At 44.9% G+C, this 95,444-nt stretch carries 79 protein-coding genes and 1 tRNA gene; 36 read left to right on the top strand and 44 right to left on the bottom strand.

Annotated elements, in window-relative coordinates; all coding sequences use genetic code 11:
- Window positions 1–247 precede the first annotated feature (247 nt).
- On the top strand, window positions 248–943 hold the full coding sequence (locus QUA34_RS16990) for an LPS assembly lipoprotein LptE (RefSeq protein WP_333213497.1): 696 nt from the start codon (window positions 248–250) through the stop codon (window positions 941–943).
- Between the two features lie 311 nt (window positions 944–1,254).
- On the opposite strand, the gene QUA34_RS16985 is transcribed toward QUA34_RS16990, so the two are convergent.
- Window positions 1,255–3,564 carry a protein phosphatase 2C domain-containing protein gene (locus tag QUA34_RS16985; RefSeq protein WP_333388443.1) on the bottom strand — a complete coding sequence of 770 codons (2,310 nt, stop codon included), beginning with the start codon at window positions 3,562–3,564 and terminating at the stop codon, window positions 1,255–1,257.
- Between the two features lie 887 nt (window positions 3,565–4,451).
- Here QUA34_RS16985 and QUA34_RS16980 point away from each other — a divergent pair.
- Window positions 4,452–4,628, top strand: a complete 177-nt coding sequence (locus QUA34_RS16980) for a hypothetical protein (RefSeq protein ID WP_333388440.1) — start codon at window positions 4,452–4,454, stop codon at window positions 4,626–4,628.
- Between the two features lie 91 nt (window positions 4,629–4,719).
- A complete protein-coding gene (locus tag QUA34_RS16975; RefSeq protein ID WP_333331211.1) occupies window positions 4,720–5,076 on the top strand; it encodes a hypothetical protein in 357 nt (118 codons plus the stop codon).
- Between the two features lie 236 nt (window positions 5,077–5,312).
- On the opposite strand, the gene QUA34_RS16970 is transcribed toward QUA34_RS16975, so the two are convergent.
- From QUA34_RS16970 to QUA34_RS16960, 3 genes are all read right to left on the bottom strand, one after another.
- The gene (locus QUA34_RS16970; protein WP_333034736.1) at window positions 5,313–5,657 is read right to left on the bottom strand and encodes an NAD(P)H-quinone oxidoreductase subunit M; all 345 of its coding nucleotides are present in this window, start codon (window positions 5,655–5,657) and stop codon (window positions 5,313–5,315) included.
- Window positions 5,658–5,732: 75 nt separating this feature from the next.
- Window positions 5,733–6,290 carry a hypothetical protein gene (locus QUA34_RS16965; RefSeq protein ID WP_333388437.1) on the bottom strand — a complete coding sequence of 186 codons (558 nt, stop codon included), beginning with the start codon at window positions 6,288–6,290 and terminating at the stop codon, window positions 5,733–5,735.
- Window positions 6,291–6,530: 240 nt separating this feature from the next.
- On the bottom strand, window positions 6,531–8,267 hold the full coding sequence (locus QUA34_RS16960) for a pentapeptide repeat-containing protein (RefSeq protein WP_333388434.1): 1,737 nt from the start codon (window positions 8,265–8,267) through the stop codon (window positions 6,531–6,533).
- 46 nt (window positions 8,268–8,313) lie between these two features.
- Here QUA34_RS16960 and QUA34_RS16955 point away from each other — a divergent pair, with 46 nt between their 5' ends.
- Window positions 8,314–9,093, top strand: a complete 780-nt coding sequence (locus tag QUA34_RS16955) for an ion transporter (protein ID WP_333388432.1) — start codon at window positions 8,314–8,316, stop codon at window positions 9,091–9,093.
- Between the two features lie 217 nt (window positions 9,094–9,310).
- Here the strand turns inward: QUA34_RS16955 and QUA34_RS16950 are convergent, their stop codons facing one another.
- The 9 genes from QUA34_RS16950 to QUA34_RS16910 form a co-directional block, all read right to left on the bottom strand.
- The gene (locus tag QUA34_RS16950) at window positions 9,311–10,687 is read right to left on the bottom strand and encodes an ATP-binding protein (RefSeq protein ID WP_333388429.1); all 1,377 of its coding nucleotides are present in this window, start codon (window positions 10,685–10,687) and stop codon (window positions 9,311–9,313) included.
- A 527-nt stretch (window positions 10,688–11,214) separates the two neighbouring features.
- Window positions 11,215–12,570, bottom strand: coding sequence for an ATP-binding protein (locus QUA34_RS16945; RefSeq protein WP_333331224.1), 1,356 nt, complete (start codon window positions 12,568–12,570; stop codon window positions 11,215–11,217).
- 691 nt (window positions 12,571–13,261) lie between these two features.
- Window positions 13,262–13,828 (bottom strand): hypothetical protein, encoded by a 567-nt coding sequence (locus QUA34_RS16940; RefSeq protein WP_333331227.1) that lies wholly within the window; start codon window positions 13,826–13,828, stop codon window positions 13,262–13,264.
- 82 nt (window positions 13,829–13,910) lie between these two features.
- The gene (locus QUA34_RS16935) at window positions 13,911–15,476 is read right to left on the bottom strand and encodes a hypothetical protein (protein ID WP_333388424.1); all 1,566 of its coding nucleotides are present in this window, start codon (window positions 15,474–15,476) and stop codon (window positions 13,911–13,913) included.
- A 482-nt stretch (window positions 15,477–15,958) separates the two neighbouring features.
- Window positions 15,959–16,945, bottom strand: a complete 987-nt coding sequence (locus tag QUA34_RS16930) for a hypothetical protein (protein WP_333388421.1) — start codon at window positions 16,943–16,945, stop codon at window positions 15,959–15,961.
- A 20-nt stretch (window positions 16,946–16,965) separates the two neighbouring features.
- Entirely contained in the window at window positions 16,966–18,342 is a 1,377-nt protein-coding gene (locus QUA34_RS16925) for an oligosaccharide flippase family protein (RefSeq protein WP_333081199.1), read from the bottom strand.
- 182 nt (window positions 18,343–18,524) lie between these two features.
- Window positions 18,525–19,313, bottom strand: a complete 789-nt coding sequence (locus QUA34_RS16920; RefSeq protein ID WP_333388418.1) for a TIGR03943 family putative permease subunit — start codon at window positions 19,311–19,313, stop codon at window positions 18,525–18,527.
- Window positions 19,314–19,449: 136 nt separating this feature from the next.
- Window positions 19,450–20,529: a permease gene (locus QUA34_RS16915; protein WP_333331238.1), complete on the bottom strand. Its 1,080-nt coding sequence runs from the start codon at window positions 20,527–20,529 to the stop codon at window positions 19,450–19,452.
- A 503-nt stretch (window positions 20,530–21,032) separates the two neighbouring features.
- Complete coding sequence (locus tag QUA34_RS16910; protein ID WP_333081195.1) at window positions 21,033–21,176, bottom strand: hypothetical protein; 144 nt, start codon at window positions 21,174–21,176, stop codon at window positions 21,033–21,035.
- 340 nt (window positions 21,177–21,516) lie between these two features.
- Between QUA34_RS16910 and QUA34_RS16905 the strand changes: the two genes are divergently transcribed.
- Entirely contained in the window at window positions 21,517–22,956 is a 1,440-nt protein-coding gene (locus QUA34_RS16905) for an ATP-binding protein (protein WP_333388415.1), read from the top strand.
- 217 nt (window positions 22,957–23,173) lie between these two features.
- Here QUA34_RS16905 and dnaN read toward each other — a convergent pair whose 3' ends face one another.
- The 3 genes from dnaN to dnaA all read right to left on the bottom strand — a co-directional run bounded on the left by dnaN (window position 23,174) and on the right by dnaA (window position 26,275).
- Window positions 23,174–24,313 (bottom strand): DNA polymerase III subunit beta, encoded by a 1,140-nt coding sequence (gene dnaN, locus QUA34_RS16900; RefSeq protein WP_333081191.1) that lies wholly within the window; start codon window positions 24,311–24,313, stop codon window positions 23,174–23,176.
- 306 nt (window positions 24,314–24,619) lie between these two features.
- Window positions 24,620–24,865, bottom strand: a complete 246-nt coding sequence (locus tag QUA34_RS16895) for a hypothetical protein (protein WP_333388412.1) — start codon at window positions 24,863–24,865, stop codon at window positions 24,620–24,622.
- Between the two features lie 39 nt (window positions 24,866–24,904).
- Window positions 24,905–26,275 carry a chromosomal replication initiator protein DnaA gene (dnaA, locus tag QUA34_RS16890; RefSeq protein ID WP_333331247.1) on the bottom strand — a complete coding sequence of 457 codons (1,371 nt, stop codon included), beginning with the start codon at window positions 26,273–26,275 and terminating at the stop codon, window positions 24,905–24,907.
- Window positions 26,276–26,480: 205 nt separating this feature from the next.
- Here dnaA and QUA34_RS16885 point away from each other — a divergent pair, with 205 nt between their 5' ends.
- The 5 genes from QUA34_RS16885 (at window position 26,481) to QUA34_RS16865 (ending at window position 31,251) form a co-directional block, all read left to right on the top strand.
- Window positions 26,481–27,722, top strand: a complete 1,242-nt coding sequence (locus tag QUA34_RS16885; protein WP_333388407.1) for an HhoA/HhoB/HtrA family serine endopeptidase — start codon at window positions 26,481–26,483, stop codon at window positions 27,720–27,722.
- Between the two features lie 133 nt (window positions 27,723–27,855).
- Window positions 27,856–28,389 carry a peptide deformylase gene (gene def / locus QUA34_RS16880; RefSeq protein ID WP_333388404.1) on the top strand — a complete coding sequence of 178 codons (534 nt, stop codon included), beginning with the start codon at window positions 27,856–27,858 and terminating at the stop codon, window positions 28,387–28,389.
- Between the two features lie 54 nt (window positions 28,390–28,443).
- Window positions 28,444–29,016 (top strand): TerD family protein, encoded by a 573-nt coding sequence (locus QUA34_RS16875; RefSeq protein WP_333208952.1) that lies wholly within the window; start codon window positions 28,444–28,446, stop codon window positions 29,014–29,016.
- Window positions 29,017–29,115: 99 nt separating this feature from the next.
- Complete coding sequence (locus tag QUA34_RS16870) at window positions 29,116–30,570, top strand: TerD family protein (protein ID WP_333388401.1); 1,455 nt, start codon at window positions 29,116–29,118, stop codon at window positions 30,568–30,570.
- An 81-nt stretch (window positions 30,571–30,651) separates the two neighbouring features.
- The gene (locus QUA34_RS16865) at window positions 30,652–31,251 is read left to right on the top strand and encodes a TerD family protein (protein ID WP_333208955.1); all 600 of its coding nucleotides are present in this window, start codon (window positions 30,652–30,654) and stop codon (window positions 31,249–31,251) included.
- Window positions 31,252–31,395: 144 nt separating this feature from the next.
- Here QUA34_RS16865 and lysS read toward each other — a convergent pair whose 3' ends face one another.
- Window positions 31,396–32,949 (bottom strand): lysine--tRNA ligase, encoded by a 1,554-nt coding sequence (gene lysS, locus QUA34_RS16860; RefSeq protein ID WP_333388398.1) that lies wholly within the window; start codon window positions 32,947–32,949, stop codon window positions 31,396–31,398.
- Between the two features lie 310 nt (window positions 32,950–33,259).
- Entirely contained in the window at window positions 33,260–33,397 is a 138-nt protein-coding gene (locus QUA34_RS16855; RefSeq protein WP_190734883.1) for a hypothetical protein, read from the bottom strand.
- A 34-nt stretch (window positions 33,398–33,431) separates the two neighbouring features.
- Between QUA34_RS16855 and tkt the strand changes: the two genes are divergently transcribed.
- From tkt to QUA34_RS16825, 6 genes are all read left to right on the top strand, one after another.
- Window positions 33,432–35,447 (top strand): transketolase, encoded by a 2,016-nt coding sequence (gene tkt, locus QUA34_RS16850; protein ID WP_333388395.1) that lies wholly within the window; start codon window positions 33,432–33,434, stop codon window positions 35,445–35,447.
- Between the two features lie 800 nt (window positions 35,448–36,247).
- Window positions 36,248–39,046, top strand: coding sequence for a PAS domain S-box protein (locus QUA34_RS16845; RefSeq protein WP_333388392.1), 2,799 nt, complete (start codon window positions 36,248–36,250; stop codon window positions 39,044–39,046).
- A gap of 48 nt (window positions 39,047–39,094) precedes the next feature.
- Window positions 39,095–39,541 carry a response regulator gene (locus QUA34_RS16840; protein ID WP_333081177.1) on the top strand — a complete coding sequence of 149 codons (447 nt, stop codon included), beginning with the start codon at window positions 39,095–39,097 and terminating at the stop codon, window positions 39,539–39,541.
- A 444-nt stretch (window positions 39,542–39,985) separates the two neighbouring features.
- Window positions 39,986–40,138, top strand: a complete 153-nt coding sequence (locus tag QUA34_RS16835) for a hypothetical protein (protein ID WP_333331497.1) — start codon at window positions 39,986–39,988, stop codon at window positions 40,136–40,138.
- Between the two features lie 91 nt (window positions 40,139–40,229).
- Complete coding sequence (locus tag QUA34_RS16830) at window positions 40,230–41,732, top strand: ATP-binding protein (protein ID WP_333331500.1); 1,503 nt, start codon at window positions 40,230–40,232, stop codon at window positions 41,730–41,732.
- A 124-nt stretch (window positions 41,733–41,856) separates the two neighbouring features.
- Window positions 41,857–42,945: a response regulator gene (locus tag QUA34_RS16825; protein ID WP_333331503.1), complete on the top strand. Its 1,089-nt coding sequence runs from the start codon at window positions 41,857–41,859 to the stop codon at window positions 42,943–42,945.
- A 104-nt stretch (window positions 42,946–43,049) separates the two neighbouring features.
- Here QUA34_RS16825 and QUA34_RS16820 read toward each other — a convergent pair whose 3' ends face one another.
- From QUA34_RS16820 to QUA34_RS16805, 4 genes are all read right to left on the bottom strand, one after another.
- On the bottom strand, window positions 43,050–45,656 hold the full coding sequence (locus QUA34_RS16820; protein WP_333388388.1) for a PAS domain S-box protein: 2,607 nt from the start codon (window positions 45,654–45,656) through the stop codon (window positions 43,050–43,052).
- A complete protein-coding gene (locus tag QUA34_RS16815; RefSeq protein WP_333084338.1) occupies window positions 45,653–46,048 on the bottom strand; it encodes a response regulator in 396 nt (131 codons plus the stop codon). Before QUA34_RS16815 ends, QUA34_RS16820 begins: the two co-directional genes overlap by 4 nt.
- 125 nt (window positions 46,049–46,173) lie before the next feature.
- Window positions 46,174–47,610: a response regulator gene (locus tag QUA34_RS16810; protein WP_333388385.1), complete on the bottom strand. Its 1,437-nt coding sequence runs from the start codon at window positions 47,608–47,610 to the stop codon at window positions 46,174–46,176.
- On the bottom strand, window positions 47,603–50,470 hold the full coding sequence (locus QUA34_RS16805) for an ATP-binding protein (RefSeq protein ID WP_333388382.1): 2,868 nt from the start codon (window positions 50,468–50,470) through the stop codon (window positions 47,603–47,605). Before QUA34_RS16805 ends, QUA34_RS16810 begins: the two co-directional genes overlap by 8 nt.
- 368 nt (window positions 50,471–50,838) lie before the next feature.
- Here QUA34_RS16805 and QUA34_RS16800 point away from each other — a divergent pair.
- Window positions 50,839–50,911, top strand: a tRNA-Arg gene (locus QUA34_RS16800).
- Window positions 50,912–50,977: 66 nt separating this feature from the next.
- Here QUA34_RS16800 and QUA34_RS16795 read toward each other — a convergent pair.
- The 8 genes from QUA34_RS16795 to QUA34_RS16760 form a co-directional block, all read right to left on the bottom strand.
- On the bottom strand, window positions 50,978–51,142 hold the full coding sequence (locus tag QUA34_RS16795) for a hypothetical protein (RefSeq protein ID WP_333331518.1): 165 nt from the start codon (window positions 51,140–51,142) through the stop codon (window positions 50,978–50,980).
- 71 nt (window positions 51,143–51,213) lie between these two features.
- Complete coding sequence (locus QUA34_RS16790; protein ID WP_333388378.1) at window positions 51,214–52,830, bottom strand: diguanylate cyclase domain-containing protein; 1,617 nt, start codon at window positions 52,828–52,830, stop codon at window positions 51,214–51,216.
- Between the two features lie 5 nt (window positions 52,831–52,835).
- Complete coding sequence (locus tag QUA34_RS16785; RefSeq protein ID WP_333388375.1) at window positions 52,836–53,651, bottom strand: alpha/beta hydrolase; 816 nt, start codon at window positions 53,649–53,651, stop codon at window positions 52,836–52,838.
- A 139-nt stretch (window positions 53,652–53,790) separates the two neighbouring features.
- Complete coding sequence (locus QUA34_RS16780) at window positions 53,791–54,240, bottom strand: EAL domain-containing protein (RefSeq protein ID WP_333388449.1); 450 nt, start codon at window positions 54,238–54,240, stop codon at window positions 53,791–53,793.
- Window positions 54,233–54,454 carry a hypothetical protein gene (locus QUA34_RS16775; protein ID WP_333331526.1) on the bottom strand — a complete coding sequence of 74 codons (222 nt, stop codon included), beginning with the start codon at window positions 54,452–54,454 and terminating at the stop codon, window positions 54,233–54,235. Before QUA34_RS16775 ends, QUA34_RS16780 begins: the two co-directional genes overlap by 8 nt.
- 253 nt (window positions 54,455–54,707) lie before the next feature.
- The gene (gene kaiC / locus QUA34_RS16770; protein ID WP_333068315.1) at window positions 54,708–56,270 is read right to left on the bottom strand and encodes a circadian clock protein KaiC; all 1,563 of its coding nucleotides are present in this window, start codon (window positions 56,268–56,270) and stop codon (window positions 54,708–54,710) included.
- Between the two features lie 346 nt (window positions 56,271–56,616).
- On the bottom strand, window positions 56,617–56,931 hold the full coding sequence (gene kaiB / locus QUA34_RS16765; protein WP_006632119.1) for a circadian clock protein KaiB: 315 nt from the start codon (window positions 56,929–56,931) through the stop codon (window positions 56,617–56,619).
- A 188-nt stretch (window positions 56,932–57,119) separates the two neighbouring features.
- Window positions 57,120–58,052 carry a circadian clock protein KaiA gene (locus QUA34_RS16760; protein WP_333388371.1) on the bottom strand — a complete coding sequence of 311 codons (933 nt, stop codon included), beginning with the start codon at window positions 58,050–58,052 and terminating at the stop codon, window positions 57,120–57,122.
- Between the two features lie 396 nt (window positions 58,053–58,448).
- On the opposite strand from QUA34_RS16760, the gene QUA34_RS16755 reads away from it, so the two are divergent.
- Together QUA34_RS16755 and QUA34_RS16750 are read left to right on the top strand one after the other, a co-directional pair.
- Window positions 58,449–61,706, top strand: a complete 3,258-nt coding sequence (locus QUA34_RS16755; protein WP_333388368.1) for an ATP-binding protein — start codon at window positions 58,449–58,451, stop codon at window positions 61,704–61,706.
- A 357-nt stretch (window positions 61,707–62,063) separates the two neighbouring features.
- A complete protein-coding gene (locus QUA34_RS16750; protein WP_333388365.1) occupies window positions 62,064–62,939 on the top strand; it encodes a tetratricopeptide repeat protein in 876 nt (291 codons plus the stop codon).
- Window positions 62,940–63,095: 156 nt separating this feature from the next.
- Here the strand turns inward: QUA34_RS16750 and QUA34_RS16745 are convergent, their stop codons facing one another.
- Window positions 63,096–66,716: a WD40 domain-containing protein gene (locus tag QUA34_RS16745; RefSeq protein WP_333388362.1), complete on the bottom strand. Its 3,621-nt coding sequence runs from the start codon at window positions 66,714–66,716 to the stop codon at window positions 63,096–63,098.
- Between the two features lie 219 nt (window positions 66,717–66,935).
- Here QUA34_RS16745 and QUA34_RS16740 point away from each other — a divergent pair, with 219 nt between their 5' ends.
- From QUA34_RS16740 to QUA34_RS16700, 9 genes are all read left to right on the top strand, one after another.
- The gene (locus QUA34_RS16740) at window positions 66,936–67,421 is read left to right on the top strand and encodes a hypothetical protein (RefSeq protein WP_333145430.1); all 486 of its coding nucleotides are present in this window, start codon (window positions 66,936–66,938) and stop codon (window positions 67,419–67,421) included.
- A 34-nt stretch (window positions 67,422–67,455) separates the two neighbouring features.
- A complete protein-coding gene (locus tag QUA34_RS16735) occupies window positions 67,456–68,025 on the top strand; it encodes a DUF1036 domain-containing protein (RefSeq protein WP_333388359.1) in 570 nt (189 codons plus the stop codon).
- 84 nt (window positions 68,026–68,109) lie between these two features.
- The gene (locus QUA34_RS16730) at window positions 68,110–68,652 is read left to right on the top strand and encodes a DUF1036 domain-containing protein (protein WP_333388357.1); all 543 of its coding nucleotides are present in this window, start codon (window positions 68,110–68,112) and stop codon (window positions 68,650–68,652) included.
- A 56-nt stretch (window positions 68,653–68,708) separates the two neighbouring features.
- Complete coding sequence (locus QUA34_RS16725; RefSeq protein WP_333388354.1) at window positions 68,709–69,143, top strand: hypothetical protein; 435 nt, start codon at window positions 68,709–68,711, stop codon at window positions 69,141–69,143.
- Window positions 69,144–69,227: 84 nt separating this feature from the next.
- A complete protein-coding gene (locus tag QUA34_RS16720; RefSeq protein ID WP_333388353.1) occupies window positions 69,228–69,797 on the top strand; it encodes a hypothetical protein in 570 nt (189 codons plus the stop codon).
- A 56-nt stretch (window positions 69,798–69,853) separates the two neighbouring features.
- Entirely contained in the window at window positions 69,854–70,345 is a 492-nt protein-coding gene (locus QUA34_RS16715; protein ID WP_333388349.1) for a DUF1036 domain-containing protein, read from the top strand.
- A gap of 343 nt (window positions 70,346–70,688) precedes the next feature.
- Window positions 70,689–72,758: a hypothetical protein gene (locus QUA34_RS30225; protein WP_445242827.1), complete on the top strand. Its 2,070-nt coding sequence runs from the start codon at window positions 70,689–70,691 to the stop codon at window positions 72,756–72,758.
- Window positions 72,759–72,769: 11 nt separating this feature from the next.
- The gene (locus QUA34_RS16705; RefSeq protein WP_333388347.1) at window positions 72,770–73,339 is read left to right on the top strand and encodes a hypothetical protein; all 570 of its coding nucleotides are present in this window, start codon (window positions 72,770–72,772) and stop codon (window positions 73,337–73,339) included.
- Window positions 73,340–73,463: 124 nt separating this feature from the next.
- Window positions 73,464–74,678 (top strand): glutathione S-transferase family protein, encoded by a 1,215-nt coding sequence (locus QUA34_RS16700; protein ID WP_333388345.1) that lies wholly within the window; start codon window positions 73,464–73,466, stop codon window positions 74,676–74,678.
- A 242-nt stretch (window positions 74,679–74,920) separates the two neighbouring features.
- Here QUA34_RS16700 and QUA34_RS16695 read toward each other — a convergent pair whose 3' ends face one another.
- Window positions 74,921–75,571 (bottom strand): RNA ligase family protein, encoded by a 651-nt coding sequence (locus tag QUA34_RS16695; protein WP_333330880.1) that lies wholly within the window; start codon window positions 75,569–75,571, stop codon window positions 74,921–74,923.
- A gap of 357 nt (window positions 75,572–75,928) precedes the next feature.
- The gene (locus tag QUA34_RS16690; RefSeq protein WP_333388341.1) at window positions 75,929–77,170 is read right to left on the bottom strand and encodes an HhoA/HhoB/HtrA family serine endopeptidase; all 1,242 of its coding nucleotides are present in this window, start codon (window positions 77,168–77,170) and stop codon (window positions 75,929–75,931) included.
- A 179-nt stretch (window positions 77,171–77,349) separates the two neighbouring features.
- On the opposite strand from QUA34_RS16690, the gene QUA34_RS16685 reads away from it, so the two are divergent.
- Window positions 77,350–77,706, top strand: a complete 357-nt coding sequence (locus QUA34_RS16685) for a metal-sensitive transcriptional regulator (RefSeq protein WP_333084317.1) — start codon at window positions 77,350–77,352, stop codon at window positions 77,704–77,706.
- 296 nt (window positions 77,707–78,002) lie between these two features.
- Here QUA34_RS16685 and QUA34_RS16680 read toward each other — a convergent pair whose 3' ends face one another.
- Entirely contained in the window at window positions 78,003–78,440 is a 438-nt protein-coding gene (locus QUA34_RS16680) for a helix-turn-helix domain-containing protein (protein ID WP_333084315.1), read from the bottom strand.
- A gap of 1,082 nt (window positions 78,441–79,522) precedes the next feature.
- Here QUA34_RS16680 and QUA34_RS16675 point away from each other — a divergent pair.
- Together QUA34_RS16675 and QUA34_RS16670 are read left to right on the top strand one after the other, a co-directional pair.
- Window positions 79,523–80,167, top strand: a complete 645-nt coding sequence (locus QUA34_RS16675) for a pentapeptide repeat-containing protein (RefSeq protein WP_333084313.1) — start codon at window positions 79,523–79,525, stop codon at window positions 80,165–80,167.
- Window positions 80,168–80,427: 260 nt separating this feature from the next.
- Window positions 80,428–81,204 carry a pentapeptide repeat-containing protein gene (locus tag QUA34_RS16670; protein ID WP_333388338.1) on the top strand — a complete coding sequence of 259 codons (777 nt, stop codon included), beginning with the start codon at window positions 80,428–80,430 and terminating at the stop codon, window positions 81,202–81,204.
- A gap of 7 nt (window positions 81,205–81,211) precedes the next feature.
- Here the strand turns inward: QUA34_RS16670 and QUA34_RS16665 are convergent, their stop codons facing one another.
- From QUA34_RS16665 to speB, 10 genes are all read right to left on the bottom strand, one after another.
- Window positions 81,212–84,217 (bottom strand): GAF domain-containing protein, encoded by a 3,006-nt coding sequence (locus QUA34_RS16665; RefSeq protein WP_333388335.1) that lies wholly within the window; start codon window positions 84,215–84,217, stop codon window positions 81,212–81,214.
- A 371-nt stretch (window positions 84,218–84,588) separates the two neighbouring features.
- Window positions 84,589–85,041, bottom strand: a complete 453-nt coding sequence (locus QUA34_RS16660; protein ID WP_333084307.1) for an NADAR family protein — start codon at window positions 85,039–85,041, stop codon at window positions 84,589–84,591.
- A gap of 191 nt (window positions 85,042–85,232) precedes the next feature.
- Complete coding sequence (locus QUA34_RS16655; protein WP_333388333.1) at window positions 85,233–85,538, bottom strand: hypothetical protein; 306 nt, start codon at window positions 85,536–85,538, stop codon at window positions 85,233–85,235.
- A 171-nt stretch (window positions 85,539–85,709) separates the two neighbouring features.
- Complete coding sequence (gene frr, locus QUA34_RS16650; protein WP_333161226.1) at window positions 85,710–86,258, bottom strand: ribosome recycling factor; 549 nt, start codon at window positions 86,256–86,258, stop codon at window positions 85,710–85,712.
- Entirely contained in the window at window positions 86,245–86,973 is a 729-nt protein-coding gene (pyrH, locus tag QUA34_RS16645; RefSeq protein WP_333076369.1) for a UMP kinase, read from the bottom strand. Before pyrH ends, frr begins: the two co-directional genes overlap by 14 nt.
- Window positions 86,974–87,104: 131 nt before the next feature.
- On the bottom strand, window positions 87,105–87,503 hold the full coding sequence (gene msrB / locus QUA34_RS16640; protein WP_333084305.1) for a peptide-methionine (R)-S-oxide reductase MsrB: 399 nt from the start codon (window positions 87,501–87,503) through the stop codon (window positions 87,105–87,107).
- 97 nt (window positions 87,504–87,600) lie between these two features.
- The gene (modB, locus tag QUA34_RS16635) at window positions 87,601–89,421 is read right to left on the bottom strand and encodes a molybdate ABC transporter permease subunit (protein ID WP_333388329.1); all 1,821 of its coding nucleotides are present in this window, start codon (window positions 89,419–89,421) and stop codon (window positions 87,601–87,603) included.
- A gap of 127 nt (window positions 89,422–89,548) precedes the next feature.
- Window positions 89,549–90,349, bottom strand: coding sequence for a molybdate ABC transporter substrate-binding protein (modA, locus tag QUA34_RS16630; RefSeq protein WP_333388326.1), 801 nt, complete (start codon window positions 90,347–90,349; stop codon window positions 89,549–89,551).
- A gap of 134 nt (window positions 90,350–90,483) precedes the next feature.
- Window positions 90,484–91,041 (bottom strand): thioredoxin family protein, encoded by a 558-nt coding sequence (locus QUA34_RS16625; RefSeq protein ID WP_333388323.1) that lies wholly within the window; start codon window positions 91,039–91,041, stop codon window positions 90,484–90,486.
- A gap of 133 nt (window positions 91,042–91,174) precedes the next feature.
- Complete coding sequence (gene speB, locus QUA34_RS16620) at window positions 91,175–92,104, bottom strand: agmatinase (protein ID WP_333388320.1); 930 nt, start codon at window positions 92,102–92,104, stop codon at window positions 91,175–91,177.
- 182 nt (window positions 92,105–92,286) lie between these two features.
- On the opposite strand from speB, the gene QUA34_RS16615 reads away from it, so the two are divergent.
- The 5 genes from QUA34_RS16615 (at window position 92,287) to QUA34_RS16595 (ending at window position 95,130) form a co-directional block, all read left to right on the top strand.
- A complete protein-coding gene (locus QUA34_RS16615) occupies window positions 92,287–93,201 on the top strand; it encodes an alpha/beta fold hydrolase (protein WP_333330910.1) in 915 nt (304 codons plus the stop codon).
- Window positions 93,202–93,693: 492 nt separating this feature from the next.
- Complete coding sequence (locus tag QUA34_RS16610; RefSeq protein ID WP_333388317.1) at window positions 93,694–93,981, top strand: DUF4277 domain-containing protein; 288 nt, start codon at window positions 93,694–93,696, stop codon at window positions 93,979–93,981.
- 18 nt (window positions 93,982–93,999) lie between these two features.
- On the top strand, window positions 94,000–94,638 hold the full coding sequence (locus QUA34_RS16605; protein WP_333388446.1) for an IS1634 family transposase: 639 nt from the start codon (window positions 94,000–94,002) through the stop codon (window positions 94,636–94,638).
- On the top strand, window positions 94,635–94,766 hold the full coding sequence (locus QUA34_RS16600) for a hypothetical protein (protein ID WP_333330914.1): 132 nt from the start codon (window positions 94,635–94,637) through the stop codon (window positions 94,764–94,766). Before QUA34_RS16605 ends, QUA34_RS16600 begins: the two co-directional genes overlap by 4 nt.
- Window positions 94,767–94,941: 175 nt before the next feature.
- Entirely contained in the window at window positions 94,942–95,130 is a 189-nt protein-coding gene (locus QUA34_RS16595) for a hypothetical protein (protein ID WP_333330918.1), read from the top strand.
- Window positions 95,131–95,444 lie beyond the last annotated feature (314 nt).

Raw genomic sequence — 95,444 nt, 5'->3', positions numbered from 1 at the left:
AACTTATATTTAACTCACCTTGAATATATCGATCGCTCCTGCTAGTGGTCTGCGATCAATTATTCAGCAAACCCTAATTAGAGGACTTGCAGCCGTAGGGCATACGGTCAAGATGCTTGCCTGCAAGTAAATTCATTGGAATCCCTGCGAATCAAGAATCCCCTCGCCTTTAGGCAGGGGTATGTCAAATCGGGCTGTTCCGTAAAGTATCCTAGAGTTGGCACAAAACAACTGTGAGGTAAGCTTTATGAAAACAACCACCATATCTCGCTTAACCAGCATTTCCCTCGCTACCCTAATGCTAGCAGGCGTTTCAGTAAATGCGATCGCCACACCAGCCACCACCGAACCCGCAACCCAACTCGCCCAAGCAACTGCCAAAAAGCGCCTCGTAGTCATGGACTTCGACTACGGCCCCACCAACAGCTATTACACTTCCTACAGGGGAGTCGGCGCCGCCAAAGGTATCAGCGAACTCTTGATCAACGAACTCGTCAACAACGGCACTTATACAGTAGTCGATCGTAGCAAACTCGAACAAGTGCTCAAACAGCAAAATCGCAGCGGCGCGATGGATGCCGGGACAGCAGCCGAAATTGGCAAACAATTAGGAGTTGACGCCGTACTCATCGGCACCATTACCAAGTTTAATATCGACAAACAATCCGGCGGTGGCAGTTTCATGGGAATCGGTGCGGGTTCACAAAAAACCAAAGCTACCGTTCAAATAGATGTGCGGTTAATCGGTACAGCTTCGGGAGATATTCTTGCCACAGCCAAAGCGGTAGGAGAAGCAGATCAAAGCGATTCTAATATTTCTGTCAGAGGTATCAGCAGCAATTCTGGCAGCAGCAATGAAGACTCACTTTTGAGCGCGGCAGTTGACAAAGCCGTATCCCAAATGGTGACTAAACTGGCAGAAGTATCTAACAAATTAGGTTAGCAATTTTGAAGCCTTGTTAGATTTGAGATTGGTAATTTAATAATTTCCCATCTCAAATCTAAAATTATGCCAGCTACTTGACCACCGATGGTATCAGTTATATCATGTCCGATCGATTAACCATAATATCCCGGTCGGGGCGGGTTTTTGGGATTGTTAATTATTGCCAGGTACTGCTGGCTCACCGGCCCCTACAAAAATCGCGATCGCTCGACCGGACATGATATTAATCTTAGTTTTGTTTAGCAATCTGCATTTTTCTTTCTACTAAACTCTATCAATTTAGATAAATATACTCAAGCATTAACAGTTTAATTAGCATTTGGATTTGAGTCAGAATCAACACATTTCCCCTTTTGAGTTGGGTTTAAGGATAGGTTAGAGACTACTTTAGAAATGGCATCTTGTTCTTGAATCCATCCGATTTCCCCCGGTTGCAGCTTGGCGCTTTCTACTTCAACTGTTGGCTTAACTGGCGGGGAAGGCGAGGGATTTGCCACAGCGGGAGATGGATTCAGTGTCGGTTTTGAAACTGTAGAAAAATCTTTATTTGACTCGGGTTTGGGAGAGTTCGATCGCACTATTTCAGGAATCGAACAAACTTTCAATTCCAGCCAATTGCCTTGAGGCGTAAGCTGTTTGTTTGTCACCTGCAAAACGCTGCCGGCAGGGACTGTTCCTTTGACAGTCAACTCACCGATTGCGCCTCGCAAATCCAAGCCATCGCCCTCTTTTCCTAATTCCCCAGCCGCAGAACTTTTAATCTCTATAAACGAGCCTGTTTCTAAAGATTTGACCGGAGAAGCTACAGATTCAACTGTTTTCTCTGGCGTCTTTCCAGCTTTAATTAAACCGCGTTTCCCGAAAATCGACTCCCCGGCAGTATCGATCGCGCGACCCACCGGAGGGATGAAAAAATAAGCAAATACACCCCCCAAGCCTAATAAAAATAAAATTTTCAGCAGCAGCGAAAATGGGCTTTTGCTTTTTTCCGGCTGTAACAACTGCGTTTTTCCTTCAGAATTCGTACCGCCAAGGCTTGTGGGCCCATTCAAATCCGTTGGCATATCCTCGCTATCGGAAATTAGTTCGATCGGCGTATCTAAAGGTGCGACAGACAGTTCTGTAAAAGTATTGCCGTCTTCCCTCAAATGTGCTTGACAGTGAATTAAAGCAACAGTGACGTTATCGTGACCGTTTCTAGTATTAGCAATCTCAATCAGTCGATCGCGCGCCTTACCCAAACTAATGCTACCGTCGAGAATTGGCAAAATCTCCGCTTCCCAACATTCCTCAACCCGGTCTTTATCACTCAAACCGTCGGAACACAGCAGCAAAACGCAGTCTTCATCCACCGGAAAACGCTGTACAGTCGGGTGCAGAGTGTTGGACGAAGTAATCCCCAAAGCTTGAATCAGAGCTCCGGCGGCCACTTGTTCCAAAGCATCCCGGTAGAGAGAGTAGCCCAAACGCACCTCGCGGCAAGCCACATTATCATCGAGAGTAAGTTGATAGCAGCCGGTGCGGGTAATCCAGTAAGCCCGGCTGTCTCCGACGTGGGCGACGTAGAGCTCGTGAATGTGGGCTAAAGCCATAACTAGCGTAGTTCCCATCCGCTGCCGGCCTTGGCGGTGTTCGCTGTCGTTGCGACTGGCTATCTTGTCGTTAGCAGCACAAGCCGCCCGTTCCAGCTTGGAAGTCAGGCTCAACGGGTCCCAATTAGCCTGATGCAGGGGCATTTGCTGCAACTTGTCGCGCAGCACACCAATTGCTTCTTCCGAAGCGACTTCGCCACCGTCTTGTCCACCGATACCGTCGCAGACGATCGCGCAAGCTTCCGCACCCGGGTTTCCTGCGAACAGCGTACCGCTGGGCGGATAGCAAGCATCTTCGTTGTGAGCCCGGGATCTGCCTACATCCGTGCCCGTGGCAATTTCAACGTGACGATCGTAAAATCGGCCGCACTTTGCCAAAGCTTTATCCAACTGGCCCATCAGTTGTTCGCCGTGGCGCACTTGACCGGCAACCATTTGCTGGCAAAGTTGCCTCAAAAAATTGGCAATAGTTGGGTGAGCATCTTCGAGCCACTGCTGCCACAATTTCCCCAACTGTGACAAATGAGGCGGTTTGCGATCGGGCTGCAATTCCAGAAACCGCACCAATTGCCCTTCCACCCGTAGCAGTTCGGGAGTCAGCAGCGTCGAAGCCACGCCCTGAGCGATACAAGGCTGCCACAACTGGGCAATTTGCCACAGCCAATTGAGCTGGCGCATTGCTGCTGCTCCTTTCCAGGAGTCCGCCAATTCCGGCATTAAAGATTCCGTCACCTTCAAAATAGGCGCGTTTTCCAGTAGCCAGATATCTCCCGATAGCTTGCTCATCTTGGACGATACCAGGCCGTATACTTGAGGTACGTGCAACTGATAGGCAAACAGTCTCAGATAAGGAGTGACAACACTCGGAATCTCTTCGGGCAGTTCCGGCAAGTGTTCGGGTTGAGTATCGACAAGAAGTCGATCGCGCTTGACCAAGTAGCGACCAGCGATCAGATCGCCTGGCTTACACCCTTTGATCCCTTCACCTAAAGCCCATAAGTAGTGTTTTGCCACAGAGTTTTGCATAAGGGTTCCTGACGCCTTTGGGCAAGCGTGCTGATCTGAACTATTTTAGCGATTGAACCTCGACGGGTTGATACGTGGCGATTATTTGACACCCCCGCTTTCTCAACAGACGCAGATTCTTAAGACTTCGCAGTCCTAATATCCTGATTTTTCAGGTTCCCGGGCTCACCACGTTTCCACTGTTGTGTGCGTAGTGATATCTGACTTTCCCCCAGTCTAGGGGTAGGTTTTAATGTCTTGTACTGACACGAACAGTTTACCATTTTGTTGACGGCCGGATGAATCTTGCTATGAGCTTTCAGGGTTAGACGATCGCGCCACACCCCAGTCATCGGCTGGAAATCACCAAAAAACTGGGCGGAGCGAAGCGGAGGGCTGAAGCCCCGTCCTTATAGGACGGCTTTACATTGAATTAAATCCCCTTTCGGGGTCGGAGAGGGAATTTAATGCAACCTCTCCGATTTTTGGGAAATGGTTGCCCCAAACTCCCATTTCTGGGGTAAAGTTAGCTTCGACAAAGTTATAAAGGCTTGTTAGGCTAGCAGCACTGTCTCAGTGACCTTAAGACTGTTTAACCACTAGCGACAGAGCAAGGGACTAGCTTCGCATCCCAGGGTGTCGTGACCTAAATAACGTAGCTATTTAAAGCTTAGTCTGGTCAGAATGGCCTGTTAGATTTCTCTTTCAAGCCTCACGCCTTTAGGCTGAGGTTTCTGACGCTGTTTTCAGCATATTCCTGATAGTGGCAATTTCCGAAGAAATCGCAGCACTCAAGGGAATTGAAATTTTAGACTAACTCTAATGGTATGATGCAGCTAGGTAGAAATCACCTGAGCCGACAGGTATAAATAAATATCAATGCTCGGTTTTCTCGCGAAGGGTCATCTATGCCTCGCGCCCTTGTTTTGCAAGAGAAGTTAAATTTAACCCTACCCAAAGACGGATACAAGCCCCCAGATTCATCTGTGGAGTCAATCTCAAATCTCAAATCTCAAATCTCAAATCGACTGGCGGATGCCAGCCCCCGACAGGAGTCGTGGAAAGCCAAAAAAATTAGATATTAGTTCAAGCCCCCAGATTCATCTGTGGAGTCAATCTCAAATCTCAAATCTCAAATCGACTGACCGGCCTCTGCAAGCTGTTGAGTATTTAACCATGCCCCCACATGAGCCCAGCGCCTTTCCCAAGAATTTGTCCGATCCGAAGCTACTGCCGGCAGTTGAAATAGACGAAATACTCACTAGCATTCAACATTCTCACAGTTTTTATTACAAAGTGATGAATCTTGAGGTTTGGGCGCTGGTGGAAACCTTGGATGGGCTGTTTCCCGGCGCTTGGGGTCAGTTTATGACCAACCGCCAACTTGCAGTTAAACAGTTTTTGGAACGCGATCGAGTTCCTAATTCTCCGGTTGATGCTGGGGAGGCGGGGGAGAAGTTTGAGGGCAGTGGGAAGAAGGAAGAAGCCGGAAGTCAGGAGTCAGGAGTCAGAAAGAAGCAGGAAGAAGAATAAAAGCAGATTTTCCCAATTCTCCCCATCTCCACCTTTCCTCTGTATCCCAGTCTAAATCTCCCTCCATCCCCAAAGCCAGAGACGAAACATAACCCTCTTTTTCCCCCGTACTCCCCTGATTAAGAGGAGTAGGAGGGATCAAAACTCAGCTACAAGCGACCTTTATTATGGGTTTCAATCTTAAGTTGACATAAATGCCGATCGCCCGTTAGCGAAGCCCTCGAAGAGGATCGCCGTTACAGGTGAATTTTGGCATCCACTTGAGGCAATCCCATGCTGTAGTTGACAGCGCGGCTGTTGAGATTGTAGCTGATTTGGCCTTTTTGTAAGAGCGATCGTACCAAGTGTTCCAACTCCGAACCGATGCGGCGGAGGTTGTACTCGGTCAAGTCTTCGCCCTCGTATGCGTCTACGAGTTGGTCGAATTTGGCATATACCTGTTTGACTGACTCGTCGTTCCAGTTAAGTTCGTTATCTGGGTCAATGTCGAGGGTCAAAAGGTCATTGCTGGGTACGAGTTCGTTATCTTCGAGGATGGCGGTGTATATGCGAATATGGCGGGTTGTTGACTTAAGCTGCATGAGTTCTTATGTGTAAAGATTTTTTGCTGAGTTTATTGTAATGGCACAGAGATGCGCGGGGAGGGCGGGCGATCGTCAATTTCTCGGAATCCCGAAATATTTTAGTTGTTCGGCAGTCCAATTTTTGTAATATTCAGTTTTCTCTAAAGCATCGGAAGCTGGCTTCAGCTTAGAATTTACTTGAACCGTGAAGCCCGGATACGGCATCCTCCTAGTATGAAGCCCGTCAATATTAAAATCTTCTTCGGGATGAATGTGAAAAGCCAGCAAGCCCAACTCTGAAATCTGATTATTGAGTTTGTCTATCAATTCTTTAGTTTCTGGCGCAGTAATTGCTGTTTTTTCGGGATTAATTACTACCATTATTTCCAAGTCGGAATTGTAAAATTCATAAATCAATTTCATTATGGCAGAATCGCGATCGAACTCAGTCAGCGCTGAAAACCGCTCGATTTTGAATAAAATTTGATTTGCCAAGCGTGCTTTTTTAGTGAAGGGACAAATCGGTAAATCGCTGAAAACTGGATGCGGTAGCTCGACAAACTCCGTCATCCATCTGAGGGTCGATTCTATAATTTCTGTGTCAGATTCATTCATCGACAATCTATGTATTTGATATTTCACACTCATCATACTTTATTTTTATGGAGGGCGATGCACACCATTGGTGTCAATTTAACGCTATTTCCCTCAGTCCGGCAGGGGTTTAAACCCCTGCCTCATAGCAAAAGTCCTCTGAAGAGGACTGAAGAACTCATTAGTCCTCTTCAGAGGACTTTTGCTATTAGCCAGGGAATTCATTCCCTGGCGGACTTTCGGTTAAATTCACACCAATACATTGCCCACCTTGCTGTTTAATATTGGCGATCGAATTTATTCGTGAATTGTGCCATCTGGCATAATTGCACCTGTGAGTGTTGCATAGTCCAGATTTGCTCCAACCAGTTTAGCTTCCTTCAGGTTAGTTTTCTCTAAGTTTGCATAGCTCAAATTTGCCCCACACAAGTTTGCAGAATGTAAGTCTGCTTCACTTAAGTTTGCATAATGTAGGTTAACCCCAGACAGATTAAAGCCACTCAAGTTTTGCCCGCTCAGATTAACGCTCTGTAAGTTTACCCCAATCAAATTTACCCCTGTGAGGTTAGCACCATCCAAGTTAGCGCCTAAACAGTTTGCCCCACTCAAACTTGCTCCACTTAAGTTAATCCCAATCAACTTGGCATAGCTTAGATTTGTGCCAGTCAAATTTACCCCACTCAAATTCATGCCACTAAGGTTAACTCCTTGAAGGTTTACCCCAGTCAAACTTACCCCTGTTAAGTTAACACCACTGAGGTTGGCACCACTAAGGTTGACTTTAGTTACCTTCGATTGGCTTAAATCGGCTCCTGTCAGGTTAGCACTACCTAGACTTGCCTGAGTTAAGTTAGCTCTACTGAGGTTTGCTGTAGTCAGGTTTGCCTTATCTAACTTTGCTTCACTTAAGTTGGCTTGACTCAAATTTGCCTGAATTAGTCTTGCATAATACAAGATTGCCTTAGTTAAGTTAGCCCCACTTAAGTTAGCTTCAATCAAATCCGCACTTTGCAAGTTTGTTGAGTTCAAATTTGCGCCTTGCAAGTTAGATCCAATCAAATTTACTTGAATCAACTTGGCATTTGCTAGATTGGCACTGCTGAGGTTTGCTTGACTTAGACTGACATTAGAGTCGAGAGTTTTGCCACTTAGATCCACTCCCGTTAGGTTAATCCCTGTAAAGTCGCGTTCTCCGTCTTCATACCGTTTCCAAAATTCCTCACCACTGATAACGGATTCCAGATTTTCTAGTGCAGAATCATCTATTTTTTCCTCTTCCTGAGATTCCACAGTATCCGCATTTACAGGAGTAGCAGCCGGCTGTTCTACCGCTTCGCTAGATAGTGGAATCGGTGTCTCCTCGATCGCCTCTTCGCGCAATAACCGATCGACCCGATCGCTAAACTGCCTCAAAACCTCAGCATCATCAACCTTCTCACCAGCATTCGAGCTTTTCTCAACCGCATTTTCAACATAATACTTGTCTACAAAACTTTGCAACCCAGCATTATATCCCTGTCCAACCGCCTGAAACCTCCATTCGCCGTTCTTCTTATACAACCGTCCAAATTCTAAAGCCGTTTCTTGCGAAAATATCTGATTTAAATTGTACCGAACCAATTCGCCAAGACTCTCTGAATTGTAAAGCCGGATAAAAGCATTTTCAACTTGACTAAAACTTTGATTTTTTTCCTGTCCGTCGTGAATAGTCACCACAAACACAATTTCCTGAATAGCCGCATTGATTTTACTCAAATCCAGATAAACCGTCTCATCATCTCCCTCAATTTGTCCATTTCTGCTGTCTCCCGAATGCCGCACCGAACCGTCCGGTGATGTCAGATTGTTGTAAAATACAAAATACTTTTCATCAGGAATGCGACCGTCCGCCGCTAACATAAAAACTGATGCGTCAATGTCGCAGTTTTGTGCTTTCTGGCTGACTTGCCACCCCAGGGCGATCGCAATTTTACTGAAATCAGGAGTTTCTTTAGAAAGATTGAACCTTTCACCCTTAGTTAATTCGATACTCATATGCGATAATTCCCTTATCTCATAAATGGTATTAATTATCTCATCTATGTTCACCAGATCGCAAATTGGATTTTATCTCGAAGACATCGAAACCCCAATTGGCAGAACCGTAAATTTAACTCTTACCGGACTCATTCTCCTATCTTCGACCAGCTTCATCGCCGAAACTTACCCGATTTCAGAAACTGTTAGAATTAATTTGCAAACTCTCGATACAGCGCTTTTAGTTGTTTTTGTGTTTGAGTATTTATTGCGACTATGGTGTGCCGAAAATCGAGTTAAATTTATTTTTAGTTTTTTTTCAATTATTGATTTGCTGGCAATAGTACCATTTTTGCTGGGATTTGTCAACGTTAGTTTTATCCGCATTTTTCGCTGGTTTAGAATTCTCCGACTCATCCGTTTTCTGGAATTGAAAATTTCTATTTTCCGCATCAGCAGCGAAGATGGGGCGATTTTTGCTCGGATTTTGTTTACTTTGCTGGCAATAATTTTTGTTTATTCGGGTTTGATTTATCAAGTCGAACATCCGGCAAATCCCGAAAGTTTTGGAACTTTTTTAGATGCTGTTTATTTCTCGGTTGTCACCATGACCACGGTGGGATTTGGCGATGTTACTCCGATTTCGGAATCCGGCCGTTTTCTGACTATTTTGATGATTTTGACGGGAATTGCTCTGATTCCTTGGCAATTGGGGGACTTGATTAAGCACTTAGTTAAAAGTGCTAATCACGGAGAAGCTGTTTGTAAAGGTTGCGGTTGGTCGGTACACGATGCTAATGCTAGATTTTGTAAAATGTGCGGCAGTCAATTAGATAATAGTTGACTGTTGACTGTTGACTGTTGACTGTTGACTGTTGACTGTTGACTGTTACAGCACTTTTCAGGTATGGAAACAGCATTGCCGTTTCCCTACAGAAGATTGCCTCTAATTTATATGTAGCAGTATTTTTCATAATAATTAATAACCAATAACTATTGACTACTGACTACTGACTACTGACTACTGACTACTGACTACTGACTACTGACTACTGACTTCTTTAAGCTAATGGTAACAAAATTTCAAATTCAGTGCCCCTGCCTAACTCCGATCGCATTCTGAACGCACCGCCGTGTTTGCCCGTCACTATTTGATAGCTAACTGCTAAACTGGTTTCTTTGAGGGCGCGTTTTTCCGTAGAGAATGATTCTATGATTTTTTTGTACTTGCTAGGTGACATTCCTGGCCCGTTATCTGATATGCAAATCGAAACCCAGCGAACATGAAGTTTGTCTAAATCCGGCGCAGGTTCGGGACAGCAGACTTGAGTTGTGATTTCAATTTTAGGCTGGCGATCGGCATCTCGGAGTCCTCCACCTTTGAACTCTTTTGCCAATTCTTGACCGACTGCTTCATTAATTAATGTATGAATAGCATTAGTCAAGATATTCATAAATACTTGGTTTAGCTGTCCTGCATAGCATGGCACTGGTGGCAGGTAGCCGTAGTTTTTCACTACTTGGATTTCCCTAGTCAAACGACTTTTGAGCAGCAAAAGTATGCTGTCTATGTTGGCGTGCAAGTCGGTGGGTTTGGGATAAATATCGTCGATGTGGCAGAAGTTTTGCAAACTGGTTGCCAACTTGCTCAAACGTTCTGCACCAGATTTGATGCTGGCAACAGTTCGGAGGAAATCGTTTTGCAAAAAGTCATAGTCGATCTCTTCTTTGAGCCGTGCTATTTCCGGCGGGGGGTCAGTACAGTATGCGTCGTAAACTGAGAGCAATTCCATCAAGTTTTTGCTGTAGTCGCTGACGTAGGTTAAATTCCCCCAAATAAAGCCTACCGGATCTAAAATTTCGTGGGCTACTCCGTTGACTAAACGCCCTAAACTAGCCATTTTTTCGCTTTGAATCATTTGAGTTTGGGCTCTTTCGTAGCGGACTTGAGTTTCTATGCCACGAATTTGCCAGTACGCGATGTTTAGTGCATTAGGGTCTAAGAGGCGGTAAGATTGGGAGTCTATTTGGACGACGATCGGTTCTGCCTGCAATTCGGGCGATCGACGCAGAGCTTGTGGGGCTGCTGCCAAAATGGTTGTACTCTCTGCCACCAATAATATTTCGACGCGAGCGTAACTGTAGAGAACTTTTAGTGGCAGGTGCAAAAATAGCTCTGGGCCTTGGGGTTTGAGCAAATATTCCAGCAGTTGCCTGCGGGATATCATGCCAGCAAACTCTCCTGCTTCCATCAAGACGACCCCCGGCACTAGGGGATGCTGTTCAAACATTTCGGCAACTGCCACGGCCAAGCAGCTCGATTTAACCTGAAAGTCATACAGGGGCAAATCCCAGAGGGTAGACTCTAGCGAAAGGTCTTGATGGCTGCCTTCGGAGACTGAAGGGCCAAGGAGTTTGGAACTGAATTTATTTGCCACTGGAACTTTTAGTTGCCGAAACGCTGGGAAATTGATACTCCCCAGGGCTGAAGCCACGGGGATTCTTGAATGAATCCGAAAACTCTCAAAGGCGTTATCAAAGCACCTCTATACACTCAAAACAACTACCCCTACAAAGGGTATTGCAATTGCGCTTACTTTTAAATTGTGTTTGCTTTCATAATCCATCACAATGCCAGATAGGTACGCTTCACACTCTGCCATTACTTGTCAGTTATACAGGCTTACTACTCCTCAAGGAGTGTGGTGGCTCACTGTGCCGGGATTTCTCCGATACTAGAGTGTTTCAACACGTAGATGGTTGTTTTACTTACAATCTAATTCTAAAACAACCTTTCAATCAGTTGTATAAAGAAATATTGAAGGCGGTTGAAACCGAAGCCGACTTCCTCCCGGTGTCTAAAGCCAGGGGTTCCGTCTCGTTCTTCGGTGAATTGAGAACCTACTACTAAGCTAGCCTATCACTTCACCGCAGGAGCGAACAACCGAGAATATTCTTAAGTTAATCATGTTGTGCCAACTATAGGCAGGAGAATTTCAAATTCAGTATTCTTACCTGGTTGCGATCGCAATTTGAGTTGGCCGCCGTGCTTTTCTGTGACGATTTGATGGCAGATAGCCAGCCCCATACCGCTGCCTTTGCCTGCTGGTTTAGTGGTAAAAAAGGTGTCAAATATCTGCTGGTGATTTTCTGGGGGAATGCCTGGCCCGTTATCGGCAATGCAAATTGCGGCTCGCTTGCCGTGTTCGGTTTCTATCACTTTAGTGGTAATTTCGATTTGGGGCTGCCAGTTGTCCCCGCACTGGGTCTGTATTTCGCGATCGGCTGCGTACTCTGTCAGGGCGTCTAGAGCATTAACTAACAAGTTCAAAAACACCTGACTCAACTGACCGGAGTAGCCTCTAACTAGGGGCAGTTCGCCGTAATTTTTTACCACTTCTATGCTGTTTTTAAAGCGGTTTTTCAAAATTAACAGCGTCATCTCCACGCATTCGTGAATGTCTGTCTCGGCTGGTGTTGTCTCGTCCATGTGAGAGAAGTGGTGGAGCCCGTTAACTATTTTTAGCAATTGTGAGGCTCCCAACTCCATCCCTTCTAAGGTGATCGGCAAATCTTCTTGTAAAAAATCAAATTCAATTTCTTTTTTAAGGGCATCAATTCGGGGACAGGGTGCCGAATATTCTTCTTCATAAACCGACATGAGCTGAAGCAAGTGTTCAAAATAGGACAGCAGAAAAGTTAAATTTCCCCAAATACAGTTCAGCGGGTTTCTGATTTCGTGGGCTACTTCTGCTACAATCCTCCCCAAACTCGCCATTTTTTCGGTTTGGATGAGTTTGGCTTCGGTTTGTTTGTGGAGTAACTTATTTGTTAATTCGTGAATTCTTGATTGAGCGACCATTAATTGGTGTACGTCTAACAGCTTGTAGGTCTGGGGGGCTATTTCCACTACTACGGGTTCGTAAATTAATTCTGCTGATCTGTAAAGACATTCGTGGGCGGCTTCTACTATTAATTTACTGGCGGGAAGTACGAGTTCCTCTGGCTTGGCAAACTTGTACAGCACCTCTATTGGTCGCTTGAAAAACATTTCTACTCCGTAGCGGCAGTTAACTTTTTCAAAAAAGAGACGCCTGGATATCATGCCGACAAAATTACCACTATCTGTCAAAATGACGCCGGGAAGCATTGAATTTTCTTCAAAAGCCTTGGCTACTTCTTTTGCCTGTTGAGTTAATTCAATTTGGCAGTTGGAGAGTGGCAGGTCTAGGAGAGTTGATTCTAAGGAGATGTTCCAAGTACAAAATTCAGGTATATGCAACACTGATAACTCCGAGCTAGTCTCACGCACAGCAAACATAGATGAAACCCCTGTTAAAAATTGTATTCATGAACAACTTAAGTTGCTATTAATTCGTAACTGGTAATTGGTAGCGGGTAGTTGCTAATTTGTGAAATTACAACAGCACCCGATGGGAAAACCCGATCCCAGTAGCATTGTCTCCTAAAGATTTTGTTTCTAAGTCAATATTAAACGATCGAAGCTTTTGTGGAACTTACTGATCTCTGCTGTAAACTTTTTACCATGATATACCTGCGATCGGGTGTTTTCCGAAAATTTTTAATATTTATAACTAATTATTGTGATAAATTATACCATTTTTCCAGTGATAGAAGGGAATTGGAGAACCGCGAGCGGGTTATCAGTGAATATACTGGCATCCTGTGAGGGTTCGAGGGCCCGGATTAGCCATTGTCCAAGGGGCTTACAGGCTCCAATTGTCAAGACTAGGGCCCTAGCCAAAGGAAGTTCGGCAACGGATTCGCTTTCTTCGGATGTAACCGAATGTAACGGATGGAAGGCTTTAGTTATCGTCGCGAGAGAAGGAAGAAGCAATGTTCCCCAAGGGTTTGTGGAATTAAGAACATCCTAAGCGTCGGCAGCGGTTGCTATACCACTCAAAAGAAATGCAACTTTAGGCAACTTCCGAACCTCGATAGTCATCAGTTTTTTGCAATCTGCAATCTCCAATCAGCAATCTCCAATTCTCTTAGGGTTCCACCTCCGGCCAGAGGCGTTCTAGCTGATACCGCCAAGCGGCGAGAGTTTTTTCGCTAGACTCTCGCCCTAGTTCCATTTCACCCATCAATCCCTCTGCGTAGAAACGGTCTAAAGTCTGAAGGGTGGTTTCGACAGACTGTCCCTGCGCCTTCGCAGCTTTGATGATTTGACGGATGCGGCTTTCTATCAAACCGCCGAAAAAGTCGGACAAACCTCGCTCTTGCAAAGCTAGCACTCGGGCGACGGCGGCTGAGAAATCGGCGGCCGCGAGTGTGGCACAACTGTGCTGAAATACTCCCCACAAAACGTTTTGATGTAAGGCGTAGCGAGTTTCCAGGGTGGTGTCAAAGTTAGCTTCTAGGAGTTTATCAAAAAATGGTTGAGCTTCCTGGGCATCGGCGATCGGCAGCAAAATCCGCAGCCAACTCCCGTCTTCTGAAAGGAGGACTAACAGGCGAAAATTGGGGGTTTCTACTTGCCAAGAAGTGGCAGCAGGCATCTCAACACTGTCACCAAATAAGTCTTTAAGGGTATTGCTAATTTCTTCGGGAGTCATAAGGATTTTAGATTTTAGATTTTAGATTTTAGATTAGTCACCAGTCATTAGTCAGCAGTGCGTTCTCAAATCTCAAATTGATTTATGGTAGCCAGCGGGGGTGATAGCCGGCAAAGGGAAGTTCTTCTGGCTGTACTTTTGCGCGAGAACCGTCTGCGGGTATTTCTACTAAGGGTAGCAGCCAGAGGCGGCTGGTGGCGATGGACTGTCCACTATCGTTGCGGGGACTGTCTGCTACGGAGGGAGTTGCTGCTGTGACTGATTGGTCGAAAATTAATGCCAGCCCGTCGGGAGATAAACTGATTTGGGTATCTAATTGGTTGGGCAAAATCAGCAGCGGTTTGATGGTTCCGACCAAACGAGTACCCTCTTTTTTGAGGTCGATGGTGGCGATGAAAGGCTGTTCTTTGTAGCTTTCTGTTTTGAGGCGTTGGGCTAACAAACAGTAGAGACGCTGAACTTGGTTGTCTTGGTTTTTGCGGGGGTCGAAATAAACGGCCATAATGCTGCCGGGAATACGCAATATTTCTTGTTCTACACCTTGGTTATCTAAGATGAAAAGCGATCGAGTAAAGTCGCTGTTGTATTTAACATAGGCGGCGGCAGAGTTGTCGCGGGCCATTCCCAATACTTGTTCGTATTTTGGCAAAAATTCTACTGGATCTGCTTCGGGTTTGAGGGGGACGATCGCTAATCCTTGTTTTTGAGATATTACCATGGATTTGCTGTCGGGGCGAATCATAAAATCTCCGCCTTGTTCATTTTCCAAGGGTCTGGGCGCCTGTTTTTCTTCCACAATCCAAGGACTGAAATCGCCGGGATTGCGACGGTTGACGCGCTGGACAACTATGATTTTTCCGTCGGCTGAGAGGTCGAATTTGAGGTTTTGGTAATCTTTGGAGTCTAAGATTTTGTCGATTCTACCGGCTGGGTATTTTTGTTGAGTTCCTGAGTCCGATTGGGGGTTGAGACCGGTGGTGACTGTGAATAGTTCTTGATTTAGAGTGCCACGAGTACGGGCGATCGATCGATCTGTGGCGGAGAATAAAATGCGATCGCTGTCGGGATAAGGTTTAAAATCGGTGACAACTAAATCTTTGGGAGTGAGGGGTATGGGTTTTGAGTCGCTGCTGCTGAGATTGACTAGCATTAATCTGCTTTCTGTTTCGCCTTGGACACCGATGTAAGCAAAAGCTCGATCGCGGCTGCGAAAGGAACTGCTAAACGGTTGCATGGGCGTTCCTTTATTTTGGTTTTTTTCTCCAAAATACTTATCGGTTGCTCCGGCGAGTTTGACTGTGTAGGTAACGCCGTAGGGTGCTGGATCTTTGAGGGTGTAAGCCATGCGTCTTCCCGCCCAACTAAATTTACCGGGGAGGGGTGGTTCTAGCTTTAAGTTTTCCTCGACGGTGGGCTGGTTCATCGGCCGAAAGAATGTGAGGATAAAGCCGGTATCTTCGGCGCCGATTTGTTTGTTTTCCCAGGTAAATTCTCGCACTCTGGGTGCTGTGCGATCGCCGCTCAGCAGCAGCAGCCCTATTAAGAAGCTCAGCACTAGCATGAGGACGATCGCCGTGCGGTCGATCGGCTGTTGGAATGGCAGAATAGCGAAGGGTGAAGGATTAATTTTTTTCTTAAAAATACTCACAAATCTTTCTCTCCTACTTTCTGCTGAAAATCAACTGCCAAATTTTCCCTCTTAAATTTTACTGTCTTGGGCGTACTCCCGACCCCCTGAAACGGTTTTTTTTACCAGCAAAAAGGGCTGCAACGAAATATGTTGGTAAAAAACTCGGTTTTTGAAAGTGTGTGTGCCTCCAGGACTGAACTAAACTCACGAGCTTAAATCCGTGGAGTCTGCGGCACTTCCAACAGTATCAACCGAGTGGAGATGCGAAATTTGAGATTTTACCTTTTAGGCTGCCTCCGAGCTAAAAATTGCTCGATAGAGAGAGGCTTTGAGGACAGTAGAGCACCCTACAATTATACCACTTGCGTCCAACACTGTTTGAGATTTTAGATTTTTAATTTAATCTCACATCTCAAATCGCTAATTATTTAATAGGTTGAGGGGTAACGCTTGCGATCTACCCATCCTACTAATAATCATGACGACTACTTAGATCCCTTTCACGAAGCCTTGCCGATTGGTGTGTGGGAACTATTATTAACTGCTGACAGTGTATACGGCGATTCCGGTTCGGGATATAGCTTAGAATATTTGCTATCGTAATGCCTGATCTCAAAATAGTTTAAGTTTGACGGGTGGGGCTTATATATCGAGAAACATTCCAAAAGACAAAAAGTGGCTGCACTCTCTAAAGGCCCGACCTTCACTACTTGATTTTTGAAGATGCGACCTGATTTTATCCACTCTTTCATCTGCTTTCTTGACAAACAGTAAAATCCTGAATGAGGATTGGTACACTCAGCAAATTTTACAGTTTCTATCTCTACACTAGATAGTTGATTCCACGATAGTTGATCATCTATTGTCAAATCAATGTATCTCTTGGTTCCTTGATACATTTCAAAACGGTGTGGGTAAAGAATAGCATTCTCATACCCGCTTTGTCGGTTAAAACTTTCTAATTTTTCTAGAATGAAAGCATCGTACAAAACAATGTCATCTTCTATAAATAAAAACCAGTCAAATTTTTCTACTCTTTCGACAAATTCTTCCTGAAGTCTAAACTCTACAAACATGGGGTCGCATTCAGGGCCTTCTTGGATCTGAATGCACTTAATTTGATATTCAGGTAAGTAGGCTGTAACGTGCCTGTTCGGTAGAGTTTGGATAGTAATTGTCAGGTCGCAATGAGCAAAAGTCGTTAACAGTCCATCTATTGTGTGCCTGAGTCTCTCTATTTTTGCTGTGGCTTTTTCGGGATTGTTAGATTCTTCAACTGATGTAATGTGTGGGACAGCCACAAAGACTTTGGGGCGTTTTTTTTCGGGATGTTCGTTTTCTTTGAACAAATTTATAATCCGATTTTTTTGATAAAAAAACATCAGTTTACTATACCTTGTTGCCACTCGCGATATTTCTTGTAAAAGAGCCATTTGTAAGAACATAAAGTGCATTACTTTGCTTCTTGTATTTTGTTCGGCTGACATAGAGACAATCTCCTTTTTGTTTACTGAAATAGTTGATTGATTGGAACTAAATCCATCGGTGATATTTTATCGATTGGCAGACCCAAATCCAAAGCGACTCTACACCAAAGTAGAGTGGCCAGCACCACTACAAACAGGCCTGTTAATTGAATATCCTGCCAAAAACAAGTTAGTCCTTCTTTCCACAAACCGTAGTTAGTTACTGCATAGGTAGGAAGGTCACCGAGAGCTACAGCAATCACGGCACCTAAATTACCTTTTAAGTAGTATCCCAGCGGTATACTTATACATAGATTCACAAAAGTCAGCAGATTGCCTATAGCTGGGTACTGAGACTTTCCTACGGCTAACAGACAAGAACCCATGATATTGTGGAGGGTGGTGTGCCAGATACCTAACGCCAAGATTGGCATCATCCAAGATGCAGCCTCATACTCTTTCCGATACAGTGTTAAAATTAACTGATCTCCAAAGATCACAAAAATTGCTAAACCTACGGCTAATGGTATTAGAATTAGCTTGCGGTTCTTGAGTATCTTCGCGCGCAACTCCTCCCGCGGCAACTCTGCCAGCATAGAAATCGATGGAAAAATCACCCGGCCACTAATGGCGATGATGACTTGGCGCGGCATATCCCCCAGGGTAAAAGCGATGCCGTAAATGCCCAACATTGTTAAAGTAAATATTTTCCCTAGGATCAGTCTATCGGCTTGAGAGCACAAGAAAAACAAAGCCGTAGACAAAAATATCCATTTTCCATAAGAAAATATTTCTTTAGCTGCTTCTTTATCCCAAGCAAAGCGGTTTGACTTGCCTGGAATCAAAAAATGGCTCCATACTAACTCCATGAAAGCTCCCGTAAAGCCACCGACGATGATCGCCCAGATGCTGCGATCGAACCATGCCCAGACAATCATCACTGTTGTAGAAACAATCTGTATGCCCAACTCAAAAATTACTACTTTCTTCACTGCCATTTTGCGTTCTAGGCTGGCTGTGGCAGTAGATTTAAACCCTCCTAGTACGGAATTTATACCTATGATTGGAATTAACCACAGAAGACGGGGCTCTTCATAAAAACTCGCAACGGGCTGGGTAATTATAACCAAACCAATCCAAATGAACAAGCTGCGAAGAACTTGCAGTGTCCAAGCGGTGTTGAGAAATTGAGGATCTTCCCCCCGTTTGTTCTGGATGATACTTGGGCCCAAACCTATGTCTGTAAATAAGTTGATCCCTGTTATAAAAACGTAGGTTAGACCTACTAGACCAAATAATTCGGGTAAAAGCAGACGCGTCAGGATTAAGTTACTGCCAAATCGGATAATTTGACTGCTTGCATAACTGGCGATCGTCCAGGCAGCACCTTTGATAGCTAATTTTTTTTCTGATGACATATACTCAGAATTTATTTCCTAATTACGAGTGTAGTTGCTGAATTTGTTATTTGCAACTCCTAGAGGAGGATACTGCCACTTTTATAGCTGACTTTACCGTATGTTGATCTGTATACGGAGATTGGGTCTGGACTTTCCATCTCGCAATCAAGGTAAAATTTAATCTGATACTTACTCAACATCTAATAATCATAAGGGTTTTTTGGTTCGGGAATTGGTGTGAGGGAGGATGCTTGAATGATTAATTTGCGCTTGCCTTGGAGTTCTTCTACGATCGTTTCTCCTTCTATTTCTAGCCAAGTGTCTGGGGCAAAGGTGGTGCGGCTTTGACCGATCAGTAATTTTACCGGCAACCCGATCGGATAGGCGTCTGCCGCGCAGCAGGTAATGATAAAACGCCCAATCCACATATATTGTTCTGTTAGGTTAGGGGGGTGAATTACAAATCCTTGAACTTTGACTTTTTGACCTCTGTATGTATCCGGTTCGGGGTTGAAATTTAACAGCCGCACCCATTCGACGAGCGATCGCTGTTCGGGTTTTGTAGTATTGCGAAATTCTTGGGGTTGCAGTCTGGTGATGGGCAGGGATTCGGTGAGGCCTCGTTCTAATGCTGTCTGGCTGGTAAAGGTGCGTGGCGTTGTTAGTAAACCTATTAATGCGACGCCCAACATTAAGGTGCTGCCGATACTGGGGGGAAACAAAGTAACGTGTTCAACTTCTGTGATTCTGAGAGAGTTATTTGCTGTTGATGTCCGCGATTGCTTTGTGGTGCGATCGAGCTTTAAGAGTTCCCAAGTTTTTAAACCGCCAATAACCATTAAGCCGATTCCTCCTGCTAGAGTCAAGCCAAAGTAATTGGGGTGAATGAGAATGCTTAATTTGCCGGTGATCCAATATTTAAGAAGCAGTATTCCCCAGGCTAATATAGCTAGGGCGTCCAGCCAGGGGCTAATTTTTTTAAGATTCATTTTTTAATAGTGATTGGGAAACAAGAGGGAAGAGGGAAAAGAAAAAACACCTATCCGTATATCCGTGACTTCCGTGTCGTGGAGCAAGGTCATTGAAAATCTAAAATAGTATTAGTGGTCTGTTTGAGCTAATTTATTAACCTAAATGCAAGTTGACAGCCAGGGTCATTAAAAAGGTTAACTGAGCTGCCAACACAATTAAGTAAAGGACGGACCTACCTTTAAAAATTGACAGCATTAAACCGATGCCTTTGAGGTCAATCATCGGGCCAAAAACGAGAAATGCTAACAGCGAACCGCTGGTAAATGTGGAAGCAAAAGCCAGGGCAAAAAAGGCATCTACTGTAGAACAAATCGACACGACTGCGCCTAAGATCAGCATGGCTATAATCGAGGAAACGGGGCCTTGGCCGAGGTTGAGAATTAGTTCGCGGGGGGCGCCCACTTGAATGATTGCTGCGATCGCACTTCCGATCACCAACACTCCTCCCAATTCCCGCAACTCCTGTACCATAGTATCTAAAAGCAGGCGCAGACGCTCTTTAGAAACAGGGTGGAACATCGAGGAACGTTTCGAGGTTTTTTCTGTTTTGCCTGTTGGTAATGGCTGCCAGTCGTCTTGTAGCAAAGATTCGATCGGCACCGCACCCCCCGGCTGACCGAGCATAAATGTTCCCGACTGCAACAGCAGCGGAGTGTTGGCTTCGACGAGTTCTTTTTTGGAAAACTCTGGTTTTGGGAGGGGAATAGCGCGGGCTACAGACGGGTGCAGCAGAGGCCGCAAGTCTTTTTGGGCGCTGAACACCCAGCCGATAATTGTGGCTATAGACAGAGAAAATACCACCCGCAAAACTACAATTTCTGGCTGATCGCGAAATGCCGTCCAAGTCGCCCAAATTACCACGGGGTTGATGGTGGGGGCTGCGAGCAAAAAGCCGATCGCGGCGGGTGCGGGCACTCCCTGCATCAGTAACCTGCGGGCTACGGGCACGTTACCGCACTCGCACACGGGAAACAAAAAGCCAATCGAACTGCCCATCAAAGCCGCCAGCAGCGGGTTTTGTGGGATGCGCGATACGAGTTTGCGTTCGTCTACAAACCCCAGCAGCAAACCTGAAAATAAAACTCCGAGCAGCAGAAAAGGTATTGCTTCTACTAACAAGCTGAGAAACAGGGTGAAAGCATTATTTAACTGATTTGTCAGGGCGGGTTGCATCGATCACCTACTGGTAGATTGCTATTTAGCTATACGTCTTTGGTGGAACTCCTTGTAGATCATACCAAAGCCTAGCACTAAGTTAAGATCGAGTTAATTGTTTTTGGTCTTTTTTTTGCTAGGATTTGTAGACCTTCTCATTTAATCAATGCTAAGACATGGAATGATTTCGACTGGTTAAAACTGTTGGAATTTGGCTGGATTTTTATTCATATCCGCCTCGTACAGCCAATCAATAATTGACTATGCCAACCGTCGCGGATTTGATGGATATTTCGGTTAAGAATAATTGATTTTAGAACATATGCCAAGGCAGATTTTACAGATTGCGGGCGAGGCTAACTGTTTTATATAACGATCGCTACAAAATTGGTTTGTAGCGATGACTTTAGTTTTCACTACAAACCTATAGGGGACGCACTGGCAGGTGTGTCGCTGGCTGAGCGTTACGGGGGGTTGCAAGTACCGGATCGGGGAGATGGGATGAAATCGCCTCAAATGCCCTAGCAGGGGCGATGGCCCGACGCCATCGGCATTAGGGAGCTAAAACTCAGGGACGCGATCGCTCCAATTTGGGCTTTTAACTTGTCTGCTGACGTGTGCATGGCGTGGGCGATCGGGCAATTCCCATTTTCTTCTATTATCAATCAATTATATTTCTCAGCCTAATAATTTATTAACAAAAGGTTAAGACGATTAATTAAGATTAATGAATAGTTAAATAGTCGAAACAAGCGTTAATACCGCTCAAGTCAGTATAAAATAAAGTCAGGTATAATTACCAGGGCGCATTTATCTCGGTGATCCTCAATCTTGCCTAATACTTTAAGTGGTAAAATTTTCCTTGCTACAGTCAGTTTTTTGTGTAATTTAAAATGCAGTTTGCCAGGGGGATGCCGGTCAAAACACTCAGCAACTCACCTGCTGAGCTTTGGTAGCTGAATGTCTGCTGGCAAATAGAACCCAAAAAAGCGTGCTGATAAATTTATGTTGAATACCTCCTGCGTAGAAAGACCCGTCCAACCCATCTCCGAGGCTGACCTAGGAGAACTTTGTTTAGACTCTACTCTCCAACAATTGTCGCTTTACGATTTTCAGGTAGAAGCTACGGATTGGGGAATGCGAATTTCTCAGATGTTAGAAGCTAATCCGCTGTTACCGGGAGTCATTGTCACCCATCATGGTGAATTTGCCGGTATGATTTCCCGGCGGAGATTTTTAGAATTTATCAGCCGTCCTTTTGGGCGAGAATTATTTTTAAAGCGACCTGTGAGGGCTTTGTACCGCTTTGCCGAAACTGAGAGTTTAATTTTTTCCAGCAATACTTTAATCGTGGATGCAGCCAGGAAGTCGCTGTTGCGATCGAAAGAACTGCTTTATGAACCGATTGTGGTTCAAGTGTCGCCTCAAACTTATAGTTTGCTAGATGTACATGAACTGTTAGTAGCCCAATCCAACATTCACGAACTAGCGACCAAATTGCTGAGGCAGCAAACTCAATCTCAACTAATTCAAACCGAAAAACTAGCGAGTTTGGGGCAGATGGTAGCTGGAGTCGCCCACGAAATTAGAAATCCCGTCACCTGCATCAGCGGAAATCTCGGCTTTTTGTCCAACTACTCGAAAGACATCATGGATTTGCTGTCTGCTTACGAAGACATTGTGGGTGACAGCGAAAAAATTAGCGAACTCAAAAAACACATAGAATTTGATTTTTTACAAGAAGATTGGGTGGAAATTCTCAAAAGTATGAAAGTTTCATCGCAGAGGCTGACCGAACTCGTCACCAGCCTGCACACCTTTTCTCACATGGACGAAACCCACTTGAAGCAAGCTAACATCCACGAATGTATTGACAGTACGCTGCTAATTATGAAAAATCGTCTGAAGTACGGATTTAAGGTAGTTAAAAACTATGGTGATTTGCCTTTGGTCAAGTGTTACTCTGGTCAGTTGAGCCAGGTATTTATGAATATCATCAACAATGCGATCGACGCTTTGGAAGAGGTAAAAGAAGAAAAGGGTTTTATGCCTGCAATTACTATTGAAACCGAGGTAATAGACAGTTCTGACGGCGACTGCGTGAATTCGGAATTAATTCAAAATTATGTGAGGGGCGATCGACAAATTGCCAAACAGCTATCATCCGCCAGCCAAAACGGCGACTTCTGCCCAGAAGCAGCGGAAAAAAATCAAAATAACGCTTGGATAGCCATCCGAATAGCTGATAACGGGCCGGGAATTCCGCCAGAAATTCAGCGGCGGATTTTTGAGACATTTTTCACCACTAAACCGGCCGGGAAAGGTACCGGTTTGGGGTTGGCAATTACCCATCAAATTGTTACGGAAAAGCATAAAGGTAAGTTAAATTTGCATTCTACGCCCGGTACAGGTACTGAATTTGAAATTTTGTTGCCATTGATTTGAAGCAATAACTCATATCAAATCTCTCTTCTCTTTATCTGCGTGAATCAGCGTCAACCCTTGTCATCTGCGATCCGAAAAAATCTCTTTTGTTGACCGCAGATGAGGGCAGATAAACACCGATTAACGCAGATGAATTAGCTCAATTTCGGTTGCCATCTGTGATTGTTGACAGTTGATTGATGACTAATGACTACTGACTAATGACTAATGACTCTTTTTAAGCTCTTAGCTGAACAGGCATTACCAAGAATGTAGCATTAACTCCGCCTAAAGGCTGGAAAATTACGGGGGCTAAAGCACCGTTTAATTGCAGTTGAATTTCTGGGGATTGAGCAGTTTTCAAAATGTCAATTAAGTATTTCACGTTGAAAGCAATATCTATGCTATCTCCCGAAATCTGTGCGGGCATTGACTCTTTGCCACAGCCGACATCTTTAGCATCTACAGACAAAGTAATTTCCTGATTCTCCTCGTCGATGCTGCATTTGAGAATATTGTTTTTTTGGTCTGCAAAAACGGCAATTCTTTCTACTGCTGCTAAGAACGATCGCCTTTCTAAGGTAATTTGCCGCTCAAAAGACGGCGGAATCAACTGCCGATATGCGGGATATTGCCCTTCCAAGGTGCGGGTGGTCAGCCGCTGATCTGCCCATTCAAACACTACTTGACCGTGTTCAAAATGCAGGGTGACAGGTTCAGTCCACTGCCGCATCACCAGCATTCTTTCTACTTCGCGCAATGCTTTAGCGGGGACTGTCACCTCAAATTCTTCTTGGGTTTCTTCGCCTTCAGGTTTTTCATTGGCAGTTTGAACTACTGCCAATCTGTGACCGTCTGTAGCTGCAAATTCCAGGCAATCTTGCAATACCTTTAAATGCACGCCTGCAAGTACCTGTTTTGCCTCGTCGGGGCTAGTAGCAAATAAAGTTCCTTTGAGTCCTTCTATCAAGGCTTCCGGTGGCAATTTGAGGATTGTTCCGCCTTCTATTGCAGGCAATTCTGGGAATTCTTCCGGGCCCATGCCTCTAACTTGGTAGCTGCCAGAACTGCAAGTGAGATATGCTACGGTGTCCCCCGCTTCGTCTTCTAAAGTAATCTCTCCATCTGGGAGTCTCGAAACAATATCGTTGAGTAATTTAGCGGGTATGGTAAAACTGCCGCCGCCTGTTACTTCTGCTGCGAAGCTGGTGCGAATGCCCAAACTGAGATCGAAAGCTGTCAAGCTAACCCGCTGATTTTCCTCATCCGCTACTAAGAGCACGTTGGCGAGTACCGGATGTGTCGGGCGGGAGGGAACGGCCCGACTTACCAACGAGAGGTTGGCGTTGAGGTCACTTTGGGTGCAAACCAATTTCATGGTAGGAAGGTTAATTAACCGGATTTGAAACAGAAACAAATCGTATCACAGAAAGCCGGCGGGTCGGTTTTTCTGTGTGTAGGGGTTAAGTATGGGGCGCTTATTGCCGGTTTCTACGCAAAATTTTGCCTGTAAAAACGAGAAATCTTCGTAGAAACCGGGTTTCTGAGGTCAGCCCGCGTCGCGAACTATGTGTGTAGGGTGTGTAGGGATCACCAGTTTTTTTTAATTTATTGAATTATTTTTGTATCGATCGCCCTGTGGAAACTGTGGAAAAAAAAGCTAACTGCTGGCTGGGCATAACCTCTAGGTAATAAATCCCTGTGGAAAACTTGTGGAAAAGCTGTTGCGGTCGATCGCCCGCTTATTTTTGTGCAAAAACTGTTTTGGGCGATCGAGTAAAGTTTTCCACAAACGGAGGGGAACTTTTCCACAGGTTTTTCCACAGGCAAGATTGTCTATTATGGGGCATTGGGAATTGGGAATGGGAATTGTTGACTGTTGACTGTTGACTGTTGACGGCGTTGAGTGATGACAACTGACAACTGACAACTGTCAACCGACAACTGACAACTGACAACTGACTTCTTCTCAAGTTTTGCGGCTGACAGCGTTAATTCGATCGCTCAACTGACGCAAAGTTTGGGCCAAATTCGGGTCAGTATTCCGCAACTGAGCAATTTTGTCGCAACTGTAAAGCACAGTCGTGTGATCTTTGCCACCGAACACTTCTCCAACTTTCGGCAAACTCAAACCAGTATGCTGCCGAATTAAATACATCCCTATTTGACGTGCGAGACTAATTTCTCGCCTGCGGGAAATACCTTTCAAATCTTCAACAGAAACATCAAACTCCTCAGCCACAACTGCAATTACTGCATCTGGCGTTGCCTCTACACTTTCAGTTTGCGGATTCAAAACCGGGGCGATATTTTCCACAGTCATCGGCAAACCGGTAATTGAAAGATATGCTACCGCCCGAATCAAAGCACCTTCTAATTCCCGAACGTTGGAAGTGTAACTAGAAGCAATGTATTCAATCACATCTCGCGGCAACCGCATATTTTCATACTCGGCTTTTTTCTGCAAAATTGCCATCCTAGTTTCCAAGTCGGGCAATTGAATGTCGGCAATTAATCCCATGGAAAATCGGGAACACAAACGCTCTTGCAGGCGGGGGATTTGCTGCGGCGGGCGATCGGAAGCTAAAACTACTTGATTCCCGGCTTCGTGCAAAGTATTAAAAGTGTGAAAAAATTCTTCTTGAGTGTATTCTTTCCCTTCAATAAATTGGATGTCATCTATTAATAAAACATCGGCTGCCCGATAATGGTCGCGGAAAGTTTGCATACTGTCTTTGCGAATGGCGGCGATTAAATCGTTAGTAAATTTCTCAGTAGAAACGTAAAAAATCTTGGCGTTGGGGTCAATTTCCAAGCGATAATGACCGATCGCCTGCATTAAATGAGTTTTGCCCAAACCGACGCCACCGCACAAAAATAGGGGATTGAATTCTCGGCCCGGAGACTCGGCTACGGCGAGGGAGGCTGCGTGGGCCATGCGGTTGTTAGAACCGACGACAAAGCGGGAAAATAGGTATTTGGGGTTTAAATTGGCGGGTTTGGGGGGGTGAAGCGAGTGGCTTTCCGGGACATCCGCGATGGGGGAGGGCCAAATTATGGCCGAGTCGCTGCTGCCGCCTGTTTCGTTTCCCCCGGCAATTGTCAAGTAAATGTCTACGGGATAGCCCAGAATTTCTGCGACTGCATCGGCAAGGATTTCTCTGTAATATTTTTGCAACCAATTGCGAGCAAAGGGGTTGGGGGCGCTGACGATCAAACAGTTATTTTCGAGTTGTTCGGCCCTAGCAGTTTTGATCCACGTCTCAAAGCTAGGTCTGCTCAGTTGTACCTGGAGACGTTCAAGTATCTGATTCCACAGACTTTCGAGGGGAATGTCCACTGCTCACCTCTGCCGATCGGCATTCAAGATATTAATTCTACTCTAGAGAGTTTAGTCGTCAGATGCTAAAGTTTAAGGGAGTCTGCGGTAGCTTGCGGGGCGGGACGCCATCGCCGAAAATTTTGCGGCTCTGCAGCCCAAACCAGGTATCGGGGAGCTGTTCAGCAAATATTTAGATTTGGCAGGAAAGCCTTAAAACATGGCCATGAAGAGTTCTACTGGCAAATTTTGGAAGCAACCGGCAATTTACATATTGCTGCTGGTAACGGGAGCCGGGGCCGCCATGTTGGGCGATCGTCTGACGGTTTCTCAATTTGGTGCAAATTCTGGCGATTCGCGACAAAGGGCGCTGGAACCCAAATTGCAACTGCCTCGTAATACAAAGGATCAAGCTAGCAAAGTCTTGCCGCCGGCTTCGTTGGCGGGCGACGCGGCTAATGTGAATTTTATTGTGGCTGCGGTGGCAAAAGTTGGCCCGGCAGTGGTTCGGATCGATGCTTCGCGCCGGGTGAAACCGGGAAATAGAGGGCTGTCGCCGGAAGATTTTTTTGGCATAGAACCGAATTCGGGCGGCCGGGGCGGGATCGAACGGGGCACTGGTTCGGGTTTTGTCATCGGTGCTGACGGCTTGATTCTCACTAACGCTCACGTTGTAGAGGGAGCCGATACCGTAAATGTAACTCTCAAGGACGGCCGCAGCTTTCAGGGGCGGGTGTTGGGGGCGGATAAGGTGACGGATGTGGCTGTGGTGAAGATTGAAGCCAATAATGTGCCTGTGGTGGCGATCGGCAATTCGGATAAGCTGTTGCCTGGGGAATGGGCGATCGCGATCGGCAATCCTTTGGGTTTGGACAATTCCGTAACTGCGGGAATTATTAGCGCTACGGGGCGATCGAGCTCAGAGGTGGGCGTACCCGACAAGCGGATCGGTTTTATTCAAACAGACGCTGCAATTAATCCGGGGAATTCCGGCGGCCCGCTGCTGAATGCTTCGGGACAAGTTATTGGCATGAATACGGCGATTATTCAAGGCGCTCAAGGATTGGGGTTTGCGATTCCCATTCAGGCGGCGCAACAGGTGGCGAAGGAACTGATTTCGACGGGGAAAGTCGAACACGCTTATTTGGGTATTGAAATGGCGACGCTGACTCCCGATGTTAAGGAGCAAATTAACAGCAATGCTACCAGCAGTCTGCGAGTTGCAGTTGATCGGGGTGTGGCTATTGTTAGCGTTGTTCCTAATTCTCCCGCAGCAGCATCAGGTTTGCGGGCTGGAGATGTGATTCAAAAGATTAACAATCAGCCGATTATTCAGTCGGAAGCTGTTCAGGAGTTCGTGCAAAATGCTAAGGTTGGCGGGCTGTTGCAAATGGAAATTAACCGCAACGGGCAAATAGTTAATTTGAGTGTTAAACCGGGGAGTTTGCCGGTTCAAAAAGTTGGATAAGAAGGAAGTTCGGCAACGAGCAATGTACGGGATGTAACGGATGTAACGGAGGTCAAGAAGAACATCAGAAGGAAGAAGAAAATAATAATTTGTCAGTAGTTAACGACTAACCAATAACGACTAACCAATAGCTATGGCAGAAATATTACAAATTTCTCAATTAGGAAATCCCGTACTGCGCCGCCAGTCTCAAGTTGTCGAGAATATTAAGGACGATCGCATTCAAGAGTTGATTGACAGCTTAATCTGTACAGTACAGCAGGCAAACGGAGTGGGGATTGCTGCCCCTCAAGCGGCTCAGTCCGATCGTCTGTTCATCGTCGCATCCCGTCCCAATTTACGGTATCCCCAAGCACCCCACATGGAACCCACAGCGATGATTAATCCCCGGATTGTGGCTGCATCAACAGAGACAGTCAAAGACTGGGAAGGCTGTTTGAGCATTCCGGGGATTCGAGGGTTGGTGCCGAGAAGTAGGGCGATCGAGATAGAATACACCAGTAGAGACGGCAAACTCCACCGACAAGAATTGACAGACTTTGTGGCCCGAATTTTTCAACACGAACACGACCATTTAGATGGAATCGTGTTTTTAGACAGAGTGGAAAATACCCACGAACTAATCACAGAGGACGAGTACCAAAAGCAAATCGTCAACTTACTATAACACTTGATATAATTGCTAGTAGTAACACCAGTGATGTTGTGAATAGGAGGGCGAATGTCTATCAATTTGGAAAAAGGCGGGAGAATCAATCTCTCTAAAGAAGCACCGGGGCTAAAAAATGCCGGGATTGGTTTGGGATGGGATACCAATGCTACAGATACCGGCACAGCGTTTGACTTAGATGCTTCCGTGTTTATGTTGGGGGCTACGGGCAAAATTCCCGGCGAAAAATACTTTGTTTTCTACAACAACAAGGAGTCGCCGGACACTTCTGTAATACATCTGGGAGATAGCAGAACTGGAGAAGGATTTGGCGATGATGAAACCGTTACAGTCGATTTAAGCAAAGTCGATCCGGCGGTGCAAGAAATTGTGTTTGTGGTAACTATCCACGAAGCAGAATCGAGAAGGCAAAACTTCGGTCAAGTGCGGAATGCTTTTATCAGGATTTACGACACTACTACTAACACAGAGGTAATGAAGTACGATTTAGACGAGGATTTTTCTCGGGAGACAGCGGTAGAGTTTGGCAGACTTTACAAGAAAGACGGCGAGTGGAGGTTTCAAGCTGTAGGAGAAGGCTACAATTCCGGCTTGCAAAGCTTTGTAGATAAGTATGCCGCATAAAAAGGCGATCGCTCCCAGCTAAATAAATCGAGGGGAAATTCGGAAGCAGGAATGTTTCCCTCGATTTTAAGCAATCAGACTCATGAGGTGATAAACCAGATGGGAATTCAATTAAAGAAGGGCGAAAGATTTAATCTTTCTAAAACATCTCCAAGTTTAACAAAAGTTGCGATCGCCCTGGGGTGGGAAATAGCAACTGAACTAAACTTACCGAACTCAAACCCGCAAAGCTGCGATATCGATGCCTCTGTTTTTGCATTAGGTGCGGACGGCAAGATTCCCGATGAAAGATACTTTGTATTTTACAATAACTCGCAGTCGCCGGACGGAGCGATCACCCATTCGGGAGATAATCAAACTGGTCAAACTCAAGGGGATGACGAGACAATTGATGTAGACTTGGAAAAAGTAACGGCTGCTGTTGAAGAAATGGTTTTTGTGGTCACGATTCACGACGCACAAGCTAAACATCAAAATTTCAGCCAAATCAGAAATGCTTTTATCCGATTGTACGATCGCCAAACAGGCAGCGAACTAGCGCGGTATGATTTAACCGAAGCTTTTTCTGAAGAAACAGCAGTCGAGTTTGGACGGTTGTATAAAAAAGATGCAGCTTGGAGATTTCAGGCCGTAGGGCAAGGATATAAAGCAGGGTTGCAGAGTTTTGTTGATAAGTATCATTCTGAGATTCAACAGCAAGAAAAACCAGCACAACGTACAGTAGAATTGCCTAAATTACCAGTTATTGAAGATAGCCACAAAAGTCAGAAAGCTATAGCGTTAGACAAAAAGCTTGAGGAGAAAGCGCCGCACATTTTTAATCTCGCGAAGAAAGCCGATATCTCGCTCAAGAAAGCAAATCTCACAAATCACAATGCTCAAGTAGCGCTTTGCCTCGATATTTCTGCTTCTATGTCTTCCCTATACCGTTCAGGAAAAATTCAGCGTTTGGCAGAGAAGATTTTGGCTTTGGGGTGTCGGTTGGATGACAACGGATCAATCGACATATTTCTGTTTGGAGTCAACCCCCACAATCCCGGTGAAATGTCGATCGACAATTTCTCAAACTTCATCCACAATATACTGCAACCGTATCCTTTAGAAGGAGGTACTTACTACGGTAAAGTAATGAAAGAAATTAGAAATTTCTATTTTCCTGACGCTCGCGGTAGCAGGCGCTACGCAGCTATTAAAGCCGATCGACCTGTATACGTGATGTTTGTCACGGATGGAGCCACTGCTGACGAATCGGAAACCAAGCAGCAGCTACAATGGTCGTCTTACGAGCCGATATTTTGGCAGTTTATGGCGATCGGCAAGTCGCAGAAAGATGTCAAAAGTAAGGGAGCTCGCGGGTGGTTAGCAAGAGCCGTAGCGAGCGATTTTAGCTTTTTAGAACAGCTTGACGAAATGGGCGATCGCTACCTAGACAACGCCGATTTCTTCAGTTTAGAAGACCCAGAACATATTGCCGATGAGGAATTATACGATTTGTTGACAGCCGAATATCCACATTGGGTAAAATCAGCACGAATCAAAAATCTCTTACCCTAGAAACAGCTTTTGCAGCCAAACAAAATGCTAGCTTAGGGCAATCATTCAACTTCACCATAAACCTTACAAAATCTCAAAACTATGGCTATCAACTTGACAAAAGGGCAATCGATCGTTCTCAGCAAAAGCGAATACGACTTATCCAGATTGACAATGGGTTTGGGCTGGGATGTTGCCCAAGCTAAAAAAGGTCTTTTCGGTCGAAGCAGCGGTGCCAATTTTGATTTAGATTCCTACGCTATGCTGCTGGGAGAAAATGGCAAAATAAAGAACTACAAAGAGGATGTAATTTATTACTCTCATTTGGAGTCAAAGGACAAAACAGTTGTTCACTCAGGCGACAATCTCACGGGGGCTGGAGACGGAGACGACGAACAAATAGTGGTGAAACTGAGTTCTTTGCCAGCCGAATATAACAAAATTATTTTGGGCGTAAATATTTACGATGGAAAAGAGAGAAAACAGCATTTCGGCCTGGTACAAAATGCTTTCGTGAGGGCTGTAGATGCCGCCGGGAAAGAAATAGCTCGCTATCGCTTGTCAAATGACCCATCTTATGAAGGAAAATTAAATATGTTGATGGGAGAAGTTTATCGAGAAGGCGGCGAGTGGAAGTTTAAGGCTTTGGGAAATCCTTTGGCTGAAGATATGAACGGTGTTGTCGGTTCGTTTATGCGGTGATCTTAAAAATGTTGTTTTAACCGCAGGTAAACGCAGATAAACGCAGATGAAATTCCATCTGCGTTTATCTGTGTTAATCCGCTGATATCTGCGGTTAAAAAATCCCCATGTACTTATTAGACATCTGCAAAAAACCTACTCCAATCAATCTTTGATCGGCCGCATTGTGGGAAACATGACGGCATCTCGGATGCTTTGAGTATTAGTTAAAAGCATCACCAATCTGTCTACGCCGATACCCATTCCCGCACAATTAGGCATTCCCAAAGATAGCGCTTGGATAAAATCTTCATCCATTGGATGCGCTTCGTCATCGCCGGCATTTTTCTGCGCCAACTGTTCCTCAAACCGCTTTCTTTGCTCTTTCGGATCGTTCAATTCTGAAAATCCGTTCGAGTATTCTGTACCGTTGATAAACAGCTCGAAACGTTCTACAAATCCCGGCTTGCTGCGATGTCCTTTTGCTAAGGGACTGACTTCAACAGGGTAGTCGATGATGAATGTAGGTTGAATGAGTTTGGGAACAACTAATTTGTCAAAAACTGCATAGAGCACGTAGCCTAAACTCTGTTGTTCTAACTTAGACAGGTGCAATTCTAACTTGGTTGCAGAGTCGATCGCACTTTCCAAGTCCAAACTGTCAAAATCCAGCCCAAACTCGTCTCTGACAGCTTCTACCATCGTTTTCACTTGCCAGTGTTTGCCGCTGAAACCGGGATACTTTTCGCTGTAGTCGAACTTGCGTTCTAAACTAATCGTTTCCCCCTGATTTTCAATTTGTTTGACATCCCCAAATACCGCCGCTGCCGCGAAACACATCACGTCTTCGACAACTCCTAAAATGTCGAAAACATCAGCATAAGCTTGGTAAACTTCCAAAGAGGTAAACTCTGGATTGTGGGTGCTGTCAATTCCCTCATTTCTAAATGCTTTCCCTAGTTCAAATACTCGCTCGAAACCGCCGCAAATTGCTCTTTTTAAGAATAATTCGGGAGCCACTCGCAAATACAAATCTACCTCTAAAGCATTGTGGTGAGTAATGAAGGGCTTAGCAGCAGCACCGCCGTAAATAGCTTGCAGTGTTGGCGTTTCTATTTCGTAAAAATTGGCTTGCCAGAGATAGGAACGGATGCTTTGAACGATGCGGCTGCGAAGCATAAAACGGTTGAGCGCATCTTGGTTGCTTGCCAAATCCATTTCGCGGTGACGGCGGCAAACTTCGGGGTCGTTAATTCCATAATAAGAATCGGGAAATTGAATGGTAGCTTTTGATAGAAGCTTTAATTCCCTCACTAAAATAGAAAGTTCTCCCCTGGGGGTGCGGCAGCCGATACCTTCGACGCCGACAAAATCGCCGACATCGAGCAATTTTTTAATTTGTTCAAAGCTCAAACCAACTTCGCCGGTGACGATTGCTTTCTCGATTTTGAGTTGAATTTTGTCTGTGGCGTCTTTTAAATCGATGAAACCAATTTTGCCGCTGTCTCGCTTGGAAGTGATGCGGCCTGCTAATCGCAGGGAAATTTCTTCGGGGTCACTTTGTCCGTTTTCGAGTTCTTTTCCCGGCTGACTAAATATTTCGCGAACAAGCTTGGCTGTGTGCGATCGCGCGTAGGATTCACTGGGATACGGTTCTATGCCTTGCGATCGCAGTTCGTCTACTTTTTGACTGCGGACTTCGGCTTCACTGAGAGTCATTAGTTATTGCCTGATTAAAATTACAAATATCTGACATCTTGCACTATTCTGGCGATCGTGCGATCGGGCGTTGCTCAAAGCAACGCCCTACAAGAAAATTCACTCTTTGTGGAACAGGCATCTTGCCTGTTCGTGACAAAGCTGCAAGATGTCAGAAACACCAAACTCTATCATAACTGGGCGGCTTTGAGAGGCAATTTGCCAAATAAATAAGTTACATCCTCTCGTAGCCCGATCGCACATAGCCGCACTCGGCCCAGAAATATCTCCGATAAAAATTTACAATCAACTGCACAAAGCGACCGAAACATTAAAAAATTAAGTTGTCTGTCGATCGCAACAGGTGAGATGATATGTAGTGCAGCCTCACGGCAGTTCCATAGAAACTGAACAGCAGAAACGCGAGCGATCGAACTCGGCTCATCGCACCTCTGTCAGAATCGACCACACACACTCTCTCTTAACGTATAAAAACCAGAATTATGGCTGTTGCAACCCAATCACTCGAAGAACTCTGCATCAACTCTATCCGCTTTTTGGCCATCGATGCGGTAGAAAAAGCAAAATCAGGACACCCGGGACTGCCGATGGGCGCTGCCCCTATGGCTTTTGTGCTGTGGGATCGGTTCATGCGGTTCAACCCCAAAAACCCCAAGTGGTTTAATCGCGATCGCTTCGTCCTCTCCGCCGGCCACGGCTGTATGCTACAGTACGCCCTCATGTACTTGACCGGCTACGATAGCGTCACCCTCGACGACATCAAGCAATTTCGTCAGTGGGAATCCAAAACCCCCGGACACCCCGAAAACTTCGTCACCGAAGGCGTAGAAGTTACCACAGGCCCCCTCGGACAAGGAATTGCTAATGCCGTCGGTTTGGCAATGGCAGAAGCTCACCTCGCTGCTAAGTTTAACAAGCCCGACCACACCATTGTTGACCACTACACCTATGTCATCATGGGTGACGGCTGCCACATGGAAGGCGTTTCTGGCGAAGCTTGTTCTTTGGCCGGACACCTCGGACTCGGCAAATTAATTGCCCTGTACGATGACAATCACATTTCTATTGAAGGCGACACAAGCTTGGCCTTTACTGAAGATGTGGGCAAGCGTTTTGAAGCTTACAATTGGCACGTTATTACAGTAGACAATACCGCTCTAGACGAAGATACTAACCTAGAAGCAGTTCACAAAGCTATTGAAGAAGCCAAAAAAGTCACGGACAAACCGTCCATGATTAAAGTCCGTACCATCATTGGTTACGGTTCTCCAAACAAGCGCAATTCTTACAGTGCTCACGGCGCTGCTTTGGGTAGCGATGAAGTGCAAGCAACTCGTGATTTCTTGAAGTGGGAACACGCACCGTTTGAGATTCCTGATGATGCTTTGTCACACTTCCGCAAAGCAGTCGATCGCGGTGCTCAATCTGAGCAAGAATGGCAGAAAGCTTTTGATGCTTATAAAGCAGCATATCCTGCAGAAGCTGCCGAATATGAGCGCACGGTTGCTGGCAAACTTCCTGAAGGTTGGGATAAAGTTTTGCCGACATACAAGCCGGAAGATAAGGCAGATTCGACTCGGAATCATTCTGGAAAATGTTTGAATGCTTTGGCAGGTGTTCTACCTGAATTAATCGGCGGTTCCGCTGACTTGGCATCTTCTAACATGACTTTGCTCAAGGGTGAAAAAGACTTCCAAAAAGGTCAATACGAAGGACGTAACCTGCGCTTTGGTGTGCGGGAACACGGCATGGGTGCGATCGCCAACGGTATGCTTCTGCACGGCGGTTTAATTCCTTACTGCGCTACTTTTTTGGTATTTGCTGACTATATGCGGGGAGCAATTCGCCTCTCTGCACTATCGGAAGCTGGAGTTATTTATGTAATGACTCACGACTCCGTAGCCTTGGGCGAAGACGGCCCCACTCACCAACCCGTGGAAACCATCGCTTCTCTGCGAGTAATTCCCGATTTGTTGGTAATGCGCCCTGCGGATGGTAATGAAACATCCGGCGCTTACAAAGTGGCAGTTGAAAGCCGCACTCGCCCAACTTTAATGGCTTTGTCGCGCCAAAACTTGCCCAACTTGGCTGGAAGCTCGATCGAAGGAACAGCCAAAGGCGCTTACATTTTGTCCGACGACGGCGGCACTCCCGACATCATTTTAATCGGCACCGGTGGCGAAACCTACCTCTGCGTTGATGCCGCTGAAAAATTGCGCGCTGCAGGCAATAAAGTGCGCGTAGTTTCGATGCCTTGCTGGGAATTGTTTGACTTACAAGATGCCGCTTACCGCGAATCTGTACTGCCGAAAGCTGTTACCAAGCGGTTGGCAGTTGAAGCGGCTGTTAGCTTCGGCTGGGGACGTTATTTGGGTTCCGAAGGCGATAGCATCAGCATCGACAGATTCGGCGCTTCTGCACCGGGCCCCGTTGCTTTAGAAAAGTTTGGCTACACCGTTGATAATGTGGTAGCTAAGGCTCAGGCGCTGTTGGGTTAATAGCAGCATAATTTTTGGTGGGGCGGGCTTCGAGCTCGCCCCATTTTTTATAGCAGAAGGAAGAAGTTCGGCAACGGATTCGCTTTCTTCGGATGTAACGGATGTAACGGATGGATGGAAGAAGGCTTTAGTTATTTAGAAGATAAGGAAGAAGGAAGGAAAAGCTAAAATCCTAAAATCTCAAATCGGCATATAGCAATCCTTGGGGGAGTCGTAAATTTTTTACCCCACCCCAACCCTCCCCTTAGCAAGGGGAGGGAGTAAGAAATTCACAAAGGATTTAGGATTGCTATATAGCAATCCTAAATCCTTTGCATAATTATTGTAGGGGCAAACCCCCCGTGGTTGCCCGATATATAAGGGGTAGGCACGGGGAGTAGGGGTAGCACTACCCCTACAAATTTATCTGAATCATTTAGGATTGCTATATAGGGTTTCACTTCGTCATACCTCACATCTTGCACCATTGTCAGGAACAGGCAAGATGCCTGTTCCACAAGAAAATTCATCTCTTGTGGAACAGGCATCTTGCCTGTTCATAAAAGGATTGAGAATGGTGCAACATATAAGTTATACCCAACCTAGAGCTCGCTACAGCTCGCGAATCATTGAGAATTGCTATATTAAGACTTACGGAAGAAAAACCAGTTTCTACAACAATATTCCGTTTGGCAACGAGGTCTTTATGAAGAAACCGGGTTTTTAGCCTCCCGTGCCTCCAGAACTGTATATTTCAGAGAGTTAAGATAAGTGATAAGTTATTGCGTTAAATTACTCCCTTCCCATTTCCCATTCCGTTTATGATGTGGAATTTTTTAAATCAGTTGTTATTCACCGGGAATTATATTCCTCAAGGCTACTGTTACCTTTGGCAGCCAGAGCTAGTCGCGCTCCACATAGTGTCAGACTCTATCATTGCCCTGGCTTACTATTCAATACCTTTCTCGCTAATTTATTATTTTATATTTCAGCGAAAAGACTTGCCCTTTCGCAATATCTTTTGGCTGTTTGCAGCCTTTATTATCTCCGGCGGCACTACTCATATCATGGAAGTTTGGACGCTTTGGCATCCTGTTTATTGGGTTTATGGCATTCTAAAAATTATTACCGCCGCCATTTCTGGTTACACCGCTTTTGCATTAATTCCTTTCGTTCCCCAAGCATTAACTCTCCTGAGTCCAACTCAATTAGGGATGATCGATTCAATACTGCAAAAAGAAATAATAGAACGCCGAGAAACGGAAGCTCGCTATCAAACTTTAACAGAAGCTTCGCCGGTAGGAATATTTTATACAGATGCTGGAGGAGACTGCTTGTATGTCAACGAGCGCTGGTGTCAAATTTCGGGAATTAGCTGCGATGAAGCTTTGGGCAAAGGGTGGTTGCAAGGCATTCATCCAGACGACCGCGATCGGGTTTTTTCTGAATGGTATAGCGCCGCGCAGGAGAAATTGCCCTTTAAATCTGAGTACCGCTTTCAAGGTATTAATCACCCTCAAATCAGTTGGGTATTCGGTCAATCTGTCGGTCAAATCGGAGAAAATGGGGATGTTAAAAGTTATGTGTGTACTATTACTGATATTACAGAACGCAAGCAGGTAGAAGAGGAAAATCGACGGCTCAATGAAACTCTGGAGCATCGAGTTGCTGAGCGCACTGCTCAAATCGAAATTTCTAACCACCAATTGCAAAAAGAAATAGCTTACCGCGAAAAAATTGCTCTTACTTTGTTGGAATTGACGCAACTGCAAAATGCAATTCTTAATAGCGCTAACTACACAATTATTTCTACAGAACCCGACGGTACAATTAAAACATTTAATCGGGCGGCAGAGAAACTTTTAGGTTATTCGCTAGAAGAAGTGGTGGGAAAAGTCACGCTAGCAATAATTCACGATCCTCTGGAGATAGCTAAAAGAGCTGAAGTTCTTTCTCATGAATTGGGAGTGAAAATAGAGCCGGGAATTGAAGTATTTTTTGCTTTGCCGTGCCGGGAAATCGCTGACGAAAATGAATGGACTTACATTCGCAAAGATGGTTCGCGGTTTCCGGTACTGTTGTCGGTGACTGCCTTATTTGATAGTAGCGGAAATATTAACGGTTTTTTGGGTATCGGTCAGGATATTAGCGATCGCAAACAAGCTGAAAAAGAGCTGCGCGACCTCACTAATGCCATGCAAAATGCGGTGGAAGGCATTTCGCGGCTGGATATTGAGGGACGCTACGTGAAGGTTAACCGAGCTTACGCTCATAAATGCGGTTACGAACCGGAACAAATGCTTGGCATGGAATGGCAGCTCACCGTACATCCGGGCGATGTTGAGATGATGCTCTCAGCTTATCAGGAAATGGTCATTTCTGGCAAAGTAGAAGTAGAAGCTAGAGGGGTCCGCAAAAATGGCTCGTTTTTTTACAAGCAAGTAACAATGGTAAAAGCTTGGGACGAACAAGGAATATTTAACGGCAACCACTGTTTTATGAAAGATATCACCGAGCGCAAACTAACTGAAACAGCTTTGCAGGAAAGTGAATTCAAGTACAGACAAATAGTTGAATTGGCAGAAGAAGGCATTTGGGTAATTGATAGTAATGGTCTCACGACTTACGTGAACCACGCAATGGCGCGAATGCTCGGGTATAATGAATTAGAAATGTTCGGGCGATCGCTTTTTGATTTCATGGACCAAGCGGAAGAACCACAAGCTATTGATAATGTCGAGCGACGCAAACAAGGTATTCGTGAACAACACGAATTTAAATTCAAAAGCAAGGATGGCAAAGATATTTGGACTGATATGTCTACCAGTCCAGTCAGGGACTCCCAGGGTAATCTGCTGTCTTGTTGCGCCTTGGTTTACAATATTACAAGCCGCAAAGAAGCAGAGCAGCAAATGCTGCAACTTACAGAAGATTTGAAGCGTTCCAACGAGGAATTAGAACAATTTGCTTATGTGGCTTCCCACGATTTGCAAGAACCGCTCCGAGCCGTTACGAGTTACACTCAATTGCTTGCCCAGCGCTATCAAGGAAATTTGGACGATCGCGCAGATAAGTATATTCATTATATTGTCGATGGCGCCACCAGAATGCAGCAGTTAATTAACGATTTGTTGGCGTATTCGCGCCTGGGAACGAGGGGTCAGGAGTTTGAGCAGGCGGACTGCAACGCTGTGGTTAAGCAAACTATGTGCAATTTGCAAATTGCGATCGCCGAAACAAAAGCTGTAATCACCTGCGACGCGATGCCAACCGTGATGGCGGATGAATTTCAACTGGTGCAATTATTCCAAAATTTGGTCGCCAACAGCATCAAATTTTGTCGCCAAGATATCCCGTTGATTCATATCGCTGCCCGTAGGCAAGAGAGCGAATGGGTGTTCAGTGTCCGCGATAACGGCATTGGCATTGATCCGCAGTATGCCGATCGCATTTTTATCATTTTTGCGCGCCTGCACTCCCGCCGCCAATATTCCGGTACTGGCATAGGTTTGGCGATGTGCAAGCGCATTGTTGAACGCCACGGCGGTCGGATCTGGGTGGAATCTCAGGAGGGAAAAGGAGCGACTTTTTACTTCACTATTCCTATAATTAGTACCTGAAGCCTCAAAATTCAATTTTGTTTTTATACTCAAAGGGATACGCCGGTTATGAGCGATCGAAGCACTGTTAGACCTATAGAGATTTTGCTGATTGAGGATTCTCCCAGCGATGCCGATTTGGCAATAGAAGTCCTCAGTCAGGGTAAAATATTGAATAACTTGCATTTTGTGGAGGATGGAGTCGAAGCAATCAAGTTTTTGCGCCGAAAAGAACCTTATCTCAGGGTACCTCGTCCCGATTTGATTTTGCTCGATTTGCATCTGCCGAAAAAAAGCGGTATTGAAGTGCTAGAAGAAATTAAAACTGACCCAAAGTTAAAATTAATTCCTGTAGTGATTCTCAGCACTTCAGCAGCGCCCGAAGATATTTTTAAGTCATACTCCCTCCACGCCAACTGTTACATAACAAAACCTGTAGACTTCGTTGAATTTACTAAAGTAGTCAGGTTAATTGAGGAATTCTGGCTGGCAGTCGTCAAACTTCCTCTAAATTAAACGAACAGATGCTTTGCTTATGAATGCTCTAAAAATTTTTAACCTATGGAAATTCTGCTGGTGGATGATTTGCTCAGCGAGGCTGAATGGGGTTTATAAAAGCTGGCGCCCAGTCAATTTTTAACAAGTTGCAAATAGTAGAAAATATGGTACAAGCAAGAGTTTATTGAATAAAGCAGGCTTTTCGCTTCGCCTTCTCGGTCTAATTTAATTCTGCTTAACTTGATTTTGCCTAAAAAAAAGGTTAAAAATATTGATATAAATCAACTCAACACTTAAGTTAAAAATGATTCCGGTGGTAATTATGACAAGCAAATTTATTGATGGTACCCGCCACGTGATTTATCCGTGGAATCAATCCAAAATCTAAAATCTAAAATCCTCAAGCCCCCCAATTTATCCGTGGGGTCAATCCAAAATCTAAAATCTAAAATCTAAAATCGAATGACAACCTCAGCAGCCGATCAAGAGATGCTCAAGTCTTATGCCCTGTCAGCCCGGTGCTACATCACTGAGCCTATCGATTTTAGTCAAGTTGCTAAGCTGGTGAGATGGATTGAGGATTGGTGGCTGGTGGTGGTGACAGTTCCCAAATAATAATTTTCAAGTTGAAAATGGTAAGGGAAAGGAAAAAAGTTTAACCTAAGATTGATAGAGTAAAATTTTTATAGTCAAAAACGTCTAAGCTATGTGGATTAAGATTCTGTTAGTAGAAGACAATCCTGCTGATGCTGATTTGCTTGCAGAACTGTTAGAAGTATCTGTCGGCGTCGAGTGGGAACTGGTGTCTGTTGAGTTCCTGCATGAAGCGAGCGCACAACTGTGTAAACAACCCTTTGATGTCGTTTTGCTCGACCTTTCTTTGCCCGACAGCCGCGGTTTGGAAACGCTAACTCGCCTGCGAGAAGTTGCTCCTGATGTGCCAATGGTGGTAATGACAGGCTTGGATGATGAGGCGATCGCCCTCGAATCAGTTCGCTTGGGAGCTCAAGACTATATTGTTAAAGGTCAAATTACTACTCAATTATTAGTGCGGACGATCCGCTATGCGATCGAACGTTCTCAAACATTTCAAATGCTGCGGGAAAGCGAGCGCCGCTTTCGGGCGATTTTTGACTCGTCGTTTCAGCTAACCAAGCTGCTGACTCCCGAAGGAATTGTGCTGGAAGTCAACGAGACAGCCCTCGATTTTGCCGGATTGCGATCGGAGGGTATTGTGGGCCGCCCGATTTGGGAAATGGCGATTTGGGCCCAGTCGCCACAGGTTTCCGAACAATTGCAATGCGCGATCGGCAAAGCAAGTCGCGGCGAGTTTTTCCGCAGCGAAATCGACTTGTTAGGCAAAAGTGGTCAAATCATGACAGTTGATTTCTCACTGAAACCTGTTAAAAATGAGACAGGAAAAATTTTGCTGCTGATAGCGGAAGCCCGTGACATTAGCGATCGCAAACGAGCAGAAGCGGAAATTCTCAAAGCCCTCGCACGAGAAAAGGAACTTTCAGAACTGCGAGCTAAATTTGTCACAATGGTTTCCCACGAGTTCCGCACACCTTTGACAACCATCCAATTTTCCGCTGGATTGCTGCAAGATTACAGTTCTCAGTGGACTCAAGATAAAAAATCTACTCATTTTGTGCGGATTCAATTAGCAATTAAACGCATGACAGAGTTATTAGAAGATATCCTCGTAATTGGCAAAATCGAAGCCAATACCTTGCAGTTTCAACCGATTTCCTTAAACCTCGAAAAATTTTGCCGTCAACTGGTAGAAGAGCAGCAGCTCAACGACAGCAACCAACACCCGATCGCCTTTCAATATGAAGGTGGCAACTGCGAGGCTCAAATGGATGAAAAACTGTTGCAGCAAATTTTGGGAAATGTCCTCTCAAATGCCATCAAATATTCCCCCGTAGGCAGTCCAGTTTCTTTGCATCTCAACTGTCAAAACAACGAAGCTGTATTCCAAGTTCAAGACCAGGGCATCGGCATTCCCCAAGCCGATCGAGAGCGGATATTAGAAACTTTTTACCGCTCTCCAAATGTCGGCACTATTTCGGGAACAGGTCTCGGTTTAGCAATTGTGAAGAGGGCTGTGGAACTTCACGGCGGTCAACTTGCGATCGAGAGTCAAGAAGGAAAAGGCACAACTTTCACTATTACCTTGCCTTTAATTTGTACTCCTCGTCAATAACAAATGAATTATCAACTATACATATCCGTAATTTAACGATTAATTAAGCCCCTAACAAACAAACTTATCAAGTATCTGAACCCAGATTTTTCCCACAAACTACTAACTCAAAGGAGCTATCACCATGGCTAAGATTTTGGTAATAGAAGACGAAGAAGCGATTAGAGAGAATATTTTAGAGTTGCTGGAAGCCGAGAATTTTGAAGGAATAGGAGCGATTAACGGCAAAGTCGGCATCAAATTGGCGATCGAACAAATCCCTGATTTAATTTTGTGCGACATGATGATGCCGGAAGTAGACGGTCACGGCGTCCTCAAAGCTTTGCGTTCGGAACCCTTGACTGCCACAATTCCGTTTATTTTCCTCACAGCAAAAGCCGATAAAGTTGACATTCGCACGGGCATGGAACTGGGAGCTGACGATTACATTACTAAGCCATGTACGCCGCAAGAACTGCTAAAAGCCATTGCTATTAGACTTGAAAAACAAAAAACAATTAGCCGACAATCTCAAAAGACGCTAGACGAATTACGCACTAATATTAGTATGTCGCTGCCCCACGAATTGCGGACTCCTTTGAATGCAATTCTGGGTTTCTCTGAGCTAATTTTGTCAGAATATCAGGTCTTAGAGGAAGCAGATATCTTAGAGATGATTGGTCAAATTCAAACTTCTGGTCATCGCTTGTATCGACTCATTCAGAACTTTTTGCTGTATGCAGAACTGGAGATAGCAGCTACAAATCCCGAACTGTTAAAGGAGATGCGAAACAGCGAATTTAGCTGTGTAAAATCTTTGCTGAGTCAAAAAGCGCGCCAGCAAGCAAAACACGCGAATAGAACAGACGATTTACAATTAAACTTGCAAGATTCGTCGGTTGCTATTGATTCTGTCAGACTAGCAAAAATTGTTGAAGAACTCTTGGATAATGCCTTCAAATTTTCTTTAGAAGGAACGCCTGTTTTATTAAGCACTTTCGTCGAAAATCAGACTTTTATTCTGTCTGTCAAAGACCAAGGCCGTGGCATGACTACCGATCAGATTGCACAGCTAGAAGCTTACAGGCAGTTCGATCGCAAACTTTACCAACAAGCAGGTTTGGGATTGGGCCTGGCGATTGTTCAACGCCTTGTAGAATTGCACGGAGGAGAATTTAAAATAGAAAGTTTGCCGCAGCAAGAAACCATAGTTTCCGTTTCCCTGCCTGTCTAAACAATGATTATACCAGTTTCCCAAAAGAATACAACTGTAGGCCAACTCCCAACCCTTATGGCATAAGTCATTCCCTATTCTCAAATCTAAACTCTCAAATGGTATTATGCAGGAGCGATCGCTCCTTTCAGACACCGCTGCAGATAAATTTGAGCTACCTTATCATTAGGGTTGATTTCCAAGCAGGCCGAAAACCATCTTTTAGCTTCGACACACTTGTCACTATTGTAGAGTACCAAAGCTTGCTCAAAGATTGTCTTTGTCTCTAACTTTTTCTGTCGTAACTCTGGCGGATCGGCCGCAAATACTTCATAAACTGTTACCATTCGCGATTTGCCTTTAACTGCTACGCGATCGATCAACCTAAAATCATAAATATCGTTCAACTGTATAAAAGTATGGTGAGTAATTAACATGGAAACTCCATACTCTTTTGTCAAATTTTCCACACGAGAGGCTAAGTTTACCGCATCGCTAATCACGGTGCTATCCATCCGACTTTGGCCGCCAACCGTGCCTAACATCAAAGAACCCGTATTGATTCCTATGCCAATTTTCAGCGGCGGGCGATCGGGTCGATTGCGACTAATATTATACTCATTAAGCTCTTCTAGCATAGCAATTCCAGCTTTCACAGCATCATCCGCACTGCCATCAAACAGCGCCATAATCGCATCGCCCATGTATTTATCAATAAAACCAAAATTATTAGTAATTGCCGGTTCCATTCGCGACAAATAACCATTGATAAATTGAAAATTCTCTTCGGGATTCATCCTCTCTGAAAGAGAAGTAAAATCGCGGATATCTGAAAACAGCACCGACATTTCTTTCTGTACCTGATCGCCTAATTTGACTTCCAGAATACTTTCATATCCCAGAAAGTGGAGAAATTCGTGCGGCACAAACCGCCCGTAAGCATCTGTTAAATTTTCTTCTGCTGCTAAAGCTTTTTGTAACTCGTCTGTGAATTGGCGGCGTTCGGTTTCTACCTCTAGACGTTCCGTGATGTCTTGAAAAGCGGCGATCGCGTAAACTATGTTTTTCCGTTCGTCGTAGATTGGAGTCGCCCAAACCTCGATCGGCACAATCCGATCCGACCCATGAACTTCTAGATCGTCCATACGCACAAATTCTCCCCGCAACGCCCGAACAATCGGTTGGCTATCCCTCGGATACAATTGATTAGTTGCAGCGTCGTAAAAATGATAAGCTTCAGGAAATTGGTCAGTACCCCCATCAAAAATTAAACCTTGGGCTAGTATCCTTTCCCCCCAAGAATTCATGTAAAAAGGTTTCCCCTTACCATCGACAACAAATATTCCCACTGGCATCGCTTCCAGGAATTGAGTCAATCGACTTTCGTTTTCTGACAGTGCCTCATTTAACTTTTCTTCGGCTGCCAAAGCTTTTTCTAAATCATTAGTAAACCTGATTCGTTCTACTTCTACCTGTCTTTGCAAACTAATATCCTTAGCAAAACCCTGATAGTAAAGCACTTCACCGTTAGCATCATAAACGGTGCGCGCATACTCAGAAATCCAGATGATGCTGCCATCTCGACAGTAAACCTGAGACTCAAACTCACACAGAGTACCATGCTGTTTCATCAGCGCCAGAAACTCTTGACGGCGGTTCGGTTCCACGTACAATTGCTGCTGAATATCATTAATACTTTCTATCAATTCTGATGCGGAATCGTAGCCGTAAATTTCCGCCAGAGCAGGATTCGCACTGATAAAATGTCCGTCCGGAGTCGTCTGAAAAATACCTTCTAGAGCATTTTCAAATATCCCGCGATACTTCTCTTCAGCTTGAATTAACGCCGCTTCAGCTTCCTTGCGTTCAGTTATGTCACTAAAAGCAATAATCGCATAGGAAATGTCGCCTGTAGAATCATAAATTGGAGTTGCCCAACTCTCTACAGGAGTAATCTTATTAGCTGTACGAATTTCTACACCCTCAGTCCGCACATTTTCGCCCCTAAGTGCCCGCATAATTGGCAATTCTTCCACGGGGCATCTCTGATTAGTCCCTGTTTTATAGAATTGATAAATTGCTGCTTTTTGCTCTGAATTAATATGCGGCACAGTGCCTTTGCCAAATACATCCCGCGCTTTCTGATTAGCGTAGAAAGATTGCCCGTTTGCATCAAGTACACACACGCCCAATGGCATAGCTTCTAGATATTGCGTCAAGCGACTTTCGTTTTCATGGAGTTTGGCAATCAGCATTGCCTGCTTGCGGTTTAATTTTACCAACTCCTGATTCATTTCCTGAAGTTCTCTTTGTTTTTCCGCTAATTGTTTCTCTTGAAAATATTTATATATGGCCTCAGTAACAGTTAATTTTAAGTCATCACATTGCCAAGGTTTAGGTATATACCGGTACAATTTAGCATAGTTAATAGCATTGGCTACCGCATCCAAATCTGCCTGCCCCGTCAGCATGATCTTAAGACAGTTCGGCGAGATAGCATGAACGCTCCTTAATAGTTCGTCTCCTTTCATACTAGGCATAATATGATCCGAAATAACCAAAGGAACTTCATACTGTTCTGCTAAAAGTTCTGACAGTAGCTCTAAAGCTTCTTCCCCACTTTGAGCCGTTTCAATTAAATATTTATCTTCAAAGGCTTTTAGCAGGTCTATTTCCAGACTATCGAGTATAGTCTGCTCATCATCGACACAAATAATCACTGGTTTTTTCATAAATTTGCTAGACCAGACTTAATCGCTTCAATTAATTCTTGATTTTGCCAAGGTTTTTCTATGAAAGCATGAAGATTTGCTTGAGTTTTTGTGCGCTCTATTGCTTCTTGGTCTGCTTGTCCTGTCAGCATCACTGTCACAATTTGCGGATATTTTTGATGAATTTTAATCAGCAACTCATCTCCTTTCATTCCGGGCATCAACCAATCAGAGACAATTACTAAAATGTTAACCTCAGCTTCACATAGCTCTTCAATAATTTCCAGGGCTTCGGCAGCACTTTCAGCAAATTCGCAAAGATATTTACCGTTAAATGCCTGTTGCAGTTCAATTTCCAGACTTTCCAACACTCCTACTTCATCGTCCACACACAAAATTGCTGATTTAGACATCGCTAGTTTCCTTCTTTAGTGTGGCAGGGTGAACCCCCATGGGCAGTACACCATTTTCCAAATTCTACATTCTGCGCGGGTAGACTGCAAATTTTCGCCCCCGACTTCAGTCTCCGGCGCTTTACCTACTCAGTTAAATTAATCGGCAAAGACACGGTAAATGCTGTTTTACCGGGCATCGACTCCACATCAATTTTACCCTGATGTTTTTCCATTATTTTTTTGACAATATCCAGCCCCAACCCGCTGCCTTCTCCCGCAGGTTTGGTAGTAAAAAAAGGCTCAAAAATTTTCGGAATAATCTCTGGTTGCATCCCTTTACCGCTGTCACTAATTTTTACCAAGACGCTGGTATCTTGTTGTACCGCGTCAATTGTTAAAGTTCCTTGATTGTCCATCGCTTGTAAGGCATTGTGAATTAAATTTGTCCAAACTTGATTGAGTTCGTCGGGATAACACAGTACCACAGGCAATTGATCTTGATAGTTTCTGACAACTTCCACACCCTGCTTGATTTGGTTTTGATAAAGAGTTAATACAGTTTCAAGTCCATCCGTAATATTCACTTGTATTTTTTCCCCATTTACATCGTAACGCGCATAATTTTTCAGGGCAAAGACGACTTTTGCAGCGCGTTCAGTAGCGGTAGCGATGGTTCGGGCGCTTCTGTGAATGCTAGCAAAGTCGTAGGCTGTTTTGATAATATTTTCGCTGTCAGGATCTTTGAGCAACGACAAGAATTCTTGCAGATTTCCTTGCAATCCGATATTGACTAAAATGCTAGCAAGGCTGTCATAATTGTCAATGCCTTCCGACTCTAGTTGCTGCTTCACGTCTTTTTTCAATACCCGTTTTTCTCTAGTAGATAAAGAGTAATTTTGTTGACTAGAACTGTACATCAAACGCAAGAAATCTTGCTGGCGTTCTGCTGACAGTTCTTTAAAAAAAACTGGCAACCTTTCTAGATTGTTATCCAAAAAGCTGGTAATATTTCCAATAGACGACCGAATCGCCCCCAACGGCGTATTAATTTCGTGAGCAATGCCCGCAATCAGTTGCCCTAATGCCGCCATTTTTTCCGATTGCACTAATTGATTCTGAGTAGCTTGCAGTTGGTCTAAAGTAACTGTAAGTTCATTGTTTTTCTGTTGAAGTTTTTTTCGCAATTGGCATATTGCTAAATGGGTTTCTACCCTCACTAGAACCTCTTCCACCTGAAAGGGCTTGGTAATATAATCTACCCCGCCCACAGCAAAGGCTTTGACCTTATCAAGTACGTCATTAATCGCGCTAATAAAAATCACCGGGATGTCGCAAGTTCGTTCATCAGCTTTGATTTTTTCGCACACTTCATATCCATTCATTTCGGGCATCATAATATCCAGCAAAATCAAATCGGGAGGCATACCTTTTGCCGCCGAAAGCGCTAACTCGCCGCTAGGTACTGGGCGCACTTTATAACCCTTGCTGTTCAAAATTCCGGCTAGCAGCCGCAAATTAGCTGGGGTGTCATCAACTACTAAAATATTACCGCGATCGGTGCTAGGAATGTCGTTATTCATGTGATATTGCTTGAGATATTAACTTTAAAACTTTGTCGTACTCAAAATTTTCCATACAATTTGCGATCGCACCTGCCGTTACTGCATCCTTTAATCGAATTTGCTCTATCAAGGTATCAATTAAATCCATATCTGCATTCAGTATTGCTAGCTTTAAATCAGCTACCAGTGAATCAGGCAATTTTACGAAATCAGCCACACTCATTGCGCGATCGCCCTCTTTGATTGCGGATAAATCAGTTTGCTCCGGCTCTTCATAAATATAGCGCACTCCGATATGTTTGTGCATCGCATCAAAGATATCGGCTTCCCGGAATGGCTTCCTCATAAAAGCATCGCAGCCCGCCGATAAAATAACTGCCCGTTCTTCCTCCAAAACGCTCGCTGTCAGCGCAATAATAGCAGTAGCTTGACCTTTAATAGTACCTTTAATGTATTGCGTAGCTTCGTAGCCGTCCATCACAGGCATTCTCATGTCCATCCAAATTAGATTCGGTCCCCAACTATCCCAAATCTCAATAGCTTCTTGACCGTTAGTAGCTTCTTTTAGTTCCAAACCTAGAGGAGAGAGGATTTTAATTAACAGTTGGCGGTTGAGCTGTTTATCGTCTACTATCAAAATTCGATAGGTGTGTTGGTTGGGAACCAGGGCTATAACATTTCGGCTCGATTTTTGGCTTTCAATATCAGCCGCATCGACCGCAATAACTTGAATGTCGAACTTAAAATTAGTTCCCTTACCAACAGCAGAACAGACGCTCATTTCGCCGCCCATTAATTCCACAAATTTGCGACTGATGGGCAATCCCAAGCCAGTACCTTCTTGCGAATCTTTGCCTGTCTTGGTTTGCACGAAAGGTTCAAAAAGATCGTCTAATTCATTGGTAGCAATACCGGGACCAGTATCCTCGACTTCAAAATGAAGGAAGAAGGAAAAGGTAGAAGCTGCATCGTCATTTGGGGTTGCAATGATCTGGTTGTTGGACGGACTGACTTGAGATATTTTAACACCATTAATGGCGGAACTTTCTGTATTTTTTGATACTTCAGACTGCTCAAAGTTTCCCCCTTCTGTCTGCTGATTTTTGCCGAATGACTGCTTGCCAACTCTGACCGCTACACCGCCCTCATCGGTAAACTTAAGAGAGTTATTGAGCAGATTAATTAAGATTTGCCGCAACTTTAAATCATCAGTTTCTATGTATTGTGGCACATCGGGACTGCGGTCAAAAACCAACTGCAAGTGCTTGTCATCTGCTTTGAGTTGAAACATATCTTCCAAGTCGTTTAGCAGGCGATAGAGGTCGAATTTTTGGGGATTGAGGGTGGTACGCCCCGATTCAATTTTAGATAAATCCAGCACGTTATTAATCAGGGTAAGGAGGTGTTCTCCGCTGCTGCTAATTATGCTAATATTTTCTTGATGCTCTGGGGATAGAGTTTGGCTGCGAGTCATCAGTTGGGAAAAGCCGAGAATTGCATTGAGAGGCGATCGCAATTCGTGGCTCATGTTAGCAAGAAAGGTGCTTTTAGCTTGATTTGCTACTTCCGCTTTGTCTTTAGCTACAGCCAATTCTCCCGTCCGCTCTTGCACTCGCTGTTCTAAAGTTTCAAAAGATTGTTGCAGTTGTTGAGCCATGCTGTTAAATGACTTGGCTAATTCCCCCAATTCGTCGGAGCGTTCGCTTTCTACTGTTTTGTCCCATTCACCTTTAGCAATATTTTTGGCTGCTGTATTTAAGCTCAAAATAGGATTTGTCACCCACTGAGAAGTCAGAATGCCAATCACCACAGCTACTCCTAAAGCTGCGAAACAAAGCAAAACCGCTGTGCGGGTATTGGCATCGATTTCTTTGGTGAAATCTGCTTCGGGAACAACTACGACAATCACCCAGTCTAAACCTTTGCCGTCTTGGAACAGCAAGACTTTTAAAAATTGTCGCTTGTCATCTATTTCAAAGCTCAATAACTCGGATTTTTTAATTTGGTCTAATTTTTTAAAATTTGCAGTCAAATATTTAGCTGTCGCTTGAGTAAAAGGGTTGCTGCTTTCTTCTACTTTAAACAATTGTCTTTTATTACCTTTAGTGCGAAACGGTTTTTCTGTTGTGGAAGTTGCTAACAAAGTACCCTGGCGATCTATAATAAATGTTTGACCTGATTTGCCCACTTTGAGACTGTTGAGAAATCTTCCCAAATGGTCGAGACGCAAGGCAGTAAATAAGACTCCTTCTAGCTGATTTTCGTCGCTGTATACGGGTTGGATAGCGCTGATAAGTAATGTTGGTTCTAGTAAGGAAACAAAAACCGAACTCCAAGTTGGTTTGCCGATTTTAACGGCTTTTTGGTACGCAGGATGTTGCAGATTATCATAGTTTTTGGCAATCGTGGTAACTGTAGTGCGATCGCCTCGCTCGTTTGTATTGTAAGAATTAAAATTTAACCCAGTAGATGTTTCTATCACATTAATCATTCGGGAGCCGTTAGAAAGTTGTTGACCGGCTCTATAATCTCCCTTATTGTTGCCAACCGAGGTAAAATTGATATATGGATATAATTGTACTTGCCGCCAAAGATATTTCTCCCAAGCTGATAAATTATCCATCTTTAACAAGCCGAGCTTGACAGCATCCAGCTTGGTTTGATTGATTTGATGGGGAGTTGTCAGGTAAACTTGCAGGTTTTGCTCGACACGCAAACTGACCTCGCTCATTAACTGACTGGCAAGGTTATTAACTGCTTTTTGTCCGTTTCTAAAAGACAGATATCCTACGAGGCCCACGGTTCCCACGATTTGCAATACAAATGGAACTATGAGAACAGTTCGCAGCGGTAATTGGTCTAAAATTTTAGAAACCATAAGATTGAGGGGTTTGGTGAACTTAGTCTACAACCGTCTTTGCAGAACCTGTCTTAACAGCAGCACCATTTATTTACTGCCGCTTAGCTAGGGGGAATTGATGCGAGCTATTTTAGCTGTGGTAGATGCTCGACCCCGATCGAATGTGAACCTAATGTTTGCTCGATTAAAGTCTATTATTTTACCCATTGTCGTATTATTGTTACCATTTAGCTAAAAGTTGCAGTCTCTAGCTGCCAGAACAGCCTGATATTCGATCGCACGGGCGAGTTTAACCCGCATGGGTCAAGCGGTTTGGAGGCCGGCCAGGAAATTTGCGATCGGCACTCGCCATTTTCGGCAAGACGTGTTATGATGTAAAAAGTCGAGGGCACGTAGCTCAGTGGATAGAGCATCAGGTTCCGGTCCTGAGGGTCGGGGGTTCAAATCCCTCCGTGCTCACTTTCTATGTCTTTTGCGGAGTAAGGGTTTCAGGTTAATCATATTACCGATCGTCGTATTTTCCGCTCAAATTTCGCTCCTGTCGGTTCCTAGTATCTCCAAAACCACCTCCATATCTGCCAAGTTTGCGCCGGACTTTTTGCGTCTGGTCTTCAACTGGTTGAGCAAGTCGGCTGGCTCTGGAAATTCTGGGACGGTCGGAGCCGAGTTTTCCAATCGCTCCGTGCTCATTTAAATTTATAGAATGACTGATTTTGAGAGACCGGGGATAAATTTTTATCCTCGGTCTCAATTGTTGTGATTTAAGCGTCAGTGTCAAAAATCGAATCGCCACTGTACTCGCATATCGCGGACTGATTCCGCCCCTGTTCCTTAGCACGGTACAGTGAACGATCGGCGATCGCAATTAAGTCAACCGATGATAGTTCCGAAATCGGAATCAAGTTGGCGATACCCATACTAATAGTAACTACATCGCTCACATCAGAGGTTTTGTGAGGAATATGTAAAGCTTGAATAGCAGCGTGAATCCGTTGGGCCACCGAACTCGCTCCTTCAAGATCAGTATTAGGCAAAATGATGGCAAATTCTTCTCCGCCGTAACGCGCCACCAAATCCGCTGGACGGTACACCACCTCTTGCACAGTCTGAGCAAGTTTGAACAGACAATCATCCCCCATTTGATGACCGTAGCAATCATTATAACGTTTGAAATAATCCACATCAAACAACAAAAGAGAAATAGGTTTTTGTTCCCGGTATAGCCGCTGCCATTCATGCTCTAAGCGGTCATTAAAACAGCGGCGATTAGCAATTTGAGTCAACCCATCAATATTTACCACTTGTTCTAAGAGGTGAGTAGCGCGGGCTAGTTCTTCGTTAGAGAGTGCCAGTTGTTGATTAATTTCTCTCATGCGCGCTTGGGCCTGCTGCCTTTCTGCCAATTCCTTCTGCAACTTCTGAAAAATATCCGCTTGTTTAATGGCGATCGCTAACTGATTAGCAATCTGTTTAACAAGGTCAACTTCAAATTCTTCCCATTGCCGAGGAGCAGAACATTGATGAATACATAACAACCCCCACAAATCTTGTCCATTGAGCAACGGCGCAACTAAATTAGCCCGAACCGGAAATTGTTTCCAAAGAGCGCGGCAACAGTGTTGAAGGTCAATCTTATTGATATCTTCAACTACCTGCATTCTCCATTCTTTATATGAATCAGGACCTTGTTCACCACCACACGGGTCGTTAAATTGATTTCGGCTTACCAATTTACATCCTTCGCCTACGGATTCTGAAACAAACTCACCATATCCAAATTTACTGTCAGGCTCGAACTTAAATATGCCAACACGCTCGGCATCAAGAAACAGGCGAATCTCCTGCGAAGCAATCTCAAAAATTGTAGACAAATCAAGAGATTGACGGATGTGTTGAGTAATCTCTTGAAGTAATATCGCTTTGTCGTACTGTTGCCGCAGAGCAATTTCCGCTTGCTTTTGGGCGAGAATAGCTGCCTCTGCTGCTTTTTTTGCTTTAATAATTTCACCTTCGTATAGGATACGCTGGCGAATACAGATCAAGATGCAATTGTTGACGAAGCTTCCCCCCTTCTCCCGACGCACAGCGTTGATCAGCATAGGTATATCACTACCCTGCTTTGACCTTAATGAGAAGTAAATTTCCTCTACTTTACCGTCGAGCTTCAACAGGGGGAAGAAATGGGTTTGAAAAAAAATCCGGCTGGCCATTGGCAGAATGGAGTCCATTTTCCGTTCCCGCAGTTCATCGGTTTCGTATCCGAGTAATTGCAGTAATGTGGCGTTGACCATTACGATCGTACCATCGTCAGCAAACGAGAGGAATCCACAGGGTGACGTGTTGAGTAGCTCGTCTATCTGGTAGGTCATGTTTGCCATACAAATCAGGTAGTATGAGGTGCACTCAAATACTCCTTAATCATGTCGATCGTCTCTTGTGGATGACTCAGGTGCGGGCAATGTCCCGTAGCTTTCATCAGCCGTAGCCTACTTTTAGGCAGGTGGCGCTGAAGGTAATGCCCTACCTCGGTGGGAGCAATCACGTCATCAGCGCATTGCAATATCAGTGAAGGTACTGATACCTTGGGTAAATCACTGCGATTGTCAGAGTAAAAAGTTACCTCCGCAAAGCGACTTGCAATCACCGGATCAGTGGAGCAAAAACTTGTCTCAAGTTCCTCACTTAACTCAGGACGGTCCTGATTCTGCATCACCATTGGCGCCAGAAAGCTTGCCCAACCAATGTAATTTTTATCCATGATATCGAGAAGATCCTCAATATCTTTGCGCTCAAACCCTCCGTAATAATTTGGTAAATCATTGATGTAGCAGGGTGAAGGCCCTACGAAAATCAGGCGATTAAAGTAATTAGGAGCTTGAATTGAGGACAGAAGGCCGATCATACTGCTGACCGAATGACCGACAAAAATCACATCCGTCAACGCCAATTCTTTACAAATATCGAGGACATCCTGAACATAGCCATTGAGGTCGCTGTACCGTTCATAACTGTAGGCACTAATATCAGACTGTCCCGAACCTACATAATCAAATAGGATGATTTTGTAGTCCTTCTCGAAAGCCGGTGTTACGAAACGCCACATATTTTGATCGCACCCAAATCCATGAGCAAACATCATCGTCTGGGTGCCTTGTCCAAACACTTTTATATTATTCCGTAAGAAAATTTTTTTAGTCATTTGATCGACACGAGCATTAAATTAATTATAAGACTTTGGCGCGCTTTCATGAAGGAGGATTGATGATCCCACATAGTGGTGGACAACAATTCAGGATATCGGATTAATTGAATTGCAAACTCAGCAATAGCCGTCTTCCTCAACATATAATGCAGCCCAATTTCCTAGGCGCTAGCTTGTAACTATTCCCATTGCGCTGGGGTTTCCATTCCTTCGGCAATTGTGCTCGATTTAAGCCATCTGGGATTACAACTATGGGTTTGTGAATTCCTCGCTCGCTCGGAAGGCTGGCTAAATCGTGGACAAGTGAGGGATCAATTTTGAGCGACTTCATCAGAAAATTTTTCAGCTTGTTAAAAGCAGCATAGTCAGGCCCACCATCATCCACAAAAATCCCAATACCACGCTTTGATAATTGGCTCAAAACATTGTATGTAATGTCAAAATTAAGCATCATTGTCGTTTCGGTAATCTCTAGCCCTAGATATTTCGGCTTCATCGGGGTGCGCTCAAGGATGCGATCGCTCTTAGCGATTAAAGTCGGTTGGCTGAGTTGACGTGCCGACAGATTCACCGCGATATTAGGCAGAATTAGTCCTGCTGCTAGCCACTGCTGATATTGCCAGCAAGCTTGCTCTAAAATCCATTTGCTCTTCGGGCCAAATCAATCCTGTTTTTTCGGCGATGGCAATACATCGATGGCGATGAATCCAACCTAGTTCAGGAGAATACACTCCTACTATAACTTTAACACCAGCAAGGCTACCTGTTTGCCAATCGAGCTGAGGTTGATCATACAGCAAGTATTGGCTTTCCCAGCACAATTAAAGAGATTTGCGATCGCCAGGGTATTGGATTTTGCCCAAGGTATTGTTGCTGTGTAAAAACTATAGGTATTGGGTTCTAGAGGCAATAAAAGCTTCTATTTCCGCAATTAAGAACCTGTAAAACATTGTCGCGGTTGCTATAAATATTCACCAACTCCTCAAATTAAAAAAGTTGGGTTTCCTAGCTCAACCCAACCTACTTTTAACAACGATGAATTACTGCTAACTCTCAAATATCCTCATCGTCTTGACCTTGCACACCCTGGAGAATCCGCGATAGCTCACTCTTCTCATTAATCGTAATCCGAGTCGGAGAACCGCTGATAATCCGTTCGTAACCACGGAACGAATCTTTAATTTGTGGGCCTCTTTCAGTAATTGTGTATTCCCGAATTCCTTTGTCATGCCACGAACCACGCATCTTAAACACATTAATTGCCCGCGACATTTCTCCTCGAATCTCTACATACTGCAGCATAATAATCGTGTCAGTAATTGTAGAAATATGGGAGTCCGTAATCGAATTAGAACCCATAAACTGGTCGCTTGTATTCGTAAAAAAGCCAGTTATTTCTTCCTGCTTCGCAAAACCTGTCACTCCGATCACAAATTGCCTGAAAGCATTATTGCTGACACCCCTAGCTAAGGCCGACAGCGAGTCTATAGCAATTCGAGAAGGTTTGAACTCAGCAATTTCTGATTTAATAGTCTGCAAGTGGTCTTCCAAACCGGCAGATTCCGGGTAAGTACACAGCAGCTTCAGCATTCCTTTCTGTTCCATTTCCTCAAAATCAATGCCCCAAGAATAAGCATTGCGGAACAACTGAGCCCGCGACTCTTCATAGGCAAACAGCAGCGCCCGATTGCCGTTCATACAAGCATTCTGCAAGAACTTGCTCACCAACAGCGTTTTGCCGGTTCCCGTTGCACCCGTAGCCAAAATAATCGAGTCTTTGAAGAAACCGCCACCGCACATCTCGTCGAGAGTTTTATCGCCTGAAGAAACCCGCACGTTGGAAGACTTTTGAGTTAATCGCATCGCCCCCAATGGGAAAATATTAATTCCGTCATTAGTCATAGTAAAAGGATATTCGCCCTTCATGTGAGTTGTACCGCGCAACTTCAAAATTTCGATGGTGCGGCGGCGGCGTTCTCCTTCCAATACGTTGCGAACAATCACCACATTATCCGACACAAACTCTTCCACTCCAAACCGAGCCACCGGGCCGTATTCTTCCACCCGTTCCGTCGTCATAACTGTAGTTGCTCCGACTTGTTTGAGGCGCGCCACTAAGCGAAAAATTTCTCGGCGCACCACCGATGCAGCGTCGTACTGCTGAAATACGGCGGTAACAGAATCTATTGAAACCCGCTTGGCTTTGTACTTACGAATGGCGTACTGAATTCGCTCGATTAAGGCTGATAAATCAAAATTTCCTACGATATCTTGACCTTCTGGATCGGGGGAAGCGTCCAAAATAAATAGCTTGCCTTCCTCGATTAACTGTGCTAGATCCCAACCGAAACTGCAAGCATTTTTAATAATATCTGTCGGAGATTCTTCAAAAGTTACGAACACTCCAGCTTCGTCAAAATGGGTAATTCCATTATAGAGAAATTGTACGGCAAATAAAGTTTTTCCCGTTCCTGATGTGCCGCTGACTAGGGTGGTTCTGCCGAGCGGCATTCCGCCGTGACTGATGTCATCGAAACCCTCAATCATCGTGCGAATTTTTTCAACTCCTGCCGTTACCAATCCTTCTCGTTTAACCGTTTGACTAATTTCATTCATGTCGATTTTTGTCAACTCTCAGTATTCTTTAGTTGTCACTCATTAACCGCCGATCATGAGTCTTTGTACCCAGCTTTTAGTTTTGGCTCTTGCTCAATAACTAATGACTGCTGACTGGTGACTAATAACCCCGCTCAAAAACCGATACCGTGCCACGTACTTCTGTCGTGGAAAGATGAAAATTTTAGACTTTTGTTCAACCTCCCAGGTTCATCTGTTGAGTAAATCTAAAACCTAAAATCGTTCGACTAAGCGCGAGTCGATGCTTCGACGCTCGCGCTCGCCGAACGTTTCACGCCCAACCGAAGTCTCAAATCTAAAATCGACAGACTCTCACTTGATTATCTTATGAATTGAGGTCTTCTTCGCGAAGTTCTTCATAGAGCAAATCTAATCCTATCAGAACTTTCTCACGATCGGACAAATCGCCAATAATTTTTCGCACCGGCGGCGGCAGGATTTTTGCCAGCGTCGGGGTTGCCAATATTTTGTCCTCTTCTGCTAGCTGAGGATTTTTGAGAACATCTATGACTTTCAGCGCGTAGACGCCTTGAAATTCTTGTTCTAGGATGTCCTTTAGGGTTTTCAAAGCTCGCACTGAGTTGGGAGTATTCCCCGCAACGTACAGCTTCAGAACGTAGGTTTTCTTCAGAGGACTCATGAACTTTTTTAAATGTTGAGTATTAGTTGTCAGATGTTAGTTGTAGTTGTTATTTGTCTTAAATCCGCTGTTCTTTGTTATTTTATAATAATTTCCGCCTCGCCCTCGCGCGGCCGTTGGTCGGCTCCTTTCTTTTTTGTTAGATTCTACCTTCTACCTTTTCTTTCTTAAATTATGCCGAATCCCTTCTACATTCTACCTTGAGAGGTTTCTTTCGGAATCGATCGCCGATACATCTCGCACATATGAGCGATCGCGTCAATCAGGGTCAAGCGGTAATCGAGCAATATTTCCTCGCTGCGCCCTTCTATTTTTAGCTGTTTAGCAAACTCGTCCATCAATTCCATGTGAATTTCTACAATTTGAGTCACGGGAACGTCAGCAAAAAAAGCCAAATTCACAAATTCATCTATTTGATTGTTGACCGCAGCATCTTGAGAAAAATAATTCAAAACGATGTCGCGATAACTTGACTTGAGTTGCTCCAAAAACTTTTGCTTCTCGGTTGCCGACAGATTTCTCAAAAAAATCTGGGAATTTCTTTTATAATACACACCTAAGTATCCTAATCGCTCCCGTAATTTTTCCGCCAGCCGCCGCTGCTGTCGGCTGAGCAAACTTTGAGCAGTCAATTGGGCTGTCGCATCGACCGTTACGGATTGGTAATTGACAGGAACCGGAGTTGAAAGCTTCAGAAATTGTGCGATCGCCCGATCGATACCGTCAGCTATTTCGCTTGATCGAGCGATTGCCAGTTGCACCTCAGCAGGGTGATAAAAAAAAGCACAGCTTTCGTCTTGACTCTTGTTGGCGGTACTGGCTGCGGCCTCAAAACCATTTGAATATGCTGCTTCGGGCCTGCAATCTTGCGAGTGAGGCGAAAAAATAACAGCAGGCAAAAAGATCGATCGTTCTTGCAGCTTGCCCAGAAGCGATCGCAGATCCCCATCCACCTCCAAAACCAAACAATCAAGGTGATAATTGTGCTTAAGGAACCCCAAAAGCTCCACTGCCGACTTCATGTGCGTTAAAGCATAGCGTTCGCCTCTCAAAAGCTCGATCGCAGAGGCTGTTATTTCCTCAGCTCGGACAAAAATACCGATAGAAAGTTGAGGAAGCAAAGCTGTAGGTGCACCACCTAAGTTACCTGAAAGTGCTGGATCGCTCAGAGTTGATATCTCCTTTACAAAAAACTTAACATTTTAATAATCATCTCAACATTTATTTTAACCAATCTTAACCGCAAAATAAGTCATGCGCTTCTACCAGAGGAAGAATCAAAGTGTACTTCGTGGTTTGTGTGTCAAGCACCCTGAGCGTGATTTCTGCAATTAAGCTTAAGCCTTAAAATAATTGCTAGTCGCCTCAAATCAGGCGTAGGCATCGAACTCCCCGGTCTCGGTGCAGATACCGAGCCTGATAGCGAACTGATATAAAACTAATAAGATACAGAAATTCGCAGCTACATTGAGCATCAAAAATATTACTGCTCTCGCGAGCAGACTCTCAGGTTTGTTATGCCACTCACCACCCCCAGTCTCAAAAATTTTATCGAGCCAGTGCCCCTGTGCCTCCAAACGGGTGCGCTAGAATCGCTGCAGTCAATTTTCAGCTCCTGCAACTGCGATCGAGTTGCAGTAGTCAACGAACAGCTACAGCCGCTGGGATTAGTGTACCTCCGCAGCCTTTGGGTTTGGGGAGCCGATCGCACAAACGACGGGCAGCAACCTTTGTCAGAAAGCTCGATCGCGATCGAACCAGTCAGGGCATTACCCGCCACTATGAGCGTCAGGGAATTCTGGCAGTACCTGCAAACAGAGGAACAGAACACCCCAACCCGGCCAAACCGCCAAACCGCCGGCATTTCCTCCAAAACTCCGATCGCCGTCACAGATGCCAGTGGTCAATTTTTAGGAATGCTAGACAGCCTGAGCCTGCTGCAATTCGCCGCACTCAACAGCAGCTCGCTCTGCAGCCTCACACAGCAGGAAACAGCCGTCAAAGAAATCGAATTCAAACCAATTTCCGAAGCCATCGCCACGGTCCTAGACGCTCAAGTGCGCTTTCTAGAAGCAGGATTGAAACCTTCGGAAAACCTGAACTCCCTAGTCGAACTACTGGAAAAACTGCCCCTGCCCCTGAGATTGCAAACCCCCACCGCACAAATAGTCAGCCAAAACGCAGCGTGGCGGATTTTGCTGGGAGCAGGCCCAGAACCAGTTCCAGAACCAGCAGCAAATTTGGGTAAACACTCGCCCCGTAAACCAAGCCATTTAACAAGCGAATACAAGAGCGTGCAGTTAGAGGGCATCACCACCGACTGCAGGAGCCTAGTAGGAGCAAGTAGATCGGGCGATTCCCTGCGGGATAGCTTCGCCGCGCGTGATTCAACCGCAGCCACCAGTTGCCCGCTGCCCCTGTACGCTGCCGCCTCCCCCTCAACATTAACCGCTCCAGCTTGGTGTCCTATGGCCGGCAAACCAGACACCTACATTTGCGAGTGCCCCGTACAAAAAGGTCAAGAACGGATCTGGCAATTTGTCAAACAGCCGCTCTCAGACAAGCTAATTTTAGTAATGGGACAAGATGTCACCGAAGAACATTTAGTCGCCAAAGAACTAGCAGCGAAAAACGCAGATTTAATCCACCTCAACCGACTCAAAGACGAATTTTTATCCTGCATCAGCCACGAACTAAAAACCCCGCTCACCGCCGTCCTCGGTTTGTCCAGCCTCCTCAAAGATAAATTGATCGGAGAACTAAACGATCGCCAAACACGCTACGCCAAACTAATCCATAAAAGCGGGCGGCATTTGATGACAATAGTTAACGATATATTAGACTTGACCCGGATGGAAACCGGGCAGCTAGAACTAATTCCCGAAGCAGTCGAAATAGAATCAACCTGCCAAAGAGCCTTTGAACAAGCAAAACAACTGCAACAGCAAGAAGAAAAAAAACCACCCGAACCAAGCAAAACTGACGGCACAGCAAACGCAGAACCCTCCGCCCAAATAGAATTTACACTCGAAATAGAACCGGGACTGAGCCAATTAATTGCCGACGAACTGCGACTGCGGCAAATGCTCGTCAACCTCCTTTCCAACGCCCTAAAATTCACCGAACTCGGCGGCAAAATCGGATTGAAAGTAAATGTCTGGGAAGGCTGGATCGCATTCAAAGTTTGGGACACTGGCATCGGCATCCCCGCCGACAAACAGCATCTGATCTTTCAGAAATTCCAACAGCTAGAAAGCCCCCTCACCCGCCGCTTTCAAGGAACCGGACTGGGACTGGTACTGACTCAACGCCTAGCTCGGCTCCACGGCGGGGACGTTTCGTTTATTTCCTCAGAAAACCAAGGCTCTCAATTTACCCTGCTGCTGCCACCAAATCCTCCGGGAAACAGCAGTGAAGAAGTCCCGGCATCGGGAGCCGTTGAGGAAGAATTATTACAACCGCAATATCCGACTCTGACCGCCAATTCTCGCTCTCGTTTAGTATTAATAGTCGAAGCAGTTCCCAAATATATCGAAGATTTAACCAACGTCCTTTCGGGTTTGGGCTACCAAGTAATAGTCGCCCGTTCCGGTACCGAAGCATTGGAAAAAGCCCGCAGGTTTAGTCCCGAAGCCATTTTCCTCAACCCGCTGCTGCCGCTGCTGTCGGGTTGGGACGTGCTGACGCTGCTCAAGAGTGACCCAGATACCCGATCAATTCCGGCGATCGTCACGGCCACCAGAGGGGAAAAAGAACGGGCTAGTGTCAACAGAGCCGAAGGCTTTTTGAGCTTGCCGGTGGAAGAACCCGCTTTGCGGCGGCTGCTGACCGACTTGATCGGCAAAAGTAATGCTAGTAGCGCCAAAGTGAGGAGTTCTTTAACCGTGTTGTGGCTCAGCCCGCAAAACAGTTCGTCTCAAGGTTCCACTTTACTGCTCAACCCCAACTACTGCCGGGTTTTAGAAGCAGACGACCTCGACCAAGCAGAACTCGTGGCCCGAATTTGGCGACCCGACGCGATCGTCTTGGACGGTACAAGTCAACTGCAAAACCCCTTAGCTTTTATCGAACAGTTAAGTCGGTCTCGAAATTTGGGTTCTCTCCCCTTGGTGACTTTAGACCCCCGAACTACCCAACTGGCAAATCAAGTCAAAGGATTGTCGGTATTTCCCTGTTTAGCCACTACCAGTCCCGACGACAGTGAAACTTCACCAACCGGGTTGGTGCCAAGTGCTTTGTGGCAAGTGATTCAAGTTGCTGCGGGCATGAGTTGGAAGCCCAGCATTTTATTTGCCGACATTTCGACTTTACCGGATTTGCACTCCTCTTCTGGGGGGAACCCGACGGAAGAATTGGAACATTGCGCTCGATCGACAAATGCCGAGATTCCCCTCCCCAATTCCCAGTTTTCTACTCCCAACTTTCAAGCTTTGATCCAGTACGTCCACACCGCAGGATTTCGAGGGTCGATCGCTCCCTGCTGGACAGAAGTTTTGCAGCAGTTGCAATATCAAAGCGTTGACTTAGTTTTGCTGTGTTTGCGAGATGCCCCCTCAGAATCAACCGCTATGCTGCAGGCGCTATCGAACTTGCGCCAAATGGCAGTAAAATTGCCAATTTTAGTCTGGGATTATCGGTCGGCTGTAAATTCGGAATCCGAGGCGATCGACTTTCTACTGCAAGAAGTATCTGCCAAAATTTTGCCTTCTTCCTTATCAGCAGCACAATTGTTAGACAAAATTCAACAGAGTTTATTAACTCATTCAAGTTCTTGAAAATGAATAATTTACCAGGTTTGTAGTGACGAATTAACTCGTTTCTCAACCCGTAAAAATCAACTATTACTTATGAGGAAAAACAGAAGTTGGCAACTCTTTAACTGTCAAGCGCGAAGCGTTATTTGTTAACTCAGTCAACTTTATAATAACTCATAATTTTGCCTATTTGTAGTGAGGTGATCAGTCGCCTATAAAAGAGTGAATAAAAACGACTACCCTGAGTGTAAATATAATTTGAGAAGTATTTAAATGAAAACCCAGAAGTGTTGCGAGTCAAGAAGCAATATCAAAACTCAAAAATATGAGTTATTATAGGCGATCGAGAAACCCTTATATTTTTTCTGGGGCTGTACAGTGCCTAATCGCATTCCTTTAATATCTCTGCTACTCGCACTCGGTTTGGGGGCAATGCCCGAGCCTGCTGCCGCACAGGCACTCCTGCCTTACACCCTGCAAATCGACTCAGCCCAACTCGAACAAACGGCCTTGAGCCTTGCAGAAGAAGCCGTCCAGCTAGCCAGACTGCAGCAGTACCAACTAGCGGTACCTAGAGCCGAACTCGCCACACAGTTAGCCCCCAAAAATGCTCAAACTTGGACTTTGTTAGGCAGCTTGTACCTTCAAGTCGAGCAGTTTGACAAAGGCATTGAAGCTTTGGGGCAAGCTCAATCTCTGTCACCAGAAAATCCATCAATTAAATTTGTCTTGGGAGAAGCTTACTTTCGGAAAGCGAACTACGAGAAAGCAGTAGAATATTTGCAAGCAGGATTAAAACTCAAACCAGACACTCCAGGTGCATTATTTGATTTAGGTAATGCTTTTTATAAGCTGAAGCGGTTTGATCAGGCGATCGCCCAATACGAAAAAGCCTTTGCTTTAGAAAAAAACCTGTGGCCTGCTGTCAACAATATCGGATTAGTCAAATACGAAATGGGAGATGTTGATAGCGCCATCAAACGCTGGCAAGAAGCGATCGTGATCGACGACAAAGCCGCCGAAGCAATGCTAGCTCTAGCAGTAGCATTCTACACCAAAGGTGACAAAGAAAAAGGCTTAGCGATGGGAGAAGCAGCTCTGAAACTCGACAAACGTTATGCTACCGTAGAATATCTCAAAGAAAACCTCTGGGGCGATCGTTTGATCGCAGATACCCAAAAGTTGCTAGCCACTCCTGAAATGAAAGCAGCACTGGCTAAAATTCAAGACGCCCCACCCCCTCCCCAAATGTAGTCACCCGATCCCAAATCCGGGTTTAATATCATGACTAACCCTCCGTCATTGCGAGGAAGGAAGCAATCGCAGAGACTAAGCGATTGCTTCCTTCCTCGCAATGAGAAATAATACAAAACAAAGGGGTAGTAAACCCGGATTTGGTATAAGTCGCGATCAACTTACTTGAACTGCCCCCAGTGTTTTGAGCGTCGCAATAGTCGCCTCAGTTAAACCTTTAACACCTGCAATATTCATTCCTTCATAAGGTTTGGGAACAGGCAAGGTTTTGATACACTCACCCGTTACTGCATCCCAAAGCTTAATCGTCTCATCTTGGCTGGCACTGGCTAGAATTTGACCATCTGGACTAAAAGCAACCGACCACACCCAATTGTCGTGTCCCCGCAGAACTTGCAAGCACTCATTCGTGCTAACATCCCACACTCGTACAGTTTGGTCATGACCGCCACTCGCCAAGTGTGTACCATCAGGACTGAACATTACAGATGACACAATACCGTCATGTCCCTCTAGAGTTGTCAGACATTCTCCTGTATTGATATCCCAAAATTTGATGGTACTGTCACTACTGCTGCTTGCCAGGATATTACCGTCAGGACTAAAGGCAACAGACCAAACCCAACCCCTATGTCCGGTCAAAGTTTTCCAAACTTCCCCTGTACTGATATCCCATAACTTCACCGTATTATCAGCAGTGGCAGAAGCGAGGATATCACCTGAAAAACTAAACGCAACTGCCAACACCCAGCCCTCTGGTTCGGCGCAAGTATAAAGACAGTGCCCTGTCCTGATATCCCATAGTTTTATAATCTGGTCGCCACTGAAACTAGCTAACGTCTTACCGTCGGGACTGATGGCGACTCCCCAAACCCAAGCTGAATGACCCTGTAAACTTTTTAGGCACTGTCCAGTCGTAGCATCCCATAACCTGACAGTAGTGTCATAGAATCCACTTGCCAGCAAGTGTCCATCGGGACTGAAGGCAATGGATTTCAACCGATTAGTCTGTCCATCCTGTAAGCTTTTAAGACATTTTCCTGTTTTAGCATTCCATAACCTGACGGCGCGATCGCTACTGGCTAAGGTTTGACCGTCGGGTGAAAAAACTACCGATGTCACTGGATTGCTTTGCCCGTAAAGTGTTTTCAGACATTGACCTGTTTTAACATCCCACAGTTTTAGGGTGCGGTCTTCACCAGTGCTAGCTAAAGTTTTGCCATCAGGATTAAACACGACGGCTGAAACCCGACTGGTGTGTGCTTGCAGTGTTTTTAGGCACTGACCGGATGCAACTTCCCACAATCTCACGGTGCGGTCTTCGCTGCAACTTGCTAAAATCTGGCCGTCAGGACTAAAGGCAACAGACACCACTATTTGTGAATGTCCAGAGCAAATCCTCAAGACTTCACCCGTGTTAATATCCCAGAGGTCGATCGCAGAATCATCACCGCCACTGGCTATCGTTTTACCATCCGGACTGAAAGCAACCGATCGAATTTGACTGCTGTCACTCTCAAACATTTTCAGGCATTCTCCCGTCTCTACATCCCACAGTTTGAGCGTTCCGTCATCACCGCCACTAACTAAAATATTACCTTGAGGACTGAATGCGATCGACCAAGCCTGACTTTTGTGTGCTGGCAAAGTTAGCAAGCATCCTCCATTACTCCAATCCCAAAAACGCACAGTTCCATCACCGATGCTACTAGCAAGCATCTTCCCATCAGGACTGAAAGCAACTCCCAGCACAGTGCTAGTATTTCCCTGCAATATTTGACGGATAGACCAACTGCTAACATCCCAGCAACGAATCGTCCCGTTACTACCGCCCGTAGCAAGAGTTTTCCCATCCGGACTAAAAGCAGCGGATAACACGATACTGCCGTATTCTTTGCTAGTTCTCAGCAGCTTAGCTTCTGGCATTTGCCACAAGTGAATCTCACCATTCGTATCGCCCAAAGCTAAAAGTTTTCCATCCGGGCTAAAAGCGACTGACAAACCACTTCCCAAAACTTCAGCGAAAACGGAATTAGCTAAATTAGCACCAGCAAAGTTTACCTGATGTAAATTCGTATCGGGTAAATAAGCTTGCCAAACCGTCAAATTAGAAAAATCCCAGCCGCTTAAATCTGACTGCATTTGACGTAATAGATTTATAATATTACCCGCAGCATAGCCAGTTTCTAGTGTTGGTTTACCGCGCAGTGATGCCAGAATTGGTTTGAGTTGGTTTTCGAGAAGTTGCTGGCATTCACAACTAAAAAGCAGTCGATCGGCAATAGGTTTAAGGATAAGACGAGCTTGCGTATCTCTAAGGTATTCTGTAGCTGTAGCTTTGAGAAGAGCATGGCTTCTGAGAAGGTCAATTTCGCTGCTGGTTATCTCAGTGCAGACTTTTTCGATTAATCGTTCCGTCATGTATTCCATGACGACGGGTTGTTGAGTGTAGCCGTCTGAGGTTTTTTCGATGAGAGAACGTCTAACGAGAGAACCTAAAACCTCTAGTAATTCTTTGACAGTTAATTTTGAAACTAAATCTTGTTGTAACTCTCCCAGCGAGACTCGCTCCCGCTCGATCGCCAGCCAGTACATCACCTTTTTTTCTATATCTGATAAACGATTGAATTGTCGGTCTAATAGGTTCCGAATATCATCAAATACTAAAGTTCCTTGATTTAAAAGTTCTAAAAATCTGGTCAGGCTACTCTCAAAAAAATCATGGATGGCTGGAGCCACCATTTTTAAGGCTAACGGATTTCCCGCATAGTGGGATCTCAAAATATCCCATTCGCAGTTTGATCCGTGAAAAAAAGCAATACCTTGGACAATTTTCTGTGCTTCTGGGGTTGTTAAACCTGTCAGTTGTAATGAACGAACTGGCAAATTTTTACCTTCTTTAGCTGCTAAACCGATCGGCTTTTCTCGACTGGTTAGTAGCACGGTACTTTTATGATTTATTTCGGCTACGCATCGCAGAAGTTGGCCGTAGCCTTCATATCCCTCTCGATAAGAACCCGTGCGTTCTTCTTCCTGTAGAAGTGACTCGACGTTATCCAATATTAAAAGACACCGATGCTGTCGCAGATAGTGCATCAGGCGCGAGATTCCAGCATCTAAGGTGTCTGGTAAATTCGTTTCCTTTTGGTTCGAGAGAAATTGAATCAATTCTACCAATAAGTCAAGTATTAATGGAGCATTACGGAGACTGTGCCAAATAATATAATCAAATTGTTCTTGGATGCGTTCTGCTATCTTGATAGAGAGAGAGGTTTTACCAATGCCACCCATCCCCAACAGCGTCACTAGGCGGCAGCGATCGCCGATTAGCCACTGTTCTAATAAAGCTAATTCCTCTGCCCGTCCGTAGAAAATAGAAACATCAATTGCTTCTCCCCAATTAATCGTTTTGTTGAGTTTTGTTAAGTCAGTTGGAGATCGATCGCCGATCGCACCACTCCGATCGATTTGTTCGTTGATATTGTGACTAATTTGGCTATTTGGTAGTGCGACGGTTACTTGTGCCTGTTGTGCTTGCCGTCGCAGAATTGACTGAACGTTACTCTTGGTGACTTTTTCTCCCAATACCCGACTGAGAACTTGCCATAACTGAAAGCCAACAAACTTAATGTATTCGGCATCATAACCAGCGCTTTTGGCAATCTGTGGATAAGAGCGTCCTTCCCAAGTTTGCCGCAATACCAGTATGTGAATATCGTTGAGATGCTCTTGTTTGAGAACTGAGTCGAGGAAAAGCAGTGCTTCGTCGATCGTCATTTATTTAAAATTATCCGGTTTGTTAGCGAAAAAGGGGTGCTTCCTGCTTGACGGCACACGCAATTAAGCAATTATACTCAAGATAATAGCATATTTTGCGCGCAAGTTATAACTATTTATAACTTTTTCTCACTGACGTAGCTGTCGCAACCGAGTTATTACTGAATCAAGGTAAAGTTAACCAGTGAACTGCAATATTAAGAGGGAAGGACATTCGTTATGAAAACTAAGTCAACCATTTTAGCTAGCGTTGGTTTATTAATTTCTGTATTGCCGTTCTTTGCCGTTCCAAATAAGGCATTAGCAGGGTGTGGTTTTTTTGATGTTACTTGCAATCCCGCCAATTGGGATGACCCAGTGAAAACTATCCGCGATAATGTTGAAGGTGCGACATTTTTCTCCTTCAACGTACGCGTTACAAACAAAAGTGATAGACAAATTTACGTAAGAGCAAGGTGGTATGTAAATAAACCAAGCCAACATTGTTCAGATACAGATGGGTCCGGCTTTGAGTGTGGTGGTCCTGAGTGGGACGCGGGCAATTGGAAACTGGAAGCAGGGGAGGAAGCACTGATCGTTAATAATGCACATGGGCGTTATATCTACCTTAGTGCAACATCAGTAGATGGAGAACAGAAATGGAATGAAAAAAAAGTTGATATGGGAGCGATCTATACCAATTTCTACTATACGTTCAATCCATAGTTGTCTGTAGCGTTTCTCATAAAAATGAGGTACAATGTCAAATAAAAAATTATCGCTAACTCTTGCTGTAAGTATTTTGGTTTTATCACCTTTTGGTCTTCTCGTGAGACAACCGGAAGTTCTGGCTGACTGTCCTCCATTTGTACCAGACGCTTTATGCCCAAGTAATGAGCCAATTCCCGGTCAACGACTTCCTCCGGCTCCTCCGGTTCAAAGGGGATTAACTATCTGTAATAAGACAAGTGTAGGCAATGTCTATGTTGCCATTGCACTTAATTACAGGGGATCTTTTGGCAGCGATGGTGAAGGCGCACAGCAACATATAGAGTCGCATGGATGGTGGAAGATAGAGCCTGGTGCTTGCACAAAGGTATACCAAAAGGATGCACAGAGAGTCACAGGATATTACGCCAATGGTGGAGATTCTGTTTGGAGGGGTTCAGGTTCAGATCGAAGTTATTGTATTAATCCATCAGTCGAATTCGAGTTTAAGGATTCCCAGGCGTATAGGGAAGAAAAATGTCAGGAAACTGGTGGAAAAATGGTAATTTTTAAACCCGTGCGTCCTAGCCGCCAAGCATATACTTTCAATTTAACAAACTGAACAAAAGAGCGCATCAGCGTCTACTTTCAAAGGTTTTCGGCCTACTGAATTGGGTTTTGTTTTAAACACAGGAAGATTAAAGCTATGCAAACTAAATGCCTTGTTTACAGAATTGCTCTCACCACTACTTCATTAGTAGCAATTTTAACCAGCTCCTTGACTTTTCCATCGGCTAAAGTGGAAGCACGTCCGTGTGGCACCGATGAGTTATCAAAAATAGGCTGTTTTCTAGACCCAACTAACCCTCTTGAGAATAATGGTACAGGACAAAGTAGTGACTATACGTCTTACTACCATATCTACATCCAAAATAAAACTAACCGCCCAATCTGGGTTGCCGTGCATTTTAGAAAAGATGGTTATAAACGGGTGGGAACACAGTATGAATATGATAAATGGATAACAGACGGGTACTGGAAATTAAACCCCGGTCAAAAAACTCTTATCCTAGATGACGAAGAGCGTATATCTAACAGAATCATTTACTTTCATGCCCATGACGATCAAGGAAACTCTTGGGGTAGTGAGAAAGTATTTGATATACGTGGCGAGAATCAGCAATTTTTTGAAGCCAATATGGGAGATGAAATAGGAACTTATACTCAGAGTTTTACGACGGATGATTAATTTTAGCGTAGTTCACTTTATACCTGCAAATCTTGTAGGACTTGGGAGCGTGATCAATGTTAAAAATTAGTAGGGCAGTTTTGAAATGGTCTACATCTATAATTATTGGCTCGACATTTTGGGGTTTAAATCTATTGTATCCTTCGACTGCACGCGCTTGGTTTGATGTGTGCAATAAATCAGGCGATAAAGCTTTTGTTGCTTTTGCCTATCTGGAAATAGATGCAGCCGAATCAGATATTTTTGGCAACACAAAGGTATACCAAAAGAATGCACAGAGAGTCACAGGATATTACGCCAATGGTGGAGATTCTGTTTGGAGGGGTTCAGGTTCAGATAAAAGTTATTGTATTAATCCATCAGTCGAATTCGAGTTTAAGGGTTCCAGTACGTATTCGGAAGGAGAATACCAGGAAAATGGTGGACAAATGGTAATTTTTAAACCCGTGCGTCCTAGCCGCCAAGCATATACTTTAAATTTAACAAACTGAACAAAAGAGCGCATCAGCGTCTACTTTCAAAGGTTTTCAATCTACTGAATTAGGTTTTGTTTTAAACACAGGAAGATTAAAGCTATGCCAACTAAATGCCTTGTTTACAGAATTGCTCTCACCACTACTTCATTAGTAGCAATTTTAGCCAGTTCCTTGACTTTTCTATCTGCAAAAGTAGAAGCAACTGAGCAGATGTGTGACAGTGATTTCTTCAATATCTTCTCACAAATAAGCTGTATAGATATAGGGCCAACCAAGCCTGTGGATAATGATGGTTCTGGGGGTCGCGATAACTATTACTACCATGTCTACATCCAAAATAAAACTAACCGCCCAATCTGGGTTGCTGTAAATTTTCTACAATCTCCTCCTGGCTCTAGTGGTAGCGACTCCGATCTGGCAGTGGTTATACCAGCGCAATGGAGAACAGAAGGGTACTGGAAATTAAACCCCGGTCAAAAAACTCTTATCCTAGATGACGAAGAGCGTATATCTAACAGAATCATTTACTTTCATGCCCATGACGAACAAGGAAAGTCTTGGGGTAGTAGTGAGAAAGTCTTTGATATACGTGGCGAGAATCAGCCATTCTTTGAAGCCAATATGGGAGATGAAATAGGAAAATATACCCAGAGTTTTACGGCGGATTAATCTTAGCGTAGTTCACTTTATACCTGCAAATCTTGTACGACTTGGGAGCGCGATCGATGTTAAAAATTAGTAGGTCAGTTTTGAAATGGTCTACATCTATAATTGTTGGCTCGACATTTTGGGGGTTAAATCTATTGTATCCTTCGACTGCACGCGCTTGGTTTGATGTGTGTAATAAATCAGGCGATAAAGCTTTTGTTGCTTTTGCCTATCTGGAAATAGATGCAGCCGAATCAGATATTTTTGGCAACACTCCGCCAAGACGTTCTAGAGGCTGGACTACTGAAGGATGGTGGAATTTAACTTCTGGTGAATGTGCCAGAGTATATCCCCATGAGCTTAACAAAAGGAACGGCATTTACTATGTATACGCTGAAGCTGAAGATGGAGGAGAATGGAGCGGTAAAAATAGGTTTTGCACAATAAACAAACCTTTTACATTAGCTAGAGCCGACAAACAATGTGAAGGAATAGGTAGAGTATGGAAGAACTTTATCGAAGTTGATACGGGTAATGCTAGGAACTATACTTACAGTTTAGGAGATTAAGTTTAAACGTCTGAAATACCTATTTTTGGCTCGAAATTGGGGGCGCTCGCTTTTTGGTTATCTGGAATAGTAGAGGGCGATCGCGTTTGTGTCAGTTGGATAAAGAAAGGGCGATCGCCGACTTCACGAAAGTCAAAAAAGCGAATCCCGTCAAACAGAGTTAATTTAGCTAACTCCTGAGTTAGAAAGTCATAACGTTTGAATTTTTCTATAATTTATCAGGGTAGCATCGGTCTGTTTGCCAGCAATTGTCGGCGCAAGCAAAACGTTACAAAGAGTCATTATATGACTCTTTGGTAAATAATGAAGAAGTCGTCTTAGTTTGTTTTAAAGGAGAAGTATCATGCAAAGAGAGTTTGGGAATGCAACTGAAAAATTAGAGTGTATGGGTGATAAACAAGAAGAATGTGATTTAGTCATGAAAGGGGGTGTGACGAGTGGAATTGTTTATCCTCCGATTGTCCTAAAGCTTGCAGAAAAGTATCGCTTTCGTAGTATTGGAGGCACTTCTGCAGGAGCGATCGCAGCAGCAGTTACAGCAGCAGCAGAATACGGACGGGACACGGGAGGCTTTACAAAGCTCAAGGAGATAAGCAACCAACTTAGCCAAGAAGAAAACTTCTTACGCAACCTATTTCAACCTTCCGAAGAAACTCAACCCTTAATGGATACCCTGTACGCTGTTTTTATCGAGAGTAAAAAACAAGAGGAAGAGGAAACGGAAAAAACAAACCCTGAAAAGCCTAGTCCGCTGCAAAAATTCTTGGGCTTTTTCCAATTTGCTCGATTTCTTCGCAAAACTTTTCGCTCTAAACACCAGATGATGTTCGCACTCGGATCGCGTAGAGGATTGGTCATCGGTTTAATCCTGGCGTTGTTCTTATCAGGGTTCTCTCTTGTAGTATTTTTTTTAGTGGCTCAGTTTACGGGTGATAGTTTAAGCGGAGGGAGCTTTATTATACTCTTGCTGCTACTGAGCGTATCATTTGCTTGGATAGGGCAGTGGATTGGTAGTTTGGGTGTTGGCGTCTACGATCTGTACAACATCCTCACTAAAGAAGTGCCGAATAACTTTTTTGGAATGTGCAGTGGCCTAAAAAATCCCCCATCTCGAAAAAATCCCCCATCTAAACACCCGGCGCTGACCGATTGGCTGACTGCCAAAATCAACTATGTTGCCGGAATCGATGAAAAGGGTGAGCCACTTACCTTTGGAAAGCTAAAGCAAAAGCACAAGGAAAACCCCATTGACCTCAAGCTGGTGACATCTAACCTGAGTCACAATCAACCCTATATACTGCCGTTCGACAACCGGCTTTTTATTTTTAATAAGGACGAGTTTGACAAGCTATTCCCGTCGAACGTCGTAGAATATATGACGCGATGTGCTTACCGAAGTGACAGGGTGGAGTTGCCTAAAGGTTTTTATTTCTTGCCTGAAGCGGACAATTTGCCAGTGGTAGTCGCGATGCGGATGAGCCTCAGCTTTCCTATATTAATCGGTGCAGTTCCTCTCTACACGATTAATTACCATGCTTTAAAAGGCAAACCACGCAAAGAAAAGCTCGATTTCACCAAGAAGGATTGGAAACAGTGTTTGCAACGGAACTGGTTTAGTGACGGAGGCATATCTAGCAACTTTCCGATCCACCTTTTTGATGAGTGGTTGCCAAGCCGCCCGACTTTTGGAATCAACCTTACCTCCCTGCCACCCAAGGCATTTAAGAAGGACGAAAATAAGACTCAGATACAGGCAGATGCTGTCAGCGTCGTTACCAATCCAGATATAGAAAACCTGGGCGGGCAATTAGATACGTTGGATGTGGATAGAGATGAACTCTATAAATCAATTTACCTTTCCAAGGCAAACGATCCCCCAGTTCAGGTGTGGGCAGAAATTTCCAAGTTGAGCGATTTTATCCGGGCAATTTGGTTAACAGCGCAAAACTACCGCGACAACACCCAATCGATGCTGCCAAGTTACAGGGAACGGGTGGTGCAGGTTCGTTTAGATAAAGCTGAAGGTGGACTGAATTTGTCTATGGACAAGAAAATTATCAAGCGAGTGATGGAAAAGGGGGAGATAGCTGGAGAAAAAATAGTAAATGATTTTAAGTTGGAACATCATCAATGGGTGCGTTTTCAGGTACTCATGGGACTACTGGAGACTGAACTCAAAAACATGGAAAAGGTGTTGCAAGACAATAGTTTCAACTGCGAGACGCTGGTGAAAGAGCAGCAGCAGGATGAGAAGGATAAATATCCCTACCGTCGCTCCACGGCTTGGTGCAACAAAGCATTGGCTCGCGTCAAGCAGATTCAGGACTTGGTGGAAGTTTGGGGTGATTCGTCTATTCTTGACGAAGAAACTCCACGCCCTAATCCTGTACTACGAGTGACCCCAAAACTGTAGGAGGCAAGAAAATGCAATTGTGGCATCCACTCCATTTAATCCCCAGTGGTTTAACTGATTGGCTAGTATTGGGACTGTTGGTTGCTCTGATTTTGGGATTGGCACCAAAGACAAACCAGCGATCGCTCAAAACCTCCGGTAAAGCTCCCTGTGGTATTGTTTCTCTTGCATTGGCAGGCAATGAGCAGAAAGCTAGCGCGATTATTGCCTCCTGGGAGAAGGGGGAAGTCAACGATGCTTTAAGCAGCCTGTACTGGGATAATTTCTTTCTAATGGCTTATTCAACGGCGATCGCATTAGGCTGTGTGATGGCTGCTGATAAGCTGCACGCGCCTGGAACTTTGGAGTACAACTTAGCGATTCTACTGGCTTGGGCGCAATGGCTAGCAGCGCTACTGGATCGAACTGAAAATTTCGCGCTTGAGAAAATGCTTCGCGGCGCTGTAAAAAGTCCCTGGCCTCAGATTGCTCGGTGGTGTGCTATACCGAAGTTCATCATCGTTTTTGCAGGGCTTGGCTATGTAGCGATCGCAGTCATTATCTGGCTGGTTGCTCTCCTAAAAACCTATTTATTTAAGTAGGGTATAGCCAGTGAAAAATAGAAGCCAAGGGCAAATTTGCCCTTGGCTTCTGGACGATCGCGACTGAGAAACGATATACATTTAGTCTATATTTCTGACAACCATCATCAGCACTAATTCACCTATGACATCCACCGCCACGATCGCCACCCCCCTAAGCTGGACAGAATTAGAAGCCCTCACAGACTTTGAAGTCGATCGCGTCAACGGGCCAACGAACGCTCAAGCCTGCTTGCGCCTCTTTGGTAAAACCGAATCCGATGTGCGAGTCACCCTGTACCGCGATAACCATGCTTGGTGTCCCTACTGCCAAAAAATCTGGCTGTGGCTGGAAGAAAAACAAATTCCCTACCGTATTGACAAAGTTACTATGTTCTGCTATGGGGAAAAGGAAAGTTGGTACAAGCGCAAAGTTCCATCGGGAATGCTACCGGCGATCGAACTAGACGGCCGCATCATCACTGAAAGCGATGATATCTTAATCGCCCTCGAACGAGTCTATGGCCCCTTGGGTTTGGGCATGGAAAACCCCGCAGTAATACCCATGCGACGGTTAGAGCGACTGCTGTTTAGGGCTTGGTGCTCTTGGCTGTGCTACCCAGCAAGTTCAGCCAAAGTAGAACAGCACAACCGCAACCAATTTATCAGCGTCGTCGCCCAGGTAGAAAAGGCCTTGGCTAGCACTCCGGGGCCTTATTTCCTCGATGAATTTGGCACTGCGGATGTGATCTTTACGCCCTACGTGGAACGCATGAATGCCAGTCTTTACTACTACAAAGGCTACTCGATGCGGGAAGAAAACCCGCGCTTTGCTGACTGGTTTGCGGCAATGGAAACCCGCCCTACCTATCGCGGCACTCAGAGCGATTTTCACACCCACGTCCACGATTTACCGCCTCAGATGGGCGGGTGTTATGAAAACGGCGAACCTCAGATGCTAGTCAATAAAGCCCGCGTGGATAATGGGCCTTGGGCTGGACTGCCGGATGTGATGTATCCAGAACCGGAAACCTCCCGCGCTGAAGCACTTCACCGCGTCATTAAGCACCAGCGCAACATCGTTCGAGTCAATCCTGCTGATGACAAGTTATTCGATGAGGCTTTGCGTTGTGCTTTAACTTTGATGATGACTGGCGAAGTTTGTACGCCGCCGGCTGGTTCTGATGCGGCTTTGCGGTATTTGCGCGATCGGGTGAATGTGCCCCGCGATATGTCCATCTACGCGGCCAAGCGATTGAGGGAAGCGTTGGAGGAAACGGCGGCTTTGGTGGGTGATGGTCAAGGTTCTCCGATTCTGCTGAAGCATCGGCGAGATCAAGATCCGGCTAATTTTGCATAGGGGGCGATCGGAATCAGACGGAATCGGCGTTGCTGCTGCTCTACTTCATCAGCTTGCTATCTGCTCGATCGATGTGCGACCATTGGTAGTATTAAAGTAGCATAAATACTGTCTATGAAAGTATCTATAGCGATTGCAAATCATTCATAAACCGATCGAGGATTTGATCGAGCAGTAGTTCCATTGAGTATTGGTTCAAAAATACCAAATTTGTGTAACTTGAGAAAGTCAAAGCTTTTATATTACTCCCAGTAATTTTCCCAATCATCCTGAAAAGCTTGCTGCAATCTCTGCATATACGCATCAGTCTTAATCTTCACCATCCACAGATTATTAGCATTGCGGCCTCCCTTGCACACAACACCTTCATCCACACCGTATTTCCCCTTGCGAAGATCGTCCATAAACTTGCCCGTCAGTTTGCCACGATAAATTACTCGCGCAATATTTAATTTACCAAAATCCTGAATAAACCGATCGGGAACAACCATACCGCCCTCGGTTTCCACATCAAAAAGCACCAATTGTTTGCGATCGTCCTTTTGGTGCATTCCCGCAAACGAGCTAGCACCAAAAAACTCTGTAAACACAGTAATTTCAGCGCAGTGATACTCTTCATTCTCTCGAAATATAGACTCTAAGGGACTAGCAAAGTCCCTTTTAAATATTTCCGGTGCTGCTTCTAAACCTGGATGTGCAGCATTAAATTCTGCAATTCCCATCTCATCCAAATCAAATCTACTGCGTCGCGTACCAAAAGCATACCAACCAAGTTCGACTTCCCAAACCCAATGCAAATTAGTGCCATCGTATTTCTCAAAAGCTATACATTGTTCATTAGGGCAATTTTTACTATCGGGAATTTTGGGATAGGCAAGTTGAACTCGTGTCATATCAATCACCCATAATATCATTTCCGGTTACACGGGAATGATGTTGACTGTTGACTGTTGACTGTTGACTGTTCACGGCGTCAACAGTCAACAGTCAACTCGAATTCACTATTCCGATGCTAACGGATTTGATATAATAAAACTCCTTTATAGTGAGGATTTTAGTCGCTCTTAAGCTATGTGTGCATTTAAATTGCATGGTAAAATAGTTTTTCACTTTTGTGAGGGGCAGGAGAACCCGCCCTCAACATACAATTTAAATGCACAACAGCTTACCTAAACATATTAAGATTTGACTAAAATCCTCACTACCAACTTTATGTGGTATTTAACAGTTTCCCCCCTTCCTCTTCACTTCTAAAAATCTTGCAATTGAGCAGTTTGAACTGCTACTTCTTTAATCTGGGCACCGCGGCGCACCTTCAGTTTCAGAATTTGACCGATTTGGCTGTTTTCCACCAAATTTTGCAACTGTTCGGGCTCAGTCACTCCCTCACCCTCAATTTGAACGATCACATCCCCTTTGCGAATCCCTGCTTTCTCAGCAGGGGTGTTTGGCACAACTCTCATCACTAACACTCCCTTAACTTCGGGGACAATCAAAGGAGCATTGGGGTCAGAATTATTCTCTCTGGCCATTTCAGGAGTCAAAGCAATCATCTGAATTCCCAAAAACGGATGGCTGACTTGTTCTCCCTTGGCTAACTGCGCGTAGATGGCCTTGGCTTTGTCGATCGGAATCGCAAACCCAATACCCATTGCATCGGCTCTAATCGCCGTGTTGATGCCAATCACTTCTCCTCTGCTGTTTAACAGGGGGCCGCCGGAATTGCCGGGATTGATGGCTGCGTCGGTTTGAATGAAATCGAGTCGCTTGTCGGGAATGCCGACGGCTGCACTGGAGCGTTTGAGGGTGCTGATAATGCCCAAGGTGACGGTGTTGTCAAATCCCAGGGGGTTGCCCACGGCGATCGCCCAATCTCCTACTTTCACCGCGTCTGAATCTCCTAACGTTGCCACGGGCAAGTTAACTTCCTTGGTATTAATTTTGACAACAGCCAAATCTGTTACTTCGTCAGTACCTTGCACTTTTCCTGGAAATGTCCTGCCGTCGTTTAAGGTGACAGTCACTCGATCGGCTTTGTCAACTACGTGAGCATTGGTTAAAACAATCCCGCTTTTGTCGATGATGAAGCCGGAACCTTGACCGCGTAAGCGTTCTTGTCTGGGGGTCATGCTCCGTAAATCTTCTCCCAAAAATCTGCGGAAGAAGGGGTCTTCCATTAAGGGATCAATGTTGCGGCTGACAGTGCGCTCGGTATCAATGCGAACAACTGCTGGACCGACTCGATCGACAGCGGCGGTCACAAAACTGCCGGTATCTCCTGGGAGTTCAGGACTCCGCAGCGCTAACAGTTGGGGATTCGCGGCGGTGGGTGGGAAACTCTGGAACTGTAAGTTGGGCGGATTGCTGCCATCAGCGGCAGCGGGTGCAGCATTGATTGCTAACGCACTCAGGGCGATCGTCATTCCTAAAATTAGGGCGAACCAACGAGCACCGATTCGAGGTGCGGGCCGAAAAAACTTAAATAGTCGCATAGCGTCAATCTTTGTTAGTCTGGGTTAGTCTGGTAAAGGTGTGCGATCGTGCGGACTCAATAATCTGCCATTATGAAGATCCTAAATGTATTTAGACAGTTACAATACATGAGTCACGAGCCCGCACGAACTCAACATATTCTGAATTCTAACTTTTAAAAATTTCCCTCGTAACCCCAATGATTATATCTGATACTTCTACTGACAAATCCTTGCCCTCAAATTCCCACCACCACCATCACGACGATCAATCAGTCCACCCTCACCATCACGATGAAGAATCGATGCGACGGCTGGTAAATCGCTTGTCTCGGATTGAGGGGCACGTCCGCGGCATTAAAACAATGGTTCAAGAAAACCGTCCCTGTCCCGAAGTTCTGGTGCAAGTTGCTGCGGTGCGAGGCGCGCTCGATCGCGTAGCGAGAATCATTCTTGACGAACACTTAACCGAGTGCATTGCCCGAGCCGCTAAAGAAGGTAATATCGATACGGAAATCGAAGAATTGAAAGCGGCTTTGGATCGGTTTTTGCCTTAGCCGCTGCCAATTTTTCCATCCATATAACAAAACTTGCAAATTAGACAAAACTTGCAAGTTATGCTTTCTAAGCAATTTTTTAAGCATCTTTCACAAACCCGGGAAAAGCATCAAATCTTCTCCCCTTCACCCCATTGCCACAACATACAATTTATATGCTCCGCAGTTTATGAGAGCGAGTTTTGTTAAAAAAGAATTAGTCCGGTTTGTCGTGATGACGCAACTCCTCAAACTCTTCAAAAGCTGACAACAAACAATTAGATAATCGGTGCTTAATCCGACGTGGTATGCACAGTCTAGACTTTCGTCAGCTTAGCTTTTAGCTGGTATCTGACTGTTGCGTAAACGGCTTTATAGGAAGCCTCGATGCTATATTCCTGCTGCAACCACTCTTGAATTTCTCCATAGCTTTTAAAGCCTTTATGGGGGTCGCTGAGGCGCATTGCCAAACTAGCGCGTGCCAGCGGAGGAATGGCCGGCTTGCGGCCGCCGCTGTGCTTTGTTTCGAGGAGTCCTTCTAGTCCATCAGATCGGTACTTTCTCAGCCACCGCTGCACTGTAATTCGATTTACCCCAATGGTCATTGCCAATTCTTTAACTGTCTTAACATGACAAATTTTGAACAGGTAAAGTGCTTGAATTTTTTGAAAGCCGCTTGCCGTTTTTTGTTCAGTTAACAGGTTTTTTAGCTCTTCACTTGTCTCTGTGATGCTAAGTTTACATACTCCAGCCATATCAATTACCTCACGATTCGCGTTCTACAATACCTTTGTTTGACAAGGGAGCGAAAGCTGCTCCAATCCTAAATGCTGACCTTTTGTTTGCCCTGAAGCAATACAAAAGCGATCGTTCTCATTAAACTTTTTCCTTCCTGGAGGCAGTCAGACGCTCAGAAACCGGATTATTTTAACCTGGAGCAAGGTTGCCATGATTTTTGTGGGTAAAAAACCAGGTTTCTGGATCATTTTTGTATTTGATGGACAAGCGTCATTGCTAATAGTGATAGCAGTGAACGGATCGACTGTAACATTACCGGCAATAGGTGACTCTTAAGGAATACCATTTATTCTCTTATTGTTAAACATTTATCATGGTTTTCCTGGTATTTATTGGTATTTTTTGCGAACGTATAAGCGATTTTTAGCCATTAGGTGCTAGCAAACAGGGGAATGTCTGTACACCAGCGATCGCATTTTTATACAGACATTCCCCTACTCCCAGAAGTGCATTTCTGGCTTTCGCTGTGTGAGAAATCTTGATACATCAACACTCTCATCACCCGGAGTGGGTAGCGGCGAGTGACGTTGCAACCGACTTTCACAGCAAGCGGGCAAGTATCTGTGAAACTACTGACTTTATCGCAATTTGAGTAAAACACGACTAGGGTGGTATTGTCAATTTTTCAGCATTACAGTATGAGTATCGGCTATTTTTTCCTGCCTGCTGTGATCGAAAGGGGGTGTTCTATGTGATACTACTAACATCGATCAGTGATCTATATCACACTTATGTTCAGTGAACTCAACTATGCACAAAAAGTTATGGGTTTGATCGATCGGACTTTCCACCTAGAATCTTTGGGAAGTGCGATCGAACTTGTGGTTAAAATTTTTAAAGGTTAATGTTTAACCAAAGGGAAAAGAGAATGCAGCTTTGTCCTTCACCCTCACCAAACCCTCTAATTTATACTCAAACCTTGCAGATTCAGGGAAGTTTCACCCAGGGTGTGAATATTTCAGAATCTAAAATTGCAGAACATCCGGTGCAACCAGCTTGCTGACAGTATTCTTCATTTAAAAGGTGTAGAGAAGCCACAATGAACGTTGACGAACTGCTCAAGCTATACGCAATAGGAGAAAGAAATTTTAGCGGGGTCTACCTGCACGAGGTCTACCTCTACGAAGCAGAATTGATTGGAGCCAATCTGTATGAAGCCGACCTGATTGGAGCCAATCTCAGCAAAGCCAAACTCAACAGAGTCAACTTTGGCAAAGCCAATTTGTGCAAGATTAACTTGAGCAAAGCAGACTTAGGTGGAGCAGACCTCACAGAAGCACTTTTACTTGAAGCTAACCTGAATCGAGCTGAGTTGATGGGAGCAAATCTCAGCAAAGCAGACTTGAGCGGAGCTTCCCTGATCCAAGCAACTTTAATTGGAGCCAACATATCTCGGGCAACACTCAGCCGTGCAGACTTGCACGGAGTAAATCTTTACGGAGTAAACTTGCGTAGGGCGGTGCTCACAGAATGCGATTTAATTGGCGCAAACTTGAGCAAAGTAGACCTTAGCGGAGCTGACTTAATGGGGGCGAGTCTAATTAGGGCAGACTTGACTGAAGCGATTTTAAGTGCGTCAGACTTAAGCGGAGCAAACCTGTTAGGAGCAAACCTTACAAAAGTTAACCTGAGCGGAGTATATCTTAAGGGTACAACGATGCCCGACGGCACGATTCACGACTAATTTATTTGTTAATTTTTATGGTTGCCGAGAACAGCGGCTAAAGGGTAATGAGGTTTTCATTACCCTAATTTATTGGCAGCGAAATCTTTATTTGACACTAAGGTAAGGCGGATAACTTCAATTTAGGGTGCTGATGGCGCCCAGAACTCCTACATACGGCAAGTCAAAAGATTTGTTAGCTGAACTTGTGTTATGGTGATTTTCAATTGCTTCGAGAAAAGCTATTTTAGATTTAATATTTTGGATTTTGGACGGTTAAAATGAAACTCAGAATCCTCGCTGCTGTAACGCTGCTGAGCGCGATCGCCCCGATCGCTCCTGCACCCGCCGAGAACATCCAACACACGCAACAATTACTAGCCACCCGACAGTGCCCCCACTGCGACCTCAGCAGTGCGGGCTTGGTTTTAGCCAATTTAACAGGAGCCAATCTCAAAGGTGCTGACTTGAGGTTGGCTAACCTCAGTCGAGCCAACCTTACCGGGGCTGACCTCAGCGGTGCCAACCTCAGCGGCACCAGCCTGTTTGGCGTCAACCTGACAGGGGCCAACCTCAGCGGTGCCAACCTCAGCGGTGCTGACTTGAGAAGTGCCTATCTCAGCGACGCCAATTTGCAAGGCGCCAATTTAACTAACGCGCAACTGCTCGGAGTTAGAGGAATGCCAACCAATATCGGCACCGCTGAAGACTTCTACCGGTTGGGAGTGCTGGAAGCTCAAGCAGGAAACTACAGAAACGCCATTGATTATTACAATCAAGCGCTGAATCTGAAATCGGATTTAGCCGCCGTTTATTTTGCGCGCAGTATGTCTCGCGCTGACTTGGGAGACTTCGCCGGCGCGACTCAAGACGCTGCAATAGCAAACAAACTCTTTGCAGATCAAGGAAATCCCCAAGGTCAGGAGTTGTCAAAGCAGTTAGGCGAAGCCATTGTTGCACGTCAAAAGCCTACGGAACCCCGCACTTCCAGCCGCGGCGACTTTATGAGTCTCCTCGGTTCGATCGGTTCTGTGCTGGTGAAGCTAATCTTGCCTTGACGGTTGCCTAATTCAGGGGAATCTCGATCCAGAACTCTGTACCATGACCGGGTACAGAAACACACTTAAGTACGCCTTGGTGTTTCTCAACTACAATTTGGTAACTGATAGACAGTCCTAAACCCGTGCCCCGACCTACGGGTTTAGTAGTAAAAAACGGATTAAATATATGAGAGATTAACTCTTTGGGGATGCCGTGACCATTGTCTGCAATGCAAATTCCTACCGTTTTTTCATCGATTAATTCAGTGCGAATCCGAATGCAAGGAGAGGGGAAATCAGGAATCAAACACTCGGTGGTGGCATTTATATCTTCTGACTCGATAGGCCGTATTTGGGAGCTTAAATGTGTCGCCGCTGCACTTGCCGCTTTAAAGGGAAGATTCATAACTCGCTCTTTTTTCCCCATTTCTAGGGCGTCAAGGGCATTACCGATCAGATTCATAAATACCTGATTGAGCGAGCTGGCATAGCATTCTACTAAGGGCAACTTGCCATATTCTTTAATAATTTCTACGGTGTTGTGATCAGAATTGGCTTTGATCCGGTGCTGCAAAATCAACAGGGTACTGTCGATGCCCTCGTGAATGTCAACGGCTTTTTTCTCGGCTTGATCGCTCCTGGAAAAATTACGCAAAGATACAACTAACTGGCGGATGCGCTCAACTCCGACTGTCATGGAACCCAAAATTTTTGGCAAATCTTCGGCAAGAAATTCGATGTCGATGGCTTCGGAACACTCACTAATTTCTGGGTTGGGATTGGGGTAGTGCTGGCGGTAGAGTTCCACCAAGCAGAGTAAATCTTTGGTGTATTCGCTGGCGTGGGACAGATTGCCGTAGATAAAGTTAACGGGGTTATTGATTTCGTGGGCGACTCCGGCCAGGAGTTGTCCGAGACTCGACATTTTTTCGGTTTGAATCAGTTGGGCTTGGGTATTGTGCAGTTCTGTGAGGGTTTTAGCTAGCTGTTCGGCTTTTAATCGATCGGCAGTTGCTGCATTGAGACTTTCTTGATAAAGTTCTGCTTGGTGAATGGCGATCGCAGCTTGAGCCGCTAAATGTTGCACCAATTCCTGTTCTGCTGTGTGCCAAACTCTCGGTCCCGAACACTCATGGGCAATCAGCAACCCCCACAATTGGGAATCTTTGCCTTTCATTGGCACAATTAAACTTCCTCTCACCTGCAACTCTTCCAAAAATTCGCGGTGACAGGGTGTTAAATCCTCAGTATAAATATCATTAATTGCTCGCACCCGTCCGGCTCGATAAAAGCAGTCTGAGCCTTCGGGAAAGCATTCTTGTGGAGATGTGATACCTAAGATGGATCGCCACTCGCCGCAAACAGCTTCGACAACTACCTCGCCCTGTTTGTCGGCCGCAAATTGGTAGATTACCGTGCGATCGGTATCCAACAAAACTCTGACTTCTCGCACAATAGTTTGCAGTATTATTTTTAAATCTAAGGTGCTGCGAATCTGGTCTCTAACTCGCGTCAATACTTTGGCAAAGTCCAAGGATTGTTGCAATTGGGCGGTGCGTTCTTGAACTTGGCGCTCCAAGTTGGCATTCAGGGTTTGCACTTCTTTATAAAGAACGTACTGCCCAATTGCCGAACAAAATTGGCTGCCTATAGCTAAAGCTTGCTCAATTTCCTCGTACTTCCACTCGGGCGACTGACCTTTTTTTATTTCTCGCCAGACTTCAAAGGATTGTCTGGGAAGGGTTTGTGCAGCGCTGGTGTCAAAGCGCCCCGCCCACATTTTTTCGGTATCAATTGCATTGCGAAAAATGGTCAAACAGCCAACTACTTGTTGTTTGTAGTGGAGGGGAATTACCAGCAAACCCCTAATTTTAGTAGATTGGAAAGCGGGAACTAAAACTCTAAATAGAGGTTCTTTGTATAAGTCGGTAATTATCAAAACTGGGAATTGACAGTTAGGAAAAATTGAAATCTTGGGAATTTCTTCAGTATTTTTAAATCCTTTGGTTAGCCATTCCTGCCAGAGGGGATGAGCTTCGAGCGCCTTAACTTTTTCCCAGTTGGGAAGTGTCGGTTGTTCTCCTGTGGTAAACAGTTCAAAGGTAGCATCACTGTGGGCCGGGGCAGTTGACAATCCTCCCTCAATCTTGGGAGCGGATAAATTTTCACCGTTGATTTTCGGCGGGTTGAGATAGAGTCTGCCACCGCTGCCGCCCAAAGCGGTGACGGTGGCTTCTAAACCCTGTTGCAGTTGAATGTTTACGTGACCATATAACAGGGCTGCTATGCGGCTCACGGTAGCTTCGCGGGCCGCTTGAGAGCGGGTTTGCTCGAGGAGAAGTGCGTGGGCTATAGCGCTAGACAATTGATCTGATACGAGCTGAACTACTTCTAAATCTGCTGGTGAAATATTGAGAGGCGCGGAGTGGTGAGACACTAAAAGTCCCCACAGTTCGATGTGAATTTTTTGATTATTTCCTGGCTCGTATCGAGTCAGACACGTGGCCGCCTCGCAGATATCTGTTTTGCTGTTTTCCGACGCTATCCTGCGGTGCAAAATCGGCACGACTAAGGAAGATTGGACTCCCATTGCCATCAGGTAAGCTGTGTGGCAAGGGTCGAGCGCTCGGTAGTGCATCTCTTCCTTTGCTAAAGGTTGACCGGTGTCTGCAGCATCGAGGGGACTCAGAACGATCGTCCCTGAGTTAACATCTATTATTGTCCGCTGGCGCAAAGTGACATACATCTCCCTGGCGCTCGCGGGAATGTCGTCTGCTGGAAAGTGCAGCCCTTTCAAGGAAGGAAGATGGTTGTTATTAATTGACTCAGCAACAACTTCTCCACTGCCGTCAGCACTAAACCTGTAAATCATAATGCGATCTGTTTTCAAAAAAGACCGCACTTCTGCTACCGTACTGGTTAAAATATCTTCTAATTCTAGAGATTGGCGGATGCGTTCTGTTATCCGCCGTATCAAAACTTCTCTATCTAGTTTATAATGTAATTCTTGCGTATTTTCTCTGAGGTGCATAAATCTCCTTTTGTACTTAATACAATGATAATAAGAAGTTTTGAGGTGCTGTGGTCGCGAGCCAACTCAAATGCCTTACCCTGAGTTTTTGACTCAACCGATCTGTACAATTAATGGCTAGCGCAACGTAGACAGACGACGGTGTATCGCCTCTGGCGCACTGGCGTAAGGAAAATCTGCGATCGCGCCAGTTTAATCCTTGCCTTCAACAGGCAGAGCGAGTTAAGCAAATAATTATTATTATTTTAATGCTCTTATAAATTTCTCGCAATCTTAAACTTTCACTATGAAAATTCTTCATTGTTAGGATAACTTGACATTTGTTGTAGAACTTCATATAATGATAATTAACGAAAGAATTTGAGTTTCTCTCAGCGCCCCTGGCCCTGACTAATTTCTTGGCGCACGCTCATCAGAATTTTACCCAAATGATTTTGACCGGTTCTGTCGCAGCCACACCCCCAGTAGTAATCCGTTGGCGAATCCTCGACAATCACTCGATCCCCTGTGGCAAGAAGAATAGCTTGAATGTCTGTATGAGTGAGAAACTTAGTTAAAACTGCTTCGCGCATAATGGGAATTTTCACTGCTTCCCAATCAGCACGAATCCGGTGCTTGGGATCGCGACCTAATTTAGCGGCTTCTTGAGGAGTTGCTACGGCTTGAATCGCCGCCACTAATCTTTTATCTGTGCTGACAAATTTTTGGGCTTGATAGTAATGTTCCACAGTCAACCAATATTGACCGTGCAGAGAAATGTCGTGTAGTGAAAAATTAGAAAAGCAGCCGTAAGGCTCCTCTACTTTATAAAAATAAATTATCATTTGATTTTAGATTTTAGATTTTAAATTTTACAGGATTTACGCGAAATCCAATTATCTAGGGTGCTTAGGGGCGCACCTTACCGCTATTGGGGATGAGGAATTGAGAATAAGGAATTGGGATTTAAGAAGATTCTCTCTTCTTTCTTCCCTCAAAATCCATGCGTTAAATCCGTTGCCGAACTTCCTTCGTTCTAAAACGGCATCAGCTTTTTAAGAGGGCGGTTAGCGATATCGGCATAACGCAGTTCGCCACACAAAATTTTGCTCATCAACTGAGTAGTCATCGGCAATTTGACCCCCGCTCTGTAAGCAGCTCCTGTAAACTGATAGAATGCTCTAGCCAAGCGACTGGCCCAAATCATATGAGTGTTCCATTCTTGGGCGATCGATTGAGTGGACGGCTCCTTAGCGTCTTCGGCACCTCCTAGAGCTCGATCGATCGCCTCAGCAACCTTAAATCCGCTAACAATGGCAGGACGAATTCCTTCAGCGGACAACTGGTAATGGGTGATTGGTCATGGGGCAGGAGGAATTGGTAAGTTAATGAGTGTTAAATCTTGAGTTTTTAACTCACAACTCACAAATCATTAAGCGTCTGCTCGTTGTTCGCGGCCGTATCTCGGCAATCTCAAAACTCTTCCTATTCCCCCTGCCCAATTTCCCATTCCCTAAACAGTCGTGATATCTTTCTCTTTGGCTGCCAAAACTTCTTCTATTTTGGCAATGTACTTGTCCGTCAGCTTTTGAATTTTATCTTGCAAGTCGCGGGATTCATCTTTAGAGATATCGCTGCTTTTTTCCTGCTTGCGAATCGAGTCAACGGCATCGCGGCGGATATTGCGAATTGCAACTTTACCTTCTTCAGCAAACTTACTAGCCATTTTGACAAATTCTTGGCGTCTGTCGCTCGTCAGCGGCGGAATGTTCAAGCGAATAACTGAACCGTCGTTGTTGGGTACGAGTCCTACATCGGACAGGGAAATTGCTTTTTCGATCGAGGTAAGCGCTGTACGATCAAACGGTTGAATGGTGATCGTAGTCGCATCCGGGGTGCCGATGTTGGCAAGGGATTTGATCGGAGTTGGAGAGCCGTAGTAGTCTACCATGACTCGATCGAGGAGAGAGGCGTTGGCGCGTCCCGTCCGAATAGTATTAAAAGACCGTTGAGTAGCCTCAACTGCCTTTTGCATATGATCTTCTGCTTCAGCTAACTTCACAAAAACCTCCGACAAGAGTTCCAATAGATTCTCCCATTACAGCTCGGTAGATGTTGCCCGACACCGAGAGGTCAAATACCATAATAGGAATATTATTTTCTTTGCAAAGGGCGATCGCCGTACTGTCCATCACCCGCAAATCTTGATTCAAGACGTGGGCATAGGTGAGGGTTTGATACCTGCGCGCGTTGGGGTTGAGGTGGGGGTCGGAATCGTACACCCCATCTACCTTAGTAGCTTTAAAAATCACCTCTGCATCAATTTCAGCAGCCCGCAAAGCGGCTGTAGTATCAGTAGTAAAAAAAGGGTTGCCAGAACCGGCACCAAAAATCACTACTCGTTTTTTTTCTAGGTGGCGAATTGCCCGCCGCCGGATGTAGGGTTCAGCTACTTCTTGCATGGCGATCGCCGATTGCACCCGCGTTGGCACTCCTGCTTGTTCCAGGGCATCCTGCAAAGTGATAGCATTCATCACCGTAGCAATCATGCCCACATAATCAGCCGTTGCCCGATCCATCCCTGCCGAAGCAGCTTTCACCCCGCGAAAAATGTTGCCACCACCGACAACAATCGCGATTTGAATGCCTTGGGACACGACTTTGGCCACTTCCTGGGCGATCGACTGAACGACTATCGGATCGATGCCGTAGCCCAAGCTGCCCATCAGCGCTTCACCGCTGAGCTTCAGCAAAACTCGCTGATATACCATCCCCATGCCGCCACTATTTTTTTACTCTTTTTGCCTCCACCATAAGATAGCAGTACGGGTGCATTTTGAACATCAATTGCCCGGAACAGACCCAAAAGTCTGTTCCAGAACACTTGACTGAGAACGGTTGACTAAATTTAATCCTTGGGGACGAAATTAAGAGCAGCAGAATTCATGCAGTAACGCTGACCGGTAGGTTTCGGGCCGTCGTTAAATACGTGACCGAGATGAGCGTCGCAAACAGCGCACAGTACCTCTGTTCGGCGCATGAACAAGGTATTATCCGACTCGCACTTGACATTTTCTTCGCTAACTGGAGCGTAGAAACTCGGCCAACCGGTACCGGAATCGTACTTGGTTTCTGATTTAAATAGCTCAGTGCCGCAGCAAATACACTTATAAGTTCCTGGTTTTTTGTTGTCGTGATATTCGCCACTAAAAGCTCTTTCCGTTCCTTTTTTGCGGGTGACTTTAAACTGTTCTGGCGTGAGTTGTTGTTGCCATTCTGCGTCGGTTTTTTTAACTTTTTCAGGCATGATTTGATGTTTGGTTAAGATGTATTTAGCTGTTGAGTGTTGACGGTTAACTGTTAACTGTTGAGTGTTGACGGTTAACGGTATATTGCTTGTTAACTCAGGCTTCCATTAATATTAACCTAATTGGCTCGATATGAACATACCAGGGAAAAGGATTGTCCTTAATAGCCCTCCACTTTTCCTTAAAAACTTCGGCTTGCAAGTGATAATCTTGGGAATCATTGGGAGGCGAGTGCAATTTGAGATATAATGTCACCCGGTGCGGAGTTTCCACAGTCGAGGCGATCCAACAAGCAAAAGTATTTTCACGATCGCACCCACTAACAAAACTCAGTTGATGAGCCCGAATTCCCACAGAAACTAGAGATTTGGGAATGGGTTCGACTACAGTCAGAGTACAGCCCCAGTCGATCGCCTCCACGAGAGTTTCTGCGATCGGTTTAGCTGCTGAGAAATTCTTGCAGCCCGTCAGCTGGGCGACAGTGAAGTTGCCAGGGCGATCGAAAATGTTCTGTTTTGTATCAAAGGCGATCGGCTTTCCCTCTGCCAACACCAATAGATTTTTGCACACCCGGTAAACTTCCTCTAAATTGTGGCTGACAAACAAAGTAACGCCCCGATAATTAGCCAGAGTCTGCATTAACTCGCGTTCCAGTTGACTGCGTAAGTGAGTATCCAAAGCCGAAAATGGTTCGTCTAACAGCAGCAATTCGGGAGAAGGGGCGATCGCCCTCGCCAAAGCCACCCGCTGCTGTTGGCCCCCCGAAAGTTCGTGCGGGTAGCGGTTTTCCAGTCCCGACATTTGCACCGAAATTAGCTGTTCTTTTACCCGAAGTTTTTGCTCGCTTTCAGATAAATGCTGCAAGCCAAACGCAATATTTTGAGCCACAGTCAAGTGAGGAAATAAAGCATAGTTTTGAAACAAAAAACCGATGCGGCGGTCTTTAGAAGGTACATTAATGCCCTGTGCTGAGTCAAATAAAACCCTGCCATTGACTGCAATTTTACCGCTCCTGGGAGTTTCCAAACCAGCAATGCAGCGCAGAGTCATGCTTTTACCAGAACCCGACGCGCCCAAAATTCCCAGCACTTCCGGGCCGATATCGAAACCGACATCCAAGGCAAAGCTGGAAAGAGGTTTGAAGATGTTTAAAAAAAGTCCCCTTTCTGGTTGTTTTTTTTTGGATTTTGTGGTAAAAGTAGACGCGAATTTAGGAAGATTTGATTGCAGTCTTTGGCTCGAATTTGGTTTGGGCGATCTCCTTTGTAAATCAGTCCAAAAATTAACAGCAGTTAGCACGCTCAAAGAAATACTCAGAATAATCAAAACCCAAATAGCAGCTTGCCTCATATCCCCTGCTTCCACAGCAAAATAAATTGCCATCGGAATAGTTTGAGTTTGTCCGGGAATGTTCCCCGCTAACATCAACGTCGCGCCGAATTCACCCAAAGCGCGAGCAAATGCGAGAATAGTTCCTGCTAAAATTCCCGGCCATGCTAGCGGCAACATAATCCGCCAAAAGACTTGCCACTCCGATGCTCCCAAAGTGCGAGCAGCATTGAGAAGATTGGCATCAATTTGCTCAAAAGCTCCCAAAGCAGTTTTGTACATGAGGGGAAATGATACAACTGTGGCAGTAATGGCGGCGGCTTGCCAAGTGAAAATTATAGTTAAGTCGAATTGTAGCAAAAATTCACCGATCGCCCCATTTCTCCCAAACAGCAGCAGCAGCAAAAATCCCACTACTGTCGGCGGCAAAACTAAGGGAGAAATTAAAATGCCTTCAATCAAAGCTTTACCTCTGATGCGAGTTGAAAGCATCCACCGGGCGGTGGCTATTCCCAGAAAGAAAGTAAAAAATGTGGCAATTGCAGATGATTTAAGAGAAATCCAGAGCGGAGATAAGTCAAATTCCATATTTGGGATTAACTATCGCAGTCTTAAATGATTTGTGAAGGAGTTTTTTTTTAAAGAACCGCGAAGACGCGAAGAACACGAAGGAAGTGAAGAATGGTTTCTGAAGATTTATAGTTTTTACGCCTAATTATTGAACTATCCCAAATCCGTATTTCTGAAATACTATTTTAGCTCGATCGCCCGCCAAAAAGTCAACAAACGCTTTTGCGGCAGCGGGATTGCGGCTGTTTTTAATAACTGCCAGCGGATACACAATGGGCGAATGCAAATTTTCGGCAGCCGTTAGCCGTAGGGCTACTTTGTCGGAGGCTGTGGCGTCAGTCGTGTAAACTATGCCAGCATCAACGTTACCGCTTTCGACGAATGTCAGCACTTGGCGGACGTTATTTCCTAGCACTAACTTTGGCTGAAGTTGCTGCCACAATCCCAGCTTAGTTAGCATTTCCTGAGCGTATTGTCCCACAGGTACGCTCTTGGGTTCGCCGATCGCAATTTTCTTGATTCTGGCATCTGTCAACTGTTTAAAATCGCTCAAAGCAACACCGTTTTTGGGAGTAATCAAAACTAGGCGATTTGTCAGCAAATTGTGGCGCGTGTCGTTAATTAGCAGGTTGGATTGCTGCAAAGCATCCATTGGGTTGGTGGCGGCGCTGAAAAATACATCTACCGGGGCGCCTTGCTGAATTTGCTGTTCTAGAGCACCGGAACCACCAAAATTATAAGTAATAGTAAAATTCGGATTACTGCTTTGATAAACAGTTTTGATTTCCCCTAAAGCTTTCGATAGACTGATAGCAGCGGATACGTTTAAAGACGTTTGCTTCTGTGCTGTTGTTGGGGAAACGCTTTTAAGCAAGTTCCAAGCAATCAGCAGTGTCAGCGCTACAGCGGCTGCGACGATCGAGTTGAAAATACGTTTTCTTTCCACAAGGCTGTATTATAATTTGCCCTAGGGCGATCTACACTATCTGCAGTAGTAAGGTGCGCCCCGCACACCTTACAAGTAGATGCTGTTTGTCCAGGATTATCATCTTCTAATGACTGATGACTGCTGACTAATGACTACGATCGCCATTTGACGGAACAGCCTATCGCCTCTGTAGTTGAAGGCTCAACGGGTTGACTGTTGAGCAATTGGTCGATCGCACTCCGCAGATAAGAAACCTGCACCGCCCCCGGATCGTCAGCGTTGTCGTCAATTAAACCTTTATAGCGCAGTTTGCCGTCTTGGTCTAACAAAAAAACCTCCGGGGTTTTAGAAGCCCCAAAACTTTCAGCCACATCTTGAGCAACATCTCGGATGTACGGGAAGTTGAGTTGATTGTTGGCGGCAAAAATTTTCATGTTCTCAAAACTGTCGTCGGGATATTGATTTGCATCATTAGCATTAATCCCGATTAAAGTAACATCTCGATCTTGAAAATCTGCTTGAAGTTCTTTCATGCGATTGAGATACAACTGCACGTAAGGGCAATGATTGCACATAAATATCACCGCGATCGCCCGAAATTTTTCTAAATATCGAGCTAAATGGTGAACTTCTTCGTCCACTCCCGGCAGTTCAAAATCGGGAGCATAGCCGTTAATGGGAGTACCCGTTGTATCCATTAGTAAACTCATGTTTTCAGGAGGTGAAGAGCAGTATTTGCCAGCATGAAAGATGAAACTGTCAGCACGAGTAAAATTGGCTGTTGTTTGGCTTTAACTTAATTCTAGCCTTGCCAACAGCCTATTGTGATTCGTACTTCGCGATTTATTCCTCGTCTGGCTTTAGCCAACCTTGAGCCAGGGCTTGGTATCCAATAAGTTTGTATGCTAATTTGGCGGCGGTAAATTCTGAGACTACAGAATCTACAATAGGTGCTAATTCCATAATGTCACACCCGATTACTTCGTAGGACTCGAAGATGCGGCGCAAAAACGCGGTGAGGGAATACCAATTTAACCCGCCCGGTTCCGGTGTTCCCACCCCTGGAATTAAAGTCGGATCGATGCCGTCTAAGTCGATCGTCAAAAATACTCGCTTAGTTGTTATGCTGGCAATTGCCCGATCGGCCCAATCTGGTTGAGTAGCGATTTCGCGAGCTCGAATCACGTTTAGCTGTTTTGCTTTAATCAAGTCGGCTTCTTCCTTGCAGATAGCCCGAATCCCGATTTGCAGTGTCGGTAAGCCCATATCGACAATACGCCGCATCACGCAGGCGTGGTTGTGAATCGAGCCTTCGTACTCGTGCCGCAAGTCTCCGTGGGCATCGATTTGCACGACTGTGAAAGGTTCGTTTGGGTATGCTTGGCGATAACCTTCGACAACGCCAGCAGTGATGCTGTGTTCGCCTCCGAGGGAGATGACAAATTTATTTTCGGTAACTAGCTGGTAGACTGCTGCTTGGGTGACTCGCAGCATTTCTGAGGATGAAACTGGTTGCCTGTTGCGGGTATCGGCGATCGGCTCTTGTGTATAAATTCCGACATCGTAGCAAACTTCGGAGTCCAATTCTTCGTCGTAGCACTCGAGTTGATGAGAAGCTTCTAGAAGTTTAGCGGGCCCGTTTTCGCACCCCCGGCGGTAAGTGGTGGTAGCTTCGTAGGGAATTGGTAAGATAACTACTTTGGCGGTGTCGTAGTCGGGTACAATTTCCGACCCCAGAAACGGTACGACGGCAGTGGAAACGATCGTTGGCATAAGGGAAATTTTAATACAGCAAAGAAGTCAGCAGGTTTAATCGTGACATAATATCGGCTCTAACTGCAAAGTAGTCAGTTGGCAGTTGGCAGTTGGCAGTTGGCACTGTTGACAATGCCCTATGCCCTATGCCCTATGCCCCATGCCCAATCTAAAATCTAAAATCTAAAATCTAAAATCGTATGACATCTTCTACTCCCACTTCGTCAACTGCTGTTGCACCTCAAACTTGGCTGTGGAAAGGCTTTCCGATTTGCTACCAGGCTGCGGGTTCCCAGGGGCCTGCGGTGGTGTTTGTTCACGGTTTTGGTGCGTCTTGGGGCCACTGGCGCAAGAATTTGCCGGCGCTGGCTGCTGATTGCCGCTGTTATGCGATCGACCTCATCGGTTTTGGCGGTTCTGCTAAACCCGCGCCCAAGCTTGAAATTGACTATACTTTTGAAACTTGGGGACAGCTAATTGCTGATTTTTGTCGGGAAGTTGCGGGCGGGCCGGCTTTTTTGGTGGGAAATTCGATCGGCTGTGTGGCAATTATGCAAGCGGCTGTGGATTTTCCCGATATTGCTTCTGGCGTAATTTTACTCAATTGTTCCCTGCGGTTGCTGCACGATCGCAAACGCGCCGAATTGCCTTGGTATCGCAGTTTTGGAGCGCCAATCGCACAAAAAGTTTTAAATGTCAAGTGGATAAGTCAATTATTTTTTAAACAATTAGCAACGCCAAAAACAGTAAAAAAAGTGCTTTTGCAAGCTTATCACCGTCCTGAAGCTGTCAGCGACGAACTGGTAAATATGCTGCTGGAACCTGCTAAAGACAGCGGCGCAGTCGAAGTATTCGTAGCATTTATCAGTTATTCTCAAGGCCCGCTACCGGAGGATTTGTTGCCGCTTTTAAGCTGTCCGGCTTTGATTTTGTGGGGTACGGATGACCCTTGGGAGCCGATCGCATTGGGCCGAGAATTGGCAAAGTTTCCGGCTGTTGAAAAGTTTATTCCTTTGGAGGGAGTGGGACACTGCCCGCAAGATGAAGCGCCGGAATTGGTCAATCCTATTTTACTTGATTGGATTAAAGAGCGATCGGTAATTGCAGAAAATTAGTGCATTTGCTCCTTTGGTGCCGGAAGAATTGGTTTGATTGAACCGCCCAGACGCGAAGAACACGAAGGAAGAAGTAGGAAGAAGAAATTAGGCCACGGCAGTGCCGTGTCCTCAGTATTATAAGGAGTGCAGCCGGAAGTGATATTACACCCCACATTCCGCACCCCCAACTGGCACATACGCGCATTGAGGGGGTAAAAGTGAATCATCCCAGACAATAGTGAGTAAAAATACTCAATTATTTCGGTCACGCTCGCATCACCTAGTTAAGCATTCCTGATAATAGACGTGAGGGCGTGAGTTAAATCTGATGTAGGTTAAAATTGCGATCGTCACAAACCAAGTTTATTACCTCACTGTTACCTGATTGATGACGAAAATGCGTTAATTGCGATGGCAACCATAGTCAATCATCACCAAGAATAGCGTAAACTTGCGATCGCGATGAACGCTCAAATCAGAATTCAGCAGCCCATGCAGAAAGCATCTGACATGACAGTAGAAAACTTAGACCATCTAGGCTTAGTAGCAGGTCTAATTAATGACCTAGGAATTGTCCAAAAAATCAATGAATTAGTAGGCGAACAACCGGGCGAGATAGTCAGTCCCGGCCTGGTAGTCAAAGCCATGATTATCAATGGATTAGGGTTGGTTTCCGCCCGACTATACTTATTCTATAAATTTTTTGAAGGGAAAGCAATAGAACATTTACTTGGGCCAGGAATTCAAGCATCACATCTGAATGATGACCGTTTAGGAAGAGTACTAGATAAATTATAAAGAACCGAACTTACCGAAATATTCACAACCATTGCCCTGTCAGCGGCTCAAAAATTCCCGATAAATATCGACACATCTCACTTAGACTCAAGCTCATTTGATCTACATAGAAAATATGAACAAGAGTTGCCATCAGTATCTTTTTATCACACAGAAATCGAAGGCAATCGCTCAGATAATTCATCAATCAACCATCAAACACCCCCAATACCAATTAAGATCACCTACGGCTACTCTCAATGGCCAAATCCCGACTTAAAACAATTCATTTTAGACCTAATTTGTAGTCGAGACAAAGATGTACCACTATTTTTGCGAGTAGCTTCAGGGAACGAATCAGATAATTCCATATTTGCCTCAATTTGTCAAGACTTTAAACTACCATTAAATCTCGACAGTTTAATGGTAGCTGACAGTGCATTATATACCGCTCCAAATTTAGAAATCTTAACCAATTTAAGATGGTTAACTCGTGTACTACTAAGCCTGAAAAAAGGGCAGCCAATGGTATCTCAATTAAATGAATCAGAATTGCAGGATATTTCTCAGACGGGATATACTTGGTCAAAACACAAAACTAATTCTGGTGAACTTACACAAAAATGGTTAATAATAGAGAGTAGTTTGCGTCGTGATGCTGACCGAGTTAAGGAATGAAAAAAATCAAAAAACCTGAAATTGAGGGTCAAAAAAAGGGGCAAGGTTTATCAATTATTGAATTTGCTTGTATGGTCGATGCTGGAGTCAGCAGCAAATCGTTTATCCCAACAACTAAAATGTCATAATTTAACTCAAAGCAGCACTCTAGAAGCGACAGGAAGACCAATTACTGATTTGACCATTTTTCAGGAAAATTCTAGCTCTAGCTTGATATTTAAAGTTTAAGCCAAACTGGAATTAGATGCTAGTGCTATCGCCCGCATAACCAAAGCTAGTGGCCGATTTATCTTAGCTACTAATGTGCTGGATGTATCAAAATTAAATCCTGATGAAATGATGGTGAAATATAAGGAACAGCAGGCAGCAGAGAGAGGGCTGGGATTTTTGAAAGACCCCCTATTTTTTACGAATAGCGTGTTCCTCAAGTCGCCGGAAAGAATAGAGGCATTAACTTTGATAATGGGTTTGTGTTTGTTGGTTTATACTTGAGATCAAAGGTTACTACGTCAAAACTTGCAACTCACAAATTCTCAACTCAAAAATTAGTTACCCAAAGGAAAAAAACAACTTGCTCTACGCTGGAAATTCCCAACTTTTCAATTTATTCATACCGTTTGTATTCAAGGAATTCAATAAGTTTTTAATTTGATATCTGAACGGTTGGCGATAGAAATTTTATTGACATTCACCTGTAGGCTTGATTATTTCTTGTTGTGAATTAAGTCTACTGGAGTTTAGACTAAAAAACGATCGCATCTAAAAGTACCTGCCTTTCAACACCGGGCAAGTTATTGCTCAACAAT

The organism is Microcoleus sp. POL10_C6 (genome assembly GCF_036701585.1).
Taxonomy (GTDB): Bacteria; Cyanobacteriota; Cyanobacteriia; order Cyanobacteriales; family Microcoleaceae; genus Microcoleus.
The sequence above is the reverse complement of the archived record's forward strand: the minus strand, read 5'-3'. Positions and strand labels throughout refer to the sequence as shown.

Bases quoted from the DNA above. Each gene is read 5' to 3' on its own strand.
- QUA34_RS16810 (WP_333388385.1), bottom strand. From the start codon at position 47,610: ATGAATAACGACATTCCTAGCACCGATCGCGGTAATATTTTAGTAGTT.
- QUA34_RS16820 (WP_333388388.1), bottom strand. From the start codon at position 45,656: ATGAAAAAACCAGTGATTATTTGTGTCGATGATGAGCAGACTATACTC.
- speB (WP_333388320.1), bottom strand. From the start codon at position 92,104: ATGCCAACGATCGTTTCCACTGCCGTCGTACCGTTTCTGGGGTCGGAA.
- QUA34_RS16930 (WP_333388421.1), bottom strand. From the start codon at position 16,945: ATGTCAGCCGAACAAAATACAAGAAGCAAAGTAATGCACTTTATGTTC.
- QUA34_RS16720 (WP_333388353.1), top strand. From the start codon at position 69,228: ATGCCAACTAAATGCCTTGTTTACAGAATTGCTCTCACCACTACTTCA.
- QUA34_RS16735 (WP_333388359.1), top strand. From the start codon at position 67,456: ATGTCAAATAAAAAATTATCGCTAACTCTTGCTGTAAGTATTTTGGTT.
- QUA34_RS16725 (WP_333388354.1), top strand. From the start codon at position 68,709: ATGTTAAAAATTAGTAGGGCAGTTTTGAAATGGTCTACATCTATAATT.
- msrB (WP_333084305.1), bottom strand. From the start codon at position 87,503: ATGCCTGAAAAAGTTAAAAAAACCGACGCAGAATGGCAACAACAACTC.
- QUA34_RS16940 (WP_333331227.1), bottom strand. From the start codon at position 13,828: ATGACTCCCGAAGAAATTAGCAATACCCTTAAAGACTTATTTGGTGAC.
- QUA34_RS16690 (WP_333388341.1), bottom strand. From the start codon at position 77,170: ATGCGACTATTTAAGTTTTTTCGGCCCGCACCTCGAATCGGTGCTCGT.
- QUA34_RS16615 (WP_333330910.1), top strand. From the start codon at position 92,287: ATGACATCTTCTACTCCCACTTCGTCAACTGCTGTTGCACCTCAAACT.
- QUA34_RS16835 (WP_333331497.1), top strand. From the start codon at position 39,986: ATGACAACCTCAGCAGCCGATCAAGAGATGCTCAAGTCTTATGCCCTG.
- QUA34_RS16680 (WP_333084315.1), bottom strand. From the start codon at position 78,440: ATGGCTGGAGTATGTAAACTTAGCATCACAGAGACAAGTGAAGAGCTA.
- QUA34_RS16920 (WP_333388418.1), bottom strand. From the start codon at position 19,313: ATGAATCTTAAAAAAATTAGCCCCTGGCTGGACGCCCTAGCTATATTA.
- pyrH (WP_333076369.1), bottom strand. From the start codon at position 86,973: ATGGGGATGGTATATCAGCGAGTTTTGCTGAAGCTCAGCGGTGAAGCG.
- dnaN (WP_333081191.1), bottom strand. From the start codon at position 24,313: ATGAAATTGGTTTGCACCCAAAGTGACCTCAACGCCAACCTCTCGTTG.
- kaiB (WP_006632119.1), bottom strand. From the start codon at position 56,931: ATGAGTCCTCTGAAGAAAACCTACGTTCTGAAGCTGTACGTTGCGGGG.
- QUA34_RS16695 (WP_333330880.1), bottom strand. From the start codon at position 75,571: ATGACACGAGTTCAACTTGCCTATCCCAAAATTCCCGATAGTAAAAAT.
- QUA34_RS16600 (WP_333330914.1), top strand. From the start codon at position 94,635: ATGAAAAAAATCAAAAAACCTGAAATTGAGGGTCAAAAAAAGGGGCAA.
- QUA34_RS16685 (WP_333084317.1), top strand. From the start codon at position 77,350: ATGATTATATCTGATACTTCTACTGACAAATCCTTGCCCTCAAATTCC.
- QUA34_RS16965 (WP_333388437.1), bottom strand. From the start codon at position 6,290: ATGATGAGTGTGAAATATCAAATACATAGATTGTCGATGAATGAATCT.
- QUA34_RS16670 (WP_333388338.1), top strand. From the start codon at position 80,428: ATGAAACTCAGAATCCTCGCTGCTGTAACGCTGCTGAGCGCGATCGCC.
- QUA34_RS16985 (WP_333388443.1), bottom strand. From the start codon at position 3,564: ATGCAAAACTCTGTGGCAAAACACTACTTATGGGCTTTAGGTGAAGGG.
- QUA34_RS16960 (WP_333388434.1), bottom strand. From the start codon at position 8,267: ATGAGTATCGAATTAACTAAGGGTGAAAGGTTCAATCTTTCTAAAGAA.
- QUA34_RS16740 (WP_333145430.1), top strand. From the start codon at position 66,936: ATGAAAACTAAGTCAACCATTTTAGCTAGCGTTGGTTTATTAATTTCT.
- kaiC (WP_333068315.1), bottom strand. From the start codon at position 56,270: ATGAATGAAATTAGTCAAACGGTTAAACGAGAAGGATTGGTAACGGCA.
- QUA34_RS16805 (WP_333388382.1), bottom strand. From the start codon at position 50,470: ATGGTTTCTAAAATTTTAGACCAATTACCGCTGCGAACTGTTCTCATA.
- QUA34_RS16745 (WP_333388362.1), bottom strand. From the start codon at position 66,716: ATGACGATCGACGAAGCACTGCTTTTCCTCGACTCAGTTCTCAAACAA.
- QUA34_RS30225 (WP_445242827.1), top strand. From the start codon at position 70,689: ATGCAAAGAGAGTTTGGGAATGCAACTGAAAAATTAGAGTGTATGGGT.
- QUA34_RS16675 (WP_333084313.1), top strand. From the start codon at position 79,523: ATGAACGTTGACGAACTGCTCAAGCTATACGCAATAGGAGAAAGAAAT.
- QUA34_RS16980 (WP_333388440.1), top strand. From the start codon at position 4,452: ATGCCTCGCGCCCTTGTTTTGCAAGAGAAGTTAAATTTAACCCTACCC.
- QUA34_RS16755 (WP_333388368.1), top strand. From the start codon at position 58,449: ATGCCACTCACCACCCCCAGTCTCAAAAATTTTATCGAGCCAGTGCCC.
- QUA34_RS16665 (WP_333388335.1), bottom strand. From the start codon at position 84,217: ATGCACCTCAGAGAAAATACGCAAGAATTACATTATAAACTAGATAGA.
- QUA34_RS16625 (WP_333388323.1), bottom strand. From the start codon at position 91,041: ATGAGTTTACTAATGGATACAACGGGTACTCCCATTAACGGCTATGCT.
- QUA34_RS16730 (WP_333388357.1), top strand. From the start codon at position 68,110: ATGCAAACTAAATGCCTTGTTTACAGAATTGCTCTCACCACTACTTCA.
- QUA34_RS16815 (WP_333084338.1), bottom strand. From the start codon at position 46,048: ATGTCTAAATCAGCAATTTTGTGTGTGGACGATGAAGTAGGAGTGTTG.
- QUA34_RS16840 (WP_333081177.1), top strand. From the start codon at position 39,095: ATGAGCGATCGAAGCACTGTTAGACCTATAGAGATTTTGCTGATTGAG.
- QUA34_RS16945 (WP_333331224.1), bottom strand. From the start codon at position 12,570: ATGTTTGCTGTGCGTGAGACTAGCTCGGAGTTATCAGTGTTGCATATA.
- QUA34_RS16975 (WP_333331211.1), top strand. From the start codon at position 4,720: ATGCCCCCACATGAGCCCAGCGCCTTTCCCAAGAATTTGTCCGATCCG.
- QUA34_RS16825 (WP_333331503.1), top strand. From the start codon at position 41,857: ATGGCTAAGATTTTGGTAATAGAAGACGAAGAAGCGATTAGAGAGAAT.
- QUA34_RS16925 (WP_333081199.1), bottom strand. From the start codon at position 18,342: ATGTCATCAGAAAAAAAATTAGCTATCAAAGGTGCTGCCTGGACGATC.
- modB (WP_333388329.1), bottom strand. From the start codon at position 89,421: ATGGAATTTGACTTATCTCCGCTCTGGATTTCTCTTAAATCATCTGCA.
- QUA34_RS16705 (WP_333388347.1), top strand. From the start codon at position 72,770: ATGCAATTGTGGCATCCACTCCATTTAATCCCCAGTGGTTTAACTGAT.
- QUA34_RS16905 (WP_333388415.1), top strand. From the start codon at position 21,517: ATGTTGAATACCTCCTGCGTAGAAAGACCCGTCCAACCCATCTCCGAG.
- QUA34_RS16970 (WP_333034736.1), bottom strand. From the start codon at position 5,657: ATGCAGCTTAAGTCAACAACCCGCCATATTCGCATATACACCGCCATC.
- QUA34_RS16875 (WP_333208952.1), top strand. From the start codon at position 28,444: ATGTCTATCAATTTGGAAAAAGGCGGGAGAATCAATCTCTCTAAAGAA.
- def (WP_333388404.1), top strand. From the start codon at position 27,856: ATGGCAGAAATATTACAAATTTCTCAATTAGGAAATCCCGTACTGCGC.
- QUA34_RS16955 (WP_333388432.1), top strand. From the start codon at position 8,314: ATGTTCACCAGATCGCAAATTGGATTTTATCTCGAAGACATCGAAACC.
- QUA34_RS16885 (WP_333388407.1), top strand. From the start codon at position 26,481: ATGAAGAGTTCTACTGGCAAATTTTGGAAGCAACCGGCAATTTACATA.
- QUA34_RS16700 (WP_333388345.1), top strand. From the start codon at position 73,464: ATGACATCCACCGCCACGATCGCCACCCCCCTAAGCTGGACAGAATTA.
- QUA34_RS16795 (WP_333331518.1), bottom strand. From the start codon at position 51,142: ATGAGCACGGAGCGATTGGAAAACTCGGCTCCGACCGTCCCAGAATTT.
- QUA34_RS16865 (WP_333208955.1), top strand. From the start codon at position 30,652: ATGGCTATCAACTTGACAAAAGGGCAATCGATCGTTCTCAGCAAAAGC.
- lysS (WP_333388398.1), bottom strand. From the start codon at position 32,949: ATGACTCTCAGTGAAGCCGAAGTCCGCAGTCAAAAAGTAGACGAACTG.
- QUA34_RS16830 (WP_333331500.1), top strand. From the start codon at position 40,230: ATGTGGATTAAGATTCTGTTAGTAGAAGACAATCCTGCTGATGCTGAT.
- QUA34_RS16990 (WP_333213497.1), top strand. From the start codon at position 248: ATGAAAACAACCACCATATCTCGCTTAACCAGCATTTCCCTCGCTACC.
- QUA34_RS16870 (WP_333388401.1), top strand. From the start codon at position 29,116: ATGGGAATTCAATTAAAGAAGGGCGAAAGATTTAATCTTTCTAAAACA.
- QUA34_RS16715 (WP_333388349.1), top strand. From the start codon at position 69,854: ATGTTAAAAATTAGTAGGTCAGTTTTGAAATGGTCTACATCTATAATT.
- QUA34_RS16790 (WP_333388378.1), bottom strand. From the start codon at position 52,830: ATGGCAAACATGACCTACCAGATAGACGAGCTACTCAACACGTCACCC.
- QUA34_RS16785 (WP_333388375.1), bottom strand. From the start codon at position 53,651: ATGACTAAAAAAATTTTCTTACGGAATAATATAAAAGTGTTTGGACAA.
- QUA34_RS16610 (WP_333388317.1), top strand. From the start codon at position 93,694: ATGACAGTAGAAAACTTAGACCATCTAGGCTTAGTAGCAGGTCTAATT.
- QUA34_RS16660 (WP_333084307.1), bottom strand. From the start codon at position 85,041: ATGATAATTTATTTTTATAAAGTAGAGGAGCCTTACGGCTGCTTTTCT.
- QUA34_RS16845 (WP_333388392.1), top strand. From the start codon at position 36,248: ATGATGTGGAATTTTTTAAATCAGTTGTTATTCACCGGGAATTATATT.
- QUA34_RS16915 (WP_333331238.1), bottom strand. From the start codon at position 20,529: ATGCAACCCGCCCTGACAAATCAGTTAAATAATGCTTTCACCCTGTTT.
- tkt (WP_333388395.1), top strand. From the start codon at position 33,432: ATGGCTGTTGCAACCCAATCACTCGAAGAACTCTGCATCAACTCTATC.